The organism is Erwinia artemisiae (genome assembly GCF_051400835.1).
Taxonomy (GTDB): Bacteria; Pseudomonadota; Gammaproteobacteria; order Enterobacterales; family Enterobacteriaceae; genus Erwinia; species Erwinia aeris.
On record NZ_JBLFFM010000008.1, the window covers coordinates 56,000 to 157,253 of the forward strand.

The following is a 101,254-nucleotide window of genomic DNA, read 5'->3' on the forward strand; positions in this document are numbered from 1 at the left end:
TCCCGCAGCGGCGGCGGAATAATGCCCTTGCCCACCTGAAGCGCGGCGTGCTCCAGCTCCACCAGCGGTCGGTTCTGGATACGGATAAACAGCCATGCGCCGCCTATCGCCAGCAGCATAATCGCCAGCGTGTAGCGGAACAGCGGCGAGAAGTCGCCCTGATGAATTTCGGTCAGCGGCACCCGCACCCAGATATCGGGCGAAAGCCAGGTTTTCAGCCAGACAACCGGCGAATTTTTGTTTACTTCGACGCGTACGTCGGTTGGGCCGCCGAGCTGCTGCGCCATCTGCTGGCTGAGAAACTCGTAGTGTTGCGCCCAGCGTAATCCGCTCTCTTCCGCCGCCGCATTGGTATACAGCGAAATACCCAGCTCGCGATAGATTTCCCGGCGAAACGCTGGCGGCACTTCAAGCTGCGTGCCGTCCTCCAGCTGCAGCCTGTCGGTCATCAGCATTCGCACCTCATACGCCAGCACCTTATTAAACTGCTGCAGGCTGGGCAGAATGGCGAAATTCAGCACCACCAGATAGGTCGTCACCAGGCTGACAAACAGCAGGGTGACGATCAGCAGCAGCGTGCGGGCAAAGGAACTGCGGGGAGAGAAGCGGAGTCGCCTCATGCTTTACTGCCGTCCGGTACAAAGACGTAGCCTAAACCCCACACGGTCTGGATATAGCGCGGATGGGCCGGATCTTCTTCCACCATGCGGCGCAGACGGGAAATCTGCACGTCGATAGAACGCTCCATCGCGCTGTATTCGCGGCCGCGCGCCAGATTCATCAGCTTGTCGCGGGAAAGTGGCTCGCGCGGGTGGCTCACCAGCGCCTTCAGCACGGCGAATTCTCCGCTGGTCAGCGGCATCGGCTCGTCTTCGCGGAACATTTCGCGCGTGCCCAGGTTCAGCTTAAACTTGCCGAAAGCGATAACCGCTTCTTCCTGCGAAGGCGCGCCCGGCAGCTCGTTGGCCTGACGACGCAGCACGGCGCGGATACGGGCCAGCAGTTCGCGTGGGTTAAACGGTTTGGGAATATAGTCGTCGGCACCGATTTCCAGCCCTACGATACGATCCACTTCTTCCCCTTTCGCCGTGACCATAATGATCGGCATCGGGTTGCTCTGGCTACGCAGACGGCGGCAGATAGAAAGACCGTCTTCGCCCGGCAGCATCAGGTCCAGCACCATCAGGTGGAAGGATTCGCGGGTCAGCAGACGATCCATTTGTTCAGCGTTCGCGACGCTGCGCACCTGGAAACCCTGCTCGGTCAGATAACGTTCTAACAGCGCGCGCAAACGCATATCGTCATCCACGACCAGGATTTTGTAGTTTTCTTGCATTTCGATACTCCAAAGGCGCTATTGCCTGCGCCGGTATTCTTAAAAAAGATGCCTGAATGTAACAGTCAATAATGGTTTATATTCTAGCCGAAATTGTTACAAAGCATATTAAACAGCAGCTTATCTTTAATTTATCCGCGAAACTACCCCTTCAGCCGCCCTCTTTTTGCACTGAAAGATCAGGACAAACAATCAGTAACGGCGGGCCAGAAAAAACGTGAAGGTATTTGCATCGCCGGCCGGGCCGCAACAAAATAATGCGCGCACTCCCGAGAAAGAGAAGGACGACAATGAAAACCAAACTGATCACCCGCGAAGGTTACGACAAGCTGAAAGCCGAGTTGGACTATCTCTGGCGCGAAGAGCGTCCGGAAGTGACAAAAAAAGTGACCTGGGCCGCCAGCCTGGGCGACCGCAGCGAAAACGCCGACTACCAGTACAACAAGAAACGCCTGCGTGAAATTGACCGCCGCGTGCGCTACCTGACCAAGTGTCTGGAGCAGCTGCGCATCGTGGACTATTCGCCGCAGCAGGAAGGCAAAGTGTTCTTTGGTGCCTGGGTCGAAGTGGAAAACGACGACGGGGAACTCAAGCGCTTTCGCATCGTCGGCTACGACGAGATCTTCGGCCGCAAAGACTACATTTCTATCGACTCGCCTATGGCGCGCGCGCTGCTGAAAAAAGAGGTAGGCGATCTGGCCGTGGTGCAGACGCCCGTTGGCGAGGCGGGCTGGTACGTCAACGACATCACCTACGTTAAACAATCCTAATCCTGCGGATCTGCGGCCTCCTTAAGGCCATACGCTGGCAATTGCCGTCGGCAATCCGTAGACTTGCCGCAGTTTCTCAAGCCATAAAGTAACCGACAATGAAAGATTCGCTGAGCCGCATAATTGCAAGTGAGCTGCAGGCACGGGCAGAACAGGTTGATGCCGCTGTCCGTCTGCTGGATGAAGGAAACACCGTGCCGTTTATCGCACGCTACCGTAAGGAAGCGACCGGCGGCCTGGACGATACCCAGCTGCGCCAGCTGGAAGCGCGCCTGGGCTACCTGCGCGAGCTGGAAGAGCGCCGTCAGTCGATCCTGAAATCCATTGGCGACCAGGGCAAGCTGACCGACGAGCTGGCCGAGGCTATCGGCAGCACGCTGAGCAAAACCGAGCTGGAAGACCTTTACCTGCCCTACAAGCCGAAACGCCGCACGCGTGGACAGATTGCTATCGAAGCGGGCCTGGCGCCGCTGGCCGACGCCCTGTGGCAGGATCCCTCCCACGAGCCGGAGCAGTTTGCCGCAGGCTTTGTCGATGCCGAGAAAGGCGTGGCCGACACCAAAGCCGCGCTGGACGGCGCGCGCTATATCCTGATGGAGCGCTTTGCGGAAGACGCCACGCTGCTGGCGAAAGTGCGTGACTATCTGTGGAAAAACGCCCATCTGGTATCGCGAGTGGTGGAAGGCAAGCAGGAAGAAGGCGCCAAGTTCCGCGACTATTTCGATCATCACGAACCGCTGTCTACCGTGCCTTCGCATCGCGCGCTGGCCATGTTCCGTGGCCGCAACGAGGGCGTACTCCAGCTTGCACTGAACGCCGATCCGCAGTTTGACGAGCCGCCGCGCGAAAGCCAGGGCGAACAGATCATCGCCAATCATCTCAACCTGCGCCTGAACAACGCCCCGGCGGACAGCTGGCGCAAAGCGGTGGTGAGCTGGACATGGCGCATTAAAGTGATGCTGCATCTTGAAACCGAGCTGATGGGCACGGTACGCGAACGCGCGGAAGACGAGGCGATTAACGTGTTCGCCCGTAATCTGCACGATCTGCTGATGGCCGCGCCTGCGGGTATGCGCGCCACGATGGGTCTGGATCCGGGTCTGCGCACCGGCGTGAAGGTCGCTGTGGTGGACGCCACCGGCAAGCTGGTCGCCACCGATACGGTTTATCCGCATACCGGCCAGGCCGCCAAAGCCGCCGCTGCGGTCGCCGCGCTTTGCACAAAGCATCAGGTTGAGCTGGTGGCGATCGGCAACGGCACCGCCTCGCGCGAAACCGAACGTTTTTATCTGGATGTGCAAAAGCAGTTCCCCCAGGTTAAAGGCCAGAAGGTCATCGTCAGCGAAGCGGGCGCCTCCGTCTATTCCGCTTCCGAGCTGGCCGCGCTGGAGTTTCCGGATCTGGACGTTTCGCTGCGCGGCGCCGTTTCCATTGCCCGTCGCCTGCAGGATCCGCTGTCCGAGCTGGTGAAAATCGATCCGAAATCGATCGGCGTCGGCCAGTATCAGCACGACGTCAGCCAAAGCCAGCTGGCGAAAAAGCTGGATGCGGTGGTAGAAGACTGCGTTAACGGCGTGGGCGTGGATCTGAACACCGCTTCCGTGCCGCTGCTGACCCGCGTCGCCGGCCTGAGCAAGATGATTGCGCAGAATATCGTTAACTGGCGCGACGAGAACGGCCGCTTCCGCAATCGCCAGCAGCTGCTGAAGGTCGCCCGCCTGGGGCCGAAAGCCTTTGAACAGTGCGCGGGCTTCCTGCGTATCAGCCAGGGCGATAACCCGCTGGATGCCTCAACCGTTCACCCGGAAACCTATCCGGTCGTCGAGCGCATCCTGGCCGCCACCGAGCAGGCGCTGAGCGATTTGATGGGCAACTCAACCGCGCTGCGCGATCTGCGCGCCGTGGATTTTACCGACGAGAAGTTTGGCGTGCCGACGGTCAGCGACATCCTTAAAGAGCTGGAGAAACCGGGCCGCGATCCGCGTCCCGAGTTCAAAACCGCCCAGTTTGCGGAAGGCGTGGAAACCATGAACGACCTGCTGCCGGGCATGGTGCTGGAGGGTGCCGTTACCAACGTCACCAACTTCGGCGCTTTTGTCGATATCGGCGTGCATCAGGATGGCCTGGTGCATATCTCTTCGCTGGCCGACAAGTTCGTCGACGATCCGCATAAGGTGGTAAAAGCGGGCGATATCGTCAAAGTCAAAGTGATGGAGGTCGATCTCCAGCGCAAGCGTATCGCCTTAACCATGCGTCTTGACGAGCAGCCGGGCGAAACCAACGCTCGCCGCAGCGCCGGTCGCGACGCCGGTCGCCCTGCGCAGAATAAAGCGCGTCCGCGTCCTGCCGCACAGCCTGCGGGCAACAGCGCGATGGGTGATGCGCTGGCCGCCGCCTTCGGCAAGAAGTCCTGATCGCGGGCGCTAACGCGCCCGTTCTGCAAAAAGCGTGCGGCTCGCCCGATCCGCACGCTTAACAGGCGATTTTTTTGCGCGCCCTTCGCTTTTTTGTTTCCTGTTTACTTTCCAGATAACTTCCTTCGGCGTAAATTTGTCCTACATCAACTGAAGTAATAATCATTCTCAATATAATCACCCCCGTCAATTATCACGGCAGCGTAGCCTGCCAGGGTGGTGCTATGAAATTTCTTGCCAATCGCTATTACGCAATCAAAGGTTTCTCTCCGGCTATCAGTCCGGGCTTCCGGCAAAAACTGCTGTTGCAGGGGCTTTGTCCCGGTTCTCGCTTTCAGGTTAAGGCCGTGGCGCCGTTCGGCGGCCCCGTCAAAATCGAAAACGGCTATGCCAGCCTGGCGCTGCGCCGCAAAGATCTTTCCCTTATCCAGCTTGACTGCCTGAACTGAAAGCGAGCGACTCTATGAAAACCACGACGATCGGCCTTATCGGCAATCCCAACGCCGGGAAAACGACCCTGTTTAACCAGCTGACCGGCGCCCGCCAGCGCGTCGGCAACTGGGCTGGCGTCACCGTGGAGCGCAAGGAAGGTTCCTTTACCACCGCGCAGCACAAGGTGCAGCTGGTGGATCTGCCTGGCACCTATTCACTGACCACCATGTCGGAGCAAGGCTCGCTGGATGAGCAGATCGCCTGTAGCTATATTCTGAGCGGCGAGGCGGATCTGCTGATCAACGTGGTTGACGCCAGCAACCTGGCCCGCAATCTGTACCTGACGCTACAGCTGCGCGAGCTGGGCGTACCCTGCATCGTCGCGCTGAACATGCTGGATATTGCGGAAAGTCAGCATATCCATATCGATGTGGCGCAGCTGGAAAAAGCGCTGGGCTGCCCTGTACTGCCGCTGGTGTCCACACGCGGCACGGGCATCGATCGGCTGAAGGCGGCGATTGACGACTTTGACGGTCGGGCCAGGGTATTGACCGTCGATTATCCCGAAGAAACGGAGCGCTACGTCGCCACGCTCCAGGCCGCCATGCCGGTTCAGCTGCCGCTTTCGCGTCGGCGCTGGCTGGCCCTGCAGATGCTGGAAGGCGACGTCTGGTGCCGTATTCAGGCCGGTGAGCGCGCCGCAGCGCTGGCGGCACAAATCGGCCCGGAAGCGCCGCTTGCCATCAGCCAGGCTCGCTATGCCGCGATTGAAAAGCTGTGCCAGCGCGCCAGGGGAAAACAGACGGCCATTCCGCCTCGTCTCTTCGGGCTGCTTGACGCGCTGGTGCTGCATCGCTGGCTGGGTATCCCCATTTTCCTGGCGGTGATTTACCTGATGTTCTTTCTCGCCATCAACCTGGGCGGCGCGCTGCAACCGCTGTTTGAACAGGGTAGCGCGGCCATCTTTGTCGACGGCATGCAGTGGCTGGGCGCAACGCTGCACTTCCCTGGCATGCTGACGCTGTTCCTGGCGCAGGGCATCGGCGGCGGCATCAATACGGTGATGCCGCTGATCCCGCAGATTGGCCTGATGTATCTGTTTCTCTCTTTTATGGAGGATTCCGGCTATATGGCCCGCGCGGCTTTTGTCGTGGATCGGCTGATGCAGGCGCTGGGGCTGCCCGGCAAATCCTTTGTGCCGCTGATCGTCGGCTTCGGCTGCAACGTGCCTGCGGTGATGGGCACCCGCACGCTTGACGCGCCGCGCGAACGGTTGATTACGCTGCTGATGGCGCCCTTTATGTCATGCGGCGCGCGGCTGGCTATCTTTGCCATTTTCGCCTCGGCTTTCTTCGGCCAGCACGGTGCGCTGGTGGTATTCAGCCTCTATCTGCTGGGGATCCTGGCCGCAATCGTCACTGGCCTGGTGCTGAAGCACACGCTGCTGCGCGGCGAGGCGACGCCTTTTATGATGGAAATGCCTGCCTGGCACGTGCCGCATCTGAAAAGCCTGTGCCTGCAAACCTGGCAGCGGCTGAAAAGCTTTGTGCTGCGCGCCGGCAAGGTCATCGTGATCGTGAGCGTGATTATCGGCGGTCTGAACAGCTTTTCGTTCAGCGGCCAGCCCGTTTCCAGCATCAATGATTCGGCGCTGGCGACGGTAAGCCGTCAGCTGACCCCGCTGCTCGCTCCGATTGGCGTCAGCAGCGATAACTGGCAGGCTACGGTCGGGCTGCTCACCGGCGCGATGGCGAAAGAAGTAGTTATCGGCACGCTGAATACGCTTTATACCGCCGAGGCGCTGCACGAAGAAACCTTCGATCCACAGAGCTATAGCCTGCTGGCGGAGCTGAAAGGGGCGGTAACGGAAACCTGGCAAAGCGTGAAGGAAACATTCAGCCTGAGCGTGCTGCTGCATCCGCTTGATGCCAGCAAAGGCGACGGCGATATGGCAAGCGGCGCGATGGGCATGATGCACAGCAAATTTGCCAGCGATACCGCCGCCTATAGCTATCTGATTTTCGTGCTGCTTTACGTGCCTTGCGTGTCGGTGATGGGCGCGGTAGCGCGCGAAAGCAGCACCGGCTGGATGCTGTTCTCAAACTTTTGGGGGCTGAGCCTGGCCTACAGCCTGGCGGCAACGTTTTATCAGCTTGCCACCTTCACCAGCCATCCGCAGTCAAGCGCGATAGTCCTGGTCGCGGTCGCCCTGTTTAATCTGCTGCTGCTGGCGGTGATGAAAAACATCAGGCTGCCGCCAGCCCGGCTGTCGGTCAGAACCCTTGATGCCAATGGCTGCATGGGATGCAGTAAAAAAGGCAGCTGCCACTAAAGCGTCAGCCGCCGCAGGAAGTTGCGATTTCGCTTCCAGGGTCTACAGTGAACATTACGTGGCTGTAAACCAATGCGGTGGCTCACTTTATAAAAATGGAAATTATCAATAACTTAATCGATAAGATCTATGAGGGCGCTTTTCCCGCCGATACGCTGAACCAGCTGACGGAAGCCATCAGGCAGACGCAAAAAGAACTCGGCTACCAGCGTAAAGCGCACTGGGACGAAAAAGACGTGGTGCTGATTACCTACGCCGATCAGTTCCGCGAGCGCGAGGCGCCCACGCTGCGCACCTTCTCCCGCTTTTATCAGCAGCATCTCAAGTGCTTTACCCTGGTTCATCTTCTGCCTTTTTTCCCCTACTCCTCCGACGATGGCTTTTCGGTCATTGACTATCATCGGGTCAATACCATCTGCGGCGACTGGTCAGACGTGGCGGAACTGCATCAGCATACGCGGCTGATGTTCGATTTCGTCTGCAACCATATTTCTGCCCACAGCGCCTGGTTTAAGCACTATCTGGCACAGGATCCCGGCTGGGACGATTTCTTTATCAGTATGCCGCCCGGCACGGATCTCAGCGCGGTAACGCGGCCCAGAACCTCGCCGCTGCTGACGCCTTTTACGCTGGCAAACGGCGAAACCCGTTTTATCTGGACCACCTTCAGCGCCGATCAGATCGACCTGAATTTCGCCAGGCCAGAGGTGCTGCTGAGCATGGTCAGGGTGCTGCTCGACTATCTGGCAAAGGGCGCGGACTACGTGCGGCTGGATGCGGTGGGCTATATGTGGAAAACGCCCGGCACCTCGTGCATCCATCTGGAAAAAACGCACCTGCTGGTGAAGCTGTTCCGCGCTATCGCGGAGGAAGTTGCGCCCGGCACGGTGATCATTACCGAAACCAACGTGCCGCATAAAGACAATATCAGCTACTTCGGCAACGGGCGCGATGAAGCGCAGATGGTCTATCAGTTCTCGCTGCCGCCGCTGTTGCTGCACGCTATCCATTATGGTTCCTCACGCGCGCTCAAGCAGTGGGCAGCCTCGCTGGGCGTCGGCAACGGCACCACCACCTGGTTTAACTTTCTGGCCTCGCACGACGGCATCGGCCTGAATCCGCTGCGCGGCATTCTGCCGGAAACCGAAATCGTGTCGCTGGTCAGGGATCTGGCGCTTGAAGGCGCGCTGATCTCCTATAAAAACAATCCTGACGGCACCAGCAGCCCCTATGAGATCAACGTTACCTATATGGATGCGCTGAATAAAAAAGAGGACAGCGACGAGGTGCGCTTCCAGCGCTTTATGCTGGCGCATGCGGTCCTGCTGGCTTTTCCCGGCGTGCCGGCGGTTTATATTCAGAGCATTTTGGGTTCACGTAACGATATGGAAGGGGTAAAAGTAGCGGGCCACAACCGGGCCATTAACCGCGAAAAATACGCTATCGGCGAGATTGAAGCCGCGCTCAGCGATACCCACTCTTTACGCCATAAGGTGTACCATGGGCTGAGCCAGCTGATTCAGTTAAGAACGCGCCAGCCCGCTTTTCATCCCGATAACCCTGCCGAAGTGCTGGAAAGCGATAACTCACTGTTTATTTTGCGACGTCGATCGGCGCAGACGCATGAAGAGATGCTCTGTATTTATAATCTGAGCGGTAAAGAAGTTAGCTGGACGCTGCCGGACGATCGGCTCTACCGTAATATTGCCGGTAACAGCATTTTTAACAGTAATCATCCGCTGACGCTGCCGCCGTGGCACTTTCTGTGGCTGAAAAATGTGGGAGAGAAACAGCAGGCAGAATGAATTCTGCCTGCCGAAAGCTTTACTTATAAACGTCTGCGGTCGCGCTGAATTTACCGTGTTCACGGCCAGCGATAATCAGATAGTATTTGCCGCCCTTTTCATCCGCCAGCTTCGACAGCACCGCTTTGGCATCCATTGGCGAAGTGGTTTCCGCCGTGGTGTGCACCGTGCCGATTTTTTCCAGGTTCATGGTTTTGACTTCTTCTCGGGTCACCTCTTTCGCCGCCAGCGCGGCAAAAGGCAGGGACAGCGCCAGAAAGGCAACGGCCATCGTTTTTAATTTCATCAGAGACACTCCCGGTTAATGTTATTGTCGTCGGCTGCCGGATGAGAATGCTGGGCAGGAATTCAGCCTGCCCACTCAGAGGTAAAGCGGTCAGCAGCCCCTGATAATTATTATCGGTAACCCGCAATTCGCCAGTTTTCTGAACAAAATTAACGCGGCAATTTCAATCCAAAATCAATCAGTTGCTTGCAGAACGCTTCGGCATGGGAAATAAAAGGCGCGTGTGCGGCCTTGTCGATGATAACCGCTTCGCTGTCGGGCCAGCGCGCATCCAGCAGCGGTGCGATTTTACGCGGCACCAGGCCGTCCAGCGCGCCGTAAATACGCAGCAGTGGCACCTGTAATGCCTGCATCGGTTCGCGCAGATCGACGGTGCGCAGAATTTCCAGCCCGCCCTGCAGCACGCTGACTTCCGGAGCAGGCAGTGAGAGCACCACGCTTTTGAGCTGGCGCGCATCCTGCCTGGCCGTTTCCGTGCCCAGCGTTTGCAGCGCCAGGAAGCGCTCGACGGTACGCTGAAAATCCTCGCTCAGCTGCTGCTGAAAATTGCTTAGCGTCTCGGGTTTGATGCCCGGCCAGTCGTCCTGCGCGGTAAAACAGGGGGAAGAAGCCACGCTGACCAGCCCGCTGACGCGTTGCGGATGCTGCAACGCCAGCGAACTCGCCACCAGGCCGCCTAACGACCAGCCCAGCCAGACGGCGCGGGCAGGCGCAAAGGGCAGCAGGTTCGCCACCATCTCCTCCACGCCCATCGCCGGAAACCCTTCGCTGCGGCCATAACCGGGCAGATCCACCAGGTGCAGACGAAAATGCGGGCTGAGTCGCGCAATGATGTTCTGCCAGACGCCCGCGTTCAGTCCCCATCCGTGGAGCATCACAAGATCGCGATCTCCCGTGCCGATTGTCTGCCAGTAAAGCTGAGCCATCTATTACTATCCTGTTTTTGTCATGGAGGACGCTATGCTAACAATGCCCGCCGCCTGTTGGCTATGCCGGATGCCGCTGACGCTGGCCCATCACGGTATATGCAGTTACTGCCAGCGCGCCCTGAAACCGCCCTGTTGCTGTCCGCGCTGTGGCTTATCGACCTTTTATCCCAATGAGGAGTGCGGACGCTGCCAGCGCCATCCGCCCTCGTGGCAGCGGCTGGTTTTTGTCGCCGACTGGCAGCCGCCGCTAAAAGAGCTGGTCAAAAAACTGAAGTTTTCGCAGCAAACAGCACTATCGGTGATGCTGGCGCGCCTGATTTTGCTAACCTGGTTAACGGCCCGTCGTGAAGGCAGGCTCCAGCGTCCCGATCTGCTGCTCTACGTTCCGCTGCATCGCAGCCGCGCCTGGCGGCGTGGTTATAATCAGCTGGACGATATGGCCCGCTATCTGGCGCACTGGCTTGCCATTCCCTGCGCGCCGGGCGGCCTGAGCCGGAAAAAAAGGACGCGCACCCAGCACTTTTTATCGGCCCGCGCCAGACGGCGTAATCTGCGGGGCGCCTTTAAGGTTGAAATCGAGGTGAAAGGACGGCATATCGCTTTACTGGATGACGTCGTCACCACCGGCAGCACCGTTGAAGAAATCGCCCGGCTCCTGCTGCGTGCGGGTGCGGCCAGCGTACAGGTCCTGTGCCTTTGCCGCACCTTGTAGAGCGTCGGCGATGAGCGTAAAATAAACCCACTAATTTAGTCAACTATTGAGCAATCGCCATGATCCGAATTACTGATTCTGCGCAAGAGCACTTCGCAAAACTGCTGTCAAAACAGGAAGAGGGCACCCAGATTCGCGTATTCGTTATCAATCCGGGTACGCCCGGTGCGGAATGCGGCGTTTCTTACTGCCCACCCGATGCGGTAGAAGCCACCGACACCGAGCTGAAGTTCGAGAAGCTCTCCGCCTACGTTGATGAACTGAGCGCGCCCTACCTGGAAGACGCCGAGATTGATTTCGTCACCGATAATCTGGGTTCCCAGCTGACGCTGAAGGCGCCAAACGCCAAAATGCGTAAGGTGAGCGACGACGCGCCGCTGATCGAGCGCGTGGAATATCAGCTCCAGGCCACCATTAACCCACAGCTGGCGAGCCACGGCGGCAAGGTATCGCTGATGGAAATCACCGACGACGGCTTCGCTATCCTGCAGTTCGGCGGCGGCTGTAACGGCTGTTCAATGGTTGATGTGACGCTGAAAGAAGGTATTGAGAAAGAGCTGCTGACGACCTTCCCCGAGCTGAAAGGTGTGCGCGATCTGACCGAGCACCAGCGTGGCGAACACTCTTTCTACTGAGTGCGCTAAACTACCGCAATGAACCGGGTGAGTCATGGGCCGCCCGGTTTTTTTATACAGCCTCTTTCATGCCTTAAAAAATCAGGACATAAATTCTGATACCGATTGGTTAAATGGCTGCACAGGCCCAACTCTTCTGCTTCTGCTTCTGCTTCTGCTTCTGCTTCTGCTTCTTCCGTCAGTATTTATAATATTTCAGGCACCTCATCTTTTATTTTCCAGTTATTTATTACGTTACAGGGTCAATTAACCTTCTTTACTATTACTTACTTTAAAGGCGCCGGAAAAATAATCACCCTTGATTAAAGGAGAACGCAAGAGATATCATTTGTCCGGAATGATAGCCTGACAAGGCCATGCTGAAAGCAAAGAGAGAAAGAACACAACTCAAAGGATTGAATAACATGTCAGAACCGAAAAAAGGTATATTAACCTTCCGAGCCGAAGGTGATAATTTAAAATCAAGCAATTTTTACTCACGAAAAATACACTGGCCTGGTCTATCAGCATCCTGTAGCAACAATAACTCTGGCGTAACGATTGGCCGTGGCTACGATATGGGTGACAAAACCAAAATTGAAGTATCCATCAGCCTGCAAAAAGCAGGTATCGAAAGGGAAAAGGCAGAAGCAATCTCAAAAGGCGCTGGTTTAAAAGGCTGTTCAGCTTACAATTTCGTGATAAAAAACAGAAGTGCAATTAGCGATATAACAGAAAAAAAGCAGGTAGAACTTTTTAAAAATACTTATGAAGAATTGAAAAGAGCTGTTGAGCGGATTTGTAAGGACAGGTTTACTATTACTAAATATCATCCAGATCCTGGTATATCACCCACGTTGGCATGGAGCAGGATCCCGGAAAAGATAAAAGATATTCTTATAGATTTACGTTACCGTGGGGACTATAACCTGAAAACCAGAAAGCATCTACAACGGCTGGCGTATACAGGCGATATGAAAGGCTTCGGGCGCGTTATTGCAGGCGAAACCCTTTGGCATAATGTCCCTAAAGACAGATTCAACAGAAGGGTCAGTTTCTATGAAAATAACTAACAAAATCCTGTTTCTCTCTGTTTTTTCTTTCAATGTAAATGCTGCTTTTACCGAGGCAGAAATAAAACAGCTTGAAGAGATAAATAAAAGCTCGGTGGTAAAAAAAGAACGAGCGAAAGCGGCTCTTGGCGCGACGACAGAAAAAACAATAGCGCACTTTCCAGAGCAGAGCGCCAGTATAACGGCGCTGAAAAAATCGTGGGAAGAGACAATCAAAAAGAAATGTCGGTTACTGACATCCGCATCCAGAAACAGCGATGCAGAAATAGCCGCTGAAAACCTGTGTCTGGCAGAGGAATATGCCAAAGCAGCAAAATTCTTTAATGAACTAAATTATTGAGGCGTTCAGCCGACACCTGGCCGAAATGGAGAGGAAAGAAAAATGACTAATTTGAATGATTTCCTGAAAGCTGAATTTTCAGAGGCCGAGCGCACAGAGATCCAACGGATGGCTGACGAGCTGATTCTGGAAACCGGCCTGCAGCTACTGCGGGAAGAACTGGCGCTGTCTCAAAAAATCGTCGCTGAAGCTATGGCGTGAAACCACCGCGTATCACACAGATTGAACAAAGCGGAGCCGATCGGCGCCTGATTACTATCAAGCGTTATATCGAGGCTATGGGCGGAAAACTCAGCCTGCTAATCGAAATGCCCGGCGAATTAGGCAGCCGTACCCTGCGGGTTTAAGGATGCTGGCGCTGGCCGAACAGACGGCATCCGTGCCAGTGCGCGAAGCGCTCTCCTCTCTCTGCACTTGCTTCCCGTCCCTCCGTTGCCGGTTCAGCGCAGCGCCTTCTTCCTTCTATGCTTGCTTTCCGTCCCTCTGCCGCCGGTTCCGCGCGTCCCTGCTTTTACACTTTCTTTCCAACCTTGCGCCGCCGATCCACATCCTTCAGCAGCAGATTGACCTGCTTGTCGGCAAAAGTTTCTGTCACCGTTTTGCTGAGCTTACGACGCCAGTTGGGATACTGATCCGTGGTGCCCGGTACGTTAACCGGCTTGTCCATATCCAACAGATCTTCCGGCTGAAGCCCCAGCAGCGCGCTGTCGGTGTCGGCAAGAAAACGGTGCATTCCCCGACTCAGCTGCGGCGTCATTTTCACCAGGGCGGCCTTTTTGCCACTGTCTTTCGGCACGCAGCCGTAGCGATGCAGCGCCTCCAGCAGCGCCTGTTTCTGCCGCGCTCTGTCTTCATAAAGACCGCGCAGCACCACCTTATCGGGATACAGACCCAGCTTCTCGCCCATCTCCAGATCGACAGCGTTCCAGAAGCCGCGCAGCGTCGGCAGGTCGTGCGTGGTGGCGCTCGCCATGGCCTGACGCGCCCACTTGTCCGGCGCGCGATAGCGATCGGGCTTTTCCTGCTCGAAATAGAGCACTTTCCAGGAGTAGATGCCGCTTTGCCGCAGCTTTGAGACGATCTCGACGGGCACCGTCCCCAAATCTTCCCCAATCACCATACATTGGTTACGCTGGCTTTCCAGCGCCAGGATCGCCATCAGATCGTCAACGGGATAGTAGACATAAGCGCCGTAATTGGCGGTTTCACCGTAGGGGATCCACCACAGGCGCAGCAGCGACATTACGTGGTCGATACGCAGCGCGCCGCAGCTCATCATGTTCGCTCTGAGCAGGTCGATAAAAGGCTGGTAGCCGCGCGCGGTCATGATATGCGGATCCATCGGCGGCAGTCCCCAGTTCTGTCCCAGCGGGCCAAGGATATCCGGCGGCGCGCCTACCGATGCATCCATACAGTACAGTTCGCGATCGCACCAGGTTTCCGCGCCGCCTTCCGCCACGCCCACCGCTAAATCGCGATAAAGTCCAATCGGCATGGCGTGCTGCTGGCTGACCTGCCAACACTCTTCAAACTGTCGGTTCGCCAGCCATTGCAACCACAGCCAGAAACGCACTTCGTCCTCGTTGTCGCGGCAGAATTGCTGTACGGCTTCGCCATGTGCTTCCCGCAGATTTTCCGGCCACACCGGCCAGCCCCAGGCATCTTTATTTTCGCGCCGCATGGCGCCATGCAACGCGTCGAAAGCGGCCTGCCAGTAAAGGCTTTCACCGCCCTTTTCGATAAAGGCGGTAAAATGCGCCTGGCTGTCATCATCCTGCTGACGCTGGCTGAACCGCTGCCAGGCATAGCGCAGGGCCGTCATTTTCAGCTCCCCTACCGTGTCATAATCTACCCACTCGGCCTCTCTGGCCTGCTGCAGGCGACTCTGGATGGCCTTACCGCGCAGCCAGCGCTGGCCTTCTTTGCTTTCCTGAAATTCCGGGACGGCATTAACGTCGATATAGAGAACGTTGAGCCAGCGCCGCGAAGAGGGGCTATATGGGCTGGCGTTTGCCGGGCTGGCAGGATAAAGCGAGTGGATAGGATTGAGGCCGATAAACGACCCGCCGCGCTCGGCAATTTCAGTCAGCATTTGCTTCAGATCGCCAAAATCGCCAATTCCCCAGTTCTGTTCGGAGCGTAGCGTATAAAGCTGGACGCAGGCGCCCCACAACTTTTCGCCCTGGCGCAGCGGCTCCGGCTCGTAGCAGCGTTTCGGTGCAATGATAATCCGGCACGGCCAGCTCTTTTTCCCCTGACGCAGGGACAGCGTGTGATAGCCATAGGCCAGCGAGGAAGGCAGCGTGAGGGCTTCTCCGGCATTGATCTCGCCCTGATAGTCACGGCCTTTTTCGCTGGTCAGCTGCCACTGGTAGCTGCCCTTGCCGCCGATTTCCAGCGTCATTGTCCGCTTGCGCAGGAAAACCTTGCACGGCGGGATTGGGCCGGGTTTACTGCGGTTGGTTGACATCGCTGCCAGCAGGCGCTGCCGAATGTCGGGGGAAATATCTTCCTGCTCGCCTTTGGCGTTGATGTATTGGGCGGCGATACCTGCCGCTGCTGCTGCCTGCTCAAATTTCTTTTTATCCATTGCTGCTCCCTGTACGTTTGGCCTGCCAGATGCGCTGCTGATAGTCATGAATAGAACGGTCGGAGCTGAACATGCCGCAACGCGCGGTATTGAGGATGGTCATCCTTGTCCAGGCTTCCTGGTCAAGATAGTGCTGTTCGGCGCGCTTTTGCGCTTCGCAATAGCTGGCGAAGTCGGCCAGCGCCAGCCAGTAATCACCGCCCTCGCCCAGGCTGTTAAGCAGCGGCGCAAAGGCTTGTTTATCGCCATTGCTGAAGAAGCCGTTCTCCAGCTCTTTCAGAATGGCGTTGAGATGCTTATCTTTTTTACGCAGCTTCAGTGGCGCGTAGCCTTTTTTCCGCAGCGCTTTCACTTCGTCTACCGTGTGGCCGAAAATAAAGATGTTCTCTTCGCCTACCTGCTCTGCAATCTCCACGTTGGCGCCGTCCAGCGTGCCGACGGTCAGTGCGCCGTTCAGCGCCAGCTTCATATTGCCGGTGCCGGAAGCCTCATAGCCCGCCGTGGAAATCTGCTCCGAAATATCCGCGGCCGGGATCATCAGTTCCGCAGCGGTAATGCGATAGTCCGGGATAAACACAACCTTCATTTTGTCGCCGATAAGCGGATCGTTATTGATTTTCTCCGCCACTTTGTTGATGGCATAAATGATATTTTTTGCCAGGTAATAACCCGGCGCGGCTTTAGCACCGAACAGAAAGACGCGCGGCACCCACGCCATATCGGGATCTTCACGCAGCCTTTTGTAGCAGGAGAGAATATGCAGCAGCCCAAGATGCTGACGCTTGTATTCGTGCAGCCGCTTGATTTGCACATCGAACAGCGCTTCGGGACTGACTTTGATCCCGGTCACGCGGTGAATATAGTCCGCCAGCCGCACCTTATTATCATATTTGATCTGGCGATAGCGCTGGCGGAAAGCCGCATCGTCGGCGAACGCTTCCAGCCCTTGTAACGCCTCCAGATGGTTGACCCACTCCACTTTCAGCGTGTCGTCGAGCAGCGTCGCCAGCTGTGGATTGCATTGCTTAAGCCAGCGGCGCGGCGTAATGCCGTTGGTGACGTTATGAAATTTGGTTGGCCAGAGCCGGTGGTATTCCGGGAACAGATCCTTAACCACCAGCGCCGAATGCAGCGCCGCCACGCCGTTCACCGCAAAACAGCTGACCACGCACAGGTTCGCCATACGCAGCTGGTTGTCATGCAGCAGCGCCAGCTTTGCCCAAACCGCCTCGTCGCCCGGCCAGACTTTATCGACCTGCTTTTTAAAGCGCCTGTCGATCTCTTTGATAATCATAAAGTGGCGCGGCAGCAGCGCCCGCACCAGCCGCTGATCCCAACATTCCAGCGCTTCCGGCATCAGCGTGTGGTTGGTATAGGCGAAAGTTTTACTGACGATGGCCCAGGCGTCGTCCCACGCCAGCTGGTGCTCGTCCAGCAGCACGCGCAGCATCTCCGGAATGGCAATAGTGGGATGGGTATCGTTAAGCTGGATCACTTCGTAGTCAGGCAGTTCGGCAATATGGCGTCCGGCAAGATGATGGCGGCGCAGAATATCCGCCACCGAGCAGGCGCACTGAAAATATTGCTGCATCAGACGCAGGCGCTTGCCTTCCTGATGGTTGTCGTTGGGATAAAGCACCCTGGTCAGCTTTGCCGCCTCGATGCCCTGCTGCTCCGCCTGAAGAAATTTGCCGTCGTTAAACAGCGTCAAATCGAAAGGATGCGCGTGGCTGGCCTGCCAGAGCCGCAGCGGCTGCGTTACGCCGTTGCGGTAGCCGACCACCGGCAGATCCCAGGCCTCGCCGCGCAGCATAAAAGCGGGCTGCCAGTCGACGCTGCCCTCGTTGTTTTTGGTGACTTTCCCGCCGAAACCGACGTTAACATCCAGCGCGCTATTGTGGCGAAACCACGGATAGCGCTCGCGATGCCAGTCGTCAGGCGCCTCGATCTGGCGGCCATCGTCAAAGGACTGGCGAAACAGGCCGTACTGGTAGTTCAGCCCGTAGCCGGTGGCGGACTGCCCGACCGTCGCCATTGAATCCAGATAACAGGCGGCCAGCCGTCCCAGCCCGCCGTTGCCCAGAGCCGGATCGACCTCTTCCTCCAGCAGCTCGCTCAGGCTGCACTGGTGAGCGGCCAGCGCCGCTTTTACCTCGTCATACCATCCCAGGTTCAGCAGCGTGTTGCCGGTCAGCCTGCCAATCAGAAATTCCATGGAAATATAGTTTACGTGGCGCTGCTGCTTTGCCGGCTTTGCGGGCGCGGCAGCGGCCAACATCTCGGCCAGCGCGCCGCTGAGCGCCTGCCACCACTGGTGAGACGTCATTTCATCTGCTGAAGAAAGGCCGGTGCGCTGCCACTGGCGGGCCAACGCCGCCTCGAAACGAGCCTGATTAAATTTCTGCTGCGACATACCGCTTCCTTTTAAAAGAGTAAGAGGAACACTGGCGGAACACATACAGTTAAGACCTGAACAGTAAAAAATGCTCATGCAGGCTGATGATAAAATTAAAAAAGCCATCGACAGGGCGTCGATGGCTGGTTCGCTATCAGGCAGGGTTTAGCACAGTTCCAGATGAACCTCGTGCTGCTCGATGGTTTTCAACACGCCGGGCGGCGGCACCTCATCCGTAAAGAGATAGTCAATCAGGCTCATATTGCCCAGGTTGACCATCGCGTTACGGCCAAATTTTGAATGGTCGGCCACCAGCATCACGCAGCGCGAGTTTTCGATAATCGCCCGCTTGGTGCGCACCTCGTGATAGTCGAAGTCCAGCAGCGAGCCGTCCATATCAATACCGCTGATACCCAGGATGCCGTAGTCCAGACGAAACTGAGAAATATAATCCAGCGTCGCCTCGCCCATGATGCCGCCGTCACGCGTGCGGACTTCGCCGCCCGCCACAATCAGGCTGAAGTCGGGCTTGCTCATCAGCAGCATTGCCACGTTAAGATTGTTGGTGACAATGCGCAGGTTGTTATGGTTCAGCAGCGCGTGCGCAACGGCTTCCGGCGTGGTGCCGATATCAATAAATAACGAAGCGCCGTCCGGGATCTGGCTGGCCACTCGCTGCGCGATGCGCGCTTTTTCCGCCGACCACATCATTTTACGATCCTGCCAGGCGGTATTTTCCGAACTGGAGGGCAGCGCCGCGCCGCCGTGATGACGCTGGATCTTATTCTGCTCCGCCAGCTCGTTCAGATCGCGACGGATGGTTTGCGGACTGACGGTAAAGTGATCCACCAGCTCCTCGGTACTGACATAGCCCTGACGACGAACCAGATCGATAATGGCGTCGTGTCGTTGCGTCTGCTTCACAAAGCTCTCCTGTTGCCCGTTATTTTTTTCGGGTGTCTACAAAGGCCATTGCCAGGCCTGTCAGCAGCCCGGTAACGTGAGCGGCGTTGGCGATCGACAGGCCGAACCAGCCCATATAGCCAATCACCAGCCAGACGATGGAAAACGCCATCAGGCCGCGCTCAAGGAAGATACCGCTGGCGGGATCCCGCTTTCCGCGCAGCCAGGCGTAGCCCATCAGCGCGTAAACCACGCCGGAAAGGCCGCCAAACAGCACGCCGCTGAACTTCGCCTGCATCCAGCCGCTGAGCAGCGCGGAGATTAGCATAATCACAAACAGCTTACCGCTGCCCAGCCGTTTTTCTATGGCGCCGCCCAGATACCACCACCAGAGCAAATTAAAGAGGATATGCACCAGTGAAAAATGCAGCAGCGCGTGGCTGAACCAGCGCCACAGCTGAAAATGCTGATCGACATCCGGCCAGGAAAGCCAGCTCAGCACGGTGCCGTCGCCGACAATCTGCATCAGGATAAACACGATGATACAGGCCGCCATTACGATCAAAGTCAGCGGCCCGGCGCGTTCACGAAGGTTAGCCATCAGCGAGGAATGACTATAGGTAATGCCGCTGTTGGTGGTGCCAGAGTGCCAGCTTGCCATCTGATAACGCGGATGATTCGGGTCGCGGATAAACTGATTAAGTTCGTTTTCGACCAGCTCCAGCTGGGCATCGTTATCCAGCCACAGCGTGTAGCGGCTGTCCTGCTCAATCCGCAGCGTGACGCCGCGCGTCGCCATATAATCCACAAAAGCCTGCGCCATGCGCTGGCTGGCAAAATCGGTAATGCGCATCATCGCCGGTAAAGTCCCTGTTGCTGAAAAATGGTTTCCTGTCTGCGGTTAGTCCGCGGCGGAATCAACCTGCTGTGGAAAAGCGGCGCGCCAGGCGTCGAAACCGCCATCAATACTGTAGGCCGCTTTGAAGCCCTGCGTCAGCAGATACTGCGCCGCGCCCTTGCTGCTGTTGCCGTGGTAGCACATCACCAGTACCGGCACAGAGAGATCGCTCTGCTGGATAAAGGTGCTGAGCGTGGTGTTAGTCAGGTGGAAAGCGCCGCTGGCGTGTCCGATAGCGTAGCTTTGCGGATCGCGGATATCGACCAGCAGGGCGTTGTCCTGGGTCAGCAAAGCCTGCGCCTGCTGCACGTTGATGCACTCAAATTGTTCCATGATCGATTCTCGAATAATGACAAGCGGCCGCTATTGTATCGCGAACAAAGCCGACAATAACCCAACGAAATGCAGGGCTATACGGCTTTTTCGTGAACAATTCTGTTACCTGCATCACGCATAAATGTTTTTATTCGGTTAAGGCTGGCATCAGTGTCGCTTTGCGATTATTATAATGCTCGAAAACGAACATTTAAGAACTATTCCGAACATCGGAGGAGATGACGTGGAAACCAAAGACTTGATCGTAATCGGCGGCGGTATCAACGGCGCTGGCATTGCAGCAGATGCTGCAGGACGCGGCCTGTCTGTGCTGATGCTGGAAGCGCAAGATTTGGCCTGCGCTACCTCTTCCGCCAGCTCTAAACTGATCCACGGCGGCCTGCGCTACCTGGAACACTACGAATTCCGCCTGGTCAGCGAAGCGCTGGCCGAGCGTGAAGTGCTGCTGAAAATGGCGCCGCATATCGCTTTCCCGATGCGCTTCCGCCTGCCGCACCGCCCGCACCTGCGTCCGGCATGGATGATCCGCGTGGGTCTGTTTATGTACGATCATCTGGGCAAACGCACCAGCCTGCCGGGCAGCAAAGGGTTGCGTTTTGAATCAGACTCGGTGCTGAAGCCGGAAATTACGCGCGGTTTCGAATATTCCGACTGCTGGGTAGACGATGCGCGCCTGGTCGTGCTCAACGCACAGGAAGTGGAAAAGCGCGGCGGCGAAGTCCGTACCCGCACCCGCGTCACTCGCGCCTGGCGTGAGAACGACATGTGGACGGTAGAAGCGGAAGATATCGATACCGGCAAAACCCACACGTGGCAGGCTAAAGGCCTGGTCAACGCGGCTGGCCCCTGGGTGAAGCAGCTGTTTGACGACGGCCTCCAGCTGAAATCACCTTACGGTATTCGCCTGATCAAAGGCAGCCATATCGTGGTGCCGCGCGTGCATACGCAAAAGCAGGCTTATATCCTGCAAAACGAAGACAACCGTATCGTTTTTGTGATCCCGTGGATGGATGAGTTTTCCATTATCGGTACCACCGACGTGGAGTACAAAGGCGATCCGAAAAACGTGCATATCGACGAGAAAGAGACCGAGTATCTGCTGAAAGTGTTTAACAACCACTTTAAGAAGACGCTGAGCAAGGAAGATATCGTCTGGTCTTATTCCGGCGTGCGCCCGCTGTGCGATGACGAATCCGATTCGCCGCAGGCCATCACCCGCGACTACACGCTGGACGTGCGTGACGATAACGGTAAGGCGCCGCTGCTGTCGGTCTTCGGCGGCAAGCTGACCACCTACCGCAAGCTGGCTGAGCATGCGATGGAAAAGCTGTCTAAGTATTATCCGAAAGCCGGCCCGGCCTGGACGCGCAGCTGCGTGCTGCCCGGCGGCGATATCGCCGGCACGCGTGAGGATTACGCCGCCAGCCTGCGTCGCCGCTATCCGTTTATTACCGAAGCGATGGCTCGCCACTATGCCCGTACCTACGGCAGCAACACCGAGCTGTTCCTGAAACCGGCGAAAAGCCTGGACGATCTGGGCGAACGCTTTGGCCACCACTTCTACGAAGCGGAGCTGCGTTATCTGGTCGAGAAGGAATGGGTGCGCGAGCAGGACGATGCGCTGTGGCGCCGTACCAAAATGGGCATGTTCCTGAACGAGCAGGAGCGCGCACGCGTCGGTGAATGGCTGGCCCAGCACGGTAAAAAACCGGTTTTATCGCTGGCCTCATAAGGGCTGACGGCTAAAGCGGTAACACAGAGGGCGGAATTGATTTCCGCCCTTTTTGTCAGAGCGGCTGGTTTATTAACAATCGATAAAGCGCATCAGTGTGATTCTGGCGTGGACTGGCATAATAAAGGACGGCGATATCATCAGTATCGTGATCAAAAAAACACAGATAATCCCGTTTTGCATCGTAGTAGCGTTTAACTTTTATACCGCGATTAGCCATATCGGTATCGTAAGCCCATTCCAGCCTCTCATTGCTAATCTGTTCAAGGCTATTTAGCATCAAATTTTCAACAAATGCCTGGGCCGCTTCTTCGCTTTCAGCATAGGGCATACCCGCGCGTATTGACGCTTCGCGCTTATAAAATTTAATTTCCTGTAGCGACCTAACCGCAGTTTCGGCTAAGTAAACCTCCTTGTTCATAACAGCCTCGCGAATTATCCTTTTATTTCACGCAATTTTTTTAACGCCTCTTCCGGCGTCATCTTGCGTCCCTGAGTAATGTCATTTTTTCCGCGCATTAAAATTTTGCCTAAAGCATTAAGCTCACGCTCTTTAGCGATGGCGGCAAGCTCTGCTTCACGTTCGTCGGCGGGCTGAACGAAGAGTCCGGTCGCGCCATTTTGGGTAATATAGACACCACCTTTAAATTGCTGCGGATCGCCTAATTTCTCCCGTGCCACCTTTTCAGAAAGAGTAATTTTACTCGGCATGTTCGACATCCTTTGCTGATGGTAAAGTGAGCAAATTATATCGCAGCGGGCCGTGAAATGTACAAATTTAAACTCAGGTTGAAGGCTCAGAACGGACCTTTAGCGCTACAGGCGGATCGCCGTGGTCACCCCTCCTTCACCAGCAAGTTACGGATAATGCAATGGCAGCCAGCTCCTGAAATGAAGGTGCTCGTGGCGTTCTGTTTGAGGTATTTATTTGCCTGATACAAAAAATAAAATAGTGCCAAAGCGGGGAGAAACTTCTTCAGGCTGACTCTCGCTGCGCTGTATAAAAATACAGCACAGCGAGTCTTCAGGTAAAGCGTTTAGTCACGGCAGAGCTTAGAGGCGGATCGGCTTGATGCCCCAAATCTCATCGGCGTATTCCTGAATGGTGCGATCCGACGAGAAGTAGCCCATATTGGCGATATTCAGCAGCGTTTTGCGCGTCCATTCCTCCGGATGGCGGTACAGCTCGTCCACCTTGTCCTGCGTATCCACGTAGCTGCGATAGTCCGCCAGCAGCTGATAGTGGTCGCCCAGATTCACCAGCGAATCATAAATATTACGATAGCGGCCAGGCTCCTGTGGGCTGAAGGTGCCGGTAGCGATCTGCGTCAGCGCCTGATGCAGCTCGGCGTCCTGTTCGTAGTATTTACGCGCGTTATAGCCCTGGGCGCGCAGCTCCTCGACCTGCGGCGTGGTGTTGCCGAAGATAAAGATATTCTCTTCGCCGACGTGCTCCAGCATCTCGACGTTGGCGCCGTCCAGCGTCCCGATGGTCAGCGCGCCGTTCAGGGCAAATTTCATATTGCTGGTGCCGGACGCTTCCGTGCCCGCCAGAGAAATCTGCTCGGAAAGGTCGGCCGCCGGGATAATGACCTGGGCCAGGCTGACGCTGTAGTTGGGGATAAACACGACCTTCAGCTTATTTTTCACCTGCGGATCGTTGTTGATCACCTGCGCGACATCGTTGATCAAATGAATAATATGTTTTGCCATGTAGTAGGCCGACGCGGCCTTACCGGCAAAAATATTCACGCGCGGTACCCAGTCGGCATCCGGATCGGCCTTGATCCGGTTATAGCGGGTGATCACATGCAGCACGTTCAGTAGCTGACGTTTGTACTCATGGATACGCTTGATCTGCACGTCGAACAATGCGTGAGGATCGATAACGATATCCATTTTCTGGGCGATATGCGCCGCCAGCCGCTTTTTGTTGGTCAGCTTGGAATCGCTGATCCTTTTCAAAAAGCCAGGATAGTCGATATGCTGCTTCAGCTCGTCAAGCTGGCTTAAGTCGGTACGCCAGTTGCGGCCAATGGTGTCGTCCAATACTTCTGAAAGCGAAGGATTGGCCAGCGCCACCCAGCGACGCGGCGTCACGCCGTTGGTTTTATTGCAGAAGCGGCCAGGAAACAGCGCGGCAAAGTCGGCGAACAGCGACTGTACCATCAGGTTAGAGTGCAGTTCGGACACGCCGTTGACCTTGTGGCTGACCACGACCGCCAGCCAGGCCATGCGTACCTGACGACCGTTGTTTTCATCAATGATCGAGATGCGCGACTGCAGATCCCAGTCATCCGGATAGTAGTCCTGAATGGTTTTCAGGAAGTAGTCGTTGATATCAAAAATAATTTGCAGATGGCGCGGCAGGATCCTGCCGATCATATCTACCGGCCAGGTTTCCAGCGCTTCCTGCATCAGCGTATGGTTGGTGTAGGAGAAGACCTGACAGGTCACTTCAAACGCGTCGTCCCAGCTGAACTTATGCTCGTCGATCAGCAAGCGCATCAGCTCCGGGATAGCCAGCACCGGATGGGTATCATTCAGGTGGATGGCAATCTTATCCGCCAGGTTATCGAACGTTTGATGCATCACCCAGTGCCGGTTAAGAATATCCTGCACCGTGGCCGACACCAGAAAATATTCCTGGCGTAAACGCAGCTCGCGCCCGGAGTAGGTCGAATCATCCGGGTAAAGCACGCGCGAGACGTTTTCCGAGTGGTTTTTATCTTCCACCGCCGCAAAGTAGTCGCCCTGATTAAATTTCCCCAGGTTGATTTCGTTACTCGCCTGCGCGCCCCACAGGCGCAGCGTGTTGGTGGCGTCGGTATCAAAGCCCGGAATGATCTGGTCATAGGCCATCGCCAGCACTTCTTCCGTTTCCAGCCAGCGGGAACGGCTGCCCTCTACCTGAATACGTCCGCCGAAGCGGACTTTGTAGCGGGTATTAAAGCGCTGGAACTCCCACGGGTTGCCGTACTCCAGCCAGTAATCCGGCGATTCCGCCTGGCGACCGTCAACGATATTCTGTTTAAACATGCCGTAATCGTAGCGGATGCCGTAGCCGCGTCCGGGCAGGCCCAGCGTGGCGAGCGAGTCCAAGAAGCAGGCGGCCAGGCGGCCCAGACCGCCATTGCCCAGCCCCGGATCGCTCTCTTCGCCGATCAGATCTTCCAGATCGAAACCCATTTCTTCCAGCGCGGCGCGCGCGTCTTCGTAAATACCCATTGCCAGCAGCGCATTGGAAAGCGTGCGGCCTACCAGGAATTCCATCGACAGATAATAGACCTGACGCACATCCTGCGACAGCTGCGCCCGGTTAAAACGCAGCCAGCGTTCCACCATCCGATCCCGCACCGCCAGCAGCGTGGCGTTCAGCCATTCATGTTTGTTGGCAACGGAAGGATCCTTGCCGATAGTGAACATCAATTTATAGGCGATGGAGTGCTTCAGTGCCTCGACGCTGAGCGTTGGGGCGGTATAGATGAAAGGTGCGTTCATATCAATTTTCCTGGGTTCTTTACAGCAGACGTTGATAGAGATCGCGGTAGGCCACGGCGGCCACCTGCCAGCTAAAATCCATTGCCATTGCCTGACGCTGTACGTAACGCCACAGTGAAGGGCGCGACCAGAGCACAAAGGCGCGGCGAATGGCACGGAGCAACGACCAGGCATTGCTGTCTTCAAAGACGAAACCGCTGGCAATGCCGTCGGCCAGGTTCTCCAGCGAGCTGTCGTTGACCGTATCGGCCAGGCCGCCGGTACGCCGCACCAGCGGCAGCGTGCCGTACTTCAGGCCGTAAAGCTGCGTCAGCCCGCAAGGCTCAAAGCGACTCGGCACCATAATCACGTCGGCGCCGCCCATGATGCGGTGCGAAAAGGCTTCGTGGTAGCCAATCTGCACACCGACCTGACCCGGATATTCCGCGGCCGCCGCCAGGAAGCCCTGTTGCAGCACCGCGTCGCCCGCGCCCAGCAGCACCAGCTGGCCGCCCTGCTCCAGCAGCCCAGGCAGCGCCTCCAGCACCAGATCCAGCCCTTTCTGCTTCGTCAGGCGGCTGACCACGGCAAACACCGGGGCTTTTTCGTCAATTTTCAGCCCCATCGCAATTTGCAGCTGGCGCTTGTTCTCCTGCTTGGCGTCTAACACGTCGCGGTTATAACGCGTAGTCAGCAGCAGATCCTGCTCCGGATCCCAGATCAGCGGATCCACGCCGTTCAGGATGCCGGTCAGCCGCCCTTCCATCTGCCGCTGCTTCAGCAGATCTTCCATACCGTAACCAAATTCCGGCTGGGTGATCTCGCGCGCATAGGTCGGGCTGACCGCCGTAATATGATCGGCATAGAACAGACCAGCTTTGAGGTAGGAGATCTGTCCATAAAATTCCAGGCCGTGCATATTGAAGAAAGACCACGGCAGCTGGATTTCGTCCAGATGATGCGCGTAAAACAGCCCCTGATACGCCAGGTTGTGTACGGTGAACACGGATTTTGCCGGACGGCCTCTGGCGGCCAGATAGGCGCAGGTCAGACCGGCGTGCCAGTCGTGCGCGTGAACCACTTCCGGTCGCCAGAAGGTGTCCAGTCCGCAGGCAATTTCGCAGCCCATCCAGCCCAGCAGCGCAAAACGGAGATAGTTATCCGTATAGGCAAACTGCGATTCATCGTGATACGGACTGCCGGGGCGATCGTACAGTCCCGGCGCGTCGATCAGATAGATGCCTACGCCGTCGTACTGTCCATAAAGCAGCTCGACATAGCCGGCAAAAGTATGCAGTCGGGCGACCACTTCGGTATCCGGTATCCCTTTTTTCAAGTCCGGAAACGCCGGGATCAATACGCGAGTATCAATCCCTTGTGCAATTTGCGCCGCCGGTAATGCTCCCACAACATCAGCAAGCCCGCCCGTTTTCAGCAGCGGGAAAATTTCTGAACAGACATGTAAAACCTGCATTATCGGCTCCTTTACCTTGTTCTGACGCGTTCCTCCGCATCAAATACCTGTGCTTTATTTTTGTACTTTATGCGGTTAACTGCGCCAGCCCAGCTTCGCCAGCATGGAACGCGTCACCAGCACAATGCCTTCTTCCGAGCGGTAAAAACGGCGCGCGTCATCATCCGGATTCTCACCGATTACCGTTCCTTCGGGCAGCACGCACGCACGATCTATAACGCAGCGGCGCAGGCGACAGGAGCGCCCCACTACCACATCCGGCGACAGCACAGAGGATTCGATATTACAGAAAGAATTGATTCTTACGCGTGAAAACAAAACGGAATTCACTACCACCGAGCCGGAAATAATGCAGCCGCCCGATACCAGTGAATTCATCGTCATTCCATGACTGCCTGACCTGTCCTGCACGAATTTCGCCGGCGGCAGCGGCTCCATATGGGTACGGATAGGCCATTCACGGTCGTACATATCCAGCTCCGGCGTCACCGACGCCAGATCGAGATTGGCTTTCCAGTAAGCTTCCAGCGTGCCGACATCGCGCCAGTAAGGCGGCGCGTCTTTATCGCTTTGCACGCAGGAAAGGCTGAAGGAGTGCGCCAGCGCTTCGCCGGTCGCTACGATCTTCGGCAGAATATCTTTGCCGAAGTCATGGTTCGATTCGGGAATTTTCAGATCGTCTTCCAGCAGCTGATAAAGATAGTCGGCGTTAAAGGTATAGATGCCCATGCTCGCCAGCGCCAGGGTATCGTTACCCGGCATCGACGGCGGATCGGCCGGTTTCTCCAGGAAATCGACGACTTTGTTCTGATCGTTGACCGCCATCACGCCGAAGGCGCTGGCCTCTTCAATCGGCACCGGCAGGCAGGCAATGGTGCATTTCGCGCCGTTCTCCACGTGGTCCAGCAGCATGCGCGAGTAGTCCATTTTGTAGATATGGTCGCCGGCCAGGATCACGATATATTTCGCTTCATAGCGCCGAATAATATCCAGATTCTGCGTCACGGCATCCGCCGTGCCCCGATACCAGTGCTCGGTAGTCTGGCGCTGCTGGGCAGGGAGCAGGTCGACGAACTCGTTCATCTCCTCGTTAAAAAGCGACCAGCCTCGCTGGATATGCTGCACCAGCGTGTGCGACTGGTACTGGGTGATCACCGCAATCCGTCGGATCCCGGAGTTCAGGCAGTTTGACAGGGCAAAATCGATAATGCGGAACTTGCCGCCGAAATGGACGGCAGGCTTGGCGCGGTTGGCGGTAAGGTCTTTCAGGCGCGTGCCGCGTCCGCCCGCCAGGATCAGGGCTACAGTTTGCGACGGCAATTGTCTTGCCAACATCAGAGGGTCGTTCTTATCTAAAGTGGCCATGCCTGACTCCTGTTATGGTTGTTCCTGGAACACGCACACACCGTGCGCAGCTCCATGCCAGACAGTTAACAGAATGGGGTTGTTTTCCCCGGCGAAGGGCGGAATGGCGTGCCAGCGCCCTGGTGGCAGCGTGATGTCGCACACTTCTTCGGTGGCGTTCATCACGATCAGCCAATGCTGCGACAGCCGGATCTGCATCCTGCGTTCGCCGTGGTGCCAGGCGTCGGCAGACAGCGGCTGACCGTCCGGCCCAAGCCATTCCACGTTGCCGTCGTCAATCTGCCACCAGCGATCGGCCTGAAGCGCAGGAATGCGTTTGCGCAGGTGGATCAGGGCAGCAGTAAAAGTAAACAGTCCGCTGTTGTTGTTTTCCCAGTCGAGCCAGGTCAGCTCGTTATCCTGACAGTAGGCGTTGTTGTTGCCGTGCTGAGTGTGGCCGTGTTCGTCGCCGGCCAGCAGCATCGGCGTGCCCTGCGAGAGCAGCAGCGTGGTCAATAAGCCGTGTACGCTGCGCAAACGGTGCTCGGCTACCAGCAGCGGCGCGTTCAGCCCTTCAACGCCGTGGTTATAGCTGTAGTTGCCGTTGTGGCCGTCGCGGTTATCTTCGCCGTTGGCCTCGTTGTGTTTTTCGTTAAAGCAGACCAGGTCGGTCAGGGTAAAGCCGTCGTGCGCGGTGATCAGGTTGATGCTGGCCGAAGGCAGCCGCCCTTGCTGGTTAAAGATATCGCTGGAGCCGGCGAAACGTTTGGCGAACTCAGCATTGCTGCTGTCGCCGTTCAGCCAGAAGCGCCGCATCGTGTCGCGGTACTGGTCATTCCATTCGGCAAACGGCGGCGGAAAGTTGCCGACCTGATAGCCGTCCGGGCCGATATCCCAGGGTTCCGCAATCAGCTTGCATTGAGAGAGCAGCGGATCTTCCTGCATCGCTTCAAAAATAGAGGCGTGCGGATGGTATTCCGGCGTGCGGCCCAGCACCGTCGCCAGGTCAAAGCGGAAGCCGTCGACGTGGCAAACCTCAACCCAGTACCGCAGGCACTCCAGCGTCCAGTCCAGCACGTTAGGATGGCTGATGTTGAGCGTGTTGCCGCAGCCGGTCCAGTTTTCATACTTGCCCTGCTCGTCCAGCCAGTAGAAGCTTTTATTATCCACGCCGCGCTTCGACAGCATCGGCCCGGTTTCATCCAGCTCGGCCGTATGGTTAAAAACCACGTCCAGCACCACTTCAATGCCTGCCGCATGCAGCGCTTTCACTGCCTGCTGGAACTCATCACGCGGATGCACGCCGTTCACGCCGGAAGCGTAGCGGGAATCCAGCGCATAAGGCGCCAGCGGGTTGTAGCCCCAATAGTTGGTCAACCCAAGCCGCAGCAGACGCGGCTCGTGCGCGAAGAAGGCGACCGGCAGCAGCTCCAGCGTGGTAATGCCCAGCCGCTTGAAGTAGTCGATCATCACCGGATGGCCCAGCGCGGCATAGGTGCCCTGGATCTCTTTCGGAATACCGGGATGGCGTTTGGTCAGGCCGCGTACGTGAGCCTCGTAAATAACGGTGGAGCCCCACGGCACGCGCGGCGATTTGTCGTCTTCCCAGTCGAAATCATCGGCCACGACCACGCTGCGCGGTGCAACTGCCGCGCTGTCTCTGGTATCCAAAACCTGTGGGCCGCACTGAAAACGAGGATCGTCAGTAACTTCACCGATCACTTCGCGCGCGCAGGGGTCAATCAGCAGCTTGTGTGGGTTGAAGCGGTGCCCGGCTTCAGGCTGCCACGGCCCGTGAACGCGGTAGCCGTAAAGCTGGCCCGGTTTGGCGGCGGGCAGATAGCCGTGCCAGATATCGCCGGTGCGGGCGGGCAGATCCATCCGCGTTTCAATGCCTCGCTCGTCAAACAGGCAAAGCTCTACCCGCTCGGCGTGTTGCGAAAACAGCGTAAAATTTACGCCCTTGCCGTCATAGGTCGCGCCTGTCGGCGTGGATTTACCGGGCTGCAATTGGCTCATGAGGCCTCCCTGACCAGCCACACCGTAGCAAGCGGCGGCAAGGTCATACTGATTGAGTGTTCACGGTTATGGCTTGGAATAGCCTCGCTGCTAATCGATCCCAGATTACCGACATTGCTGCCGTGATAATGCGCGGAATCGGTATTCAACACTTCCTGCCAGCTGCCCGCTTGCGTAACGCCGAAACGGTAGTCGTAGCGCGTAACAGGCGTAAAGTTGCTGACCACAATCAGTTCGTTGCCTTCACGATCGCGGCGCACAAAAACAAACACCGAGTTATCAAAATCATCCACGACCAGCCACTCAAAGCCCATCTGGTCAAAATCAAGCTGATACAGCGGCGGATGCTCGCGGTAGGTATGGTTCAGGTCGCGCACCAGGCGCTGTACGCCGTTGTGCCAGTTGTCCTCGCCCTCCAGCAGATGCCAGTCCAGGCTGATATCGTGATTCCACTCTTTGCCCTGCGCGAACTCATTGCCCATAAACAGCAGCTTTTTGCCGGGGAAGCCGTACATCCAGCCGTAGTAGGCGCGCAGATTGGCGAACTTCTGCCAGACGTCGCCGGGCATCCTATCCAGGATAGAACGCTTGCCGTGCACCACTTCATCGTGCGACAGCGGCAGCACGAAGTTTTCGGTGGAGTTGTAAAGCATTCCGAAGGTCAGATTGTTGTGGTGATGCTTGCGGTAGAGCGGATCTACCTGCATGTAGTCCAGGGTGTCGTGCATCCAGCCCAGGTTCCACTTGTACCAGAAGCCCAGGCCGCCCGTTTCGGACGGACGCGTGACGCCCGGAAAATCGGTGGACTCTTCCGCCACGGTCACGGTGCCGGGCGCGGCGTTGCCCAGCGTGCGGTTGGTGTAGCGCAGGAAAGCGATAGCTTCCAGGTTTTCCCGGCCGCCAAAATGGTTAGGGATCCATTCGCCTTCCGCCCGGCTGTAGTCGCGATAGATCATGGAGGCAACGGCATCCACGCGCAGGCCGTCGATGCCAAAACGTTCGATCCAGTAGAGCGCGTTGCCGGTCAGATAGTTGCTGACTTCACGACGGCCAAAGTTATAAATCAGCGTGTTCCAGTCCTGATGAAAGCCTTCGCGCGGGTCGCCGTGCTCATACAGCTCGGTGCCGTCAAATTTGGCGAGGCCGAAATCATCGGAAGGAAAATGTCCCGGCACCCAGTCCAGCAGCACGTTCAGGCCGGCTTGATGGGCAACGGCAATAAAGTTACGGAACTCGTCGCGCGTGCCGAAACGGCGCGTTGGCGCATACATGCCGGTAGGCTGATAGCCCCAGCTGCCGTCAAACGGATGCTCGTTGATCGGCATCAGTTCAAGATGGGTAAAGCCCATCTCTTTGGCATAAGGCACCAGCTGCTCGGCCAGCTCTTTGTAGCTCAGCCAGTAGTTGTTATCCGTATGGCGACGCCACGATCCGAGATGCACCTCATAAATAGAGATGGGCGCGTCAAAATCGTTGGCCCGCTGGCGCGCTTCCGACATGGTGGTTTTAGGCGGAATGCCGCAAATCATCGAGGCGCTGTCCGGCCGCATCTGCGCTTCAAAAGCATACGGGTCGGATTTCAGCCGCAGCTGCCCGTTTTTATCGATGATTTCATATTTATAAAGCTGCCCCTGCACGGCGCCGGGCACAAACAGCTCCCAGACGCCACTCTCCTGACGCAGCCGCATAGGATGGCGACGGCCATCCCAGAAGTTAAAATCGCCGACCACGGAGACACGACGGGCATTAGGTGCCCATACGGAAAAGCGGGTGCCGATAACGCCGTCAATCACGTCCGAGTGCGCGCCCATGCTCTCATAGGGACGTAAGTGGGTGCCTTCCGCCAGTAGCCAGCTGTCCAGCTCTTTCAGCAGCGGCCCAAAGCGATAGGCATCATCCACCAGGTTTTGCTGACCGTGCCAGGTGACGGCCAGCTGGTAGCGGAACATATTTTTGCGGCGTGGGATCACGCCTTCGAAAAATCCCCGTGAATCAATACATTCCAGCTGAGCACATTTCCGGCCGGTATTGGTTTCGATTACCCAAACTTCGGTGGCGTCCGGCAACAGGGCGCGCACCGTCAATCCCTTTGGGGTTTGATGCATACCGAGTAGCGAAAAGGGGTCAGCATAATGACCGGAAATTAACGCATTAATTAACCGGCGATCCGTAAGCTCTGACATGACTGTACCTGTAATGTATGGCAGGCGATCCTTTTTCAGAAAAAAACGAATGCGCTGCTCTTCATTGAGCCAAAAGCACGCTGGCGGGTACGGCCTGACATCCTGTGCAAAAAACCGCCGCAGCGTGCGACAACTTCTGTTGAATACTCAAAACGTGATCGGACGTGGCAGACAGCGCCAAACATCCCGTAATCGGGCGATACAGCTAAGCATAGCCAGGGCGCCAGTAAAGCCAGGGTCGAATGAAGAAAAAATATTGCTTTCAGATCAAACTTTCACAGATTAGTAAGCGGCATGGAAAAGCAGGGAAGCCGGAGCGATAAAATTCCCCTCAGGGAACAAATGCAGTTAAGGCGCACGGTTAACCGCTTTCACCGATCGCGACATGTTGACCGTTGATGAATGTTTAAACAGCGCAACTGTTATCGTTAATGTTGGGAAAGATATGGAAATTAAAAATGGAAAAGTAACCTTCGCGGCACGACAGGCACGACCGCGCGCAGGTGAAAGCGCCCTGCCGTTCTGGCAGGGCGAGGCGGTCTTAATCCACCAGCAGTCGTAGCATCCGGCGCAGCGGCTCGGCGGCCCCCCACAGCAGCTGGTCGCCAACGGTAAAGGCAGAAAGATACTCCGGCCCCATATTCAGCTTGCGCAGACGGCCCACAGGCGTTTTCAGCGTGCCGGTCACCGCCGCTGGCGTCAGCTCGCGCAGGGTCAGCTCACGGTCATTTGGCACCACGGTAGCCCATTCGTTATGGGCAGCCAGCAGCTGTTCGATTTCCGCCAGCGGCACATCCTTTTTCAGCTTCAGCGTAAACGCCTGGCTGTGGCAGCGCAGCGCGCCAACGCGCACGCACAGGCCGTCGACCGGAATAGTGCGCGCCGGCTGCAGGATCTTGTTGGTTTCCGCCTGGCCTTTCCACTCTTCGCGGCTCTGGCCGTTTTCCAGCTGTTTGTCGATCCACGGGATCAGGCTACCCGCCAGCGGTACGCCGAAGTTATCGGTTGGCAGCACGCCGCTGCGGCTCATCTCGGTGACTTTGCGTTCGATATCCAGGATAGCGGAGGCCGGATTTTGCAGCTCTTTCGCCACGCCGTCGTGCAGCATTCCCATCTGTGCCAGCAGCTCACGCATATGCCGCGCGCCGCCGCCGGAAGCCGCCTGGTAGGTCGCCACTGACGCCCACTCCACCAGATCCTGGGCGAACAGGCCGCCCAGCGACATCAGCATCAGACTGACGGTGCAGTTGCCGCCCGCAAAAGTTTTAATGCCTTTGTCCAGACCCTGACGAATAACGTGGTGGTTGACCGGATCCAGGATAATCAGCGCGTCGTCCTGCATACGCAGCGTGGAGGCCGCATCAATCCAGTACCCCTGCCAGCCTGCCGCACGCAGCTTTGGATAAATCTCGGTGGTGTAGTCGCCGCCCTGGCAGGTGATAATGATATCCAGCGCCTTCAGCGCGTCCAGGTCATACGCATTTTGCAGCAGGCCCGGAGACTGACCGCCAAACTGCGGCGCGGCCTGACCATGCTGAGACGTGGAGAAAAATACCGGGCGAATGACGTCAAAGTCGCGCTCTTCCGTCATCCGCTGCATCAGCACGGAACCGACCATGCCGCGCCAACCAATTAAGCCTACTGATTTCATATTGCACCTGTTTCAAGCTGGTTTGCCCGTCTGCGAGTAGCCTTGAGCCGCCCGCTGGCGAAAGGCAAACTGTCTGCGACAAAAACGCCTGACCTGTTAGAGTAAGTGATAAGAAAGAAATATGGCTATCACCTTACAAAATGCAGCAAAAGTGGCAAGTGAATTAATTCGATTAGCGCGGCTTTTTTAGCAGAGCTGCTTATAACGGAAGACCAGCCCCGGTGGAAAGAAGGAGAAACCCATGACAGAGATGATTTCGGTGACCATATTATTGCTGCTTATTATGGATCCGCTGGGCAATTTGCCGATTTTTATGTCGGTTTTAAAGCATCTGGAGCCGAAACGTCGTCGGACGGTGCTGATTAGGGAAATGCTGATCGCGCTGGCGATTATGCTGCTGTTCCTGTTTGCCGGTGAAAAAATTCTCGCGTTTCTGAACCTGCGAACGGAGACCGTCTCGATTTCCGGCGGCATTATCCTGTTTCTGATCGCTATCAAGATGATTTTCCCCTCGCACGAAAGCAACAGCAGTGGCTTGCCCGCAGGCGAAGAACCTTTTCTGGTGCCGTTGGCCATTCCGCTGGTGGCTGGCCCTTCGCTGCTGGCGACGCTAATGCTGCTGTCGCATCAGTATCCCAACAACATCGGCTACCTGGCGGGCTCGCTGCTGATCGCCTGGGGCGCTACGGTGGCGATCCTACTCTTTTCGGGGCTGTTTTTACGGCTGCTGGGCGAAAAAGGCGTTAACGCGCTGGAGCGTCTGATGGGCCTGATCCTGATTATGCTGGCCACCCAGATGTTCCTGGACGGGATCCGCGCTTATCTGAAGCTCTGATCGGAACACAACCACTGTATGAAATGTTTTGCCGCTTCTGTCGTGCGGCATTGCGCCTTTTCCTCCTGAACAGGGCATCAGTTATTCGGTAGTACAGTAACAAACGCTGTCTGTACTCTCTGAAGGTCTGTATAATTTTCAGGCGAATTTATTAACTGACAGCGGATAAGATAAGTCCAAAGGATTGGCAATGATGAAAATTACGGTACAGCCTTTTAAGCTGCCGATGCGTACCCGAAACGTCTGCTATATCGCTACGGTTGAAAAAAGAGCGGATAAGACAGAGGAATACATTATTGATATAGAACGCCTGCCCAGTCAGTTTCATGAAATTTTCGCAGGTGACTATTCTCCTCACACCCTTCAAAACGATTTTTATCTCTTCAATTTTTACACGTTAGAAGCAGTCATGACCGATTCCCCTCTATTTTCGCCGGGTAAAGAAATGAATTTTTCCTGGCTCGAGCTGAAAGAATTTATGTTAAAAGCAGTGGGCGGAGCAATCACGGATTTTGTTGCTAAATACGCGCCGCAGGCCGTGGTAGCTATTCCCGTCCGGCCCGGGCTTGGCAAGCTATATGACGAAGTACTGAGTGAAAATGAACAAAATTCAGGCTATCATTACGTCTCAAAATACAGGGAATGGGGGATCTATGTCATTGAAACCTGATTGTGAAACCGGGCGTTCAGCACACGGGTTAACTCGTGAAGAGGTAATGCGTATGGCTCGACAGCATAAAACCCAGCGAGCAATCGAACTTTCATCTGCCATTCGTGAAGCTGGCGGGATCGGAAATCTGGGTGCACCGTTGCCGGATGCGATGTTACGCCGGTCGGTTCAGAAGTAATTCAGAAGCCGTTGCCTGCATAACAATCAATCGCGACTGTCAAAGAGTGGCTGCTGACGGCAAGATTTTACTGTTTGGGATCGGTCTGGTCGTGGCGTCCGCAGAGCCAACGACGCCGGCTATTCTCGTGGGATGGTTGCCTTATTAGTTATTGCGCCCTACCTGCTGTTCCCCTTTCTGATTTTTCCTCCTTCAGCAAAAGAAAAAGGCGAGCGGCGCTAAGCCGCCCGCCGATCAATACATTAAGAAAGCAGCGCAAAGGCGATCATACCCACGATAGCGCCGGTAGTGCCGAGGATGGTTTCCATCATCGTCCAGGTCTTCAGCGTCTGCCCTTCGGTTGCGCCGGTAAAACGGCCGAACAGCCAGAAGCCCGCGTCGTTAACGTGGCTGAAAATGATCGAACCGCCCGCGATACAGATGGATAATGCCGCCATCTGCGCGCCGGAATAATGCAGCGGTTCAATTACCGGCATAATCAGTCCTACCGCCGTCAGACAGGCGACCGTTGCGGAGCCCTGAATGATGCGCACCGCGCCCGCCAGGATAAAGCAGGCCAGCGCCACCGGTAGGCCCGCGCCGGTCAGTGCATGCCCCAACGCCGGGCCAACGCCCGAATCCACCAGCACCTGCTTAAAGACGCCGCCCGCGCCAATTACCAGCAGAATGATACCCGCCGGCTGCAACGCGCTGCCGCAAATCTGCATCACCCGCTCTTTATCCATGCCCTGACGATACGCCAGGCCATAGATCGCCAGCAAACAGGCGAGCAGAATGGCGATAAACGGATGGCCAATAAACTCCAGCCACTCATAGAGCGAAGTGCCTTCGGTCGCAAAGCGCGCGCCGATGGTTTTCAGCCCAACCAGCACCAGCGGAAACAGGATCAGTGACAGGCTGAAGCCGAACGAGGGCAGCTTGCTCTCATCAAACTCAGGATGGTTGTCCTCTGTCGGCAGAGTAAATTCCACGTGTCGGCTGATAAAGTTGCCGAACAGCGGGCCGGCGATCAGCATGCTGGGGATCGCCGCGCAGACGCCGAGCAGGATCATCCAGCCGAAATCGACGTGCATCTGCGAAGCCAGCAGCATCGGCGCCGGGCCGGGCAGCAAAAACGCCGCCGCCGCCGCCACGCCAGCAAACAGCGGGATAACCAGCTTGACCAGGTTGTCGCCGGTGCGGCGCGCCACGGCGAAGGCGATGCTGATCAGCAGCACCACCGCCACCTCAAAGAACAGCGGCAGCGCGCAGATCAGCCCGGCGATGCCCATCGCGTAATGCGCGCGGCTTTCACCAAACGTTTTCAGCATCTTGATCGCTATTTGATCGACCGCGCCGGTTTCGTGCAGAATTTTACCGAACATCGCACCCAGCGCGACGACCACGGCCAGGAAGCCCAGCGTGCCGCCCATGCCTTTTTGCATGGTGGCGGCAATGTCATCCAGCGGCATTCCGGAGAAGATCCCGGCGCCGACAGAGACCAGCATCAGCGCCAGAAAGGCGTGCATCCGCGCTTTCATCACGAGGAACAGCAGCAGCAGGACAGAGCCTGCCGCGGTTAATACCAGTGTTGCAGTTGCCATGACACCCTACTTATTTATCGCACCTTCGATGGTGGCGATAGTGGTAGCCACAACTTCATCCAGCGTCTGGTTGATATCCACGACCAGCACGTCGCGCTCGTCGCTGCCCGGCTCCTCCAGCGTTTCAAACTGCGTGACCAGCATCTGCGGCTTGAAGAAGTGCCCTTTACGCGCGCGCAGACGGCCCTCAATGGTATCGAAATCGCCCTTCATATAGATGAACGACAGGTTGTCATTGCCCTCGCGCAGAATGTCGCGGTAGCTCTTTTTCAGCGAGGAACAAACGATCAGCGAAACCTGATTGGTACGCTGCATAGCAAACGCGGCGTCGTTAATCGCCTTCAGCCAGGGACGGCGGTCGTCGTCGTTCAGGGGATGACCGTCCGCCATCTTTTGAATATTGCTGCGAGGATGCAGGAAATCGCCATCCAGGAAGGCCGCTTTCAGATGATAAGCGACGGCATTGGCAACGGCCGATTTGCCGCTGCCGGATACGCCCATCAGCACAAATACATGATTGGACGGAAAAGAGTTGTTCATTGTTTTACTCCGGCGAAGATGTCAGGGACCTGCCCATTATTGTTAGCGTTATGTTGTTATCGGTAACATTGTCTGGACGCCCGTGAAGTATGGCAACAGCCAGAGCGGAAAAAGCTGGTAAATGTGAGATGGTTCAAAAAAATGACAGATTAGGAGTGGCTGCGGCACAAAGGGACAAAGAACCGGGCAGATCGGCTCTATGGGATCAAACAGAGCCGACGGGATCGGCTCTATGGAATCAAATACTGCCGCCTTCAGAAATCGTAAAGCCGACGTCGATCTGCTGCGATCCGGTTTGCTCGCCGCGAATGCGCGCCAGCAGGAGCGAGGCGGAAACCTGCCCCATTTTTTCACGCGGCGTCAGCACGGTGGCCAGCTCTGGCGTGACCACCTGGGTGATGTCGTGGCCGTGGAAGCCCGCGATAGCAATATCCTGCGGCACGCGCAGCCCCTGCCGCTGGCATTCAAACATGGCGCCTATCGCTAAATCATCGTTGGTGCAAAACAGACTGTCTGTATCAGGATAGCGCTGCTGCGCCGCCAGCATCAGCGTGCCGCCCATCGAAAAAGAAGAGGCTTCTTCCATCATGATGCTGCGCGGCTCCAGGTTCGCTTCGCGCATCGCCTGTTCATAACCCTGATGCTTCAGCAAAGTACGTTCGTCCAGCCTCGCCCCCAGATAAACCGTGCGGCGATGTCCCTTGCGCAGGATAGCGTGGGTCATCTGCCGCGCCGCCTCGACGTTATCAAACCCTACCGCCAGATCCAGGCAAGGCGAAACGCAGTCCATCATCTCCAGCACCGGGATCCCTGCGGTTTCGATCATCCGCAGGCTGGCTGGCGTGTGGGTGCGTTCGGTCAGGATCAGCCCGTCGATATTCCAGCCCAGCAGCGAGCGCATCTGTAGCTCTTCTTTTTCCGCGCTGTAGCCAAAATGGCCCAGCATGGTCTGATAACCTGCCGCATCGGTTACGGCTTCGATGCCGCGCAGCACGTCGGCGAAAACCTGGTTGGTAAGAGAAGGCAGCAGCACGCCGATCGCCCGGCTGGTGGCGTTAGATAAAATATCGGGCGCGCGGTTAGGGATATAGCCCAGCTCATCGAGCGCGGCGGCAATACGGCTTTGCAAGGCAACGGAAACCTGATCGGGATTGCGCAGATAGCGGCTGACGGTCATCTTGGTGATGCCCACACGATCGGCAACGTCCTGTAGCACCGGTCTTTTCTTCTTCATTATTTTCAGGGAGTCAGAGGGTGGATCGCTTGAGTGTAACAAAATTGGCGGGAAAACGGTGAAGGGCGCGGCAGGCCGCGCCCAAAGTGTGATCTTAAACCGGCGGCAGATCGAACAGCAGGATTTCGGCGTCGCTGGCGGCTTCCAGGCTCAGCGAAGCTTCATCCCAGATTGCGAAAGCGTCGCTGGTGCCCGCTTTTTCGCCGTTGACCGTGACATCGCCTTTCACCACCTGGATCCAGATACGACGGTTCGGCTCAACCTGTACGGTATCCTGCTCGCCCTGCTTCAGCACCCAGCGGGAAAGCGTCATATCCTGATAAACTTTCAGCGAGCCTTCACGCGCATCCGGCGACAGCACCAGCTGGCGGCCCTGAACATCCGCGAAACGACGCTGATCGTAACGTGGCGTGATGCCCGTTCTTTCCGGAATAATCCAGATCTGATACAGGTGCAGCGGCACGTCTTTGCTGGCGTTGTACTCAGAGTGACGCACGCCGGTGCCGGCGCTCATAATCTGGAACTCGCCCGCCGGGATCTGCTCCTTATTGCCCATGCTGTCTTCATGCTCAACGGTACCGGAAAGCACATACGTCAGGATTTCCATATCTTTATGGGGATGAGTGCCGAAGCCCTGGCCGCCATCAATAACATCTTCGTTAATCACTCGCAGCGCCGAGAAGCCCATAAAGTTGGCGTCGTAGTAGTTAGCGAAAGAAAACGTGTGCCAGCTGTCCAGCCAGCCGTGGTTAGCGTGACCGCGTTCTTGTGCTTTGCGTAAGTAAATCATGTTCAATCCTCCTCAACGTTTTCACATAGTCTGGACCTGTGCTGACCGGGAAGATAGCGGAGAAAATTGTCTCCTCTGTTCAAATTATTCGATGAAATTAACAGGCGTCTTTCAGACCGTTTGCGCAAGCAGATAAGAAGGGAGAAAACGGAGGTTGCCGCCGGGCAGGCAAAAAAAAAGCCAGCACCCGAGCTGGCTAAATAATATTGGAAGCAATGTGAGCAATGTCGTGCCTTCCCGACCGGTCCGTGAAGCCCAAATCGAAAACGCATGACAATAATAATCATTATCATTCGCACTTGTAAAGCCTCTGCGGCATTTTTTTCGCTTGCTTTTGCGCCAGAATCCCCTGAATTTAAGCAGGAAATAACCAAAAGGAGCGAGAGAATGAGTGAGATAGTGATAAGACACGCCGTCGTTGAAGACGCTGCCGCGCTGCATCGTATTGTCAGCCAGCCGGAAACCTACACCGACACGCTACAGCTTCCTCATCCCTCGCTTCAGCTTGTTCAGGAACGTCTACAGAAACTTCAGCCCGGCATGCAGCGGCTGGTCGCCTGCGTTGATGAACAGGTGGTCGGCGACTTATATCTGGAGGTTAATGGCCGCGCGCGTCGGCGGCATACCGCGACTTTTGGACTCTGCGTCGATTATCACTACCGTGGTCGCGGCGTGGCCTCCGCATTGATGCAGGAGATGGTCAGCCTGTGCGATAGCTGGCTGAGCGTCGAGCGCATTGAGCTAACGGTATTTGCCGACAACGACACGGCGGTAAGATTGTATCAGCGGTTTGGTTTTGAAACGGAAGGCGTGGCGCGGCGCTATGCCGTACGCAACGGCAAACAGGTGGATGCGCTCTATATGGCGCGTTTGCGCGCCGCTTAAAACACAGGGGCGATAAAATATCGCCCCTTCTCGTTAATAACCTGCCGTCAGATCGTCAACAGAGCGAGGATCGGAAGCGCCATACAGGGTGCCGTCCGGGCCGATCATAATGCTCTGCGTGCTGCCCATCGCAGGCAGTACCTTAACGTGCTGCCCTTTTGCCTCCAGCAGCTTCAGCGTATCCGGGCTGAAGCCTTTCTCCACGCGCAGCTGATCCGGCAACCACTGATGATGAAAGCGCGGCGCGTTGGTCGCTTCCGCCACGTTCATACCGAAATCGATGCTGTTAACGACCATTTGCAGCACGGTTGTAATAATACGGCTGCCGCCCGGACTGCCCGTCACCAGCCAGGTTTTGCCGTCTTTGGCGACGATGGTCGGCGACATGGAAGAGAGCGGCCTTTTGTAAGGCTGCACCGCATTTGCCTCGCCGCCGACCAGACCATAAATATTCGGCGTGCCCGGCTTGGCGGAAAAATCGTCCATTTCGTTGTTGAGCAAAATGCCGCTCTTGCCCGCCACGATCCCGCTGCCAAAATAGGTGTTCAGCGTATAGGTCACCGCGACCGCATTACCCTGCTTATCGACCACGGAAAAATGCGTGGTCTGATTGCTCTCATAAGGCGCCAGCTTGCCGGGTTTAATCTCTGTCGAAGGCAGCGCTTTGTTCACGTCAATCTGCTGGGCCAGCGATTTCGCATAGGCTTTACTGGTCAGCGCCTGCCACGGCACTTTCACAAAATCAGGATCGCCCAGATACTCAGAACGATCGGCGTAGGCATGTTTTTCCGCTTCCGCCATCACCTGCATAGCGTCGGCGCTGCCAAAGCCCATTTTCGCCAGATCGAAGTTTTCCAGGATATTGAGGATTTCCACTATATGGATCCCGCCGGAAGAAGGCGGCGGCATAGAAAAGACTTCATAACCGCGATAGGTGCCGCTGATGGGCTTACGCTCGACCGCTTTATAATTGGCCAGATCCGCTTTGCCGATCAGGCCGCCGTTCGCCGCCATTTCCGCGGCGATTTCCGAGGCGATCTCCCCTTTATAGAAAGCGTCCGGGCCTTGCGTCGCAATCAGCCGCAGGCTACGGGCAAGATTATGCTGCACCAGCTTTTCGCCGCGCGCGTAGGGCTGGCCGTCTGCTTTATAAAAAACGGCTTTACTGTTGGGGTGCGTAATCAGCACTTCTTTGCCGTACACTTTCAAATCATCAGCCAGCGCTTCGTTAACCACGATGCCTTTTTCCGCCAGCCTGATGGCCGGTGCGATCAGCTGCGCCAGCGGCAACGTGCCGTACTCTTTATTCGCCAGCGCGAAACCGGCCACGGTGCCCGGCACGCCGGAAGCCAGATGGGAGGTCAGCGACTTTTTACCGTCGGCGTTGCCCTGGGCGTCTAAAAACATATCGCGACTGGCTTTAATCGGTGCCATTTCACGAAAATCGATGGCGGTAGCATGGCCGGAAGCGGTGCGGATTAGCATAAAACCGCCGCCGCCAAGGTTACCGGCCTGCGGATGCGTGACGGCCAGCGCATAGCCGACGGCGATGGCGGCATCTACCGCATTGCCGCCGCGTTTCAGCACGTCCACGCCTGCCTGGGTGGCGAGCGCATCTACCGAGGCGACCATGCCGTGCTGCTCTTTTACCGGATGGAAAGTATCGGCGTCCACGCCGTACGAGATTGGCGGCGCGGTGGGCGCTGCCGTCGCGCCCTGCCAGAAAATCAGTCCTGCTATCAGCGATGCTGCCAGCGTCACTCTGCCCTGCCCCATATTCACCTCTTATTAGAATTATTTACGTTTGTTTACCGTCTCTAACTATGCACAAAACAAGCGAAAAGGCGAGAAAACCTACAAATTCAGACTGGCCCTCAGGCCAGAACAGCGCGGCTGACATACACTGGATAGACAGCTTAGGGAGGTATTTGATGAAATGGTTACTCGTGTGTGCCGCGCTGCTGCCGTTAAGCGGCATGGCCAATATGCTAAATAATAATCAGCCTAACCAGCCGGGCTATAACCCCAGTTCGCAGCGGATGCAGCAGCAGATGCAGACGCAGCAGGTTCAGCAACAGCGGAAACTGCAGCAGGATCAGCAGCAGCAAAGCCAGCAGCTACAGCGAAAGGTGCAGGATCAGCGTAACAGCGCTTCCCAGCGCGTGTTGCAGACGCAGCCCGGCAGCACTACTCAGCCGTCGGTGCAGCAGAATACAAATTAAGGTCAGGCCAACAGCCGGATTGCCCCAGTTGGACGATCCGGCGATATCAATCACCGCCCGGTAGCATTACTCAGCCGTTGGTGCAGCAGAATAGGGATTAAGATGGGACTGTAGCCGAATCGCGTCGGTTCGACGATTCGGTGCTATCAATCGCAGCCCGGCAGCACCACTCAGCCAGAATACACATTAAGGTCAGGCCAGCAGCCGGCGCGCGTTCAGTAAGGCGCTAGCTGTATCAGCGTCTTCAAGTGAAATCTGCGCCTATCAGGTCAATGCGGTCGGTACAGATGGCGTCAACGCCCCAGTCCAGCAGCTCTTTTGCCCTTTCGGGTTGATTAACCGTATAAACCAGAATCCGCAGCTCCGCCGCTTTGAGTGCCGCCACTCTCTCCCGATCCAGCACCTTATGATTGAAATGTACCGAGACGCAATCCAGCCGCTGCGTCAGCTGCTGCCAGTCGTCATGCCATTCGTGCAGCAGCAACCCGCGCGGCAGCTCTGGCGCGGCCTGCATGGCGGCTTCCAGCGCTTCAAAAGAGAACGAGGAGAGCAGCGGCGCGGTCTGCCGATGCCACAGCTCGCGCGCGGCCAGCGCCACCACGCGTCCGGTTTCCGCTTCCAGACCGGTTGTGGGCTTGATTTCAATATTTGCCATCATGCCGTAAGAGGCGCAGCGCTGCGCCACCTGAGACAGCAGCGGCAGACGCTCGCCGGTGAAATCTTTGCCAAACCAGCCGCCCGCATCCAGCTGGATCAGCTTTTCCCATGGCAGCTGTCCGGCGATGCCCCAGCCGTTGCTGGTTCTGTCGAGCGTGTCGTCATGCAGCAAAAAAATTTCGCCGTCCAGCGAGAGCTTGACGTCGAACTCAATCATCTTGTGCCCCAGCCGCGCGCCGGTATCAATACCGGCGAGGGTGTTTTCCGGGGCCAGCTTGCCGCCGCCGCGATGCGCGACGATGGTCGGGTAAGGCCAGGCTTTAGCAGTCATTCGAGCCGTTGTCCGTTGTCAGTATCAAAGAAGTGTAGCGAATCAGCCGGCAGCTGTAGCCACAGCAGGCTGCCGATGGCCGGGCGCTCGATGTGCGGCAGCCGCACCACCATATTGTGGCCGCCCCAGCGCCCGTGCGCCAGGTTGTCCGCGCCCAGCATTTCCAGCGTATCCACCGTCAGCGCCAGCCCGCTTTGCCGATCGGCCAGTTTAATATGCTCTGGGCGGATCCCCAACGTCAATCGGCGTCCGGCCCACTGCGGCCTGGCCTGAGGCAGCGTCACGGCGCTGTCGCCCAGCAGCAGCCGCGTGCCGGTCGGATCGATCTCGCCTTCCAGCAGGTTCATCGCAGGCGCGCCAATAAAGCTGGCAACGAAGCGCGTGGCCGGACGCTCATAAATCTCTACCGGCGTGCCCAGCTGCTCCAGCACGCCTTTGTTCATCACCATCACCCGCTGCGCCAGCGTCATCGCCTCCACCTGATCGTGCGTCACGTACAGGCTGGTAGTCTGCAGGCGACGATGCAGCTGCTGTAGCTCCAGCCGCATCTGCACCCGCAGCCGCGCGTCCAGATTCGATAACGGCTCATCAAACAGGAAAACCGCCGGTTCGCGAACGATAGCGCGACCCATCGCCACCCGCTGCCGCTGACCGCCGGAAAGCTCGCGCGGACGACGGTGCAGCAGCGCTTCCAGCTCCAGGCTTTTCGCCGTTTCCAGCACGCGCTGGCGGATATGCGCTTTGCCCATGCCGCGAATTTTCAGCCCCCATGCCATGTTTTCTTCCACGCTCATATGGGGATAAAGCGCATAGTTCTGGAAAACCATCGCGATGCCGCGATCTTTCGGCTCCCGCTCGGTGACGCGTTCGCTGTCGATATAGATATCGCCGCTGCTGACCCTTTCCAGCCCGGCGACCATGCGCAACAGCGTCGATTTACCGCAGCCGGAAGGGCCAACCATCACCATAAACTCACCGTCGCGAATATCGACGTCAAGCGGCTGAATAATCTGGTTTTTACCGTCGTACGTTTTGGTAACGGCCTGAAATTTTACCCCTGCCATGCTATTTCTCGCTCTCTACCAGCCCGCGAACGAAAGCGCGCTGCATCACTAAAACAATCACTACCGGCGGGATCATGGTCAGCAGCATTGCGGCCATCACCAGATTCCACTGCGTGGGCGTGCCGTCGCCGGTGCCGATCATGCTGCGAATGCCCGCCACGGCGGTGCCCAAATCAACATCATTAATAATCAGCAGCGGCCAGAGATACTGGTTCCAGCCATAGATAAAGGTGATAACAAACAGCGCGGCCAGATTGGTTTTCGACAGCGGCAGCACAATGTCCCAAAAGAAGCGCATTGGCCCGGCGCCGTCGATGCGCGCCGCTTCGACCAGCTCGTCAGGCAGCGTCATAAAAAACTGGCGAAACAGGAAGGTGGCGGTGGCGGAGGCCATCAGCGGCAGCGTCAGCCCGCTATAGCTATCCAGCATCTTCAGGTCTGCAATCACTTCTACCGTCGGGAAAATGCGCACCTCGACCGGCAGCATCAGCGTGATAAAAATCATCCAGAAAAACAGGCCGCGCAGCGGAAAGCGAAACCAGACCAGCGCAAAAGCGGAGAGGATAGAAACCGAAATCTTCCCTGTGGTTATCGCCAGCGCCATCAGCGTGCTGTTAAACAGCATCCTGCCGAAAGGCGCGCTGTTCTGTCCCACGCCGTGCTGCCAGATAAAGCTCACGTTGTGCCACAGCGAACGGCCGGGGATCAGCGACATCGGTACCCGGAACACCTCGCTGTCGTTCAGCGTAGCGGCCACAAAAGCGACATAGAGCGGAAACAGCACGGTAAGCGCGCCCAGACCCAGCATGATCTGACTGAAAAGGGCCAGCCCGCGTCGGTTTTCAATCATTGGTAGCGCACCTTTTTCTCAACAAAACGGAACTGGATCACCGTCAGCCCGATGACCAACACCATCAGCACCACCGACTGTGCGGAAGAAGAAGAGAGATCCAGACCGGCAAAGCCTTCGCGATAGATTTTGTAGATAAGCGTGGTGGTGGACTGCACCGGCCCGCCGCCCGTGGCGGCATCGATCACCGGGAAAGTGTCAAAGAAGGCGTATACCAGATTGACCACCACCAGAAAGAAGCCCACCGGCGTAATCAGCGGCAGCGAGAGGTAAAAAAAACGGCGTACCGGGCCTGCGCCGTCGATAGCCGCCGCTTCGATCAGCGATTTGGGAATGGACTGAAGCGCCGCAAAAAAGAACAGGAAGTTATAGCTCATTTGCTGCCAGACGGAAGCCAGCACGACCAGCGTCATCGCCTGGCCGCTGTTTTGCGCATGGTTCCAGCTATAGCCCAGCTGCGCCAGAAAATGCGTAATCAGGCCCTGCCCCGGACTGAACAGGAACATCCACAGCACCGCCGCTACCGCAGGCGCTACTGCATAAGGCAGCAGAAACAGCGTCTGGTAAAAGCGCTTCAGGCGCAGGACATGATCGGTCAGCGCGGCAAAAAACAGCGAAACGATCAGGCCGATGACCGTAACCAGGCCGCTAAAAATCAGCGTGGTTTTAAAGGAATCGAGATAGTACTCATCGTCCAGCAGCCTGGTGAAATTTTCCATGCCGACAAACGTGCTGGAAAGACCAAAAGGATCGACGCGCTGCACCGAATACCATAAGGCTTCACCAGCGGGCCACAGGAAAAAAATCAGCGTAATCAACAGCTGCGGCAACATTAATAAATAAGGCAGCCAGCGTGAACGAAAAACAGGGCGTGAAGAGGACATATAAAGCTCGATAACGGTGCGGCGCGAGGGTTTTAGCGAGGCGCTGCCGTACGCTGTATAGCACGGCAGCGCTACAGATTATGACTTAACGGTTTGCTCAAAGCGCCTGAGCAGGAGATTGCCACGCTTCACTGCGTTATCCAGCGCGGCCTGCGGCGTTTTTTTGCCGGTCCAGACGCCTTCCAGCTCCTCATCCACGATAGTGCGGATCTGCGGCATATTGCCCAGCCGCATCCCTTTAGTAAACGGCAGCGGCGGCTTGTTCAGCATCTGACGCGTAGCGATATCGGCGCCCGGATTTTTCTCGTAGAAGCCCTGCTGACGGGTCAGCTCGTAGGCCGCCGTGGTGATCGGCAGATAGCCTGTTTTCTGGTGCCATTCGGCGGCGATTTCCGGCTGTGTCAGGAACTGCATAAACGATGCCACGCCTTTATAGGTCGCTTCATCTTTCCCTTTCATTACCCACAGGCTGGCGCCACCGATAATGGCGTTTTGTGGGGCGTTCGGCACCGTCTCGTCGTACGGCATCATGCCGACACCATAGTTAAATTTGGCATAGTGACGGATATCGGCCAGCGAGCCGGAGGATGCCGTGGTGATACCGCAGTCGCCGTTATAGAACTTGGCGGTGGATTCGTCTTTACGGCCAAAATAGGTAAAGTCGCCTTTTTTATTCATCTCTGCGAGCTGCTGAATATGGCGTATCTGGGTCGACTTATTAAATTCCAGCTCTGCATCGGTGCCGTCAAAGCCATTGTTTTTTGTAGCGACCGGCAGGCCGTGCCAGGCGCTGAAGTTCTCGATCTGGATCCAGCCCTGCCAGCCGCTGGCATAGCCGCAGCTCATGCCTGCTTTACGCAGCGCTTCGGCATCTTTAGCCAGCGCCTGCCAGGTTTTCGGCGGCTGCTCCGGATCCAGACCCGCTTTTTTAAAAGCGTCCTTGTTGTAATAAAGCACCGGCGTAGAACTGTTGAAAGGCTGGGAGATCAGATGGCCGGTTTTGGCATCGCTGTAATAGCCCGCTACCGTCGGCACAAACTGTTTTTCATCGAAGGCAATACCCGCGTTTTTAAAAACCTCGTACACCGGCACAATTGCCCGTGAAGCCATCATCGTGGCGGTGCCGACTTCATAAACCTGAAGAATGGCAGGTGCGCGGTCAGAACGCACGGCGGCGATCCCCGCAGCCAGGCTTTGCTCGTAGTTACCTTTATAGGTAGGCACTATTTTGTAATCAGGGTGCGATTGGTTAAAGCGCTGCGCCAGCGAATTGACCTCTACGCCCAGCTCGCCCTCCATCGAGTGCCAGAAAGGGATCTCGGTGACAGCCAGCGCCTGTGCGCTAAAGGCCAGCCCCAGTGCAATACATATGGTATGTCGGAAGAACAATGGCATGTCGGTTTCCTGTACCCGGTGTTGTTACGCGCAAAGCCGCGCCCTGTAACGCTTCGGCAGGTAAAATGACATGCAAAAATGACGGAAAGATAACAATGGCATGACAGCCGGATGACGGGCTGGTGACGGAGAGAAGACGGAGGTAGCGACGATAACGGCGATAACGGCGATAACGGCGATAACGGCGATAACGGCGATAACAGGTTATCGTTACAAATACAGCTAAGCACAGCATGAAATTCTTCTGCGCGGTTTGATTGAGGAAGTATCAAATATTCATCTCGCCTTCCTCGCTAAAAATTTTGTTAAAACCCTCACGACCATTTTTTTTATAAATGGTTAAAACCCATTTACTCAGGTCTGACTGATTGTTTAATCTTGTCTCTGGGCGATATATTTCATACTTATATTTTCCTCGATAAAAATTATATCCTCTTAGATTATGCCCGAATCCTGTTGTAATAGTCTCCCCAAAGACGCTATACTTTTTCTTTTTCCCCTTATCAACTATTTCAGCTTTAACTTTTTTGCAATCAGTCAAAACCTGGCAGTCACTATCGTTGATATATATATTATAAGCACCTCCGATAAAGTTCACCTGTTCAAACTCAACCTGCGCGTTTACAGTGCAAGGAAAGGTATAAAACAGTGCCAACATAATTATAAAAATCAACTTTATTTTCATTTTCTATTTTCCAATAAATATTTTATCCTTTGCCGATTTTCATCATCTTTTTTTAGTCGGGAGTGCGTTTTTATCAGCCTGACAACATCATTCTTGTCATTATTTGAAAAAAATCTGACCATGTCAGTACGAAGCACGCCCTGGTACTTCATATCAATAAAAACATCTTTAATTCTTTGGTCTAAATCCAACCATGAGATCGAGGCAGGCTTGCAGTACTTATTGTAAAATCTTTTTGCATCAATGATATATTCATCATAGACTGCTTCAAACAGCTTCAGTTGCTGCACTTCTGTTATCTCACCAATTTCATTTTTATGCTGTCTGACAAATTTTTCAGCCTGACAAAATTTAAGCCGGCTACCTGTAGAAATTTTTTCTGCTTTTTTCGTCTCTACCCCGGCCTTTATCAAATAACCACAGGATTCGGCTTTGGTTCTGCTGCCCATATCGAATCCGCGTCCAATCGTCACGCCCGACGCATCCCCCTGACAAGCTGAGGCATTGCCAGGCCAGTGAATAAATCTGGAATAATAACGACTTCCTCTGAAATTATCGCCTTCCGCGCGAAAAGTCAGTAGCCCTTCCTTTGGTTCCGACATAGCCTCTCCTTGTGCTTATTCGTCATTCAAATATGAACAAAAATCATACGCCTGCTTCGTGCATATCCGCAATAAATTTTCGATCAGTTCAGTATTAAGAGTCGTTAGTTATATTCGTCACCATTCCAGAAAAATGATTGATATCACTTGGGTTTTAAGGATTTTACCAGATTTAATATAAGAAATTTGCGTTGTTTGTTATCCATAACTTGCCTGCCTTTGTAGTTAATAAGAGAATAGAAAAGCAGGGTATTACACAAATCTAATTACACCCTATAATAATTATCGACCAATCGTATTCGACAATTTTTTCGTGATGAACTTGACCGTTCACAAACATCCCTGAAATGAAACCTGTGATTTATTGAAAGTCATATTTTTTATAAAAATTTATGCGTTGTTCATAAAATCTTATCATGCACTGACTATAAAGCGTATGCCATGCTGGCGAATCTATTATAACCTGATCGGCCCAGGCCTGACATTCACTTTGCATATATTTATCAAAATAGCCTTTAGCTTTTTTGGTTTTCTGAAGAAACCCATTGTAATTCAAAAAATTACTTTTATTTTTTATTATTTCATTAATAAACGTTTGGTAAGTGCGATTGTAATCCGCATTACGTTTTAACTCCAGCGCCGTAAAAAAGCCCGCTATAGCGCTAACAGGGCCTTCATTAAGGCAGAATGCTATGGTACTCTCTTCTACTGTAGACGCCTGAGAAAATAGGGGCAGTGGCACAATAATCATCATAATAACAATCATCAATTTTATTTTTTTATAAAGCATTTTTTAACGCCTCCCTTCTTCTTATATATCTGTCCTTGCCATATAAATCCCCAATCGATTCAATTAATTTTAAAGCACTGCCAATATCGTTACGCTTAAAAGAGGATACATAACCAATTGTCATTGCCCCCTGATAGCGCATATCAATAAATACCTCTTTTAAAACCGGATGTAGCTCCCGCCAGGCTACCGCATTAGCGCCCTTATATTTATTATAAAAACGCTTAGCTTTATTGGTATATTCAGGGTAAACAGCTTCAAACAGCATCAGCTGCTGTAATTCGGTTATCTCACCAATTTCATTTTTATGCTGTCTGACGAATTTTTCAGCCTCACAAAATTTAAGCCGGCTACCTGTAGAAATTTTTTCTGTTTTTTTCGCCTCTACCCCGGCCTTTATCAAATAACCACAGGATTCGGCTTTGGTTCTGCTGCCCATATCGAATCCGCGTCCAATCGTCACGCCCGACGCATCCCCCTGACAAGCTGAGGCATTGCCAGGCCAGTGAATAAATCTGGAATAATAACGACTTCCTCTGAAATTATTGCCTTCCGCGCGAAAAGTCAGTAGCCCTTCCTTTGGTTCCGACATAGCCTCTCCCTGTGCTTGTTTTCCATTCACTGCTGAACAAAAATCATACTCCTACTACGTAGCTATCTACAATGTTTTAAGGCGGCATTTTCTAAGGTTACGCAGCGTTGGCTTGAAAAATAAATACAGAATATTTCAGAAATAGAATAAGCGGGAGAGCATTTTAATAACGTGGAAAATAAGCAGACTATTAATTGAAAAGTACCGGAAATAATAAAGGGGCCGGTAAACCAGCCCCGTAATCTCAGCCGCCCAGATAGGCGCTGCGTACCGCTTCGTTAGCCAATAGCGCCTCGCCGCTATCGCTCAGCACCACGTGGCCGTTCTCCAGCACGTAACCGCGATCGGCCAGTTTCAGCGCCTGATTGGCGTTTTGTTCCACCAGGAAGATGGTCATTCCCTCCTGACGTAGCTGCTCGATGGTGTCGAAGATCTGCTGAATAATGATCGGCGCCAGCCCCAGCGACGGCTCGTCCAGCAGCAGCAGGCGCGGCTGGCTCATCAGCGCGCGGCCAATCGCCAGCATCTGCTGTTCGCCGCCGGACATGGTGCCCGCACGCTGCACGCGGCGTTCATAAAGTCGCGGAAAAAGCTCGTAGACGCGCCTGATACGTGACTGATACTGCTGACGATCGGCAAAAAAACCACCCATCGCCAGGTTCTCATCTACCGTCATGCGGGAAAAGACCCGGCGGCCTTCCGGCACGATGGCTATCGCCTCGCGCATAATGCGCGCCGTTTGCCAGTCGGTAATATCCTTGCCGTCAAAAACCACCCGTCCCTGAGTCGCACGCGGTTCTCCGCAGAGCGTACCCAGAATGGTGGTTTTCCCCGCGCCGTTAGCCCCAATCAACGTAACGATTTCGCCCTGATTGATATGCAGACTGACGCTGTGCAACGCCTGGATTTTTCCATAGTGCGCGCTGACGTTTTCCAGAGAAAGCATAGCCATTTTATGCTTCTCCCAGATAAGCGCGGATCACGTCCGGGTTGTTGCGGATCTCTTCCGGCGTGCCGTTTGCCAGCGGCGTGCCCTGATTGACCACATAGATGCGATCGGAAATGCCCATGACCAGTTTCATATCGTGTTCAATCAACAGTACCGACACCTTGTGTTCGTTGCGCAGCTCGGCGATCAGCTCGTCCAGCTCCAGCGTCTCTTTGGGGTTCAGGCCCGCCGCCGGTTCATCCAGCATCAGGATTTGCGGGCGCGTAACCATACAGCGGGCGATTTCCAGGCGACGCTGCTGACCGTAGGCCAGATTGCCCGCCTGACGGTTAGCGAGCGTCAGTAATCCTACGCGATCCAGCCAGCTGGCCGCCTGGTCCAGCGCTTCGCTTTCCGCTTTACGGAAGCCCGGCGTTTTCAGCAGTCCGGCAAACACGCCGCTTTTCAGATGCTGATGCTGCGCTACCAGCAGGTTTTCAATCACCGTCATTTCACGGAACAGGCGAACGTGCTGGAAAGTGCGCACGATACCCATCCGCGCGATCTCCTGCCCCGCCAGGCCCGCCAGCTGGCGCTCGCCCAGCCTGATACTGCCGCCCGTCGGCCGGTAAAAACCGGTCAGGCAGTTAAATACCGTAGTCTTACCCGCGCCGTTGGGGCCAATCAGCGAGACGATCTCCTGCTCTCGCAGCTCCAGCTCGACGTTATTGACCGCGAGCAGGCCGCCAAAGCGCATCATCAGGCCGTTTACGGCCAATAAAGGCTTCATGGCTGCTCTCCTTTTTCCACGCTTTTTAACTTCAGGTGCGGACGCTGCATCGGCAACAGGCCCTGCGGTCGCCAGATCATCATCAGCACCATCAGGCCGCCCAGCACCAGCATGCTGTATTCATTCAGATCGCGCATCAGCTCGCGTGAAACCACCAGCAGCACGGCAGCGAGGATCACGGCGAACTGCGACCCCATGCCGCCTAACACCACGATAGCCAGCACAAAGGCTGATTCGGCGAAGGTGAAGGACTCCGGGCTGACAAAGCCCTGCCGCGCAGCGAACAGACTCCCCGCGAAACCAGCAAAAGCGGCGCTGATGGTAAAGGCGGTGAGCTTGATGCGCGTCGGACTGAGGCCCAGCGAACGACAGGCGATTTCATCCTCGCGCAGCGCTTCCCAGGCGCGCCCCAGCGGCATTCTCAGCAGCCGGTTGATCACAAACAGCGTCAGCACAACCAGCAGCAGCGCCACCATATAGAGAAAGATAATGCGGTCACTGGGATCGTATTTCAGGTTAAAGAAATGGTGGAAGGTGTCCCAGCCGCCGTCGCGCACGCTGCGGTTAAACTCCAGACCGAAAAACGACGGTTTCGGGATCTGGCTGATGCCGTTTGGCCCACCGGTGATCTCGGTGTTGTTCAGCAGCAGAATACGGACGATTTCGCCAAAGCCCAGCGTGACTATCGCCAGGTAATCACCGCGCAGGCGCAGTACCGGAAAACCCAGCAGCAGGCCGAACAGCGCGGCCACGATGCCCGCCAGCGGCAAACATTCCCAGAAGCCCAGGCCGAAGTAGTGATTAAGCAGCGCAAAGGTGTAGGCGCCGATGGCGTAAAAGCCGCCGTAGCCCAGCACCAGCAGGCCGGAAAGCCCGACCACCACGTTCAGTCCCAGGCCCAGCATTACATAAATCAGGGTCAGCGTGGCGATATCGACCGTGCCGCGAGACACCATAAAAGGCCAGGCCGCAGCGGCGACGATCAGCAGCAGCAAAAAGAGTTTCTGCTTTGGGGTGGAGCCGTCAATGCCCGGCAGCACCAGCGAAGGCGCGGAAATTTTCTTTAGCCCGCGCTGAAAAACCGGCCGCAGCAGCTGAAAGAAAAAGACCACGGCGCAGCCGAGGGCGATCCAGTTCCAGCGCACGCTGCCGGCGTTGTTAACCACCAGATGCGTGCCGTCCAGGCTAAGGCGCATCCCCATAAAGAAGGCGGCCAGCACCACCAGCATCAGCGCGGAAACAGAGGCGTTAAGCAGGTTTTTCATACCTTTTCTACCTCCGGACGGCCCAGAATGCCGGTTGGCATTACCAGCAGCACAACGATCAGCAGCGCAAAAGAGACCACGTCTTTATATTCAGTGCTGAGGTAGGCGGAGGTCAGCGCTTCGGCAATGCCCAGGATCAGGCCGCCCAGCATCGCGCCGGGAATGCTGCCTATGCCGCCCAGCACGGCCGCGGTGAACGCTTTCATCCCGGCCATAAAGCCGATGTAAGGATTGATGACGCCGTAGAACTGGCCCAGCAGAACGCCCGCTACCGCCGCCATTGCCGCGCCGATCACAAAGGTCAGCGAGATCACGCGATCCGTGTTAATACCCAGCAGGCTGGCCATTTTCAGATCTTCGGCGCAGGCGCGGCAGGCGCGACCCATGCGCGAGTAGCGGATAAACAGCGTAAGGGCCAGCATCGCGACAAAGGTCACCACCCAAATCACTACCTGCATAGTGGAGATGGTGGCGGCAAAACCGTTACTGACGCCCAGCGTCCACTGCCCGCTGACCAGGCCCGGCAGGGCCAGATCGCGCGAGCCCTGAGTCAGGCTGACGTAGTTTTGCAGAAAAATAGACATACCGATGGCGGATATCAACGCGATCAGCCGCTTGGAGGAACGCACGGGCTTATAGGCCACGCGTTCGATGCTCCAGCCATAGGCGCTGGCGATAACGATAGCCACCAGAAAACCGGCGCCGATCAACAGCCAGCTGGCATCAATGCCCATCATCATCAGCGCGGCAATGACGATAAAAGAGACGTAGCTGCCGATCATATACACTTCGCCGTGAGCGAAGTTGATCATGCCGATGATGCCGTACACCATGGTGTAGCCGATGGCGATCAGCGCATAGGTGCTGCCCAACGTGACGCCGTTGAACATCTGCTGCAGGAAATAGAGAAACTGCTCGGACATAAAGAATACCTTACTGCTATCCGCCCAGGCGGAAAGAGAGATGCTTTAACAACACGGGCGGAAAGCAGTCCGTTATCAGGGCCGATCCGGCACCCCGATATTTCCACCCCTTCAAACCCTGGTAAGCAATGATGCGGGCAGCCCGTGAAGCATCGCGCTACGGACGTCAGCGTATGACGTCCGCTATTATTATTTTACCGCGGTAGAAGAGCCGTCGGCATGCCAGGTGAAGATGCCGAACTCAAAGCCTTTCAGATCGCCTTTGGCGTCCCAGCTTAAGTCACCCATTACCGTTGGCACCGGCGCGCCCTCTTTCAGGTTTTTAGCAATCTCTTCCGGCTCGGCGCTTTTGCTGCGCTCCATGCCGGTGGTTAAAGCCTGTAGCGCGGCATAGGTCGTCCAGACAAACGGGCCGGTTGGATCAAGCTTTTTCGCTTTCAGCGCATCGACAACGGGTTGGTTAGTCGGCACCTGATCGTAACGTTTCGGCAGCGTAACCAGCATGCCTTCGGAAGCCGCGCCGGCGATATTAGAGAGCGAAGCGTTGCCTACGCCTTCTGGCCCCATAAAACGGGTTTGCAGCCCGGCCGCGCGTGACTGGCGCAGGATCTGCCCCATTTCCGGGTAGTAGCCGCCAAAATAGACAAAATCGACGTTCTCTTTTTTCAGGCGCGCCACCAGCGTGGAGAAGTCTTTATCGCCTGCGGTCACGCCTTCAAACATCACCACGTTGCCACCCGATTTTTTCAGGCTCGCCTGCACGGAGCGCGCCAGCCCTTCGCCGTACTGCTGTTTATCGTGGATCACGGCGATACGCTGCGGTTTGATTTGTTCAAGAATATATTTCGCCGCGGTCGGGCCCTGATCGGAGTCCAGGCCCGTGGTGCGCATAATCATTTTATAGCCACGGGTCGTCAGGTCGGCGTTGGTGGCCGCCGGAGTAATCATCAGTACGCCTTCGTCTTCATAGATATCGGAAGCGGGCTGGGTGGAAGAAGAGCAAAGGTGGCCGATAACGTAGCGAATACCGTCGTTGATAACTTTGTTAGCGACCGCAACCGCCTGTTTGGGATCGCAGGCGTCGTCATACTGCACGCCGACCAGTTTATTGCCGTTGACGCCGCCTTTGGCATTGATATCGGCAATAGCCTGTTTCGCGCCGGTGAACTCCATATCGCCATATTGCGCGACCGGGCCAGACATAGCGCCAACGATGGCTACTTTAATGTCTTCTGCGGCGGCGGCATGACTGAGCGCCAACGCCATGCAGCCTGCTAAAAACGCGCTACCTTTCATTTTCATCCTGACTACCCCATCTTGTGTTTGCTGTTTTTTATACTGCTCCCGTCGATAAACGCCATAAGAAGAACAGGTTAACGCGGGATACAGCCATTTTTATTAATAAGACTATAAATTTCAGGTTATTAAACAGGAATTTTCTTCTGTAAATCAACTGACTTCATGTGATATTACCGCCAGCTTTAGCATAAATGACTGGTACAAATGCGGGCTGTTTGGGCATTCAGCCAGCGGGTTATTCTGCATTCATCGCATTAACTCAGCGTTTATCTTTAACTTTAAACGCCACCCTGACAGATTGCTTTGTTTTTATACAAAAAAAGTTACGCGCCTCTTCACGTCCGTTTTCGCTACAATCTGCCTCTCACGTCGGCACGGTAACTTTTTATGAAACTGACTATTCTCAGGCTGCAACGCTTAAGCGCTCAGGATCTTGTGGATCTGAGCAAAATCTGGCCGCAAGACGATCCGGCAGATCTGGAAAACAGGCTGGACGATCGTCATCGGCTCTATGCGGCAAAGTTCAACGATCGGCTACTGGCGGCGGTGAAAGTGACGCTGAATGAAGCGCAGGGCGAGCTGAAGGATTTTATGGTGCGGGAAGTCACCAGAAGGCGCGGCGTCGGCAGCTATCTGCTGGAAGAAGTGCTGGCGCAAAACGCGGCCGTAACACGCTGGAGGATGGCGAAGACGGGTGACGAAGGGCTTGCGGCTTTTATGCGCAAGCAAGGATTTATCGCCGACGCAGACGGCTGGGTTTGGCAGCGGGCTTAGGCAGCAAGAGTTGCTTCAGGTATAAGGCCTCGGGCTGTAAAGTCCGGGTCAGGATTCAGGCCCGGGATTAGGATTCAGGCTTTGGGCTTTGGGGTTCGAACCTGAGGTCTGGCACGTCGGGCCTGGCGTTTCAGCATAAAAAAGCTTATCAGCGTGCGGAGCCTGAAAACAAAAAAGGCGACCCGAAGGCCGCCTTTTTTACCGCTGCGAATTACGCTTCAATCGCGACGCGCAGTTTTTTCATCGCGTTCTTTTCAAGCTGACGGACGCGCTCGGCGGAAACGCCGTATTTGTCGGCCAGTTCCTGCAGCGTGGTTTTGTTGTCATCGTCCAGCCAGCGGGCACGGATAATGTCCTGGCTGCGCTCGTCCAGGCCCTGCATGGCGTCGCTCAGCTTGTCTGCGGCATGGTTATCCCAGTTGTCTTCTTCAATGCCGTCGGCAAAGTCAGAAGATTTGTCCTGCAGATAAAGCATTGGCGCCATTGAGCGACCTTCGCCTTCGTCTTCCGGCGTCGGATCAAAGGTCATATCCTGGGCCGCCATGCGCGACTCCATTTCGAGCACGTCTTTGCTGGTTACGCCCAGCTCGCGCGCCACCATTTCAACTTCATCCTGATTAAACCAGCCCAGACGCTGCTTGGCTTTACGCAGGTTGAAGAACAGCTTGCGCTGCGCTTTGGTGGTAGCGACCTTAACGATGCGCCAGTTACGCAAAACGTATTCGTGGATTTCGGCTTTGATCCAGTGCACGGCAAAGGAGACCAGGCGCACGCCCACTTCCGGATTAAAGCGGCGTACCGCTTTCATCAGGCCGATGTTACCTTCCTGGATCAGATCCGCCTGCGGCAGACCGTAGCCGGAATAGTTACGAGCGACATGAACAACAAAGCGCAGGTGGGACAGGATCAGCTTCTTGGCTGCTTCCAGATCGCCCTGGTAATGCAGCCGTTCAGCCAGCGCTTTTTCCTCTTCTGCCGTCAGCACAGGCCAGGCATTAGCCGCCCGGATATAGGAATCCAGGTTGCCTAAAGGAGCAATAGCTAAAGTTTGCATTTCTTTGGTCATTCAAACCCTCTCTGTATTAAGCAATATTGCCGCACTTTCCCTGAGCGGTTCACAAGACTACGTGAACGATAACGAGAAAGGAGAGCAATCTGTGCTACTTCGACTACAAAGTTATCCACAAGTTCACTATCAGCTGTGCGTAATATACACACATTTCTCGGGAAGGGGAGCAGGCCGGAAAGATTTTTACGAGGAGGACTTCCTCTGCGGCACGATGCTCATGCAACAGAGGAATAGTATACCAAAAAAAATGAGAAGAGGTTACTGCGGCGTAAATCGACGTAAATGTTGCACCGTCGCCAGCCAGGCGGCAACCCAGCCGATCATGGCCGAAATCAGCAGCAGCAGCAGGCTTTCATCCCAGGCCAGCCCGTGCAGGCTAAAGGTGGTGCCGAACACGGCGGCAACCTGGGTGACCACCGATTCCAGGCGGAAAACCAGGATTTCGGACAGCGCCAGCGACAGCAGCGCGCCGCAGAAGCCCAGCAGCGCGCCGCCATACAGAAACGGTCGCAGAATAAAGCCGTCGGTCGCGCCGATCAGCTTCTGCACGTTAATCGTGTCGCGACGAGCAAAAATACTGAGCCGCACGCTGTTGCCGATCACCAGGAAGACCGCCACGATCATCAGGATGCCGATCATGGTCGCTACCTGGCCGACCAAACCTGCCAGCGCCGCCAGCCGGGCAAACCAGCTGTCGTCCATTTTTACTTCATCCACGCCCTGCACTTTCGCCACGCGGGAGCTGAGGTTCTTCATGGTGTCTGAGTTTTGAAAATTGATTTGCGGCGTGATGATGGCTACGGCCGGCAGCGGATTCTGCTCCAGCATATCCATCGCGCCGCCAAAGCCGGACCAGTTGCGGAACTCGCCCATCGCTTCTTCGCGCGACAGGTAGTTAACCTTATCCACACCCTCTTCTTTTTTCAGCTGGGCCACAACGTTCTCCGCCGCGTCGTCATCCAGCGTTTTGCTCAGATACACCGTCAGCTGCGGCGCGGGATACCACTGCTGCGCCGCGCTGCTGACGTTTTTCCACACCATAAAGCACACGCTTGGCAAGGTCAGAGAGATGGCGATCACCATCACCGTCAATAGCGTCGCCAGCGGCTGACGCCACATGTCGGACAGGGTGCCGCGCAGCGCATAGCGCCACTGCTCCTGCCAGCCGCCCTTCAGCGCTTTGCTTTTGGAAGGCTGCTTCGCCGCTTTTGGCGCGGCCGGACGCGGGTTACGCTTATTCGCCATAGTTGCCTCCGTGCAGACGCCCCTGATTAAGCGTCATCAGACGATAGTTGCGGCGGGCGATCAGCGCCCGGTCGTGAGTAGCCATCAGCACGGTCACGCCCACGCGGTTGAACTCTTCAAACAGGCGCAGGATATCTTCGGACAGGGCTTCATCCAGGTTGCCGGTTGGTTCATCCGCCAGCAGCACCGCAGGCTTGTTAACCACCGCGCGAGCGATGCCAACACGCTGCTGTTCGCCGCCCGACAGCTGAATAGGATAACTTTTCGCTTTGTCCAGCAGACCGACTTTATCCAGCGCGGCAGACACGCGACGGCGGATATCTTCCCCGCTTGCGCCCGCGATAATCAGCGGAATAGCCACGTTGTCATAGACGGACCTGTCCATCAGCAGATGGTGATCCTGGAAAATCATGCCGATCTGGCGGCGTAAAAAAGGCACTTCCCGGCTCTTCAGGCGGCTGATGTCGTGCCCGCTGAACCAGATATGGCCGGCGCTGGGGCGCTCGATGCCGCAGATCAGTTTCAGCAGGGTGCTTTTCCCCGCCCCGGAATGCCCGGTCAGAAACGCCATTTCTCCCGGTTGCAGATGAAAATCCACTCCCTGTAGCGCTTGCCGACCGCCGAGATAAGCCTTACTGACTTCTTCAAAGCGAATCATCCTAACTAGTCCTCTCGGGCAAATAGTGCCTCTATAAAATCGTCTGCCTTGAACGAGCGTAAATCTTCAATGCCTTCGCCGACGCCGATGTAGCGAATAGGAATACCGAACTGATCGGCCACCGAGAAGATCACGCCGCCTTTGGCGGTGCCGTCCAGCTTGGTCAGCGTGATGCCCGTCAGGCCCACCGCCTCATGGAACAGCTTAGTCTGGCTGATGGCGTTCTGGCCGGTGCTGGCGTCAATGGTCAGCATGACCTCGTGCGGCGCCTGCTCGTCCAGTTTTTTCATCACGCGCGTGATTTTCTTCAGCTCTTCCATCAGGTGCGATTTATTCTGCAAACGGCCTGCCGTATCGGCAATCAGGACGTCGACGTTGCGCGCTTTCGCCGCCTGAATCGCATCGAAAATGACCGAGGCGGAATCCGCGCCGGTATGCTGGGCGACAACAGGAATGTTGTTACGCTGCCCCCAGACCTGGAGCTGTTCGACCGCTGCCGCGCGGAAGGTGTCGCCCGCCGCCAGCATGACCGATTTGCCTTCCGCCTGATACTGGCGCGCCAGCTTGCCGATGGTGGTGGTTTTACCCACGCCGTTGACGCCGACCATCAGGATAACGAACGGCGTTTTGCCGGTGACGTCCAGCGGCGCCTCGACTTTCGCCAGAATGTCGGCCATTTCCTGCTTCAGCAGCCCGTATAGCGCTTCGGCGTCGCGCAGCTGTTTGCGGCTTGCCTGAGCGGTCAGGTTGGTAATGATGCGGCGCGTGGTCTCGACGCCTACGTCGGCGATCAGCAGCTGCTCTTCCAACTCTTCAAACAGCTCATCATCGATTTTTTTACCGCGGAACAGGCTGACGAAGCCGGAACCTAAATTCTGTCGCGTTTTAACCAGGCTGCGCTTCAGGCGGGCGAAGAAGCCTTCTTTGGTCGGGCGCGCCTGCTCTTCCGCAGCCTGCTCCTGCTCTTCAGCGGCGTTAGCCTGCTCAACTTTAACCAGCGCGGCAGCGACGGATTCTTCTTCCTCAATGACCTTCAGCTCAGCTTCTGAGGCACCGGCAGAGAGCGCGGCGGCTTCCAGTTCTTCCGGCGTGATGTCATCGGCCTGTTCGGCGGCGATCGCAGCTTCTTCCGGTTCCGGCGCGTTAGCAACAATCTCTTCAGGCAGAGGTTCCGGCTCCGCCTGTACGGCCGCCGTCTCTTCCGGCAGCCATTCTTCTTCTGGTTCCGCCTTAGCGACCGCAAGCTCTTCCGGCAACGGCTCTTCTTCCGGTTCCGGCCTGGCGGCTACGCTCGCTTCCGGCAGCCACTCTTCTTCTGGCTCCGCCTTAGCGACCGCAAGCTCTTCCGGCAACGGCTCCTCTTTCGGCTCCGTCCTGGCGGCAGGTTTAGCGGCTGCGCGCGCTTCCGGCTCTGTTCTGGCCTGTTCGTTCGGGTCTCGTACTGCCTGCTCGCGAGCGACGGTTTCCGTCACTTCTACAACGGCTTCGGCGCGCTGCTCCACGTCAGGGGGCGTGGCGGCGTCTGCGGTTTCGCTCTGCTGCTGTTCTGACGTTTGGACCTCTTCCTCAGGCGCTTTTTCTTCGCGTCCTAATCCCAGCCAGGAAAAAAAGCCACGTTTTTTATTTTTTGCCATGGTGCAACCACACTCCTCGCGGGGAAAAAAACCGTCAGGTCTCTGAAAATAATCTTAATCCCCTAGTCTAACACTTTCCTGCTGACGCAACACAGCACCCTTTTTACGTTTCCTCTGCCCGGTAAGCCCGTTAAACTGTGCAACAAATTATGAAGAGTTAAGTCAGATGAATAAAAAACCTCGCGGCGGCAGCGCCGGACAGATCCGCATCATTGGCGGCCAGTGGCGCGGCAGAAAGCTGCCGGTGCCCGACAGTGCCGGACTGCGCCCTACCACCGATCGCGTGCGTGAGACGCTGTTTAACTGGCTGGCGCCCGATATTCAGGGCGCGCGTTGTCTGGACTGCTTTGCCGGCAGCGGCGCGCTGGGGCTGGAAGCGCTGTCGCGCCATGCGGCCTCGGCTACGCTGCTGGAGCTGGAGCGCCCGGTCGCGCAGCAGCTGGAGAAAAACCTGGCCACGCTGGGCGCGGCAAACGGCCGCGTGATTAATACCAATACGCTACAGTTTCTGGCGAAGCCTGGCGAACCTCACCAGCTGGCCTTTATCGATCCGCCGTTCCGCAAAGGGCTGCTGGAAGAAACGCTGACGCTGCTGGAAAGCCAGGGCTGGCTGGCGGAAGAAGCCTTAATCTATGTAGAAAGCGAAGTGGAAAGCGGCGTGCCGCCCGTGCCGGTAAACTGGCAGCTGTACCGCGAGAAGGTCGCCGGACAGGTTGCCTGTCGTCTTTATGTTCGTCGTTCCCCTGAGAAGAGAGAAAGCCATGCTGATTAATCTGGGCAGAGCGCTGATGGTATGCGTATGGGCCTTTTTGCTGCTCAACCTGATCCATCCTTACCCCGCGCCGCTAAAATATTTTATTAACGTCGCGCTGTTCTTTATGGTGATTATGCACGGCTTACAGCTGGTGCTGATGCGCGCCACGCAGGCTAAAGAGGCGCCAAAACTGAGCGGCGCGCTTCAGGCTAAGATCTTCTTTTTTGGCGTGTTTGAACTGCTGGCCTGGCAGAAAAAGCAGTTTCCCAAACAGTAGGCGGCCGGGTCGTCTTTCCGGCCATGCCGTCAGCGCGGCCGGAAGGCGATAAATCGCGTGCCCTGTACCTGTAGTTCGCCCTTTTCTCCCCGTGCCAGCTGGTGATAGTCGCTGGCTTTCAGTACCAGCTTAAAATCTCCCGCGCCGTTCAGCGGATGGAACCACGCTTCGTATCGCATTGTTTCGACCGGAATATTTTCACGCTGGCGCGAGCGTAGGGCAGAGGTGGAGACTTCCCGTTTGTCTTTGATTTCGACCGGCAGGCTGCGTACGGGCGAAGCATCGTTGACCGCCACTTCCTGTCGCTGTTTGATAAATTGCCGGGTTGCCAGCACGGCGATAATGGCCAGCGTAATAAAAAAAATCAGGGGTGGCTTCACGACTTTTCCTCTTTTTTGCAGCGTAAACAGAAAGAATACAACCAGAGACCTCTCATTGTCACATCGTTGGCCCCTGTCCTAAACTAAAACCAGAACTGTGGAATTTAGCATCTAAAAACAAAGGGACACATTATGATCTGGTCGTTTCTGGCAGTGCTTTTTTCCGGCTGGCTGTACGTTGACGCTACTTACCGTGGCCCGCAATGGCAGCGCTGGGTCTTTAAACCGGTCACGCTTTTACTGCTGCTCGCCTGGGCCTGGCAAGCGCCAGCGTTAAGCGCCACGGATTATCTCATTCTGTTTGGTCTGCTGGCGACGCTGGTCGGCGATGCGCTGATGCTGCTGCCCGAACGGCGGATGCTCTACGCTATCGGCGCATTTTTCCTCTCGCATCTGCTTTATACCATCTGCTTCGCCAGCCATATGACGCTGACGTTCTTCTGGCCGATCCCATTGACCGTATTGGTTATCGGCGCGCTGCTGATTGCGGCTATCTGGACAAAGCTGGAGGATCTGCGCTGGCCGGTTTGCACCTTTATCGGCATGACGCTGCTGATGGTCTGGCTGACCACCGAGCAATACGTTTTCCGGCCGACGGACTACGGTTTCTCATTAATGGTCGGAACGTCGCTGCTGCTGCTCGCCAATATCGTTTGGCTGGTTAGCCACTATCGTCGCCGCTTTGCCGCCGACAGTGCCATCACGGCCGCCTGTTATTTCGCGGGTCACTTTATGATCGTCCGCTCGCTCTATCTCTGATTTATGCCTTGACTCTGGAGTCAGCTCCAGAGTGTAAGATAAGCCTGGCGGGGAAGCAGCCCGTCAGGCTTATCTGGAGGCGTCATGCAACAACACCCATCTTCTCCCTGCCTTTGCGGGCAGCGCCACGCGGCCGGTCAGCAAGGTTGCAGCAGGCCGCGTCCCGAACTGGGGAAAATCACCTCTTTTCACATCCAGTGCGCCACCGCCAGCGATCCGCTGCCTGAGAAAGAAGAAAGCATCGGCGCGGACTACAGCTGGCAAATCGGCGGCATGGACTGTCCGGGCTGCGCCAGGAAAATCGAAAACGCTGTAGGCCAGCTGCAAGGCGTCACTCAGGCTCGCGTCCTGTTCGCTACGGAAAAGCTGGTGGTAAGCGCCGATAAAGATGTGCAGCAGCAGGTTGAGCAGGCGGTTGCCAGAGCCGGGTTTACCCTGCGCTCTGCCACGCAGCCAGCGGCAAAGTCAGCCGGGTTCTGGCGGGAAAACGGCATGCTGCTGCTGCTCGGCGGGCTTCTGCTCGCCAGCTGGCTGCTACAGACGATCGATCCGCAGGCCGGGAAAGTCGCGTTTATCGTCACCACGCTGGCGGGCTGCTGGCCCGTTGCCCGTACCGCCCTGCGCCTGATGCGCAGCGGGACGCCTTTTGCCATTGAAACGTTAATGACCGTAGCCGCGCTTGGCGCGCTTTTTATCGGTGCGACCGCAGAGGCGGCCATGGTGCTGCTGCTGTTTATGCTTGGGGAACGTCTGGAGGCTTTTGCCGCAGGGCGCGCGCGCCGTGGCGTAACGGCGCTGATGGCGTTAAAACCCGAGCAGGCGTTGCGCATCCGGAACGAGGTGCGTGAAACCGTGGCCGTGAGCGCGCTACGGCCTGGCGATCTTATTGAGGTTGCCGCAGGCGGGCGCCTGCCTGCCGACGCCAGCCTGGTCACATCCTTCGCCAGCTTTGATGAAAGCGCGCTGACTGGCGAATCCATGCCGGTAGAGCGGCAGGCAGGCGAAGCCGTGGCGGCAGGCAGCCTGAGCGTCGATAGCCTGGTGAGGCTGAAAGTCACGTCAAAACCTGGCCAGAGCGCTATCGACCGTATCCTGCATTTGATTGAAGAAGCAGACGCTAACCGCGCGCCGGTCGAACGTTTTCTCGATCGGTTCAGCCGCATTTACACGCCGCTGGTGATGGCTGTCGCGCTGCTGGTGGCAACCGTGCCGCCGCTGTTCTTTGCCGGCGACTGGCCGTCATGGATTTATAAAGGGCTGACTTTGCTGCTGATCGGCTGCCCCTGCGCGCTGGTGATCTCTACGCCAGCGGCGATCACCTCCGGCCTGGCCGCTGCGGCCCGCCATGGCGTACTGATTAAGGGCGGCGCGGCGCTGGAAAGCCTCAACGGCGTGCGCACGCTGGCGTTCGACAAAACCGGCACGCTGACCGAAGGCAAACCCCGTATTGAGAGCATTCAGGCCTTTGCTGCCCTCAGCGAAGCGGAACTGCTGACTAAAGCCGCTGCCGTTGAGCAGGGTTCTTCTCATCCGCTGGCCAGGGCGATTGTGCGGCTGGCAGAGCAGCGCCAGCTTGTTATACCTGCCGCTACGGCGCAGCGGGCGGTGGCAGGAAGCGGTATAGAAGCAACAGTGAGCGGTCACAAACTTTTAATCTGCGCGCCCGCTGGACTAAGGCTGACAGCAGAACAGCTGAAGATTGTGGCGGAGCTGGAGTCGGCGGGAAATACGGTGGTCATTATCGTACAGGATGCTATGCCGATCGGACTTATCGCACTGCGCGATACGCTACGTGCGGACGCTGTTGCCGCGCTGAGCGAACTTCATGCTTTAAACATAGAAACGGTCATGCTGACCGGCGACAACCCGCGCGCGGCGGCCGCTATCGCCAACGAGCTTGCCATCAGCTATCGCGCGGGCCTGCTGCCTGCGGACAAAGTAGCGGCCATTCATGAGCTAAACCAACGGCGCGCCGTAGCGATGGTCGGCGACGGCATCAACGATGCGCCTGCAATGAAAGCGGCAACGGTGGGCATTGCGATGGGCGGCGGCAGCGACGTCGCGCTGGAAACCGCCGACGCGGCGCTGACGCATAACCGGCTGGCGGGCCTGGCGACGATGATCCGCCTGGCACGCGCCACCCATGCCAATATCCGGCAGAATATTGCGCTGGCGCTCGGGCTGAAGGGGGTATTTCTGGTCACCACGCTGCTGGGCATTACCGGGCTGTGGCTGGCCGTGCTGGCGGACTCCGGCGCCACCGCGTTGGTCACGGCGAACGCGCTACGATTGCTGAGTAAGCGCTAACTTTACAACCTGCCCGTGGTGATACGGGCAGGACGCGGCGCTACAACCCCTTTTTTAACAGATAGCGATAGGGTAATTCCTCGGTTGCCTGTGCCAGCAGCGTATGTTCCATAAAGCGGCAGAAACCGGGGATATCGCGCGTGGTGGCCGGATCGTCGGCGATAACCAGCAGCGTTTCGCCCTCCTGCATATGGCGTACGGCTTTACGCACCATCATCACCGGCTCAGGACAGCGCAGGCCCAAAGCATCCAGGGTTTGGTCGGGATTTGCGAACGGTTCGCTCATAACATTCTCAATCAGACAGGAAATGCCCCTATTTTACCCCCGACGTCGGTATGTGCAAGCCAGGCTCTGAACGACAACGTTTGCGCTAAAATTAACCATTGCATTAGCAGGCTGATTCGGTAAGATGCCGCGCAATCGCTCAGGCGAGACAATTTTTTGGGTTCCCTCACCCCATAGTTAAAAAAGGCTACATCGATGATCTCTTTCTCTTCTCGTCAGCGTACACATGCGCTGATCTGGCTATCGCTGTTCCATCTGCTGGTTATTACCTCCAGTAATTATCTGGTGCAGCTGCCCATTTCGATTTTTGGTTTCCATACCACCTGGGGCGCGTTCAGCTTTCCCTTTATCTTTCTGGCTACCGATTTAACGGTACGAATTTTCGGCGCGCCGCTGGCCCGACGAATTATTCTTGCGGTGATGATCCCGGCGCTGTTTATCTCCTATAGCATTTCTGCGCTGTTCTATCAGGGCGAATGGCAGGGACTGGGCGCGTTGGCAAGCGTTAACCTGTTTGTTGCTCGTATCGCCTGCGCCAGCTTTATGGCCTATGCGCTGGGACAAATCCTCGACGTGCACGTTTTTAACCGCTTGCGCAAGCTGCCGCAATGGTGGGTAGCCCCCGCCTCCGCTATGTTCCTGGGCAATATCAGCGACACGCTGGCGTTCTTTTTTATCGCTTTCTACAAAAGCCCCGATCCGTTTATGGCACAGAACTGGGTGGAAATTGCGCTGGTGGACTACAGCTTTAAGGTGCTTATCTGCATGATTTTCTTCCTGCCGGCCTATGGCGTGCTGTTAAACGCCACGCTGAAGCGGATAACGGAAAAATCCTCTGGCGCTCAGGTCAACTTCGGCTAGTCTGTCACTCTGTGGCGTCGCGCCCGGCCATGCATTTTGGCGGGCAGCGCGCCACGGCAGGTTGCTTTTAGCCGCTGATTACTATTGTATAAGTTGCTGAACAGCGCGAACGACTAACGTAAAAGGGATCACGATGCGTAACTTACTGAAATATGCCGGTATCGGTTTACTGGTGGTCGGACTGGCCGCCTGCGACGGCAAAGATGATAAAGCCGCCGCCGATGATAACGGCGTCAGCAGCAGCCAAAGCAGCCAGACCGTTACCCTGATGGACGGCAAGCTCAGCTTCTCGCTGCCGGCAGGCATGTCCGATCAAAGTGGAAAAATGGGCACGCAGGCCAATAATATGCACGTGTACGCCGATGCCAGCGGCCAGAAAGCGATTATCGTGATTGCGGGCGACGCCACGAATGAAAGCCTGGACGTGCTGGCGAAGCGCCTGGAAGATCAGCAGCGTAACCGCGATGCGCAGCTGCAGGTAGTGACCAATAAATCTGTCGAGCTGAAAGGCCAGCCAGCACAGCAGCTGGATTCGGTGATTTCGGCCAAGGGCCAGTCTTCCTGGTCGTCAGTGCTGCTGGCGAAAGTTGACGGCAAACTGCTGACCCTGCAGATTACGCTGCCTGCGGACAATCAGCAGCAGTCGCAGACCGAAGCAGAGAATATTATCAACACGGTAGTGCTGAAATAATTTCCCTTTAAAAAAATAGCGCCCGGCGGAAATATCGGGCGCTATTTTTATTTACGCGGCGGTTTTGCAACAGCCTTTTCCCGACCGCGCCGTTTACTAAGTCCTGTTGCCGTTGTGATGGGAAACGCATGCCTGACCATCACTTTCCCGGCTTACTCCTTACTGGCTAACATTTCCCTGTGGGCAATGCCTGACAGATCGGCTTACAGACCTGCGTGTTCGCGAATATATTTTCGGGCCTTAACGGCATATTCGAACGGATTCGCCAGCGCCGGATCCTGCTCCGCCTCCACCACCATCCAGCCTTTGTAACCCGACTCGTCCAGGATTTTAAACACCGGATCAAAATCAATCACGCCATCGCCGGGAACGGTAAAGGTACCTTTTTTTACGCCGTCCAGGAAAGAGAGCCGCTGGCTTCTGACCTGTGCCACCACCTCATCACGCACGTCCTTCAGATGTACGTGATTGATTCGCGGCAGATATTTTTCCAGAATGGCCAGCATTTGCGCCTGGCTGCCTTCCGAGTAGTAGGCATGGCCGGTATCGAACAACAGATAAACGTTGTCTTGGGTCAACGACATAAATTTGTCGATCTCTGCCGCAGTCTGAATGGCCGTCCCCATATGATGGTGCAAACAAACCTGCATGCCTTTTTCCGCCGCCAGCGCGGCCAGCTCGTTATAGCCCTCCGCCGTCAGCCGCCACTCCTCTTCGGTAAAATGCGGCTTCTCTTCCAGCACCGCCAGCGTGGTGCCCTGAATGCTTTTGCTCTGCTCGGAGCAGCCGATCACTTTAGCGCCCATCGCGTGAAGAAAGTCGCGATGGTTGATAAATTCATCAATGGTTTTTGCCCTGTCGCCATTGGCGAAAAAGGTGCTGAACCAGGCGTTGCAGATTTGAATACCGCGAATGTTCAGCATCGGTTTCAGCACCGCCGGATCGCGCGGATATTTACTGCCGACCTCACTGCCGGTGAAGCCAGCCAGCGCCATTTCGCTGACGATTTGCTGGAAAGTGTTTTCTGCACCCAGCTCAGGCATATCGTCATTGGTCCAGCCAATCGGGGCTATCGCCAGCTTTACGTTCTCTTTGTTCATGGTGGTGCCTCAGCGGTCTGTCATTAAGATGGCGCGGCGCGCCTGCCTGGGCTTTCCGCGCGTAGGATCGGCCTGTTGCGCCTGAAGGTTAGCGAAGCAGTTCGCGCTCGATCAGCTCACGGGTTTCCACGGCCTGATATTTCATTTTTTCCGGATAGCCAAACAGCGAGGCGGCAACTATCGACTCGCCGCCGACTTTATGAGTGCGGTTGGCAAAATCCATCTCGCGCAGGGTTTTAAACAGCGTATCGAAATCCACTTCGCCCTCACCCACGCCCACGTGCTGATGGATGGTGGCATCCACGCCTGGCGGATTGACGATATAGCGGCAGTGTTTGGTGTGGTTCATGGTATCGGCGATGAGCACGTGTGAAAGGTCGCCGCCCGCATATTCCAGCATGCTTTTTACGTCGCCTTTGCCTTTGTCGTAGAAGAAGGTATGCGGCACGCTATAAAGATATTTGACGTTTTCGCTGCGGAACGACTTCACCAGATCGGCAGTTTCGTTGTTTTCTTCGCAGAAATCCCAGGGGTGTGACTGAATTTCAATGCGAATACCTTCCCGCTCGACGATGGGCAGCAGCTCCTCCATAGAGCGGTAAAACATCTCTTCGCAGATCTCCGGTTCGTTCGGCGTGCCGGAAAGCTCGGTATTGATAACCTGCACGCCAGTTTCCACCGCGATTTCAATCATACGCTTCCAGTTGCGCACGGCCGCCTGGCGACGTGCCTCATCCGGGCCTGACCAACGGTAGACCACGATATAGGAAGAGATTTCCAGCCCGGTTTCACGCAGCGCGTTTTTGTATTCGGTGATGATTTCCCGGCTGGCCCTGGGATGTTTGTAGAACGGATTAATCTGCGGATGCGGCGACTGCTCAATATATTTGTAGCCCCACTCCGCCACCTGGTGAACCATTTTGGTGATGCCCAAATCTTTAATGACGTCTACATCAAAGGCGATTTTCATCGGTTTCTCCCTGCTAATCATTTGACAACCCCTCTGCCTGCGCAGAGGAGTCGGTCGGCATTATTTGTTGTAAAACGCCGGACGCGGCGGCAGCTCAACGCTTTCAATCGCCCCGCTTTCCTGCGCCTTCAGGCAGGCATCTGCCGCTACGGAAGCCGCATAGCCATCCCATGCGGAAGGGCCGTGCAGTTGGCCAGCCGTGACGTCATTGATAAACGCCTGTAGCTCAACGTCATAGGCATCGATAAAGCGATCCTTCCAGTCGGTCAGAATGGAAGTGGACAGCTTCGCCTCTTTACGCAGCTGGACAGAGGCTGGCTCCGGCAGTCTGGCGATCCCGGTTTCGCCCACGACCTCACACTGGATGTCGTAGCCATAGGCGCAGTTAACGAAGATTTCGACGTCGATGCGCACGCCTTTTTGCGTTTCAAACAGCACGATTTGCGGATCGCGCAGCTTCGCATGCGTATTTTTGGTATCGCGCGGGAAAACCACCTGAACCGTTTTATAGTCGTCCTCGGTCAGCCAGCGCAGCACGTCCAGCTCGTGGATCAGCGTGCTGGTGATCGCCATATCGGTGGTATAGCTTTCTGGTACGCTTGGGTTGCGATGGGCGCAGTGCAGCATCAGCGGCTCGCCGATATCGCCGTTGGTGATAACCTGCTTTAACGCGCGATAGCCGGTATCGTAAGGACGCATAAAGCCCACCTGCACCAGACGCTTGCCGTGGGCAATTTCAGCCTCCACCACGCGGCGGCAGCCTTCAGCCGTCAGCGCCAGCGGCTTTTCACAAAATACCGGTTTGCCCGCCGCGATGGCCGCGAGCGTAAATTCTTCATGCGTGGGATCCCAGGAGGTGACGATTAGCGCGTCAACGTCAGAGGAGCGAATAACATCGTGGCCGTTGGCATAGACTTCCGCCTCCAGACCCAGACGGCTAACCACGCCTTTAGCGCCTTCGATATTAATATCGGAGACGGCCACCACTTTCGCGCCCTGCAACACTTTGCTGCAGCGACGAATATGTTCCTGACCGATTGCGCCGGTGCCGATTACGCCAAGTTTCAGTGTCATAACTACTCCGTTCGAATGTAGGGTATAGGGGAGTCTTCCGGACGGGAAAACCCGTCCGGTTCAGGCCACAGAGAATGAATTAGTATTTACGTGCCTGGTCGAGATGCTCGTTCAGCATGTGGGCCACGGCGTTAATGCGTTCGGACTGCGATACCTGCGCGCCGCCCACGTGCCACCAGCTGAAATATTTGTGCACCATGGTTTTTGGCAGCACTTTAATGTCAATCAGCGTGGATACCGGCGACTGACGCGCTTCTTCCAACGCCTGCTTCAGCTGCGCCAGCGTGGTGACGCGCCATGTTTTACAGCCGTAGCCAGCGGCGATGGCGGCGAAATCTACCGGGATCAGGCCGCCGTCCAGCTTGCCGCCTTCGGCATTGCGGAAGCGGAACTCGGTGGTAAAGCTGTCCATGCCGTGTTCCATTTGCAGGTTGTTGATGCAGCCGTTAGTCATGTTGTCGAACAGCACCACGTTGATTTTGGCGTTCTCCTGGAGAGAGGTCACCAGCTCGGAGTGCAGCATCATAAAGGAGCCGTCGCCGACCAGCGTGTAGACCTCGCGGTGCGGCTCGGCCAGCTTGACCCCGAGCGAAGCGTTGACCTCGTAGCCCATACAGGAATAGCCGTACTCAACGTGATAGCCGTTGTAATCCTTATTGCGCCACACGCGTTGCAGATCGCCCGGCAGGCTACCGGCCGCGGCGACGATCACCGCATCCTTTGGGAGATTTTCATTTAGCGTACCCAGCACGCTGCTTTGCGTCAGGAACGAATCGGTCAGCCGGTTGAATTCGGCAAAAACGGCCTCGCGATCCAGACGATCGTCAATCTCCGGCACAAAACCCTCGTTGCTGTAAACCGCCTGATAAACGCGCTGCGTTTCCTTCAATAATTTGCTCTGTGCCTGAGCAATTTTCTCTCCCCAGCCGCTGGTGAAGCCCTGAGCGGCCAGCCGGTTATCCAGTGCGGTAAGCGCCTCGCGCGCATCGGCCACCACCTGTACGCCGTCCAGCTTCCAGGCATCAAAGCTGCTGACGTTAACGTTGAGATAGCTGACGTCCGGGTTCTGGAAGATCCATTTTGAAGCGGTGGTGAAATCGGTGTAACGCGTGCCGACGCCAATCACCAGATCGGTCTCCTTCGCCAGCAGGTTGGCCGCCAGGCAGCCGGTTTCACCCACGCCGCCGACGTTCAGCGGATGATCGGAAAGGATCGTGCCCTTACCGGCCTGCGTTTCCGCAAACGGGATTTGATGACGCTCGGCAAACTGGCGGAGCGCCTCGCCCGCTTCGGAATATTTCACGCCGCCGCCGCAGACAATCAGCGGCTTGCGTTTGCCGGCGATCAGCTTCAGCGCGGCCGCCAGCTGGGCTTCGGTCGGCAGACGGCGATCGAGCAGGTGCACGCGCTTCTGGAAGAAATAGTCGGGATAATCCCAGGCTTCGCCCTGCACGTCCTGCGGCAGCGAAAGGGTAACGGCGCCGGTTTCTGCCGGATCGGTCAGCACGCGCATGGCGTTGATGCAGGCGGTCATCAGCTGTTCCGGGCGGTTTATCCGATCCCAGTATTTGCTGACCGCGCGAAACGCATCGTTGGTGCTGATGCTAAGATCGTGACTCTGTTCAATCTGTTGCAGCACCGGATCGGGCTGGCGGGTAGCAAACACATCGCCAGGCAGCAGCAGTAAAGGAATACGGTTAGCGGAAGCGGTGCCCGCAGCGGTGATCATATTGGCCGCGCCAGGCCCCACGGAAGAGGTGCAGGCGATGATCTCCCGCCGCAGCTTCTGCTTGGCGTAGCCGATAGCAGCGTGCGCCATGCCCTGTTCGTTACGCCCCTGACGCACGATCAGATCGCCGCTGTCCTGCTCCAGCGCCTGCCCCAGCCCCAGCACGTTGCCGTGGCCGAAAATAGCAAAAATGCCCTTCACAAACTTGGTTTCGACGCCATCTACCGACAGATACTGATTGTCGAGAAATCTGACTAAAGCCTGTGCCGTGGTTAATCTGATCTTGCCCATTTGCTCTTCCTTACGGTACGGCGACAGACCGTCGGTCTGCCGCGTTTCGCCCGAGTAATCGCCACTGCGGTAATGGCCGAAAATGAAACGTGAGGCGATTATAAACAAATATTTTTTTCACTAAACCACATTACAGAAGAAACATTTCATTTTGCGAGTGAGATCAAATTATGCCCTGCAACGCACATCGCTGGAATGCCTGGCCCGGCAGCAGCAGCATGGCCTGATGCCAGCAACAAAAATGCGGATTATTTCTTTATATATCAAATAAATAATTAATATAAATACACATTTTTTAACCTGTCTGTTGCCTGGCTGAAACCATGAAAAGAGTGCCGTGACAGCGCCATATCGCCGCAAAATGCGAGAGTTTTAGCCACTTCACATTTTTGGGGTATAAATTTCATTCTTGGTTGAAGTTGAAATATTTATTCCCCATACTGATTTTCACTTCATATCCGGACGCCGCTATGCGTTCAGGAGGATGCGCTGACACAGCGCGGCTGGCCTATCACAGAAGGAAACAGAATGAGTACACAACAGAAGCGGCTTGATGTGATCTGTATCGGGCGCATTGCCGTTGACCTCTATGGTCAGCAGATTGGTGCCCGGCTGGAAGATATGAGCACATTTTCCAAATATCTGGGCGGGTCGTCCGGCAATGTCGCTTACGGTACGGCCATTCAAGGGCTGAAATCCGGTATGTTGGCCCGCGTGGGCGATGAGCATATGGGCCGCTTTCTGCGGGAAGAGCTGCAGCGCGTAGGTGCGGATACCGAATGCCTGATCACGGATAAAACCCGCCTGACAGGCCTGGTGATCCTCGGGATCAAAGATCAGGATACTTTCCCGCTGGTGTTCTATCGGGATAACTGCGCTGATATGGGCCTGACGCCTGAAGATATTCAGGAAGATTACATCGCCTCTTCCCGCGCCGTGGCGGTGACCGGCACGCATCTGTCTCATCCTGATACCCGCGCTGCCGTGCTGAAGGCGTTGGACATCGCTCGTCGCCACGGTCTGCGCACCGCGCTGGACATTGATTATCGTCCGGTTCTGTGGGGGCTGACCTCGCTCGGTGACGGTGAAACCCGCTTTATCGAATCCAGCCACGTGACGCAGCAGCTGCAGGAAGTGCTGCATTATTTCGATCTGGTGGTCGGCACCGAAGAGGAGTTTCATATCGCCGGCGGCAGTACCGATACGCTGACCGCGTTGAAAAACGTCCGTCAGGCAACTAAAGCGACGCTGGTTTGCAAACGAGGAGCGCTGGGCTGCGTGGTGCTGGAGGGCGAAATCCCGACAAGCTGGGAGCAGACGAAACTGCAAAGCGGCGTGCGCGTGGAAGTGTTGAACGTGCTGGGCGCGGGCGATGCTTTTATGGCCGGCCTGCTGCGCGGCTGGCTGAACGATGAGAGCTGGGAACAGGCGTGCCGCTACGCCAACGCCTGCGGCGCGCTGGTGGTTTCGCGTCACGGCTGCGCGCCGGCGATGCCGACCAAAGCCGAGCTGGATGACTTCCTGAGCCGCGATAAAGAAGTTAAGCGGCCCGACCTGGACAGCCGCCTGAATCACCTGCATCGCGTTACCACGCGTAAACAGCAGTGGCCGGAGCTGTGCGTGTTCGCTTTTGACCATCGTAAACAGCTGGTAGATATGGCGAACGAGGCGGGCGTGGACACGACCCGCCTGCCGGAGCTGAAAACGCTATTGCTGCGCGCGGCGCAGGAAGCCGCCACGGAAGCCGGGCTGGATCGCCGTAGCGGCATTCTGGCCGATACCACCTTCGGGCAATCCACGCTGAATGCGATTACCGGCAAAGGCTGGTGGATCGGTCGTCCGATTGAGATGCCAGGCTCAAGGCCGCTGCGTCTGGAGCATGGCAATATCGGTTCGCAGCTGGTGGACTGGCCGCAGGAGCATGTGGTGAAGTGCCTGGTTTTCTATCATCCGCACGACAGCGCCGAGCTGCGTAAAGAGCAGGACGAGCTCATCCTTGACGTCTGGCAAGGCTGTAATAAGACCGGCCATGAACTGCTGCTGGAAGTGATCCTGCCGGAAAATAATCCGGATAAACAAGAGTCTTACTATCTGGAGATGCTGAGCCACTTCTATTCGCTAGGCATCCAGCCGGACTGGTGGAAACTGCCGCCGCTGAGCCTGGAAAGCTGGCAGGCCATCAGCGGGCTGATTGAGCAGCAGGATCCCTGGTGTCGCGGCATTTTGATCCTGGGACTGGATGCGCCGGAAGAGAAGCTGAAGGCGGGATTCGCCGCGGCGGCGCAGGCTCCCTGGGTAAAAGGTTTTGCGGTAGGCCGCACTATTTTTGGCCAGCCTTCACGCCAGTGGCTGCAAGGTGAACTTAATGACGAAGCCCTGATCGCTGAGGTAAAAGGGAATTATCTGCGCCTGATCGACTACTGGCGGGAAGTCCGTCCTGCAACCTGACCTTCCGTGCCTGTACCGCCCGCCAGCTGCATTTTCCGTCCGCTGGCGGTGCGGTTAATTTCACCTGTTTTTTGACTTCCTCCCGGTTTACGTTTTTAAAAAAGGCGAACGTCGGCAAAGCCGCAGCGATCGTGTTTTTTTCTGTGATGGAATTCATATAGCGATGAAATAGAACCGCTGAATTTCGTTAGCAAGTGAAATTTTTTGTTCATCTGATAGAATAACCGCCAGAAGAATATGACTAAAATTTAGCGAGCCTGAGTCAATGACTATTACCCCAACACAGCTTTCCCTGTTACAGGACGATATTCGTCGTCGCTACGATACCCTGAGTAAGCGCCTTAAACAGGTGGCTCGCTATATCCTCGACAACAGCAACAGTATCGCTTTTGACACCGTAGCCTCGATCGCCCAGCAGGCCGACGTGCCGCCTTCTACGCTAATTCGCTTCTCCAACGCATTTGGCTTCAGCGGCTTTAACGAAATGAAGCAGGTGTTTCGTCAGCATCTGATGGAAGAAACCGTTAACTATACCGAGCGCGCGCGTTTGTTCCGCCAGACCTCGACGGATGAAACGGCCACGCCGCCGGAAAACCCGGCTGAAATTCTCAACGTCTTTACCATGGTCAATTCTCAGGCTTTGCAGCAGCTGGCGATGCAGACCAACCCGGAACAGCTGAATAAAGCCGTAGAGCTGCTGGCGCAGGCGGAAAATATCTATGTGATTGGCCTGCGTCGTTCGTTCAGCGTCGCTTCCTATCTGACCTATGCGCTGCGCCATCTGGAACGTCGCGCTTTTTTAATCGACGGCCTGGGGGGGATGTTTACCGAGCAGCTCAGCATGGTGAACCCTAAAGACGTGGTGATCGCTATCAGCTATTCGCCCTATGCGCGTGAAGCCGTCGAGCTGGTTGAGCTGGGTGCTAAACGCGGCGCGCAGCAGATTGCCATTACCGACAGCCAGGTCAGCCCGCTGGCCGCCTTCAGCGACGTCTGCTTTGTGGTGCGTGAAGCCCAGGTTGACGGCTTCCGTTCACAGGTTGCTTCGCTGTGCCTTGCGCAGACGCTGGCCGTTTCTCTGGCGCTGCACAACGTCAAGGACTGATCGGCCGCCTGATGGCGTTAGTGTAAAACCAGGCAGCGGCTGCCCGGGAGTTTAAAGCCGCTGACCCGAGGGTCATAAACCGCCAGGCCTGAAGGTTAGACACAGCCAGACCCGAAGGTCGCAAACCGCCAGGCCTGAAGGTTAGACACAGCCAGACCCGAAGGTCGCAAACCGCCAGACCTGAAGGTTAGAAATAGCCAGTTTTGCGAGTTAAAAGCCGCGGATCCGAGGTTGTAAACCGCCAGAACCGAGGGTTGCAAACCGCCAGGCCTTACGTCAGCGGCGCCGCCGCTTTCGCCAGGCGATCCTTCATTTGTCGATAGCGCTCCGTAACCTGCTGTTCCGCCCACTGCGCATCGGCGATTTTCTCTACCCTGACAGCGCAGTGTTTAAACTCCGGCGTTTTCGCTACCGGATCGACATGATCGAGGGTCAGCTCATTACAGGCACCTATCCACCACTGATAGGTCATATAGACCGCGCCCTGATTTGTTCTGTCGCTGACTTCAGCTCTGCTAAGCACCCTGCCGCGCCGCGAAGCTACCCATACCAGTTCGCCGTTATGAATATTCAGTGCACGCGCGTCTGCCGTATTCATCTGGATCCTGCCGGGTTCATCGGCCTGAGCCGCCAGGGCGTGGCAGTTGCCGGTCATCGAGCGGCAGCTGTAGTGGCCCACTTCACGCACCGTACAGAGCACCAGCGGCCAGGCTTCATCGGTTGCTTCGGCGGGCGGCTGCCAGTCGCAGGCAAACAGCAGCCCTTTACCGGAAGGACGCGAAAAGCGGTTTCCTTCATAGAGGTAAGGCGTGCCGGGATGTGCTTCATCAGGACAGGGCCACTGCACGTAGCCGAACCCGGCCATTTTCTCCCAGGTGGCGCCGGTGTACAGCGGGCAAAGCGCGCGCAATTCATCCCAGATCGCTTTATTGTTTTCGTAGCGCATGGGATACCCCATCGCCTGCGCCACGCGGCAGATAATTTCCCAGTCCGGCAGGACGTCGCCCTGCGGCTCTACAGCTTTTTCAAAGCGCTGGAACCCTCGATCGGCACTGGTATAAACGCCCTCATGCTCGCCCCAGCTGGTGGCGGGCAACAGGACATCCGCCAGCTCTGCCGTTTTGGTCATAAAAATATCCTGCACCACGATCAGATCCAGCTTTGCCATCGCCTGACGCATCAGGGCGAGATCCGGTTCGGTTTGCAGCGGATCTTCGCCCATAATCCAGTAGGCACGCAGCTTGCCCTCCAGCGCTAAATGGGGAACATCGGTAATGGCGTATCCGGGTTTATCACTGAGCGAGTCAACGCCCCAGGCGGCGGCAAATTTTTCGCGTACCGCCTTATCCGTTACGGGCTGATAGCCGGGGAAAACATCTGGCAGAGCGCCCATATCGCAGGCACCCTGCACGTTATTTTGCCCTCTGACCGGCCCCACGCCGACGCCCGGCCGTCCGAAATTGCCGGTAGCCAGCGCCAGGCTGGCCAATCCTTTCACCACATCCACGCCCTGCCCCCACTGGGTCACGCCCATTCCCCATAAAATAGTGGCGTTGCGGGCGCTGGCATAAAGGCGAGCAGCCTGGCGAATAAGCTCCGGCTTGAGTCCTGTGATGGCTTCCACCGCTTCCGGCGAATAGCGCTGGACGCCTTCCCGCCACGCTTCCAGCCCTTCCGTATGCTTATCGATATAGCTTTTGTCCCACAGTTTTTCAGCGATCAGCACGTGAGCAAGCGCGTTCACCAGCGCCATATTGCTGCCGTTTTTTAGCGGTAGCCACAGATCGGCCAGCCGGGCGCTTTCGATATAGCGCGGATCGCAGACGATAATTTTGGCCCCTTTCTCTTTGGCATGCAGAATGCGTCTGGCCACGATCGGATGAGAATCCGCAGCGTTATAACCAAAGATAAGCAGGCAATCGCTTTCTTCAATATCCTTCATGCCGTTGCTCATCGCCCCATTGCCCAGCGTCGCCCGCAGGCCGGCGACGGAAGGGCCGTGGCACACCCTGGCGCAGCAGTCGATGTTATTGCTTCCCAATACGGCGCGCGCAAACTTCTGCATAACATAGTTGGTTTCGTTTCCCGGCCCGCGTGAAGATCCGGTAACCATAATGCTTTCAGGCCCTGAACGAGCGCGAATTTTTTGCAGCCGCCTGCTGACAAAATCGATAGCTTCCTGCCAGCTGACTTTTTCAAAAGGCCCGCCTCGTTTACGACGAATGGCAGGATGCTGCAAGCGCGGCGTCAGCAGGCGGGTATTATTCAAAAACTCCCAGCCGAAGTAGCCCTTCAGGCAAAGCTTTCCCTCATTGGTTACGCCAGGCGCGCCTTCCGCGCCAACGACTTTCCCGTCTGCAATCTGCAACGCAATTTTGCAGCCGCAGCCGCAGTAGGGACAAACAACAATCGCTTTATCCATGTGTCTCCACCTCCTGTAAATAAGGGCCGTTCAGCTGGCTTTCTGCTGCGGCTCGCTGCTGCTTTTGCTGCTGTCGCTGTGTCAGTCCGGCGGCGGTCATCAAAGTCAACGCGCCGGTTGGGCACACGTGGATGCAGGCAGGCCCATCGGATTGATCCGCGCAAAGATCGCATTTCACTATCAGCGGCTTTTCTTCAGGCTTGCTGACGATTTCAATGGCGCCAAACGGGCAGGCGATAACGCAGCTTTTGCAGTCAATACAGCTGTGACGGCGGGTTGCTATCATACCCAGCTCGCCCTTATACAGCGCCGCAACAGGGCACGCAGAGACGCAGGGCGCGTTATTACACTGATGGCACATAACGGGTACGCTAACCTGCGACGATTTAATAACCTTCAGGCGAGGGAAATAGCGCTGCGCAGCCAGTAACGGCGTGCCCGTATGCGCCACGGCGCAGGCAACCTCACAGGTATGGCAGCCGATACATTTTTCAGGCTGGGCGACGATAAACTGGCTCATAAGGCCCGCTCCTTTCTTTCTGCGCGGGTCATTTCCGCGCTCTGTTCAAACATCGCCAGCATCTCTCGCGCGCTGCGACGCCCTTCCGCCATAGCCGTTACCACCAAATCGGCACCGTGCACGGCGTCCCCGGCGGCAAACACTTTTGGATGATGCGTTTGCGTTGTGCGGCCCGCCTGGCCTGTTTTAATCAGCCCCCAACGATCGAAACGAATCGCCTGTCCCGCCAGCCAGGGCATCTCGTGCGCCTGAAAGCCAAAGGCCAGGATCAGCGCGTCGGCAGCCAGCACGAATTCAGATCCTTTGACCGGCTGCGGTCGTCGACGCCCGTCGCTGCCTGGCTCACCGGCAACGGTGCGGATCATCCCTATGCCGCTCAGGCGACCGCCCTTATCCAGCCCGATATATTGCGGCAGCAGGTTAAACATAAATTCCACGCCTTCTTCGCGCGCGTTGGCGACCTCTTTTTTAGAGCCAGGCATACTCTCTTCATCGCGTCGATAGGCGCAAATTACCTGTTTCGCCTGCTGCCGGATGGCGGTACGCACGCAGTCCATCGCCGTATCGCCGCCGCCCAGTACTACGACTTTTTTTCCCTTCAGCGAGACATAAGGCTGCTGTTCATCCTCTGCCAGCCCCATGACCCGTCGCGTATTAGCGGTCAGATAGGGCAGCGCCTGAATAACGCCGGGCGCATCCTCATGCTCAAGGCCCGCCTGCATCAATTTATAGGTGCCCACGCCCAAAAAGACGGCGTCGTAATCCGCCAGCAGACGAGAGAAAGGAAGGTCGCGGCCAATTTCGCAGCTAAGGTGAAACTTAATTCCCATTTCGCTGAAAATAGCGCGGCGGGTTGCCATCAGCTGTTTATCCAGCTTGAAAGAGGGGATCCCAAAGGTCAGCATCCCGCCGATTTCGGGATGGCGATCGTAGACATCCACCTGAACGCCGCTGCGCGCAAGGATATCGGCACAGCCCAGCCCGGCAGGCCCGGCGCCCACCACCGCTACCTTTTCACGCCGGGCCTCAATCGCTGGCGGCGTCGGGCGCCAGCCCTGCCTGAACGCTTCATCAGTGATGTAACGCTCGAGGTTACCTATCGAAACCGCGCCCGACCGACCGCTGAGCGTACATGCGCCTTCGCAGAGCCGATCCTGTGGACAGACGCGCCCGCAAATTTCCGGCAGGCTGCTGGTCTGGTGCGACAGCTCTGCCGCATCGATAATTCGCCCCTCCTGCACCAGGCGGATAAAATCGGGAATGGCGTTGTGCAGCGGGCAGGCCCAGCCGCACCACGCTTTTTGCGCGCAATAAAGGCAGCGCTCGGCCTCATAGCCCGCCTGCGACGGCGAGAGGCCCTGATAAATCTCGCAGAAATGCCTGGCGCGCTCCGTGGGTTTAAGCTTGCGGGCGCCAATGCGCGGCAGCTTATCCAGCGCCTTTGCGGCGCGTCCGGCTACTGGCCGCAGCGCTTTATCGTCAGCGGTGGCGTACTGACGGTATTGCCGAAGCCGCGTCAATGTATTTTCATCCATCACCTGCAGCGCCTGGGTCGGGCAGGAAGCCACGCAAGCGGGCTTGCCCTGCTCGGTTTGCTCACAGAGATCGCACTTACTCATTACGTCTTCAGAAGCAGCCGGTTCAATCGCACCAAACGGGCAGGCCAGCAGACAATTTTTGCAGCCTATGCACTTTTCCTCATGCAGCCGCACGCTGTTGTATTGAAAAACAAGCGCCTGAGTTGGGCAACTGGCGACGCAGGGCGCTTTGTTGCACTGACGACAGGTAACGGGGCCGCAGCCTTTGACAAGATGAATGCGCGGCCGAAACTGCCCACGATGGGCTGGCCATTCGCCATCGCCGTGCGCTAGTGCGCAGGCCACTTCACAAACATGACAATCGATACACTCGCTGGGATTAACAGTGACAAACCGGTTCATTTTTACTCCTTTTTATGCCGCACAGATCCCTTTCGTCGGGTTATGCAAAAAAAGGGCACATTTGCGGAAAAAAGCCATTCAGAACTGATTTTTGTGAGGCATTACGCAGTTGCTGACGAGAACGTCGGTTTGACAGAGGGATGTCGCCGCTATGGCAGATGTAAACAGGAGAATTACCGTCTCATTTTGAGAAAAAAACCTCAAAGTGAAACGACTCCAGCGACACACAAGCGAGCAGCGGACTTGTTTTAAATCAGTTTCTTCGAGATGCCTCACAGCCCTGTCGCTTGTCGCGGACATCTTCACACTCTGGCATATCACTTGCTTAGGGCTGTCCCGGGAAGCATCTGGAGGGCCAAAATCCGTGAAAACTCTTTTAGTGGGCAATGAAGTACCGCGCGTCGACGGCAAGGCGAAAGTCAGAGGCGCAGCCGTATATGGTGACGATATTGTGCTGAAAAACATGCTTTATGGCGTGTGTCGCTACGCTGATATCGCCGCAGGCCAAATCGCCTCGCTGGATATCTCGGAAGCGGGAAAACTACCTGGCGTGGTGAAAATCGCCACCTGGAAGGACATCCCAGGCCAGCGCTGTATCGGCGTGGTTATCCCGGACTATCCGCCTATCGTTGAGAGCGAAATTGCTTTTCGGGGGGACGTCATTGCCGTGATCGCGGCGGAAAGTTATGAAATAGCCTGCCAGGCCGCCGATAAAATCCGCGTAGCCTATACGCCCTGGACACCGATAACATCGGTGAGAGAAGCCATCAGGCCGGGGGCACGGCCCATCCACAGTGACAAAGAAAATAATATTATTAATCATCACCATACGATTAAGGGCGATATTGAGGCGGGCTTTGCGGCCTCCAGCTATATCTTTGAGCGCGATTTTGAGGTCGGCTTTCAGGAGCACGCCTATATTGAGCCAGAGTCGATCACCGTTGGCTACGACGATAATGAACAGATCGTCACGATTTATGGGTCAATACAAAACGCGCATCGCGTGCGCGGCATGGTGGCGAAATATCTGGATCTGCCGCAGTCGAAGGTTAACGTGAAGCGCTCCGTACTGGGCGGCTCTTTCGGCGGCAAAGACGATATTATCGATCATCTTGCCTGCCGCGCGGCGCTGCTGGCCGTGCTGACTTCGCGCCCGGTAAAAATGACCTATAACCGCGAACAGTCAATGCGGGAAAGCTATAAACGCCATCCTTATCAGATGCATTACAAAATCGGTCTGGACGATCGGGCGCGTATCCAGGCAATAAAAATAGATATCCTTGCGGATGGCGGCAGCTATGCCGGGCAAACGCCTTTTGTCACCTGGCGTAGCTCCGTACAGGCTGCCGGGCCTTATAATATTCCCAACGTGCGCGTCGATATTACCGGCGTCTACACCAACAATAATTATACCTCCGCCTATCGCGGCTTTGGCGCACCGCAGGTTATTTTTGCCAACGAATCGCTGATGGACGAGGTAGCGGAAAAAATGGGGCTGTCGCCCGTCGAGCTGCGCCTGAGAAACGTACTGCGCCAGAACGACACCAGCATGGCTGGACAGGTTTTCAGCGAGCATCAGGTCTCCGCGCAGGAAGTCCTGCAAAAGGCTATCGACAAAACCGAGTTTTTGGCGAAGCGGGAGCACTATCGGCAGCTCAATCAGCTGGGCGGGCCGATTAAGTATGGTATTGGGCTGGCGCTCAGTCATCGGGGCTGTTCGCTGGGCGCCGAGGGGCTGGATGCCTCTTCCGCGCTGATACAGATCAATGCCGACGGCAGCCTGAATCTTTCCACCTCCGTGTCTGAAAACGGCCAGGGATTGCAGACCACCATGTCGCTTATTGCAGCGGAAGCGTTTGGTCTGGATCTGACACAGATTCATTTCACCGATCCGCCGACCGCCATGATTGCTGATGGGGGATCTACCGTCGCGTCGCGCGGCACGCTAATGGGCGGACAGGCGGTGCTTAGCGCGGCGAATACCATCAAGCGACGCATGGCTAAAGCGCTGGCGCAAACGCTGGATGTAACCGATCCCGACGATCTGGTATGGGAAAACGGCACCGTATTTCACCGCCGACAACCCTCTAAGCGACTGCCGTTCCGGCAGGTCGTTGACGTGACCAAAGCTGCCGGTGCCAATCTTTCGGCTTACGGCTGGCACGTCGCGCCGGCTATCCACTGGGACGAAGAAAAAGGAAGCGGCAGCCCCTACTTTACCTGGGTTTACGGCTGTCAGGTCGCCGATATCGCGCTGGATACCCGCACCGGAAAAATTACGTTCAACAACGCCACGGCCGTGCATGACGTCGGCAAAGTGATCAACAAAGTCGGCTTTGAAGGGCAGGTCTACGGCGGTCTGGTTCAGGGCATGATCGGCTACGCCATGCTGGAAGAGTTCAATACAGAGCAAGGCGAGGTTAAGTCTGAGAACTTTGATACCTATCTGCTGCCCACGATTAAAGACGTGCCGAATATCGACATCGTCGCGGTAGAAAACCATGACAAGGCTGGCCCCTATGGCGCCAAAGTTATTGGCGAACCCGTGCTGGAGCTTGGCGGCGCGGCGCTAAATAACGCCGTGAGCTTCGCGCTTGGACGTCGCAACTATACGCTGCCGCTGACGCTGGAGCAGGTTCGCCTGGGCTACGCGTTGAAAAAACCGGTCCGCCAGAGCGAGCTACAGGCTGAATCGGGCGGTAAAAAACAGGTTTTACGGCTGAACACGCTACAAATTTACCGGCCGGACACGTTGGATGACGCGCTACGGGCGCTGGCCGACGGCCAGGCCAGGCCGATTGCAGGCGGAACGGATGTGCTGGTACAGGCGCGGCTTAGTACGGTGCCGCTGCCGCTGGTGGATATTTCAGGTTTGAAAGAACTACAGCGTATCGCCCTCTGCGATGAGGGCGTGACCATTGGGGCTGGCGTTTGCTTTAGTGATTTGACGGCTGACCAGCGGCTTCAGGAGCACTATCCGCTATTAATTACCGCCTGCAACACCATTGGTTCACTACAGCTCCGTAATCGGGCGACGCTGGGTGGCAATATCGTTAATGCCGCGCCCTGCGCAGACTCCGTACCGCCGCTGATTATCTATGACGCTATCGTCGTGCTGCAGAGCCAGCAGGCGCAGCGCCGCATGCCGCTGTCGGACTTTATTACCGCAGGCTATCGTACCCGGCTACAGCCTGGCGAGTTGCTGACCGCGGTGATACTGCCCGCGCCCTATCGCGATCCTGGCCTTGAGCAACGCTATCTACAGCTGGGTCGTCGCAATGCGCTGAACATTACCCGTCAGAGCTTTACCGGCCAGTTTACCTTCAATCATGCGGGGATGCTGGTTCGCTGTCGTCTGGTAGATGGCGCGTTGTTGAGTAAACCTCAACGCTTGATTGCGGTAGAGAAAGTTCTGACCGGACAGGCGTTGACGGTCGCAAAGATAGAGGCGGGTGCCAGCGCGCTGGAAGCCCTGCTAATGGCGGCGATAGGCAACCGTTGGTCCGCCGCGTACAAGGTGCCGGTAGCGCTAGATATGCTGCGTCAAATGTTGCAGGAAGCCCGTGAAGCCGGGACAAAATAAGGAGCAAAAAAATGAACAGGATCGGGCTGACAGTAAACGGGGTTCAGGTTGAGAAAACGGTTGAGGATAATCGCCGCCTGCTTGATTTTTTACGGGAGGATTTACAGCTGACCGGCACCAAAGAGGGCTGCTCGGTAGGCGAGTGCGGCGCCTGTACGGTGATCATGAACGGTAAGGCTGTCTGTTCATGCCTGGTGCTGGCGGCGCAGTGCGATGGTGCGACGGTCAGCACTATTGAAGCACTACACCAGGATGAAACCGGTAGAAAACTACAGCAGGAATTTGTGCGCCACGGCGGCGTGCAGTGCGGCTTTTGCACGCCGGGCGTGCTGATGAGCACCAAAGCGCTGCTGGATAAAAACCCTCGCCCGAGTGACCAGCAGATTGCAGAAGCGCTGGAGGGAAATCTTTGCCGCTGTACCGGTTACAAGCCAATTATTAAATCAATTAGGGCGGTGCTGAAGACGGAGTAAAGCCATTATGAAGGAATGTATTATGCTGGCGGCCGGACGCTCATCGCGTATGGGATGTTGGAAAATGCTGCTGCCATGGCAGGATACGACGGTGCTGGACATGGCCATCCGCAATGCGCTGGCGTTCTGCGACAGAGTTATCCTGGTTACAGGCTATCGTGCTGAAGAGCTTCATCAGCGTTACGCCCATTGGCCTGCCGTGGATCTTTGCCACAACGCCGGTTACCAGGCAGGGATGTTCTCTTCGGTACGCTGCGGTGCCGCCGCGCTTTCCGGCGGGCGCTTTTTCGTTGTGCCCGGAGATATGCCCGCGATTGATCCGACCATCTATGCACAGCTGTGGCGGCATCAAAGTCTCTGCTGCCAACTGCCCTGCTACGCGGGCAAAAATGGGCATCCGGTGCTGCTGCCTGCCGGGATGGCGGCGCGAATAACCGCAGCGCCTGAACAAAGTACGCTGCGCAAGCTGATTCAGGAATATGGCTGCATCAGCGTACCGATCGACAGCCCAACCGTTCACTGGGATTTAGACACGCCCGCACAGTATCAGCAACGCCTTAGCAATGCCTGCTGAAGCTCAGGCCTGCAGGCCATATTTTTTTATTTTCCGATAAAGCGTCGCTACGCCAATGCCCAGCTCTTCCGCTATCTGCTTCTTATTGCGGGTGCGCTGCAGCGCTTCTTCTATCAGACTTTTTTCTACTGATTTCAGCTTTGCCCCTTCCTCTTCCTCGACCGGGCCGCAAACCGTTTTCGGCGGGTACGCCATCAACGGCACAGAACGAATTGTGGTATGGAACAGCGGAGGCAGTAAGGCGCCGTCTATTATCTCCCCTTCAGGAACGATATTGACCAGATACTCCACCAGATTGCTTAACTCGCGCACGTTGCCTGGCCACAGATAGCGTTGTAACAGCTCTATCGCTTCCCGGCTGATACCCGGATAGGCGCAGCCGATGCGCTGCGAGTGATGATTAAGAAAATAGTGCATCAAAAGTTCGATATCCCCTTCGCGATCGCGCAGCGGCGGCACCTCCAGCGGAATAACGTTCAGGCGATAGTAGAGATCCTCCCGGAACTTTCCCTCCTCAATAAATTGCCGCAGGTTTTGATGCGTAGCGGAAATAATTCGAATATCGACAGACACAGGGCGGCTTGCGCCAACGGGCAGCACCTCGCGGTTTTCTATCGCCCGCAGTAAACGAGCCTGCAGGCTCAGCGGCATATCGCCAATTTCATCCAGAAACAGCGTGCCGCCATTGGCTGACTGGATCAGCCCCGCCCGTCCGCCGGGCGCCGCGCCGGTAAAAGCGCCTTTTACATAGCCGAACAGCTCGCTTTCCAGCAGGTTTTCAGGAATGGCCGCACAGTTTATCGCCACAAACGGCCTGTCGTGCCTTTTGCTGAGCCTGTGGATAGCCCGCGCCACCACCTCTTTTCCGGTGCCGCTTTCCCCCAGTATCATCACGCTGGAAGGGCTGGAGGCGATGCGCATAATCAGCCGTTTCAGTTTGTGGATTGCTTTGGATTTTCCTACCAGCCGTTCAATGCCGGGCGGCTCGTTTTCAGTCAGCAAAGAAGCAGCCAGCGCGTCCTGATGAAAAGCCATTAAAAAGAGTTTTTGCTGACCGATATGATGTAGCTGCCCCGTCAACAGCATCTGCTGGTCGCCCATAATCACGCGGTGCTGGGCATGACCGTGAGCCGCTTTCCGCTGACGGCTGAGCGGCTCAATAGTCAGGGATCTTCCCGTTAAACTTTCGTGAGTGGCATCCAGCTGGCTGAGCGCACGATCGTTAACGGCTTTCACTTTACCGTCCCGATCCAGCAGGATCACCCCTTGATCCATACTGCCTAACAGCGTGTGCCAGACGGCATCGCTTTGCGTTTGCCGTGGCTGAGCGCTGGCGAGATTAGCCACCAGCAGTCGGGAAACGTGCCGCATATACTGCACAAACATATCCGCGTTATCGCTGAGTTTTCGGTGCTGCTCATTATTGACGGCAATAAGGCTGATGACGCCCAGACAACGGTGAGGGGCCAGGATAGGTACGCCGATAAAAGCTCGCTCTTTGCAAAACTGTCGGTGCTGACAGGCTTTGCACAGGGGGTTGTACCGCGAGTCGACGACAACCATTTCCTTTTGCGTTTCGATGACGTTTCTGAGCAGATGGTTATTGCTTTCCGGACTATGTCCGAAGCGATAACTGTAAGGGCCGGTGCCGGCAATGCGAATGAGGTGGCGATCGACAACCTCCACTTCCATTTCCAGCACGTTAGCCAGCAGGCTGCTGAAATTCAGAATGGTCGGCTGTATGGCCATCAGACCAGAGGGTAACGATGGAGCTTCATCCATGACGTGCATCCTTTTGTTCACAATCCCTTCTCTCATCCTGGAGAGTCATGTGCTGAATCTCATTTTGAGAGAAACAGCAGGCTTTATCATTTTGAGCGCTGAGAATCCAACGATCGCGTAACACCATACTCCGTCATGCCCTTGGCTGTCATGCCCGTTACCCTGCTCAAGCCCTCTTCATTAACCACATCGTTTTAAAATTGCTACATATCTCGCAAATTCGGCGACAGATCACGTTTTTCCGCCACCGATAGCCGCGTCTTTCACTCCTGGCACAGAAGTTGATTACAGCGGTCAGGCTTCCTGCCATGTCGTTAGCGGCAGGGATAACGTATCGCTATAAGGAATCGCTTAAATGGAAGAGACAGGCGCACTGCTACGGACCATTGGCCAGAGGAAAACTGGCCTGGCCAGTAAAGATTTTTTGCTTACCTGGGAGCAAACCCGCGAAGAACTTGAGCAAGTGCTGGATATTGCTCAGGTGATGAAAATCATGCGTGAGAAAAACATCGATACCCGGATTTTTAATAGTGGGCTCGGTATTTCGGTTTTCCGCGACAACTCCACCCGTACGCGTTTTTCCTACGCCTCGGCGCTGAATCTGCTGGGGCTGACGCAACAAGATTTGGACGAGGGCAAATCGCAGATCGCGCATGGCGAAACGGTACGTGAAACCGCCAATATGATCTCCTTTTGCGCGGATGCGATCGGCATTCGCGACGACATGTATCTGGGCGCGGGTAACGCCTATATGCGGGAAGTCGGTGCAGCGCTGGATGAGGGCTTTAGCCAGGGCGTTCTGCCCCAGCGACCTGCCCTGGTCAATCTGCAATGCGATATCGATCACCCCACGCAGTCCATGGCGGATTTGGCCTGGCTTAAAGAACATTTCGGCGGGCTGGACCAGTTGAAAGGCAAAAAAATCGCCATGACCTGGGCCTATTCGCCCAGCTACGGCAAACCGCTTTCGGTACCTCAGGGCATTATTGGATTGATGAGCCGTTTTGGTATGGAAGTCACGCTGGCGCATCCCGAGGGCTACGACCTTATCCCCGACGTGCTGGAAGTGGCCCAGCGCAACGCCAAAGCGTCCGGCGGCAGCTTCCGTCAGGTCAGCACGATGGAAGAGGCGTTCCGTGACGCCGATATCGTCTATCCAAAATCCTGGGCGCCCTGGCAAGTGATGCAGCAAAGAACCATGCTGCTGCGCAATCAGGATACCGCCGGACTAAAAGCCCTTGAGCAGCATTGTCTGCAACAAAATGCGCGTCATCAGCAGTGGCACTGTACGGAAGAGATGATGAAGCTGACCCGCGACGGCAGCGCGCTCTATATGCACTGTCTGCCCGCCGACATCACCGACGTTTCCTGCGAGGCGGGCGAGGTCGCCGCCAGCGTTTTTGAGCGCTATCGCATTGCCACCTATAAAGAGGCCAGCTGGAAACCGTGGATCATCGCCAGCATGATCCTGGCCCGAAAATTTGCCGATCCCGCTGCCGTGCTGACCCGCCGCCTCCAGGAAGCGCAGCCAAGGATTAAATGCTGAAAAAACCACGGTTCCCGATCACTTTTTTGAGGAAAGGTCAGCTATGTCCAGCTTCGAGTTAAAAATGGTTATTGAAGACAACGCGGCATATGCGCCTGAACGGTCCGACCTGTTCAACCGCCGCACCGCCAGGGCCGCACGGGCTTTTCACAGCAAGCTGCCGGGCTATCGTCCGACTCCGCTGCTCTCTTTGCCCGCTCTGGCCGCCGCGCTCGGCGTTGAACAAATCCTGGTTAAGGATGAGTCGCAACGCTTTGGTCTGAACGCTTTCAAAATGCTTGGCGGCGCATGGGCTATTGCCCGCCTGCTCTGCAAAGAAACCGGCAGCGATATTAACGAATTTTCCTTTGCCGCCTTTCGTCAGCAGCAGCGCGTACCCATGACGTTTGCCACCACCACAGATGGCAACCACGGGCGCGGCGTTGCCTGGGCGGCGCGCCAGCTGGGACAACATGCCGTTATCTATATGCCTAAAGGCTCCTCGCCCGCCCGCGTCAAACATATTACCGACCTGGGCGCCGAGTGCATCGTTACCCAAATGAACTACGACGACACGGTGCGTCTGACCATGCGCAATGCCGAAAAGCAGGGCTGGAAAGTCGTGCAGGACACCGCCTGGGAAGGCTATCGCGAGGTACCCACCTGGATTATGCAGGGCTACGCCACGCTGGCGGATGAAGCCGTAGAGCAAATGCAGGCGCTGGGCACTTCGCCGACCCACGTTTTTTTGCAGGCGGGCGTGGGGGCAATGGCTGCTGGCGTGCTCGGCTATTTGTGCGACGTATACGAGGCCGCCAGCCTGCATGCTGTGGTCGTAGAGCCGGACAAAGCCGACTGTCTCTTTCGTTCCGCCAAACGGGGCGAAATGGTCAACGTGGGCGGCGAGATGAATACCATTATGGCCGGGCTGGCCTGCGGCGAGCCAAATCCGCTTGGCTGGCCGCTATTGCGCGGCTGCGCCCGGCAGTTTATCTCCTGCGAAGATCGCGTCGCCGCTTTGGGGATGCGCGTGCTGGGTAATCCGCTGGGCGACGATCCACGCATTATATCCGGCGAATCGGGCGCGGTCAGCGCAGGCGTGCTGGCTGCCGTTCTGCATCATCCCCAGTCGCAGGCGCTAAAAGAAAAACTCAGGCTTACCCCGGCTTCGCGCGTGCTGCTGCTCAGCACCGAAGGCGACACCGATCCTCAGCACTACCGGGAAGTAGTGTGGGAAGGAAAAGACGGCATTACCGCTTAATTAACAGGAGTTAACTATGAAATCCGTTCCGTTCGACGATATTCTTGCTCTGGCAAATAAATACCAGCCGGAAATGACGCGCTTTCTGCGTGAGATGATCGCCATTCCCAGCGAAAGCTGCGATGAAAAGCTTGTGGTCGCGCGCATACGTCAGGAGATGGAAAAAGTAGGGTTCGATAAAATCGAGATCGATCCCATGGGAAATATTTTGGGCTATATCGGTCACGGCCCACGCCTGCTGGCGATGGACGCCCATATCGACACGGTGGGCATCGGCAATCGCAAAAACTGGCGTTTCGATCCTTACGAAGGCATGGAGGATAACGAGCTGATCGGCGGGCGTGGATCCTCGGATCAGGAAGGCGGCATGGCGGCAATGGTTTACGCAGCAAAGATCATCAAGGATCTCCGGCTGGAAGACGACTACACGCTGCTGATTACCGGAACGGTTCAGGAAGAGGACTGTGACGGCCTTTGTTGGCAATATCTTATTGAGCAGATGAATATCCGGCCCGAATTTGTCATCAGTACGGAGCCTACCGACTGTCAAATCTATCGCGGACACCGTGGCCGCATGGAAATACGGGTAGAGGTACAGGGCGTCAGCTGCCACGGCTCTGCGCCGGAACGCGGCGATAACGCGATTTTCAAAATGGCGCCCATCCTGACCGAGCTGCAGGCGCTGTCCGGCAAGCTGGGCAATGACGAATTCCTGGGTAAAGGCACGTTGACCGTTTCGGAAATCTTTTTCACCTCGCCCAGCCGCTGTGCCGTCGCAGACAGCTGCGCCATTTCCATCGATCGTCGTCTCACCTGGGGCGAAACATGGGAAAACGCGCTGGAGGAGATCCGCGCTCTGCCTGCCGTTAAGTCGGCTAAGGCAGAAGTCTCGCTTTATACCTACGAGCGCCCTTCCTGGACGGGGCTGGTCTACCCAACCGACTGCTACTTTCCTACCTGGAAAGTGGAGCCTGACCACATCACCGTCAAAACGCTTAGCGCGGCCTATCGGGGCCTGTTTAAACGCGAGCCGGTGGTGGATAAGTGGACCTTCTCCACCAACGGCGTTTCCATTATGGGCCGTCATGGCATTCCCGTTATCGGCTTTGGGCCAGGTAAAGAGCCAGAAGCCCACGCGCCGAATGAAAAAACCTGGAAAGCGCATCTGGTCACCTGCGCCGCACTCTATGCCGCCACGCCTTTGACCTGGCTACAGCAGCAGGCCTGACGGCAACCGGCGTCGACAGGAGGACGGGGATGAAAACGTTACTGAAGGGAGGCACCCTGGTAGATGACGCCGGGGAATACCGCCAGGATCTGCTGATCATGCAGGGAAAAATCGTTCGTCGCGCGCCGCAAATCGAGGCGGACGAAACCATGAACATTATCGACGCTCGTGAGCTACTGGTAATGCCGGGCGGTGTGGATGTGCATACCCATTTTAATATCGACGTCGGCATCGCGCAGAGCTGCGACGACTTTTTTGCCGGTACGCGCGCCGCAGCCTGCGGCGGTACCACCACTATTGTCGATCATATGGGCTTTGGCCCGCCAGGCTGCACGCTGCACCACCAGCTGGAGAAATATCATCGCGACGCGGTCGAGGCAGTTATCGATTACAGTTTTCACGGCGTGATCCAGCATGTGACGCCTCAAATTCTGGAGGAGATCGTGCCGATGGCGCAGCATGAGGGGATCAGCAGCTTCAAATTTTATCTGACCTACGATTATATGCTGCATGATGAAGATGTCCTGAACGTGCTGCAGCGCCTTAACGAAGCGGGCGCGCTGGCCACGGTGCACCCGGAGAACGATGCGGCCATACGCTGGCGACGACAGCAGTTTAAGCAACAGGGGAAAACGGTGCCCGTCTGGCACGCTCACAGCCGTCCGCTGGCCTGCGAAGCGGAGGCGATCGCGCGCGCTATCAACCTGGCCAGGCTGGCGGACAATGCGCCTTTATATATCGTTCATCTCTCCAACGGCCTCGGGCTGGATTATGTCCGTATGGCGCGCGCCAGCGGCCAGCCGGTATGGGCAGAAACCTGCCCCCAGTATCTGCTGCTGGACATCAACCGCTACCTGCGGCCTGACGGGCTGAAATACATCCTCAGCCCGCCGCTGCGGCCATGCAGCGAGCGGGATAAATTATGGGTTGGTATCGCCAACGGCGCGATTGATACCCTGGCTACCGACCACTGCAATTTTCCTTACCGGCAACGTCAACAGATGGCGGCCAACGATTTTACCCGCTGCCCCAACGGCCTGCCGGGCGTAGAGAATCGCCTGGCCCTGCTTTTTTCCGAAGGCGTGATGAAAGGGCGTATCAGCCGTTCACGCTTTGTTTCGCTAACCAGCACGATGCCCGCAAAACTGTTTGGTCTATGGCCGGAAAAAGGTAGCCTACAGCCCGGCGCGGATGCCGATCTGGTGCTTTTCGATCCCCGACGTCAGCAGATTATCCACCATGCCGATCTGCATGATAACGGCGACTATACGCCCTATGAAGGCTTCTGCTGTCAGGGCTGGCCGGTTATGACCCTTTCACGTGGAACAGTGGTCTGTCGGGAAGGCCGCTTTACCGGTCAGGCAGGACACGGCCGCTTTATTTCTCGCAAGCCATTTGTAACAGGGAGTCACCTATGAAAAAGAGGATAGTACTGGCGCTGGGCGGCAACGCGCTTGGCGCGGGGCTGATGGAGCAGATGCAGGCCGTGCAGAATACGGCGGAAACCATTGTGGCGTTGATAGCCGAAGGCCACGAGCTGGTGATCACCCACGGCAACGGCCCACAGGTAGGGATGATCCATCAGGCCTTTGAAGCGGCGGCCCACACGGCGGCGCATTCTCCGGTATTGCCGATGTCGGTATGTGTGGCGCTTAGTCAGGGATATATCGGTTACGATCTGCAAAACGCGCTGCGGGAAGCGCTGCTTAATCAGAACATGGATAAAAACGTGGTATCGCTGATCACGCAGGTGCGCGTGGACGCGCGCGATCCCGCTTTCACTCATCCCGACAAGCCGATCGGCTCTTTTCTGTCAGAAGAGGAGGCGCGCAAGCTGAAATCAACAGGGATGCTGCTGATGGAGGATGCCGGGCGCGGCTGGCGACGGGTAGTTGCCTCGCCCAAGCCGTTGGAGATCGTCGAAGCGCGCGCGGTAAAAACCCTGCTGGAAGCCGGTCAGATTGTGATTACCGCTGGCGGCGGCGGCATCCCGGTGGTCGCCCAGGGAAATCATCTACAGGGCGCAAATGCCGTTATTGATAAGGATCTTGCCAGCGCGGTGCTGGCTCAGGATATCGATGCGGATATGCTGATTATTCTGACCGCGGTCGAAAAAGTTGCTATCGATTTCCGTAAGCCGACGGAGCGCTGGCTGGACACGCTGACGCCGCAGGAAGCTTTGCACCATATTACTGATAATCAGTTCGCGCCAGGCTCGATGCTGCCGAAAGTCGAAGCGGCCGTCGCGTTTGCCGAATCAAAGCCTGGCCGTCAGGCCCTGATTACGCTGCTTTCTAAGGCCAGAGAAGGGATTGTTGGCCAGACCGGCACGCTTATTCAACAGTAGCGGCAGAGCGCGCATCGGCGGCTGTTTCAGGCCTGCCCTGCCGCCGATGCGTCGGATCGGCGCGGCCACAATGCTTACCGCTATCTCTTCCGGCGCCAGATGTTCAATCATTCCCCCTCCAATCGTCCCGTCCGTTTTGCCCTATTCTCGCACCAGCATGGTGGCTACGTGACGCGGTGCAGAGCCGCGACTCTCGACGACATGTAATAGCGCAAAAGCGCGGTTTTCCTTCCCCAGACGGCTGGCTATAGCAGACAGGCTCACCTCCTTCTCCTGAATGTGGATCTTTTAGTCTGCTGCAACCGTTGTGCCGCTTTTTTCAGCGCGACGGGCAACTGGCCAGGGCAAGCCTTCTCATAATGAGAGCTTACGTTCTTATATTGCGAAGATTTCCCCATGTCGCGCCAGGCCTGGCCATTCTGGATGCTACTCATTCTCACTACCTGCTTTTCTACGGGCAGGCAGACGATGATTTTGCGAATAGTGTCACGAAACCTGCATGAAAAGACATCGCTAAACGCCTCTGGCTCACTTGTTGCTAAGCACTGACAAAACTGCATTTGTTTACACGAGCGGCATCGCTCAGCAGCATTAAGGAGCTACTTATGGGTGACATCATGCGTCCCATCCCTTTCGATGAACTTTTGATGCGAACCTGCGCGGAATATCAAGAGAATCGTTCGATTTTCGGCATCCCGGAAACGGAATTTTATCAACGGGATCCGCGTCGCCAAATCGCTTTGTTTGGCGAAAGCTGCGACACGCCTGTCGGCCCGGCCGCCGGGCCGCATACGCAGCTGGCGCAAAATATCATCGTGTCCTGGCTGACCGGCGGCAGTTTTATCGAGTTGAAAACCGTGCAGATCCTGGACAGGCTGGAGCTTGAAAAGCCCTGTATTGATGCCAGCGACGAAGCTTTTAACACCGAGTGGTCCACCGAATTTACGCTGAAGAAGGCCTGGGACGAATACCTGAAGGCCTGGTTTATCCTGCACCTGCTGGAAACGATTTATACGCCACGGCGCGACGGCGCAAAACGCTCTTTTATTTTTAATATGAGCGTCGGCTACGACCTGCAGGGCATAAAGCAGCCCGCTATGCAGACCTTTATCAATGAGATGCTGGACGCCGCTCAGAATGAGAAATTCGCGCTTTATCAACAAAAGCTGCAGCGTTTTATTACTCAGGGCGACTGGCAGCTGCTGCAAAAAGCCCAGCCCGCTGATTTACAGGCGTTGCCCGCACGCATTTCCAGCCGCATGGTCAACAGCGTGACGCTTTCCACCATGCATGGCTGCCCGCCTGACGAAATCGAGTCTATTTGTCGCTATATGCTGACAGAGAAGCAGCTGCACACCTTTGTTAAGCTGAATCCCACGCTGCTGGGATATCAGCGCGTGCGTCAGATCCTCGATAACAATGGTTTTGACTATATCGAGTTGAACGAGGCGTCTTTCAGCCACGATCTGCCGCTTGGGCAAGCATTGGGAATGCTTGAAAGATTAATGGCGCTGGGGCGGGAAAAACAGCGGACTTTCGGTGTAAAACTGACCAATACGCTGGGCGCTCGTAATCATAAGCATCGCCTGCCGGGCGAAGAGATGTATATGTCGGGGCGCGCCCTCTATCCGCTATCGATTAACGTTGCGGCGCTGCTTTCAACCCATTTCGCCGGCAGGCTGCCCATCTCCTATTCGGGCGGTGCCAGCCAGTACAATATCGCCGATATTTTCGCGACTGGCATCCAACCGATCACCCTGGCTACCGACCTGCTCAAGCCCGGCGGCTATCTGCGGCTGAAGACCTGCGCGCAAATCCTGGAAAACAGTCAGGGCTGGGAACGCCAGTGCATCGATGTTGCCGGGCTGCAAAAGCTGGCTGATGATGCCCTGTCCGCCCAATGGGCGCAAAAGTCATGGAAATCTCGCGAGCAGATAGACGTAGGCGGCCCGCTGCCGCTGACGGATTGCTATGTCGCGCCCTGCGTCACCGCCTGCGCTATTCATCAGGATATTCCGGAATACCTGCGGCTGGCGGGAGAAGACCGTTATGTCGAGGCACTGGATCTTATCTATCAACGCAATGCGCTACCGGCCATTACGGGCCATATTTGCGACCATCAGTGTCAGAACAACTGCACCCGACTGGATTACGACAATGCGCTGAATATTCGGCGTATCAAAAAAATTGTGCTGGAAAAAGGCTGGGAGACCTATCGTCAACGCTGGCACAAACCGGCAGGCTCGGGCGATAAACACCCCGTTGCGATCCTGGGTGCCGGCCCGGCAGGGCTTGCCGCCGCCTTTTTTCTGGCGCGGGCGGGCCATCCGGTTACGCTGTTTGAGCGGGAAGCCACGCCAGGCGGCATCGTGCAGCATATCGTGCCGCGTTTTCGCATTCCGGCGCACCTGATTGAGCAGGACATTCAGTTTATTGCCGACCACGGCGTGAGGTTCGTTTTCAACTGTGACCCTCATCTGACGCTTGAGCAGCTTCGTCAGCAGGGCTTCCGCTGGATCTGCATAGGTATTGGCGCGAGAAAAAGCAACGCGCTGTCGCTGGCAGGCGGCAATCCGCACGTGTTCGACGCCTTTGGCTTTTTGCAGCAATTTAACCAGCAGCGAGTCGATCCGGCTATTCAGGGCGATGTGGCGGTAGTCGGCGCGGGCAATACGGCAATGGACTGCGCCAGGGCCGCGCTGAAGGTGCCAGCCGTGCGATCGGTAACGCTGCTTTATCGTCGGGAAGAGCGGGATATGCCCGCCTGGCCGGAAGAGATAGCGGAAGCCAGGCAGGATGGCGTGCAGTTTATGACGTTGGTGAATCCGGAAACTTTTACGCCTGACGGAGGCCTGACGCTGCGAGTGATGCAGCCCGGCGAGCCTGACTCACAGGGGCGCCGTCGTCCGTTAGCCACATCACAAACGCTGAACCAACGCTTTGACGCCCTGATAGCCGCTACCGGAGAAAAACCGGACGGCGAAATACTCCGGCAAATCGGCCTGCCGCTCTCCGCTTCCGGGCAGGTTGACGTTGACCCGCATACGCTGGAAACCAGCCTGCCGAACGTTTTTTTAATCGGCGACGTACAGAGCGGCCCCGCTTCGGTCGTGGCCGCAATTGGCGACGCCCGTAAAGCGACCCGCACTATCCTCCAGCGGGAAAATATCCACTGCGACGACGAGCACAAGCGCTGGCTGAACAGCAATCCCCTCACCATTTATCAGCGACGCGGCATTGTTGCCGTACGGCAGATTGATGCAGACGACCAGGAAGCTTTTGCCAGGCAGGAAGCGGCCCGATGCCTGGAATGCAACTACGTCTGTGCGCGCTGCGTTGATGTCTGTCCAAACCGTGCCAACGTCGCGCTTGCCGTGCCGGGTTTCAGCAGTCGTCAACAGATCCTGCATCTGGATGCGCTTTGCAACGAATGCGGCAACTGCGCACAGTTCTGCCCGTGGCGGGGCAAACCTTATCAGGACAAGATTACCCTGTTCAGTCGTCAGGATGATTTTGACAACAGCAGCAACCCCGGATTTTTGTTGGATAAGCAGAGCGTGCGGCTACGCCTGAACAACCGTGTCTGGCAGCTAAACGTTGACGACCGGGGCGAAATCACGGAAGCGCTGCCTGAAGACTTAAAGACAATGGCCCGCATCATCAGCTACACGCGTCAGCAGCATTCTTATCTGCTGAGCAGAGTGGAGGAATAACCATGCTGCTGCTAAAAAACTGCACCCTAATAAATTTCAATCCCGCCCGGGTTGTCGAAAACGGTGATATCGCCATCGATGGCGAAAAAATTATTGCCGTCGGCGGCGATTTGTCGGCGGATTATCCTCATGCGCAATGCAAATATCTGCACGGCAAACTGGTTATGCCAGGGCTGGTCTGTGCGCATAATCATTTTTACTCCGGCCTCTCGCGGGGGATCATGGCGCCGATAGCGCCCTGCCCGGACTTTATCTCTACGTTAAAAAACCTCTGGTGGCGGCTGGATCGCGCACTGGATGAAGAGTCGCTCTATTACAGCGGCCTGATCTGTTCGCTGGAGGCCATCCGCCACGGCTGCACTGCGGTTATCGATCATCATGCTTCGCCAAATCTTATCAAAGGATCGCTGGCGATCCTGCGGCGCGGCTTTATTGAAGCCGGACTGCGCGGCATGACCTGTTTTGAAACCACGGATCGCAACGGCGGCCTGAAGGAGCTGGAAGCAGGCATCGCGGAAAATATCGATTTTGCCCGGCTGATTGACGCCCGGCGAAACGATAGCCTGGAAGAGCGCCTGGTGGAATGCCATATCGGCGCGCACGCTCCCTTCACCGTGCCGGATAGCGGCCTGACGATGCTGGCCGAAGCGAAGCAGGAAACGGGGCGCGGCCTGCATATCCACGTAGCGGAAGATCGTTACGATGTTTCACACAGTCACGACAGATACGGCATGGATCCTATTGCCCGCCTTGATAAATTCGGCCTGCTGGATGAGAAAACGCTTATCGCCCATGGACTCTGGCTCTCGGCCGATGAGATTGCGTTGCTGAACCAGCGTAGCGCCTGCCTGGCGCACAATGCGCGATCCAACATGAACAATCATGTCGGCTACAACCATCATCTGGCTGATTACCAGCTGGCGGCGCTTGGCACCGACGGTATCGGTGCCGACATGTTTGAGGAGCTGAAATTCGCTTATTTCAAACACCGGGACGCGGGCGGCCCGCTCTGGCCTGACAGCTTTTTGCGCATGTTGCATAACGGCAATATTTTGCTGGAGCGTAATTTTGCCCAACCTTTTGGTCAGCTGGCGGCGGGCTATACCGCCGATTTGACCATCTGCGACTACGTTTCACCGACGCCGTTGCAGGCGGAAAATCTCGCCGGGCATCTGGCTTTTGGACTTAACAGCGCGGCGGTGCACAGCGTCATTATCGCCGGCCGGCTGGTCTATGAAGATCGTCAGTTCCCCTCCGACATTGCACCGCTCTATGCGCGGGCGCGCAAAGCCGCAGCCAGGCTGTGGCAAAACATGGCAAAGCTGTAGATCTGTACGCCTTCGAATCGTAGCCGGGTGCGTTCCCGGCCGTAAGGGAGATACATTAATGAACGCTTCTGTCGCTCGTCCTGAACCGCTTCCGGTTTCTGCGCCGCCTGTCGATCGGGTATTGTCCGCCGGACACCCGACCCTCTTTGGCCTGGAGCATGTGCTGGTATGCCGTGCCGCTGGCCATCGGCACGGCGTCTGGCATAGCCGGTAAACGGATTATCGTGCCGTCCGGCTGCGCTTTGGTGGTCTGTCGCTTTGCCACCTCGCTGCCGCCGCAGCATTTCTTCCGCAGGCAGTGTGAAATCGCGGCCTGCAAGGCAGACAGTAACGGGGCTACTCCCCGATAAAGGACAACTGTTATGAGCATCGATCGCGTCAGGCCAGAAGATACACTTTATCCGGTAGGCAAATCCTTTGTCTGGGGATTGCAGCACGTATTGACGATGTATGGCGGCATTATCGCGCCGCCGCTGATTATCGGCTCGGCAGCGGGGCTGCATGCTGCCGAACTGGGCATGCTGGTCACGGCTGCGCTGTTTGTCAGCGGCTGTGCCACCTTATTGCAGGCGCTGGGCGTGCCCTTCTTTGGCTCCCGTTTGCCGCTGGTACAGGGCGTCTCTTTTGCGGGCGTGGCGACCATGATGGCGCTGGTGGCGGGAGACGGTGGCTTACCGGTAGTGTTTGGCGCAGTAATAGCCTCGTCGCTGATTGGCCTGCTGATTGCGCCGCTGTTTGCTCATGTCATCCGCTTCTTCCCTCCCGTCGTTACCGGGACGGTGATTACGGTCATCGGTCTGTCGCTGATGCCGGTTGCCGCCCGCTGGGCGATGGGTGGCGATGCCGACGCGCCGGAATGGGGATCGCCAGGCAATATCGGGCTGGCCGCGCTGACCTTAGGTCTGGTGCTGCTTTTTCATCGCGTGGGTAATGCCGCGATGAAAAGACTGGCCGTTCTGGCGGCAATAGTTCTGGGCACGCTGTTTGCCTTTGTCAGCGGCAAAGCGCATTTTACTGATGTCCTGCACGGCGAGATGATAGCGCTACCGGGTATCCTCAGCTTTGGGCTGCCGGTTTTTAACGTAGCGGCCATTCTGTCCATGACGCTTATCGTGCTGGTTCTGCTGACGGAAACCACTGCCGGACTGATCGCTATTGGCGAGATTATCGACACGGAGGTCGACGGCAAACGTATCGCCAGCGGTCTGCGGGCGGATATGTTAGCCAGCGCGCTCGCGCCGCTGTTTAACTCCTTTCCACAGAGCGCATTTGCACAGAACATTGGTCTTGTTGCCATTACCGGCATCAAAAGCCGCTATGTAGTGGCGGCGGGCGGCATTATCCTGGTGCTGCTTGGCTGTCTGCCCGTGCTGGGTCGGATAGTCGCAGCCGTTCCGGCTCCGGTACTGGGCGGTGCGGGCGTGGTACTGTTTGGTACCGTGGGGGCATCCGGTATTCGTACGCTGGCAAAAGTCGATTATAAAGACACGATGAATTTGGTAGTGGTAGCAACGGCTATTGCGTTTGGCATGATCCCCATTGTGATGCCCACGTTTTACGATTGCTTCCCGGATTGGATCAGAACGATTTTCCACTCCGGCATTAGCGCCGCCTGCGTGGTTGCCGTGCTGCTGAATATTGTGTTTAACACCATCAAAGGAACGCCAGACGTGCAGGAAAGTCAGTCCGGCTGAAAAATTCGTACAGCTAAAACCGGGTAGCAATTAACCTGAGGCCGCTATTTCTGGCATCTTATCCAGAGAGCAGCCAGCTGCAGAGGCTGGCTTCAGGAAAGAATAAATATTAGCCCGTGCGTATCGCCATGCTGTCAAAGTTGTGACGCAGTATTTTGATACCGATAGCCTGTGCCGACATATTTATATTCCTTATCCCTGACCGACACGGCTCAAACACGACCAGGAGCGACTGAGTGCGTGACCCGTACCGGCAAGCCATATCGTTTAGCGGAAAAACGGTCAAAACGGTCAAAACGGTCAAAACGGTCAAAACAGTCAGGATGGCCAGAACAGTCAGAAAGGTCAGAAAGGTCAGAAAGGTCAGAAAGGTCAGAAAGGTCAGAAAGGTCAGAAAGGTCAGAAAGGTCAG

General features: G+C 56.3%; 88 protein-coding genes and 1 pseudogene (1 of these 89 only partly in view). 37 read left to right on the top strand and 52 right to left on the bottom strand.

Going from position 1 to position 101,254, the window contains the following annotated elements:
- On the bottom strand, positions 1–620 hold the start of the coding sequence (gene envZ / locus ACMGEE_RS16845) for a two-component system sensor histidine kinase EnvZ (protein ID WP_253457611.1). Its footprint begins 730 nt before the window's first position; only the first 620 of its 1,350 coding nucleotides appear in the window; its start codon is at positions 618–620; the stop codon falls past the left edge of the window.
- Complete coding sequence (gene ompR / locus ACMGEE_RS16850) at positions 617–1,336, bottom strand: osmolarity response regulator transcription factor OmpR (protein WP_001157751.1); 720 nt, start codon at positions 1,334–1,336, stop codon at positions 617–619. The genes envZ and ompR overlap by 4 nt, the downstream gene beginning before the upstream one ends.
- Before the next feature lie 290 nt (positions 1,337–1,626).
- On the opposite strand from ompR, the gene greB reads away from it, so the two are divergent.
- From greB to ACMGEE_RS16875, 5 genes are all read left to right on the top strand, one after another.
- Positions 1,627–2,106: a transcription elongation factor GreB gene (gene greB / locus ACMGEE_RS16855; RefSeq protein WP_253457608.1), complete on the top strand. Its 480-nt coding sequence runs from the start codon at positions 1,627–1,629 to the stop codon at positions 2,104–2,106.
- A gap of 98 nt (positions 2,107–2,204) precedes the next feature.
- Positions 2,205–4,520, top strand: coding sequence for a Tex family protein (locus ACMGEE_RS16860; protein WP_436830365.1), 2,316 nt, complete (start codon positions 2,205–2,207; stop codon positions 4,518–4,520).
- 224 nt (positions 4,521–4,744) lie between these two features.
- Positions 4,745–4,969: a FeoA domain-containing protein gene (locus ACMGEE_RS16865; protein WP_253457602.1), complete on the top strand. Its 225-nt coding sequence runs from the start codon at positions 4,745–4,747 to the stop codon at positions 4,967–4,969.
- A 14-nt stretch (positions 4,970–4,983) separates the two neighbouring features.
- A complete protein-coding gene (gene feoB, locus ACMGEE_RS16870) occupies positions 4,984–7,284 on the top strand; it encodes a Fe(2+) transporter permease subunit FeoB (RefSeq protein ID WP_436830366.1) in 2,301 nt (766 codons plus the stop codon).
- Between the two features lie 95 nt (positions 7,285–7,379).
- Positions 7,380–9,089, top strand: coding sequence for an alpha-amylase family glycosyl hydrolase (locus tag ACMGEE_RS16875; protein ID WP_301730906.1), 1,710 nt, complete (start codon positions 7,380–7,382; stop codon positions 9,087–9,089).
- Positions 9,090–9,108: 19 nt separating this feature from the next.
- On the opposite strand, the gene ACMGEE_RS16880 is transcribed toward ACMGEE_RS16875, so the two are convergent.
- Together ACMGEE_RS16880 and bioH are read right to left on the bottom strand one after the other, a co-directional pair.
- Positions 9,109–9,378 carry a YdgH/BhsA/McbA family protein gene (locus ACMGEE_RS16880; protein ID WP_253461199.1) on the bottom strand — a complete coding sequence of 90 codons (270 nt, stop codon included), beginning with the start codon at positions 9,376–9,378 and terminating at the stop codon, positions 9,109–9,111.
- Between the two features lie 146 nt (positions 9,379–9,524).
- Positions 9,525–10,301, bottom strand: a complete 777-nt coding sequence (gene bioH, locus ACMGEE_RS16885; protein ID WP_253457593.1) for a pimeloyl-ACP methyl ester esterase BioH — start codon at positions 10,299–10,301, stop codon at positions 9,525–9,527.
- A 34-nt stretch (positions 10,302–10,335) separates the two neighbouring features.
- Between bioH and gntX the strand changes: the two genes are divergently transcribed.
- The 5 genes and pseudogenes from gntX (at position 10,336) to ACMGEE_RS16910 (ending at position 13,390) form a co-directional block, all read left to right on the top strand.
- Positions 10,336–11,016, top strand: coding sequence for a DNA utilization protein GntX (gene gntX, locus ACMGEE_RS16890; RefSeq protein WP_253457590.1), 681 nt, complete (start codon positions 10,336–10,338; stop codon positions 11,014–11,016).
- 59 nt (positions 11,017–11,075) lie between these two features.
- Positions 11,076–11,651 (top strand): Fe-S biogenesis protein NfuA, encoded by a 576-nt coding sequence (nfuA, locus tag ACMGEE_RS16895; protein WP_436830367.1) that lies wholly within the window; start codon positions 11,076–11,078, stop codon positions 11,649–11,651.
- Between the two features lie 404 nt (positions 11,652–12,055).
- The gene (locus tag ACMGEE_RS16900; RefSeq protein WP_436830368.1) at positions 12,056–12,703 is read left to right on the top strand and encodes a pesticin C-terminus-like muramidase; all 648 of its coding nucleotides are present in this window, start codon (positions 12,056–12,058) and stop codon (positions 12,701–12,703) included.
- A complete protein-coding gene (locus ACMGEE_RS16905; RefSeq protein WP_436830369.1) occupies positions 12,690–13,043 on the top strand; it encodes a hypothetical protein in 354 nt (117 codons plus the stop codon). The genes ACMGEE_RS16900 and ACMGEE_RS16905 overlap by 14 nt, the downstream gene beginning before the upstream one ends.
- A 42-nt stretch (positions 13,044–13,085) precedes the next feature.
- Positions 13,086–13,390: pseudogene (locus tag ACMGEE_RS16910) on the top strand (helix-turn-helix domain-containing protein).
- A gap of 164 nt (positions 13,391–13,554) precedes the next feature.
- On the opposite strand, the gene malQ reads toward ACMGEE_RS16910, so the two are convergent.
- The 5 genes from malQ to glpE form a co-directional block, all read right to left on the bottom strand.
- A complete protein-coding gene (gene malQ / locus ACMGEE_RS16915; protein ID WP_436830370.1) occupies positions 13,555–15,633 on the bottom strand; it encodes a 4-alpha-glucanotransferase in 2,079 nt (692 codons plus the stop codon).
- Positions 15,626–18,046: a maltodextrin phosphorylase gene (gene malP / locus ACMGEE_RS16920; protein ID WP_436830371.1), complete on the bottom strand. Its 2,421-nt coding sequence runs from the start codon at positions 18,044–18,046 to the stop codon at positions 15,626–15,628. Before malP ends, malQ begins: the two co-directional genes overlap by 8 nt.
- A 147-nt stretch (positions 18,047–18,193) precedes the next feature.
- Positions 18,194–18,952 carry a DeoR/GlpR family transcriptional regulator gene (locus ACMGEE_RS16925; protein ID WP_253457578.1) on the bottom strand — a complete coding sequence of 253 codons (759 nt, stop codon included), beginning with the start codon at positions 18,950–18,952 and terminating at the stop codon, positions 18,194–18,196.
- A 19-nt stretch (positions 18,953–18,971) separates the two neighbouring features.
- Positions 18,972–19,784 carry a rhomboid family intramembrane serine protease GlpG gene (glpG, locus tag ACMGEE_RS16930; RefSeq protein WP_436830392.1) on the bottom strand — a complete coding sequence of 271 codons (813 nt, stop codon included), beginning with the start codon at positions 19,782–19,784 and terminating at the stop codon, positions 18,972–18,974.
- A 48-nt stretch (positions 19,785–19,832) separates the two neighbouring features.
- The gene (glpE, locus tag ACMGEE_RS16935; RefSeq protein ID WP_253457575.1) at positions 19,833–20,162 is read right to left on the bottom strand and encodes a thiosulfate sulfurtransferase GlpE; all 330 of its coding nucleotides are present in this window, start codon (positions 20,160–20,162) and stop codon (positions 19,833–19,835) included.
- Positions 20,163–20,388: 226 nt separating this feature from the next.
- Here glpE and glpD point away from each other — a divergent pair, with 226 nt between their 5' ends.
- On the top strand, positions 20,389–21,897 hold the full coding sequence (gene glpD / locus ACMGEE_RS16940; RefSeq protein WP_253457573.1) for a glycerol-3-phosphate dehydrogenase: 1,509 nt from the start codon (positions 20,389–20,391) through the stop codon (positions 21,895–21,897).
- A gap of 55 nt (positions 21,898–21,952) precedes the next feature.
- On the opposite strand, the gene ACMGEE_RS16945 is transcribed toward glpD, so the two are convergent.
- From ACMGEE_RS16945 to glgB, 7 genes are all read right to left on the bottom strand, one after another.
- The gene (locus tag ACMGEE_RS16945; RefSeq protein WP_253457570.1) at positions 21,953–22,318 is read right to left on the bottom strand and encodes a hypothetical protein; all 366 of its coding nucleotides are present in this window, start codon (positions 22,316–22,318) and stop codon (positions 21,953–21,955) included.
- Between the two features lie 14 nt (positions 22,319–22,332).
- A complete protein-coding gene (locus ACMGEE_RS16950) occupies positions 22,333–22,608 on the bottom strand; it encodes a hypothetical protein (protein ID WP_253457568.1) in 276 nt (91 codons plus the stop codon).
- Positions 22,609–22,950: 342 nt separating this feature from the next.
- On the bottom strand, positions 22,951–25,398 hold the full coding sequence (gene glgP / locus ACMGEE_RS16955) for a glycogen phosphorylase (protein ID WP_253457565.1): 2,448 nt from the start codon (positions 25,396–25,398) through the stop codon (positions 22,951–22,953).
- A gap of 19 nt (positions 25,399–25,417) precedes the next feature.
- Positions 25,418–26,851 carry a glycogen synthase GlgA gene (gene glgA, locus ACMGEE_RS16960; protein WP_125289905.1) on the bottom strand — a complete coding sequence of 478 codons (1,434 nt, stop codon included), beginning with the start codon at positions 26,849–26,851 and terminating at the stop codon, positions 25,418–25,420.
- Between the two features lie 75 nt (positions 26,852–26,926).
- Complete coding sequence (gene glgC, locus ACMGEE_RS16965) at positions 26,927–28,216, bottom strand: glucose-1-phosphate adenylyltransferase (protein ID WP_253457562.1); 1,290 nt, start codon at positions 28,214–28,216, stop codon at positions 26,927–26,929.
- A 12-nt stretch (positions 28,217–28,228) separates the two neighbouring features.
- Complete coding sequence (glgX, locus tag ACMGEE_RS16970) at positions 28,229–30,214, bottom strand: glycogen debranching protein GlgX (protein WP_436830372.1); 1,986 nt, start codon at positions 30,212–30,214, stop codon at positions 28,229–28,231.
- A complete protein-coding gene (gene glgB, locus ACMGEE_RS16975; RefSeq protein ID WP_253457556.1) occupies positions 30,211–32,397 on the bottom strand; it encodes a 1,4-alpha-glucan branching enzyme in 2,187 nt (728 codons plus the stop codon). Before glgB ends, glgX begins: the two co-directional genes overlap by 4 nt.
- A gap of 385 nt (positions 32,398–32,782) precedes the next feature.
- Here glgB and ACMGEE_RS16980 point away from each other — a divergent pair, with 385 nt between their 5' ends.
- Positions 32,783–32,959, top strand: coding sequence for a hypothetical protein (locus tag ACMGEE_RS16980; RefSeq protein ID WP_253457553.1), 177 nt, complete (start codon positions 32,783–32,785; stop codon positions 32,957–32,959).
- On the opposite strand, the gene asd is transcribed toward ACMGEE_RS16980, so the two are convergent.
- Positions 32,939–34,048: an aspartate-semialdehyde dehydrogenase gene (asd, locus tag ACMGEE_RS16985; protein WP_253457550.1), complete on the bottom strand. Its 1,110-nt coding sequence runs from the start codon at positions 34,046–34,048 to the stop codon at positions 32,939–32,941. The genes ACMGEE_RS16980 and asd overlap by 21 nt on opposite strands.
- A gap of 241 nt (positions 34,049–34,289) precedes the next feature.
- On the opposite strand from asd, the gene ACMGEE_RS16990 reads away from it, so the two are divergent.
- Together ACMGEE_RS16990 and ACMGEE_RS16995 are read left to right on the top strand one after the other, a co-directional pair.
- Positions 34,290–34,883: a YhgN family NAAT transporter gene (locus ACMGEE_RS16990; RefSeq protein WP_125289910.1), complete on the top strand. Its 594-nt coding sequence runs from the start codon at positions 34,290–34,292 to the stop codon at positions 34,881–34,883.
- Positions 34,884–35,073: 190 nt separating this feature from the next.
- On the top strand, positions 35,074–35,553 hold the full coding sequence (locus tag ACMGEE_RS16995) for a hypothetical protein (RefSeq protein WP_253457548.1): 480 nt from the start codon (positions 35,074–35,076) through the stop codon (positions 35,551–35,553).
- 420 nt (positions 35,554–35,973) lie between these two features.
- Here ACMGEE_RS16995 and gntU read toward each other — a convergent pair whose 3' ends face one another.
- The 4 genes from gntU to ACMGEE_RS17015 all read right to left on the bottom strand — a co-directional run bounded on the left by gntU (position 35,974) and on the right by ACMGEE_RS17015 (position 39,878).
- Positions 35,974–37,314 (bottom strand): gluconate transporter, encoded by a 1,341-nt coding sequence (gntU, locus tag ACMGEE_RS17000; protein WP_125289912.1) that lies wholly within the window; start codon positions 37,312–37,314, stop codon positions 35,974–35,976.
- A gap of 6 nt (positions 37,315–37,320) precedes the next feature.
- Positions 37,321–37,854: a gluconokinase gene (gene gntK / locus ACMGEE_RS17005; protein WP_253457545.1), complete on the bottom strand. Its 534-nt coding sequence runs from the start codon at positions 37,852–37,854 to the stop codon at positions 37,321–37,323.
- A 238-nt stretch (positions 37,855–38,092) separates the two neighbouring features.
- Positions 38,093–39,088 (bottom strand): gluconate operon transcriptional repressor GntR, encoded by a 996-nt coding sequence (gene gntR, locus ACMGEE_RS17010; RefSeq protein WP_253457542.1) that lies wholly within the window; start codon positions 39,086–39,088, stop codon positions 38,093–38,095.
- A gap of 94 nt (positions 39,089–39,182) precedes the next feature.
- Positions 39,183–39,878 (bottom strand): pirin family protein, encoded by a 696-nt coding sequence (locus tag ACMGEE_RS17015; protein ID WP_253457539.1) that lies wholly within the window; start codon positions 39,876–39,878, stop codon positions 39,183–39,185.
- Between the two features lie 387 nt (positions 39,879–40,265).
- On the opposite strand from ACMGEE_RS17015, the gene ACMGEE_RS17020 reads away from it, so the two are divergent.
- The gene (locus ACMGEE_RS17020) at positions 40,266–40,763 is read left to right on the top strand and encodes a GNAT family N-acetyltransferase (protein WP_301251861.1); all 498 of its coding nucleotides are present in this window, start codon (positions 40,266–40,268) and stop codon (positions 40,761–40,763) included.
- A 33-nt stretch (positions 40,764–40,796) separates the two neighbouring features.
- Here the strand turns inward: ACMGEE_RS17020 and ggt are convergent, their stop codons facing one another.
- The gene (gene ggt, locus ACMGEE_RS17025; protein ID WP_253457532.1) at positions 40,797–42,539 is read right to left on the bottom strand and encodes a gamma-glutamyltransferase; all 1,743 of its coding nucleotides are present in this window, start codon (positions 42,537–42,539) and stop codon (positions 40,797–40,799) included.
- Between the two features lie 155 nt (positions 42,540–42,694).
- Between ggt and ACMGEE_RS17030 the strand changes: the two genes are divergently transcribed.
- Positions 42,695–42,985 (top strand): DUF2756 domain-containing protein, encoded by a 291-nt coding sequence (locus ACMGEE_RS17030; RefSeq protein WP_253457530.1) that lies wholly within the window; start codon positions 42,695–42,697, stop codon positions 42,983–42,985.
- A 244-nt stretch (positions 42,986–43,229) separates the two neighbouring features.
- On the opposite strand, the gene ugpQ is transcribed toward ACMGEE_RS17030, so the two are convergent.
- From ugpQ to ACMGEE_RS17100, 14 genes are all read right to left on the bottom strand, one after another.
- Entirely contained in the window at positions 43,230–43,973 is a 744-nt protein-coding gene (gene ugpQ / locus ACMGEE_RS17035) for a glycerophosphodiester phosphodiesterase (protein WP_253457528.1), read from the bottom strand.
- Positions 43,970–45,037, bottom strand: coding sequence for a sn-glycerol-3-phosphate import ATP-binding protein UgpC (locus tag ACMGEE_RS17040; RefSeq protein WP_253457525.1), 1,068 nt, complete (start codon positions 45,035–45,037; stop codon positions 43,970–43,972). The genes ugpQ and ACMGEE_RS17040 overlap by 4 nt, the downstream gene beginning before the upstream one ends.
- 1 nt (position 45,038) lies before the next feature.
- Entirely contained in the window at positions 45,039–45,887 is an 849-nt protein-coding gene (ugpE, locus tag ACMGEE_RS17045; protein ID WP_253457522.1) for a sn-glycerol-3-phosphate ABC transporter permease UgpE, read from the bottom strand.
- The gene (gene ugpA, locus ACMGEE_RS17050) at positions 45,884–46,771 is read right to left on the bottom strand and encodes a sn-glycerol-3-phosphate ABC transporter permease UgpA (protein ID WP_301730919.1); all 888 of its coding nucleotides are present in this window, start codon (positions 46,769–46,771) and stop codon (positions 45,884–45,886) included. Before ugpA ends, ugpE begins: the two co-directional genes overlap by 4 nt.
- A gap of 78 nt (positions 46,772–46,849) precedes the next feature.
- The gene (gene ugpB, locus ACMGEE_RS17055; protein ID WP_436830373.1) at positions 46,850–48,166 is read right to left on the bottom strand and encodes a sn-glycerol-3-phosphate ABC transporter substrate-binding protein UgpB; all 1,317 of its coding nucleotides are present in this window, start codon (positions 48,164–48,166) and stop codon (positions 46,850–46,852) included.
- A gap of 268 nt (positions 48,167–48,434) precedes the next feature.
- Entirely contained in the window at positions 48,435–48,851 is a 417-nt protein-coding gene (locus ACMGEE_RS17060) for a hypothetical protein (protein ID WP_369896154.1), read from the bottom strand.
- The gene (locus ACMGEE_RS17065; protein ID WP_436830374.1) at positions 48,848–49,453 is read right to left on the bottom strand and encodes a pesticin C-terminus-like muramidase; all 606 of its coding nucleotides are present in this window, start codon (positions 49,451–49,453) and stop codon (positions 48,848–48,850) included. Before ACMGEE_RS17065 ends, ACMGEE_RS17060 begins: the two co-directional genes overlap by 4 nt.
- Before the next feature lie 361 nt (positions 49,454–49,814).
- A complete protein-coding gene (locus tag ACMGEE_RS17070; RefSeq protein WP_436830375.1) occupies positions 49,815–50,243 on the bottom strand; it encodes a hypothetical protein in 429 nt (142 codons plus the stop codon).
- The gene (locus ACMGEE_RS17075) at positions 50,233–50,835 is read right to left on the bottom strand and encodes a DUF8812 domain-containing protein (protein WP_436830376.1); all 603 of its coding nucleotides are present in this window, start codon (positions 50,833–50,835) and stop codon (positions 50,233–50,235) included. The genes ACMGEE_RS17070 and ACMGEE_RS17075 overlap by 11 nt, the downstream gene beginning before the upstream one ends.
- A gap of 244 nt (positions 50,836–51,079) precedes the next feature.
- On the bottom strand, positions 51,080–51,787 hold the full coding sequence (livF, locus tag ACMGEE_RS17080) for a high-affinity branched-chain amino acid ABC transporter ATP-binding protein LivF (protein ID WP_253457502.1): 708 nt from the start codon (positions 51,785–51,787) through the stop codon (positions 51,080–51,082).
- Between the two features lies 1 nt (position 51,788).
- Positions 51,789–52,553 (bottom strand): high-affinity branched-chain amino acid ABC transporter ATP-binding protein LivG, encoded by a 765-nt coding sequence (gene livG, locus ACMGEE_RS17085; protein WP_436830377.1) that lies wholly within the window; start codon positions 52,551–52,553, stop codon positions 51,789–51,791.
- A complete protein-coding gene (locus tag ACMGEE_RS17090; RefSeq protein WP_436830378.1) occupies positions 52,550–53,818 on the bottom strand; it encodes a high-affinity branched-chain amino acid ABC transporter permease LivM in 1,269 nt (422 codons plus the stop codon). Before ACMGEE_RS17090 ends, livG begins: the two co-directional genes overlap by 4 nt.
- A complete protein-coding gene (livH, locus tag ACMGEE_RS17095) occupies positions 53,815–54,741 on the bottom strand; it encodes a high-affinity branched-chain amino acid ABC transporter permease LivH (RefSeq protein WP_125289933.1) in 927 nt (308 codons plus the stop codon). Before livH ends, ACMGEE_RS17090 begins: the two co-directional genes overlap by 4 nt.
- 189 nt (positions 54,742–54,930) lie before the next feature.
- Positions 54,931–56,043, bottom strand: coding sequence for a branched-chain amino acid ABC transporter substrate-binding protein (locus ACMGEE_RS17100; RefSeq protein WP_253457494.1), 1,113 nt, complete (start codon positions 56,041–56,043; stop codon positions 54,931–54,933).
- Between the two features lie 384 nt (positions 56,044–56,427).
- Here ACMGEE_RS17100 and panM point away from each other — a divergent pair, with 384 nt between their 5' ends.
- The gene (gene panM, locus ACMGEE_RS17105) at positions 56,428–56,814 is read left to right on the top strand and encodes an aspartate 1-decarboxylase autocleavage activator PanM (protein ID WP_436830379.1); all 387 of its coding nucleotides are present in this window, start codon (positions 56,428–56,430) and stop codon (positions 56,812–56,814) included.
- Positions 56,815–57,025: 211 nt separating this feature from the next.
- Here the strand turns inward: panM and rpoH are convergent, their stop codons facing one another.
- The 4 genes from rpoH to ftsY all read right to left on the bottom strand — a co-directional run bounded on the left by rpoH (position 57,026) and on the right by ftsY (position 61,420).
- Positions 57,026–57,880, bottom strand: a complete 855-nt coding sequence (gene rpoH, locus ACMGEE_RS17110; protein ID WP_125289936.1) for an RNA polymerase sigma factor RpoH — start codon at positions 57,878–57,880, stop codon at positions 57,026–57,028.
- Between the two features lie 261 nt (positions 57,881–58,141).
- A complete protein-coding gene (ftsX, locus tag ACMGEE_RS17115) occupies positions 58,142–59,128 on the bottom strand; it encodes a permease-like cell division protein FtsX (RefSeq protein WP_253457488.1) in 987 nt (328 codons plus the stop codon).
- A complete protein-coding gene (gene ftsE, locus ACMGEE_RS17120; protein WP_125289938.1) occupies positions 59,118–59,786 on the bottom strand; it encodes a cell division ATP-binding protein FtsE in 669 nt (222 codons plus the stop codon). The genes ftsX and ftsE overlap by 11 nt, the downstream gene beginning before the upstream one ends.
- A 5-nt stretch (positions 59,787–59,791) precedes the next feature.
- Entirely contained in the window at positions 59,792–61,420 is a 1,629-nt protein-coding gene (ftsY, locus tag ACMGEE_RS17125) for a signal recognition particle-docking protein FtsY (protein ID WP_253457485.1), read from the bottom strand.
- 166 nt (positions 61,421–61,586) lie between these two features.
- On the opposite strand from ftsY, the gene rsmD reads away from it, so the two are divergent.
- Together rsmD and ACMGEE_RS17135 are read left to right on the top strand one after the other, a co-directional pair.
- Positions 61,587–62,192 (top strand): 16S rRNA (guanine(966)-N(2))-methyltransferase, encoded by a 606-nt coding sequence (gene rsmD / locus ACMGEE_RS17130; protein ID WP_436830380.1) that lies wholly within the window; start codon positions 61,587–61,589, stop codon positions 62,190–62,192.
- On the top strand, positions 62,182–62,451 hold the full coding sequence (locus ACMGEE_RS17135) for a DUF1145 family protein (RefSeq protein ID WP_253457478.1): 270 nt from the start codon (positions 62,182–62,184) through the stop codon (positions 62,449–62,451). Before rsmD ends, ACMGEE_RS17135 begins: the two co-directional genes overlap by 11 nt.
- A 29-nt stretch (positions 62,452–62,480) precedes the next feature.
- Here ACMGEE_RS17135 and ACMGEE_RS17140 read toward each other — a convergent pair whose 3' ends face one another.
- Positions 62,481–62,831, bottom strand: coding sequence for a DUF2500 domain-containing protein (locus ACMGEE_RS17140; protein ID WP_253457475.1), 351 nt, complete (start codon positions 62,829–62,831; stop codon positions 62,481–62,483).
- Between the two features lie 132 nt (positions 62,832–62,963).
- On the opposite strand from ACMGEE_RS17140, the gene ACMGEE_RS17145 reads away from it, so the two are divergent.
- Both ACMGEE_RS17145 and ACMGEE_RS17150 read left to right on the top strand, forming a co-directional pair.
- A complete protein-coding gene (locus ACMGEE_RS17145) occupies positions 62,964–63,590 on the top strand; it encodes a lysoplasmalogenase (protein ID WP_253457472.1) in 627 nt (208 codons plus the stop codon).
- An 84-nt stretch (positions 63,591–63,674) separates the two neighbouring features.
- The gene (locus ACMGEE_RS17150; RefSeq protein WP_370734954.1) at positions 63,675–65,897 is read left to right on the top strand and encodes a zinc/cadmium/mercury/lead-transporting ATPase; all 2,223 of its coding nucleotides are present in this window, start codon (positions 63,675–63,677) and stop codon (positions 65,895–65,897) included.
- A gap of 40 nt (positions 65,898–65,937) precedes the next feature.
- Here the strand turns inward: ACMGEE_RS17150 and tusA are convergent, their stop codons facing one another.
- Positions 65,938–66,183: a sulfurtransferase TusA gene (gene tusA / locus ACMGEE_RS17155; RefSeq protein ID WP_253457466.1), complete on the bottom strand. Its 246-nt coding sequence runs from the start codon at positions 66,181–66,183 to the stop codon at positions 65,938–65,940.
- Positions 66,184–66,378: 195 nt separating this feature from the next.
- Between tusA and ACMGEE_RS17160 the strand changes: the two genes are divergently transcribed.
- Both ACMGEE_RS17160 and ACMGEE_RS17165 read left to right on the top strand, forming a co-directional pair.
- A complete protein-coding gene (locus tag ACMGEE_RS17160; protein ID WP_253457463.1) occupies positions 66,379–67,044 on the top strand; it encodes a 7-cyano-7-deazaguanine/7-aminomethyl-7-deazaguanine transporter in 666 nt (221 codons plus the stop codon).
- Between the two features lie 133 nt (positions 67,045–67,177).
- Positions 67,178–67,735 (top strand): DcrB family lipoprotein, encoded by a 558-nt coding sequence (locus ACMGEE_RS17165; RefSeq protein WP_125289947.1) that lies wholly within the window; start codon positions 67,178–67,180, stop codon positions 67,733–67,735.
- Between the two features lie 203 nt (positions 67,736–67,938).
- Here ACMGEE_RS17165 and iolE read toward each other — a convergent pair whose 3' ends face one another.
- From iolE to iolD, 4 genes are all read right to left on the bottom strand, one after another.
- Positions 67,939–68,835 (bottom strand): myo-inosose-2 dehydratase, encoded by an 897-nt coding sequence (gene iolE, locus ACMGEE_RS17170; RefSeq protein WP_253457460.1) that lies wholly within the window; start codon positions 68,833–68,835, stop codon positions 67,939–67,941.
- Between the two features lie 88 nt (positions 68,836–68,923).
- On the bottom strand, positions 68,924–69,805 hold the full coding sequence (locus ACMGEE_RS17175) for a sugar phosphate isomerase/epimerase family protein (protein WP_253457457.1): 882 nt from the start codon (positions 69,803–69,805) through the stop codon (positions 68,924–68,926).
- A 60-nt stretch (positions 69,806–69,865) separates the two neighbouring features.
- Positions 69,866–70,879 carry a bifunctional inositol 2-dehydrogenase/D-chiro-inositol 1-dehydrogenase gene (gene iolG, locus ACMGEE_RS17180; RefSeq protein WP_253457454.1) on the bottom strand — a complete coding sequence of 338 codons (1,014 nt, stop codon included), beginning with the start codon at positions 70,877–70,879 and terminating at the stop codon, positions 69,866–69,868.
- A gap of 79 nt (positions 70,880–70,958) precedes the next feature.
- Complete coding sequence (gene iolD, locus ACMGEE_RS17185) at positions 70,959–72,899, bottom strand: 3D-(3,5/4)-trihydroxycyclohexane-1,2-dione acylhydrolase (decyclizing) (RefSeq protein WP_301730929.1); 1,941 nt, start codon at positions 72,897–72,899, stop codon at positions 70,959–70,961.
- Positions 72,900–73,427: 528 nt separating this feature from the next.
- On the opposite strand from iolD, the gene ACMGEE_RS17190 reads away from it, so the two are divergent.
- Positions 73,428–75,347 carry a bifunctional 5-dehydro-2-deoxygluconokinase/5-dehydro-2-deoxyphosphogluconate aldolase gene (locus ACMGEE_RS17190; protein ID WP_436830381.1) on the top strand — a complete coding sequence of 640 codons (1,920 nt, stop codon included), beginning with the start codon at positions 73,428–73,430 and terminating at the stop codon, positions 75,345–75,347.
- Between the two features lie 265 nt (positions 75,348–75,612).
- On the top strand, positions 75,613–76,452 hold the full coding sequence (locus tag ACMGEE_RS17195) for a MurR/RpiR family transcriptional regulator (protein ID WP_253457446.1): 840 nt from the start codon (positions 75,613–75,615) through the stop codon (positions 76,450–76,452).
- A gap of 271 nt (positions 76,453–76,723) precedes the next feature.
- Here ACMGEE_RS17195 and fdhF read toward each other — a convergent pair whose 3' ends face one another.
- From fdhF to ACMGEE_RS17210, 3 genes are read right to left on the bottom strand one after another with little or no spacing between them, the layout of a single operon-like run.
- Complete coding sequence (fdhF, locus tag ACMGEE_RS17200; protein WP_253457443.1) at positions 76,724–78,874, bottom strand: formate dehydrogenase subunit alpha; 2,151 nt, start codon at positions 78,872–78,874, stop codon at positions 76,724–76,726.
- Positions 78,867–79,394 carry a 4Fe-4S dicluster domain-containing protein gene (locus tag ACMGEE_RS17205; protein ID WP_394149787.1) on the bottom strand — a complete coding sequence of 176 codons (528 nt, stop codon included), beginning with the start codon at positions 79,392–79,394 and terminating at the stop codon, positions 78,867–78,869. The genes fdhF and ACMGEE_RS17205 overlap by 8 nt, the downstream gene beginning before the upstream one ends.
- Complete coding sequence (locus tag ACMGEE_RS17210) at positions 79,391–81,334, bottom strand: FAD-dependent oxidoreductase (RefSeq protein ID WP_253457437.1); 1,944 nt, start codon at positions 81,332–81,334, stop codon at positions 79,391–79,393. The genes ACMGEE_RS17205 and ACMGEE_RS17210 overlap by 4 nt, the downstream gene beginning before the upstream one ends.
- A 364-nt stretch (positions 81,335–81,698) precedes the next feature.
- Between ACMGEE_RS17210 and ACMGEE_RS17215 the strand changes: the two genes are divergently transcribed.
- The 3 genes from ACMGEE_RS17215 to ACMGEE_RS17225 are packed head-to-tail and all read left to right on the top strand — an operon-like array spanning position 81,699 to position 85,964.
- On the top strand, positions 81,699–84,917 hold the full coding sequence (locus tag ACMGEE_RS17215) for a molybdopterin cofactor-binding domain-containing protein (protein ID WP_436830382.1): 3,219 nt from the start codon (positions 81,699–81,701) through the stop codon (positions 84,915–84,917).
- An 11-nt stretch (positions 84,918–84,928) separates the two neighbouring features.
- Positions 84,929–85,390 (top strand): (2Fe-2S)-binding protein, encoded by a 462-nt coding sequence (locus ACMGEE_RS17220; protein ID WP_301251888.1) that lies wholly within the window; start codon positions 84,929–84,931, stop codon positions 85,388–85,390.
- A gap of 7 nt (positions 85,391–85,397) precedes the next feature.
- Positions 85,398–85,964 carry a nucleotidyltransferase family protein gene (locus ACMGEE_RS17225; RefSeq protein WP_301251889.1) on the top strand — a complete coding sequence of 189 codons (567 nt, stop codon included), beginning with the start codon at positions 85,398–85,400 and terminating at the stop codon, positions 85,962–85,964.
- Positions 85,965–85,967: 3 nt separating this feature from the next.
- Here ACMGEE_RS17225 and ACMGEE_RS17230 read toward each other — a convergent pair whose 3' ends face one another.
- A complete protein-coding gene (locus ACMGEE_RS17230; RefSeq protein ID WP_436830383.1) occupies positions 85,968–87,746 on the bottom strand; it encodes a sigma 54-interacting transcriptional regulator in 1,779 nt (592 codons plus the stop codon).
- 355 nt (positions 87,747–88,101) lie between these two features.
- Between ACMGEE_RS17230 and ygeW the strand changes: the two genes are divergently transcribed.
- From ygeW to arcC, 5 genes are read left to right on the top strand one after another with little or no spacing between them, the layout of a single operon-like run.
- The gene (ygeW, locus tag ACMGEE_RS17235; RefSeq protein WP_253457422.1) at positions 88,102–89,292 is read left to right on the top strand and encodes a knotted carbamoyltransferase YgeW; all 1,191 of its coding nucleotides are present in this window, start codon (positions 88,102–88,104) and stop codon (positions 89,290–89,292) included.
- Between the two features lie 43 nt (positions 89,293–89,335).
- The gene (locus ACMGEE_RS17240; RefSeq protein WP_301251891.1) at positions 89,336–90,532 is read left to right on the top strand and encodes a diaminopropionate ammonia-lyase; all 1,197 of its coding nucleotides are present in this window, start codon (positions 89,336–89,338) and stop codon (positions 90,530–90,532) included.
- Positions 90,533–90,548: 16 nt separating this feature from the next.
- Complete coding sequence (locus ACMGEE_RS17245) at positions 90,549–91,760, top strand: YgeY family selenium metabolism-linked hydrolase (protein WP_301730936.1); 1,212 nt, start codon at positions 90,549–90,551, stop codon at positions 91,758–91,760.
- 29 nt (positions 91,761–91,789) lie between these two features.
- Complete coding sequence (gene hydA, locus ACMGEE_RS17250; protein WP_436830384.1) at positions 91,790–93,178, top strand: dihydropyrimidinase; 1,389 nt, start codon at positions 91,790–91,792, stop codon at positions 93,176–93,178.
- Positions 93,175–94,107, top strand: coding sequence for a carbamate kinase (gene arcC, locus ACMGEE_RS17255; protein ID WP_253457411.1), 933 nt, complete (start codon positions 93,175–93,177; stop codon positions 94,105–94,107). The genes hydA and arcC overlap by 4 nt, the downstream gene beginning before the upstream one ends.
- 141 nt (positions 94,108–94,248) lie before the next feature.
- Here the strand turns inward: arcC and ACMGEE_RS17260 are convergent, their stop codons facing one another.
- Entirely contained in the window at positions 94,249–94,371 is a 123-nt protein-coding gene (locus ACMGEE_RS17260; RefSeq protein WP_301730938.1) for an XdhC family protein, read from the bottom strand.
- Between the two features lie 341 nt (positions 94,372–94,712).
- Between ACMGEE_RS17260 and ygfK the strand changes: the two genes are divergently transcribed.
- The 4 genes from ygfK (at position 94,713) to ACMGEE_RS17280 (ending at position 100,842) form a co-directional block, all read left to right on the top strand.
- Positions 94,713–97,820, top strand: a complete 3,108-nt coding sequence (gene ygfK / locus ACMGEE_RS17265; protein ID WP_436830385.1) for a putative selenate reductase subunit YgfK — start codon at positions 94,713–94,715, stop codon at positions 97,818–97,820.
- 2 nt (positions 97,821–97,822) lie between these two features.
- Positions 97,823–99,148 (top strand): putative aminohydrolase SsnA, encoded by a 1,326-nt coding sequence (gene ssnA, locus ACMGEE_RS17270; protein WP_301251895.1) that lies wholly within the window; start codon positions 97,823–97,825, stop codon positions 99,146–99,148.
- 58 nt (positions 99,149–99,206) lie between these two features.
- Complete coding sequence (locus ACMGEE_RS17275) at positions 99,207–99,362, top strand: hypothetical protein (protein ID WP_436830386.1); 156 nt, start codon at positions 99,207–99,209, stop codon at positions 99,360–99,362.
- 148 nt (positions 99,363–99,510) lie between these two features.
- A complete protein-coding gene (locus tag ACMGEE_RS17280; RefSeq protein WP_253457395.1) occupies positions 99,511–100,842 on the top strand; it encodes a nucleobase:cation symporter-2 family protein in 1,332 nt (443 codons plus the stop codon).
- A 212-nt stretch (positions 100,843–101,054) separates the two neighbouring features.
- Here ACMGEE_RS17280 and ACMGEE_RS17285 read toward each other — a convergent pair.
- Positions 101,055–101,254, bottom strand: a 200-nt coding sequence (locus tag ACMGEE_RS17285) for a hypothetical protein (RefSeq protein WP_436830387.1), incomplete at its 5' end; no start/stop codon positions are given.

Excerpts from the sequence above, each read along its gene's own strand:
- ompR (WP_001157751.1), bottom strand. The coding sequence starts at position 1,336 with ATGCAAGAAAACTACAAAATCCTGGTCGTGGATGACGATATGCGTTTG.
- greB (WP_253457608.1), top strand. The coding sequence starts at position 1,627 with ATGAAAACCAAACTGATCACCCGCGAAGGTTACGACAAGCTGAAAGCC.
- ACMGEE_RS16860 (WP_436830365.1), top strand. The coding sequence starts at position 2,205 with ATGAAAGATTCGCTGAGCCGCATAATTGCAAGTGAGCTGCAGGCACGG.
- ACMGEE_RS16865 (WP_253457602.1), top strand. The coding sequence starts at position 4,745 with ATGAAATTTCTTGCCAATCGCTATTACGCAATCAAAGGTTTCTCTCCG.
- feoB (WP_436830366.1), top strand. The coding sequence starts at position 4,984 with ATGAAAACCACGACGATCGGCCTTATCGGCAATCCCAACGCCGGGAAA.
- ACMGEE_RS16875 (WP_301730906.1), top strand. The coding sequence starts at position 7,380 with ATGGAAATTATCAATAACTTAATCGATAAGATCTATGAGGGCGCTTTT.
- bioH (WP_253457593.1), bottom strand. The coding sequence starts at position 10,301 with ATGGCTCAGCTTTACTGGCAGACAATCGGCACGGGAGATCGCGATCTT.
- gntX (WP_253457590.1), top strand. The coding sequence starts at position 10,336 with ATGCTAACAATGCCCGCCGCCTGTTGGCTATGCCGGATGCCGCTGACG.
- nfuA (WP_436830367.1), top strand. The coding sequence starts at position 11,076 with ATGATCCGAATTACTGATTCTGCGCAAGAGCACTTCGCAAAACTGCTG.
- ACMGEE_RS16900 (WP_436830368.1), top strand. The coding sequence starts at position 12,056 with ATGTCAGAACCGAAAAAAGGTATATTAACCTTCCGAGCCGAAGGTGAT.
- ACMGEE_RS16905 (WP_436830369.1), top strand. The coding sequence starts at position 12,690 with ATGAAAATAACTAACAAAATCCTGTTTCTCTCTGTTTTTTCTTTCAAT.
- malQ (WP_436830370.1), bottom strand. The coding sequence starts at position 15,633 with ATGGATAAAAAGAAATTTGAGCAGGCAGCAGCAGCGGCAGGTATCGCC.
- malP (WP_436830371.1), bottom strand. The coding sequence starts at position 18,046 with ATGTCGCAGCAGAAATTTAATCAGGCTCGTTTCGAGGCGGCGTTGGCC.
- glpG (WP_436830392.1), bottom strand. The coding sequence starts at position 19,784 with ATGCGCATTACCGATTTTGCCAGCCAGCGCATGGCGCAGGCTTTTGTG.
- glpE (WP_253457575.1), bottom strand. The coding sequence starts at position 20,162 with ATGGAACAATTTGAGTGCATCAACGTGCAGCAGGCGCAGGCTTTGCTG.
- ACMGEE_RS16945 (WP_253457570.1), bottom strand. The coding sequence starts at position 22,318 with ATGAACAAGGAGGTTTACTTAGCCGAAACTGCGGTTAGGTCGCTACAG.
- ACMGEE_RS16950 (WP_253457568.1), bottom strand. The coding sequence starts at position 22,608 with ATGCCGAGTAAAATTACTCTTTCTGAAAAGGTGGCACGGGAGAAATTA.
- glgP (WP_253457565.1), bottom strand. The coding sequence starts at position 25,398 with ATGAACGCACCTTTCATCTATACCGCCCCAACGCTCAGCGTCGAGGCA.
- glgA (WP_125289905.1), bottom strand. The coding sequence starts at position 26,851 with ATGCAGGTTTTACATGTCTGTTCAGAAATTTTCCCGCTGCTGAAAACG.
- glgC (WP_253457562.1), bottom strand. The coding sequence starts at position 28,216 with ATGGCCACTTTAGATAAGAACGACCCTCTGATGTTGGCAAGACAATTG.
- glgX (WP_436830372.1), bottom strand. The coding sequence starts at position 30,214 with ATGAGCCAATTGCAGCCCGGTAAATCCACGCCGACAGGCGCGACCTAT.
- glgB (WP_253457556.1), bottom strand. The coding sequence starts at position 32,397 with ATGTCAGAGCTTACGGATCGCCGGTTAATTAATGCGTTAATTTCCGGT.
- ACMGEE_RS16980 (WP_253457553.1), top strand. The coding sequence starts at position 32,783 with ATGTTGACCGTTGATGAATGTTTAAACAGCGCAACTGTTATCGTTAAT.
- asd (WP_253457550.1), bottom strand. The coding sequence starts at position 34,048 with ATGAAATCAGTAGGCTTAATTGGTTGGCGCGGCATGGTCGGTTCCGTG.
- ACMGEE_RS16990 (WP_125289910.1), top strand. The coding sequence starts at position 34,290 with ATGACAGAGATGATTTCGGTGACCATATTATTGCTGCTTATTATGGAT.
- ACMGEE_RS16995 (WP_253457548.1), top strand. The coding sequence starts at position 35,074 with ATGATGAAAATTACGGTACAGCCTTTTAAGCTGCCGATGCGTACCCGA.
- gntU (WP_125289912.1), bottom strand. The coding sequence starts at position 37,314 with ATGGCAACTGCAACACTGGTATTAACCGCGGCAGGCTCTGTCCTGCTG.
- gntK (WP_253457545.1), bottom strand. The coding sequence starts at position 37,854 with ATGAACAACTCTTTTCCGTCCAATCATGTATTTGTGCTGATGGGCGTA.
- gntR (WP_253457542.1), bottom strand. The coding sequence starts at position 39,088 with ATGAAGAAGAAAAGACCGGTGCTACAGGACGTTGCCGATCGTGTGGGC.
- ACMGEE_RS17015 (WP_253457539.1), bottom strand. The coding sequence starts at position 39,878 with ATGATTTACTTACGCAAAGCACAAGAACGCGGTCACGCTAACCACGGC.
- ACMGEE_RS17020 (WP_301251861.1), top strand. The coding sequence starts at position 40,266 with ATGAGTGAGATAGTGATAAGACACGCCGTCGTTGAAGACGCTGCCGCG.
- ggt (WP_253457532.1), bottom strand. The coding sequence starts at position 42,539 with ATGGGGCAGGGCAGAGTGACGCTGGCAGCATCGCTGATAGCAGGACTG.
- ACMGEE_RS17030 (WP_253457530.1), top strand. The coding sequence starts at position 42,695 with ATGAAATGGTTACTCGTGTGTGCCGCGCTGCTGCCGTTAAGCGGCATG.
- ugpQ (WP_253457528.1), bottom strand. The coding sequence starts at position 43,973 with ATGACTGCTAAAGCCTGGCCTTACCCGACCATCGTCGCGCATCGCGGC.
- ACMGEE_RS17040 (WP_253457525.1), bottom strand. The coding sequence starts at position 45,037 with ATGGCAGGGGTAAAATTTCAGGCCGTTACCAAAACGTACGACGGTAAA.
- ugpE (WP_253457522.1), bottom strand. The coding sequence starts at position 45,887 with ATGATTGAAAACCGACGCGGGCTGGCCCTTTTCAGTCAGATCATGCTG.
- ugpA (WP_301730919.1), bottom strand. The coding sequence starts at position 46,771 with ATGTCCTCTTCACGCCCTGTTTTTCGTTCACGCTGGCTGCCTTATTTA.
- ugpB (WP_436830373.1), bottom strand. The coding sequence starts at position 48,166 with ATGCCATTGTTCTTCCGACATACCATATGTATTGCACTGGGGCTGGCC.
- ACMGEE_RS17060 (WP_369896154.1), bottom strand. The coding sequence starts at position 48,851 with ATGAAAATAAAGTTGATTTTTATAATTATGTTGGCACTGTTTTATACC.
- ACMGEE_RS17065 (WP_436830374.1), bottom strand. The coding sequence starts at position 49,453 with ATGTCGGAACCAAAGGAAGGGCTACTGACTTTTCGCGCGGAAGGCGAT.
- ACMGEE_RS17070 (WP_436830375.1), bottom strand. The coding sequence starts at position 50,243 with ATGCTTTATAAAAAAATAAAATTGATGATTGTTATTATGATGATTATT.
- ACMGEE_RS17075 (WP_436830376.1), bottom strand. The coding sequence starts at position 50,835 with ATGTCGGAACCAAAGGAAGGGCTACTGACTTTTCGCGCGGAAGGCAAT.
- livF (WP_253457502.1), bottom strand. The coding sequence starts at position 51,787 with ATGGCTATGCTTTCTCTGGAAAACGTCAGCGCGCACTATGGAAAAATC.
- livG (WP_436830377.1), bottom strand. The coding sequence starts at position 52,553 with ATGAAGCCTTTATTGGCCGTAAACGGCCTGATGATGCGCTTTGGCGGC.
- ACMGEE_RS17090 (WP_436830378.1), bottom strand. The coding sequence starts at position 53,818 with ATGAAAAACCTGCTTAACGCCTCTGTTTCCGCGCTGATGCTGGTGGTG.
- livH (WP_125289933.1), bottom strand. The coding sequence starts at position 54,741 with ATGTCCGAGCAGTTTCTCTATTTCCTGCAGCAGATGTTCAACGGCGTC.
- ACMGEE_RS17100 (WP_253457494.1), bottom strand. The coding sequence starts at position 56,043 with ATGAAAATGAAAGGTAGCGCGTTTTTAGCAGGCTGCATGGCGTTGGCG.
- panM (WP_436830379.1), top strand. The coding sequence starts at position 56,428 with ATGAAACTGACTATTCTCAGGCTGCAACGCTTAAGCGCTCAGGATCTT.
- rpoH (WP_125289936.1), bottom strand. The coding sequence starts at position 57,880 with ATGACCAAAGAAATGCAAACTTTAGCTATTGCTCCTTTAGGCAACCTG.
- ftsX (WP_253457488.1), bottom strand. The coding sequence starts at position 59,128 with ATGGCGAATAAGCGTAACCCGCGTCCGGCCGCGCCAAAAGCGGCGAAG.
- ftsE (WP_125289938.1), bottom strand. The coding sequence starts at position 59,786 with ATGATTCGCTTTGAAGAAGTCAGTAAGGCTTATCTCGGCGGTCGGCAA.
- ftsY (WP_253457485.1), bottom strand. The coding sequence starts at position 61,420 with ATGGCAAAAAATAAAAAACGTGGCTTTTTTTCCTGGCTGGGATTAGGA.
- rsmD (WP_436830380.1), top strand. The coding sequence starts at position 61,587 with ATGAATAAAAAACCTCGCGGCGGCAGCGCCGGACAGATCCGCATCATT.
- ACMGEE_RS17135 (WP_253457478.1), top strand. The coding sequence starts at position 62,182 with ATGCTGATTAATCTGGGCAGAGCGCTGATGGTATGCGTATGGGCCTTT.
- ACMGEE_RS17145 (WP_253457472.1), top strand. The coding sequence starts at position 62,964 with ATGATCTGGTCGTTTCTGGCAGTGCTTTTTTCCGGCTGGCTGTACGTT.
- ACMGEE_RS17150 (WP_370734954.1), top strand. The coding sequence starts at position 63,675 with ATGCAACAACACCCATCTTCTCCCTGCCTTTGCGGGCAGCGCCACGCG.
- tusA (WP_253457466.1), bottom strand. The coding sequence starts at position 66,183 with ATGAGCGAACCGTTCGCAAATCCCGACCAAACCCTGGATGCTTTGGGC.
- ACMGEE_RS17160 (WP_253457463.1), top strand. The coding sequence starts at position 66,379 with ATGATCTCTTTCTCTTCTCGTCAGCGTACACATGCGCTGATCTGGCTA.
- ACMGEE_RS17165 (WP_125289947.1), top strand. The coding sequence starts at position 67,178 with ATGCGTAACTTACTGAAATATGCCGGTATCGGTTTACTGGTGGTCGGA.
- iolE (WP_253457460.1), bottom strand. The coding sequence starts at position 68,835 with ATGAACAAAGAGAACGTAAAGCTGGCGATAGCCCCGATTGGCTGGACC.
- ACMGEE_RS17175 (WP_253457457.1), bottom strand. The coding sequence starts at position 69,805 with ATGAAAATCGCCTTTGATGTAGACGTCATTAAAGATTTGGGCATCACC.
- iolG (WP_253457454.1), bottom strand. The coding sequence starts at position 70,879 with ATGACACTGAAACTTGGCGTAATCGGCACCGGCGCAATCGGTCAGGAA.
- iolD (WP_301730929.1), bottom strand. The coding sequence starts at position 72,899 with ATGGGCAAGATCAGATTAACCACGGCACAGGCTTTAGTCAGATTTCTC.
- ACMGEE_RS17190 (WP_436830381.1), top strand. The coding sequence starts at position 73,428 with ATGAGTACACAACAGAAGCGGCTTGATGTGATCTGTATCGGGCGCATT.
- ACMGEE_RS17195 (WP_253457446.1), top strand. The coding sequence starts at position 75,613 with ATGACTATTACCCCAACACAGCTTTCCCTGTTACAGGACGATATTCGT.
- fdhF (WP_253457443.1), bottom strand. The coding sequence starts at position 78,874 with ATGGATAAAGCGATTGTTGTTTGTCCCTACTGCGGCTGCGGCTGCAAA.
- ACMGEE_RS17205 (WP_394149787.1), bottom strand. The coding sequence starts at position 79,394 with ATGAGCCAGTTTATCGTCGCCCAGCCTGAAAAATGTATCGGCTGCCAT.
- ACMGEE_RS17210 (WP_253457437.1), bottom strand. The coding sequence starts at position 81,334 with ATGAACCGGTTTGTCACTGTTAATCCCAGCGAGTGTATCGATTGTCAT.
- ACMGEE_RS17220 (WP_301251888.1), top strand. The coding sequence starts at position 84,929 with ATGAACAGGATCGGGCTGACAGTAAACGGGGTTCAGGTTGAGAAAACG.
- ACMGEE_RS17225 (WP_301251889.1), top strand. The coding sequence starts at position 85,398 with ATGAAGGAATGTATTATGCTGGCGGCCGGACGCTCATCGCGTATGGGA.
- ACMGEE_RS17230 (WP_436830383.1), bottom strand. The coding sequence starts at position 87,746 with ATGGATGAAGCTCCATCGTTACCCTCTGGTCTGATGGCCATACAGCCG.
- ygeW (WP_253457422.1), top strand. The coding sequence starts at position 88,102 with ATGGAAGAGACAGGCGCACTGCTACGGACCATTGGCCAGAGGAAAACT.
- ACMGEE_RS17240 (WP_301251891.1), top strand. The coding sequence starts at position 89,336 with ATGTCCAGCTTCGAGTTAAAAATGGTTATTGAAGACAACGCGGCATAT.
- ACMGEE_RS17245 (WP_301730936.1), top strand. The coding sequence starts at position 90,549 with ATGAAATCCGTTCCGTTCGACGATATTCTTGCTCTGGCAAATAAATAC.
- hydA (WP_436830384.1), top strand. The coding sequence starts at position 91,790 with ATGAAAACGTTACTGAAGGGAGGCACCCTGGTAGATGACGCCGGGGAA.
- arcC (WP_253457411.1), top strand. The coding sequence starts at position 93,175 with ATGAAAAAGAGGATAGTACTGGCGCTGGGCGGCAACGCGCTTGGCGCG.
- ygfK (WP_436830385.1), top strand. The coding sequence starts at position 94,713 with ATGGGTGACATCATGCGTCCCATCCCTTTCGATGAACTTTTGATGCGA.
- ssnA (WP_301251895.1), top strand. The coding sequence starts at position 97,823 with ATGCTGCTGCTAAAAAACTGCACCCTAATAAATTTCAATCCCGCCCGG.
- ACMGEE_RS17275 (WP_436830386.1), top strand. The coding sequence starts at position 99,207 with ATGAACGCTTCTGTCGCTCGTCCTGAACCGCTTCCGGTTTCTGCGCCG.
- ACMGEE_RS17280 (WP_253457395.1), top strand. The coding sequence starts at position 99,511 with ATGAGCATCGATCGCGTCAGGCCAGAAGATACACTTTATCCGGTAGGC.